The following is an 81,989-nucleotide window of genomic DNA, read 5'->3' as shown; positions in this document are numbered from 1 at the left end:
TCCCCGCAACCAAATGGTCCCGTGGTGTAGCGGTTAACATGCCTGCCTGTCACGCAGGAGATCGCCGGTTCGATCCCGGTCGGGACCGCCATTTTATATTTAAGTATTATGGGTCAGTAGCTCAGTTGGTAGAGCATTAGATTGAAGCTCTAAGTGTCGGCGGTTCGATTCCGTCCTGACCCACCATATATGCGGGTGTAGTTTAGTGGTAAAACCTCAGCCTTCCAAGCTGATGATGAGAGTTCGATTCTCTTCACCCGCTCCAATTATTTTAAGGGCCTATAGCTCAGCTGGTTAGAGCGCACGCCTGATAAGCGTGAGGTCGATGGTTCGAGTCCATTTAGGCCCACCATTAAAGTATCATAATTATTCCGAAGTAGCTCAGTGGTAGAGCAATCGGCTGTTAACCGATTGGTCGTAGGTTCGAGTCCTACCTTCGGAGCCATTTTTATTCTGTGGGGAAGTACCCAAGTGGCTCAAGGGGCGCCCCTGCTAAGGGTGTAGATCGCGTAAGCGGTGCGAGGGTTCGAATCCCTCCTTCTCCGCCATAGAATGAAGGCCCGTTGGTCAAGCGGTTAAGACACCGCCCTTTCACGGCGGTAACACGGGTTCGAATCCCGTACGGGTCATCATACATAATAAGAAAAACGCTACATACGTCTAAATCGTATGTGGCGTTTTTTGTGATTTCAAGAATAGTTAAGTTGTTTCTTTTGGAGTAAAATGTCCATTTCTATTTGGTGCAAAAATAAATTTCATCCCCCCTTGACCTTCTCGTTACGTTATCCTTTATAGTACAACATAGAGGTGATGAAAATGCTGATTAATGAATTAGCAAAGCTGTCTGGGCTGAGTAAGCGGGCGCTTCGGTACTATGATGAAATTGGCTTGTTGACCCCGTCTGATACGGGAGACAATGGCTATCGTCAATATAATGTGACCGACATTGACCGACTGCAACAAATATTATTTTATCGAGAGTTGGATTTTAAACTAGAAGAAATTCAGCGAATATTGGATGCACCGGATTTTAATGTGAATGAAGCACTTAGGAAACAACATGAAATGCTAGAGCAAAAACGCAATTATTTAGATGGTTTAATTATAACAATACAAAATACGATTCAAGTAATGGAAGGGGAAAAAGTGATGACGAATGAACAAAAGTTTGAGGCGTTTAAAAATAAGATGATTGAAGATAATGACAAGCAGTACGGGGAAGAAATTCGTGGGAAATATGGGGAAGAGCAAGTTTTAGCAAGCTACGGTAAATTGAAAAATATGACAGAAGAACAATATGAATCGGTTAACCAACTAGAACAAATGCTGTTTGAGCGCTTAAAGGAAGCAATGGTGGGTGGAGATGCAAGCGCTGAAGTTGCAATGGAAGTAGCAGAATTGCATAAACGTTGGCTCAGCTTTTATTGGGCAAAGTATACGCCGCAAGCGCATGCAGGCCTAGCGCAAATGTATTTACACGATGAACGTTTCACTGCATATTATGATGATAGAGTTGGTAAGGGCACAACGCAATTTTTACATGATGCGATTTTAGAATATGTAAAGTAACGCTGTATACAGCATAACCTTCTAATTCCCTAGCTATGTTTAAAATCGAAAATATAGGAAATAAATAGAGGGATTAGGGGGGCTAGAAATGGATGCAAATCAATTAAAACAATTTAAAAAACAGTTAACGGATGAATTAGCAAATTTACAAGCGCATATTCACGAGGTGCCAACTGCGGAAAACTCGGAGCTATCATCGGTAGAAACACACCCGGCGGATGCTGCTACGGACTTAACAATCGTAACGACAGAAATTACGATGGATGATTTTAAAGAAGAAGAAATTGAAAAAATACAACTCGCTTTAAAGGCAATGGAAGAAGGAACCTATGGCCGTTGTATCGTATGCAATGAGGAAATCTCATTTGGGCGGTTAGAAGTGATTCCGACAGCACTTACATGTGTAGATCATTCCGATGAAGTATGAAAATTAGTACTATATAAAAATCCAGCTACTCGTGCGAAATTTGCACAAGTGGCTGGATTTTTTAGTGAATAACAGGAAAGGGTATCAATTTTCCCTTGTTCTTAATCTATTATGGGAAGTAAGTAAAAATGATGCCAATAGAATTGTCGTTATCAAGCCTTAGTTTAAAACGTGTATTCACTCCAATGATTTTTGACATAAAGTATTCAGCTTCATACTCTAATCAATATCCCCACTTTTCTAATTGAACGTAAACAAAATGAAAAGGGCAATAGCTTATCCATACAACCTTTGTTTGAAAAATGGTATGATAGGAAAGACATTATTTACAGGGCGAACGTAAATAAGTGAATAATTGATTAAAATAATGAACGAACAAACTTAGTGAATATGCAACGTGACGGAGGGAATTTTCATGCAACACAAGTGGTACAATGCCACTGAGATAGAAGTAGGCTTAAATTCGAAGCGAAGTTTTTATATGGAAACAATAGAGGTAAGCCATTTATCAGCGTTGACTTTTTTTGCGGCGGGTGAATCGCTTTACGGGAAACGTCGATTTTATTGGCAAAATCGTGAAAAAACGTTTACATTAGTTGGCTTAGGACATGCCTATGTAATCGAAAATAACGATGGTGAAAATCGTTTCGATCATGTAGAGCATGAATGGAAAAAATTGACGAACCAAATTGTTCAAGAAGAACAGGAATTACAGCCGATTTTATTTGGTGGCTTTACGTTTGATCCAAAAAACGAAGTATCCGGGGAATGGTCAAATTTCCCTCAAAGTTATTTTACAGTGGCCACGCATCAATTAGTCATTCGTAATGACAAAGTGTATGTAACGATTCATTTAATGACAGAAGATGAAAATAGTGAATCGCTTTTTGACAATTTACGAAAAGAGCGTGATGCATTCATTCAGGTAGCACATCTGAATGAAGTAAAAACGTATGCAAAGCCGTCGATGATTAGCTACGGGGAACCACATAAAGAGGCTTATTTACAATCCATTGATCAAGTAACGGATTTAATTAAAGCAAATGAGGCGCAAAAGGTGGTCATTGCACGTTCATTAGCGTTGCAATTTGAGCAAGCCATTTCATCACATCAAATTTTATCGCATGTTGAAAATGAACAGCCAAATAGCTATTTATTTGGGTTAGAGCATCAGGACATGCTGTTTTACGGGGCATCTCCTGAACGATTAGTGAAAGTCGAGAATGGTCTAGCTTATTCTTCGTGTGTCGCAGGTTCGATTAAGCGCGGCAAAACAGCAGAAGATGATGAGGCGCTTGGTCAAAGCTTATTAAATGATACAAAAAATCGCGGTGAGCATCATTATGTAGTGGAAATGATTACAGAAACATTCGAAAAAAATTGCTCAGATGTTAAAGTGCCAAACGATCCAAAATTGCTGAAAATAAGAGATATCCAGCATTTATATACACCGGTAGAAGGGAAGTTACAAGATGATGCGACGATTTTACAATTCGTAAAGCATTTGCACCCTACTCCAGCTCTCGGTGGTGTTCCAAGAATGCAGGCACTCGAAATGATTCGAAAATATGAGCCGATGAATCGCGGACTTTATGCGGCACCAATTGGTTGGTTGGACGCAGATGGTAACGGAGAGTTTGCCGTTGCAATTCGTTCGGCTGCTTTAGTGAAGGATAAGGCTTATTTATATGCGGGAGGCGGCATTGTAGCGGATTCTGACGCAGCTTCAGAGTATGACGAAACGCTGGTGAAGTTCCGTCCAATGTTACGCGCTTTAGGGGGACAATTACATGAATGAACGTGAAGTTTTAACGAATTATGTATATAAAATTGTCGCAACGCTTGTACAAGCAGGTGTTAAAAATGTTGTCATTAGTCCAGGGTCACGCTCGACACCACTTGCCTATGCGTTTGCATCAACAGAAGCGTTTCAAATGCACCGACAAGTAGATGAACGTGCGGCAGCTTTTTATGCACTAGGTTTAGCGAAATCTACAGCAAAACCAGTCGTGCTTTTGTGTACGTCTGGCACAGCAGCAGCAAATTACTACCCAGCGATTATCGAGGCAAAATATGCGCGTGTGCCACTCATTGTTTTAACGGCGGATCGTCCACATGAATTACGTGAAGTGGGTGCACCACAGACGATTAATCAAGTACGCATATACGGTGAAAATGTAAAATGGTCGGCGGAATTCCCAATTCCAGATGATGCACCACAAACATTGCCATTTATTGAACGACATACCGTGCGCGCGGTCAATATTGCGATGACTGCCCCGTATGGACCGGTTCATCTCAATATCCCATTCCGTGAACCATTATTAATCGATTTTAAAGAAACTTTACCGAAACCAACTTTTGCTAGCAGCTATATAAGTGAGTTAGCACCTTCAAAAACTGCGATTTCAGAATTAGCGCAGATGATTAACCAAACGCGTACAGGGTTAATTATTGTAGGGGAATTACCACTTGGTACGGACACGTCGTATTTATGGGATTTCATTCGTAAAGTACAATGGCCTGTCATGATTGAGAGTCTATCGAATTTGCGTACTGAAGTACCGGAAGACTGCCAGCTTTATGCGATTTCTACATATGATGCATTAATGAAAAATGAACGATTTAAACGTAATGTAGCTCCACAAACGGTCATTCGCTTTGGCGCACAGCCTGTATCGAAGTTTTTAATGAAATTTATTGAGCATGCCCAGCCACAAAGCTATGTCATTATAGATGAAGATCCAATGTACCGTGATTCAACACATGTTTCTACCCATTTCATTCAAGCGCTTGTTGGACAATGGTTAGCTGACATGCCAATTGATAATCGATTAACAGAGGCTCCGTTTGCGCAATTTTGGAAAATGGCTGATTTGCTTGCATTAGATGTTATCGAAAAATATGCAGCTGATGCGACAGATGAAGGAGCTATGGTGCAAGCAATGCTCGAAAACTTATCGAATGAAGCAGATTTATTCGTGAGCAGTAGCATGCCAATTCGTGATTTGGATACGTTTTTGACTACTTCTAAAAAAGATTTACAAGTGTTTGCGAACCGAGGTACGAATGGCATTGATGGTGTGATGTCAACGGCGCTTGGATTTAGCAAAGGGCGACCTCAGCGTCAAACGTATATCTTAATCGGGGATTTAGCATTTTTACATGATGTGAATGCCTTTATTGCAACGCGCTATCAACCGTGTGATTTAACGGTTATTGTGATGAATAATGACGGTGGGGGGATCTTCTCCTATTTACCGCAAGCATCGGTGGAAGCACATTATGAGGATTTATTCGGTACGCCAACAGCACTTACATTCGAGCAAGTAGCGGCTATGTATAACTTTGACTATCAAAAGGCTTCGAATGTCGATGAACTTGTCACAGCATTACAGCAACCAAAACAGAGCGCTGTGAAAATTATTGAAGGCTTTACGAATCGCGCGGATAATGTGACGGAACATCGTGCATTGTGGAACCGCATTCAAGAGGTGCTAAACGAATGGCTCGATTCATTGTAAATGAGCAAGCGGTGCATGTAGAAGTTTTTAATGACGGGGCCAAAAATACGCTCGTGCTGTTACATGGCTTTACAGGCAGTACAAAAACGTGGCAACATGTCGTAAAGGAACTACCGACTTCTGTTAAAATCATTACGATAGATTTGGTCGGGCATGGGCAAAGTGCAGCGCCACAAACGGTAGATGCTTATTCAATGGAAGCGCAAATTCAATTGCTAGAAGATCTGTTTGAGCAGCTAGTAGTTCGGACGTTTACACTTGTCGGTTATTCGATGGGGGGACGTGTTGCATTAAGTTATACAGCGCGTTACCCGAAGCGTGTCGCACAGCTTATTTTAGAAAGTGCATCACCTGGGCTTGAAGAACAAGCTGAACGACTCGCTCGAAAAAATGCAGATGATACGTTAGCCGATAAAATTGTTCACTACGGTTTGCAATCGTTTATTGACAAGTGGGAGAACATTCCTCTTTTCGCTTCACAAAAAAATTTGCCACAAGCCGTTCAAGCTGAAATACGAAATGAACGAATGATGCAAAGAGAAATTGGTTTGGCCAATAGTTTGCGCGGGATGGGTACAGGTGTCATGCCGGCACTTTTGAACGAACTGAAAAAAATTGCGGTTCCTGTTACATTAATTACAGGTGAATTGGATCAGAAATTTATCACGTTGAATGAACAAATGCAACAGCGACTGCCAAATGCAAAACATATGATAGTTCCAGCTGTTGGACATGCAATTCATGTGGAAAATCCGATAAAGTTTGCTACAATAGTAAAGGAAACGATTTCATAAATTTAAATGACTAAGGGGAAATGACGATGACTAAGCAACGTTTATGGACTTCATTACATACGTATGAAGATATTAAGTATGAGTTTTATAACGGGATCGCAAAAATTACGATTAACCGTCCAGAAGTACGCAACGCATTCCGCCCAAAAACAACAGCGGAAATGATCGACGCATTTACACGTGCACGTGATGATGAGCGTGTAGGTACAATTATTTTAACTGGTGAAGGTGAACATGCATTCTGTTCAGGCGGCGACCAAAAAGTTCGTGGTAACGGCGGTTATGTAGGCGAAGATAATATTCCACGTTTAAATGTTTTAGATTTACAAACATTAATCCGTAAAATTCCAAAGCCAGTAGTGGCAATGGTTGCAGGTTATGCAATCGGCGGTGGTCACGTATTACATGTTGTATGTGACTTAACGATTGCTGCTGAAAATGCTCGTTTCGGACAAACAGGTCCAAAAGTAGGTTCATTTGACGCTGGTTACGGTTCAGGCTATTTAGCACGTATCGTTGGCCATAAAAAAGCACGTGAAATTTGGTACTTATGTCGTCAATATGATGCACAAGAAGCACTTGATATGGGCTTAGTTAATACGGTGGTACCATACGAGCAATTAGAAGACGAAACAGTAAAATGGTGTGAAGAAATGCTTGAAATGTCACCAACTGCATTACGTTTCTTAAAAGCTGCAATGAACGCAGATACAGATGGTTTAGCAGGTATCCAGCAATTAGCTGGTGACGCGACACTTTTATACTATACAACGGAAGAAGCAAAAGAAGGTCGTGACGCATTCAAAGAAAAGCGTAAACCTGATTTCGGTCAATTCCCACGTTTCCCTTGATGGGTTAGCATACATCACGAAAAGAGCATACACTTTGTGTGCTCTTTTCTTTTGGAATAGAATGTAAAAAATAAACGTATGAATGAGCAACGACGCAGATGAATATAAATAAGGGATAAGAAAGTTGAGGAAAACAATGCAACCAAACTGGATTAAACAACGCGCTTATTTAACGCCGAACCGAATTGCTTTAAGTTTTCATGGGCAACAATGGACATTCCAAGAGCTGTATGAGCAATCAGTAAAAATGGCGTATCAATTAAATGCTTTTGGATTAACAAATGGGAAGCGGGTCGCGATTTTAGCACCATCTACCCCACAGCTTATACAAGTCATTTATAGTTGCATGCAAGCACAATGTGAAATGGTTATGTTAAATAGTCGCCTTTCTAAGCAAGAATTAGCGTATCAAATAGAAGATGCTGAAGTAGATGCGATTATAGTGCATGATGACGAAATCGTAAAACTTCAAACAGATGCGCGGATTATTCGATTTTCAGAGCTTGTGCAAAAACAACAGCAACCCTTTGACATCGCGCAGGAATGGTACGAGCAATTTGCGATGACCATTATGTATACGTCTGGAACGACAGGCTTTCCAAAGGGCGTTTGCCAAACGGTTGGCAATCATAGCGCGAGTGCCCTTAGTTCCGCATTAAATTTAGGCATAAAAGAGCAAGATACATGGCTTTGTACGGTACCGATTTTTCATATAAGTGGTTTTTCAATTGTTGTGAGGTCGTTATTATACGGCATGAAAATACGTTTATATGAAAAATTTGATGGCAAACAATGTGCAGAGGAAATTATCGAAGGCACGGTTACGAAAATGTCGGTTGTCGCTGTGACGTTAGAAACGATATTAACGGAGATGGAGCTGCAAGGTAAAAAGGCGAGTCACGAGTTTACGACGATGCTTGCAGGTGGTGGACCCGTGCCGGTGGATTATTTAAAACGTGCCAGCAAATTAGAAATTCCTGTTGCGCAAACGTATGGGATGACAGAAACGGCCTCTCAAACAGCTACTTTGGCAAATGAGGATGCAATGAATCACCTTGGTTCAGCAGGGAAGCCATTATTTTTTAATCAAATTCAAATTGCCAAGCAGCAAGGCGAAGAAATTGGTGAAATATTAATTCGTGGTCCCCATGTTACTCCGCGTTATATCGGAAAATATAAAGACACGCCGACAACGGTAGACGGCTGGCTGCATACGGGGGATTTAGGTTATTTAGATGAGGACGGTTATTTATATGTTGTGGATCGACGCGCGGATTTAATTATTTCAGGTGGTGAAAATATTTATCCGGCTGAAATCGAGAATTGTCTTTTAGCGCACCCTTCGATAAAAGAAGCTGGGGTTTGTGGGATTGCGCATGAAAAATGGGGACAAATTCCGATTGCTTTTGTTGTGAAGAGAAATGACGTGACAGAGCAGGAAATCATCGACTTTTGTAAACGAAGCCTTGCGAATTATAAAATACCGAAATCGATCTATTTTGTAAATGAATTACCGCGTAATGGTTCGAATAAATTAGTAAGAAGAAATTTATTGCAGCTACTTGATGGGGAAAATGATTGCAAAGCTGACTGATATACCATTTGGAGGTTCCACTTTATGAAAATGCTAATACGTTTATTGTTAGTAACATTATTATTCATGAGTACTTTACCGACTGTATGGAGTGTTTTTGAGACAAATATAGTGTATGCTGATCAAATTTCTACTGAGAAAACTCTAAAAGATGACATTTTAAAACAGATGGGAAATTATAATAAAAATTTTACTTTTTCTTATGAAGGGGATTTTGCAAAATTAAAAACAGTACTTAAAAAGACGATGGATGAGATTCGGAAAGAACATCAATATATTTATGAAAACACTTCAAAATGGGAAATGAAGATGAAGTATACGGGGAATAAGGGAACGATTACTTTTAATATGACCTATTTGACCGATCAAAAAAAGGAATTGTACGTCAATGCGGAAGTAGATAAAATTTTGCCGGAAATTATTAAAAAAGGCGCGACAGAATTTGAAAAAGTGAAAGCCGTGCATGATTATATTGTATTAAATGGAAGTTACTCAAGCAATACAAAAAATAGTCAGTATACAACTTATACATTTTTAACGGAGCAAAAAGGTGTTTGTCAGGCATATGCTTTACTTATGTATAAAATGCTAGAAGAATTAAATGTAGAGGCTAAATACGTCAAAGGCTACTCTAATAATGAGCGCCATGCATGGATTTTAGCTAAAGTAAGTGGTGAATGGTATCATGTGGATCCGACATGGGACGACCCGATTGGCAACAAAAATGATGAGGTTCGCTATAAATACTTCATGTTAACAGATAAGCAAATGGCTAAAACGCATTTTTGGGAGCAAGATGAATATCCAGCGGCAAAAAGTGAGAAATACAAAGGTTTTCAAGTAGCGAATCAGGCGTTCACGATTAAAAACCAATTTTACTTTATTAGCGAAAAAGATAAAAAAATGTATCAAATGGATTTAGCCACATTGAAAGTGATAGCTATCGCTAAAATTCAGTTTCAACAACATAAAGAACGATTTTTAATGATGATTTAACTAACGATTTATCTACTAATAAATGAAAAAGACATTTTGATTCTCACCAAAATGTCTTTTTTAAATGGAAAATTAGTGCGCTAGTGCTTTTGTTAACGCGCTCATATTTTTTCGCATAAGCGTAAAGTAATCTTCATTATTGGCGACATCCTCTTTTGTCAGGACGCTTAAATTATGCAAGATTAACGTTTCGGCACCTAATTCTTTTTGAATAATTTTCGTTAAATTAGATGAAACATTTTGCTCGAAGAAAATATAGTGAATGTTTTCCTTTTTTGCTAAATCTACAATTGCTGTTAATTCTTTTTGAGAAGGCTCACTTTGAGAGTTTAATCCCGCTATCGAAACTTGCGTTAAGCCATATTGACCCGCTAAATAACCAAATGCTGCATGCGATACGAAAAATGTTTTTTTGGCAGTTGTGGCGGCCATGGATTCTAGCTCGCCATTCAGTTCGTTTAGCTCGCCTACTAACTGTTCATAGTTCTTGTTGAATAGCGCTTCCTGCTCTGGTAAAGCTGCTACTAACTCATCTTTAATAGAACGGGCTAATTCCTGAGAAATGATAGGAGATAGCCAAACATGTGCATCATGTTCTTGATGTCCATGTCCCGCTTCGTTAGTCTCTTCTTCATGCGAGTGACCCGTTGAAATATCAAGTTGCTCTTCCGTTACACTTGCAGCAGTGGCAACGAATTTCACGTCTTCTTTTGCTAATGTTTTTTCTGCGTTTTCAACAAAACCTTCGAGGCCTAATCCAATATAGTAAAATAAATCGGCATCTGCTAAATCCATCATATTCTTTTGTGTCGGTTCAAATGTATGTTCGTTTGCGCCAACAGGGTATATAGAAGAAACTTGAACAAACTCCCCACCAATGCGTTCTGTGAAGTATTGCAGTGGGTAAACCGTTGTGTAAACGGATAATTGATTGTCCGCGGGTTGATTATTTGAAGTAGCCGAATCATCTGCACTACAAGCTGCTAATAAGACAGCGAACATCGAAAGTAAAACGAATAATTTTTTCATAAAAAAACTCCCTAAATAGTAATTGTTACGATTTATATTTTTGACATTTTCAATCATACAATATGGTTGCCCAAAACACAATAAAAAAAACAGTAGCCCTTACAAATAAATCATGTGGGTTGCTGTTTTTTGTGTAACCGTTAGTATTTATGGCTAATACGGATAGAAATGTAAAAGTGGTGGATAGAAAGCCAAAACTGATGGATAGAACGAGCTATCTTACATTTCCCCGCATAGTTTGTACGGGGAAATGCTCGTATAACGTTACTTACTTTTTTTTGAAGGCCATTTATCTGGGACTGGATCAAAACCACCTGGGTGAAGCGGCTGGCATTTTAATATGCGGATAACCGTCATAATGAAGCCTTTGATTGCACCATGCTTTTCAATTGCCTCAACCCCATAGTGGGAACAAGTAGGGTGAAAGCGGCAAGAGGGGGGCTTCATTGGTGATAAATACTTTTGATAAATGCGAATGAGCCCAATAAATAGCTTTTTCAATTCTTTTCCTGCTCTCCATTTTTGTAGGCACGTACAGGACTTGCATCGACAGTTTGCTTCATAGAGACATTGTTTTTCTTAGCGAGGAAGAAAATCGCGAATGCAAAAATCCCCATAATTGTAACTATAATAATAAGTACGATTGGTAAACTCATCATTTCACCTCATTTTATTATAATAGACGAAATCCATTAATTTTGGTCTTTTTTACTCTCGGTAATAATAGGATCATGCGAAATTTCATCAATGGTATGCTTTACGCGGTATCCTGTATTGACTGCGAAGAGAAAAAGCCCAGTTATTAGGATGATAACTAAAAAGGAAAAAATAATAATTAATGACATCGGCAAAATCCTCACTCCTTATATGGAAGAACTTACTCCATTTTACAATAAAAATTTGCTGGAAATTTGACTAAACGTTGAATTTTGAATGTTTGAATTTTATTAGAAGGGAAATAATGAATAGGACAGGATAATGTCGACAAATTGTCACAACAGGATATATGTGGGAGAGGTATTATATGGGTAGATGATGTGATTTAGTGAAACCACTAAAGACCGGAATGGTGCGTGTGGTGTACCTTTCCAATCATTTTGTATGAAGAAAAAAAGATGGAGTGATTAACATGACGAAAACAGCATTAAATTCCGAATTAAATGAATTAGTAGCAACTTGGTCTGTCCTTTACACAAAATTACATAACTATCATTGGTATGTAACTGGGCCGTCATTTTTTACATTACATGAAAAATTTGAAGAACTGTACAATGAGGTTACATTAAACTTAGATGAAATGGCAGAACGTATTTTATCTAAAGGTGGCAAACCAGTAGCAACATTAAAAGAGCATCTCAACTTATCGCTTATACAGGAAGCAACGGGAAATGAAGCAACAGAAGAAATGGTGAAAACGACAATTGCCGATTTCCAAATCATTATGAAAGCATTGAAAAAAGCGATGGAAACAGCGGCTGAAGAAGGCGATGATCGTACAGAAGATTTATTAAATGCTAATTATCAAAGCCTAGAAAAGCACGCATGGATGTTGAATGCGTTTTTAGGGAAATAAATAAAACTAAACGAAAAAATGGCATTTGACTTCGCGTCCAAATGCCATTTTTTATTCGTTAGAAAAGTAAAATTATGCATATTAAATACTGAAATAGCACAGTTTATGTGTGGAGGTGTTATTTATGCAAAAACAAAAAATCTATGTATCGGTTGCTCATTTAACTTGTAATTTCCATCCAGGCTCTGCGTATGAATTTATATTACAAATGGAGCCTTTAAAAGCACGTGTATTTGCAAAACTCTTTAATCAAATCCAACATTTAGAAGCTTCCAATGCGTTCCGAGCACATTTACCTTGCATACCGTATCATATGGACAAAGCCAATCATGATATCGATCGCCGACTTCAAAAAATCTACGCACTTATTCATGAATTTGGGGATGACAAGGCGAAAAAATTCGTTGAACAGCTGCCATTTTTTCAACGCGCAGCCACTCTCTAAGTTGAATGTATGCCAATCGTTCGCTACACTACTAATGAATAGGAGATGAGTGCAACGATGTTTACATTTACAGATGAAAATGGATTTCAAGTGGATTTACGATTTGATGAAGGACCGTTTGAGGTGGAACCAAAACATGTATTAGTACTTGTGCAGTATGAAGGGAAATGGCTGTGCACGATTCATCACCGTCGTGGCGTTGAATTCCCTGGTGGCAAGCAAGAAGTGGATGAAACATTAGAAGAGGCCGCTGTTCGAGAAGTGTATGAAGAAGCAACTGTGCGTATTGAAGATGTGAAATGGTTTGCCTATTATATTGTGCATGATGAAATTCCGTTTTGTAAGGCGGTATTTACAGCAAAAGTAAAAACAATCGAACCTTTTGTTGGCGATTATGAAACGGAAGGCATGTTATGGCTTACGGAAGATGAACTTTGGCAACAACCGAATTTGAGCTTTTACATGCGAGATGCGGGGATGAAGAAGATGTTACAGGAAGTGAAAAATCATGAAAGACAATGGTGAAATCTTTTCCATGCGAAACTATCCTTCTCCAAACCCAGCGATTCGGTTAGATGAAATTACATATTGGTCACAAGGGCTACGGGTAAAAGGCTTGCTTGCACGTCCAAAACAGCAAGGGGACTATGAAGGCTTACTGTATTTACGTGGGGGCTTACAATCGATTGGCATGGTTCGTCCGGCGCGCATTGCTCAATTTGCGGCACAAGGCTTTGTCGTGTTTGCTCCGTATTACCGGGGGAATCGCGGGGGAGAAGGAAAAGATGAGTTTGCTGGGGAAGATCGTTTTGATGCAGTGTACGGTGTGGATGTACTAAAGCAATTTATAAAGAAAGATAACGTTCACTTATACGGTTTTTCACGCGGTGGTTTGATGGTATTGTGGACAGCGATTATCCGAAATGATATCCAGTCCGTTGTCACATGGGCGGGTGTGTCTGATGCGGGGGCTACTTACTGGGAACGAGTGGACATGCGCAGAGGCTTAAAACGCATTATCGGTGGGACGCCAAATAAAGTACCCGAACTGTATGAGAGTAGGACTCCCCTCTATGCAATTGAGCAAGTTCAAGCACCTGTTTTAATCATTCATGGTACGGAAGATGCGCATGTAGACATTGAGCATGCGTACCAATTAGAGCGGTATTTAAAGGCGGAGGAAAAGCCGGTAGAAACGTGGTATACAACTGGCTACAAGCATTATTATCCACCAAAGTACAATAGAGAAACCGTTCAAAAACTATGTGAGTGGATGAAGTCGCATCATTGAATGTAGCAGCAAAAAAGAAGGCTAACTTGCAAGTGAAATACTTACGAGTTAGCCTTTTTTTTCTATGATATAAAATATATAGTGAAGTTAAAATTTTAACGTTATGTCGTTTAGGAATGGTTTAGCAATTAAGCTAATGGGCCACCTTTTGTAGAGATTGATTCATCTACATTGGCAAATTTTTTGAAATTGTTTTTGAATAAATCAGCAAGTTCAGCTGCTTTTTTATCGTAAGCTGCTTTATCTGCCCATGCATCACGAGGGTTTAATACTTCAGATGGAACGCCTTCAACAGCTGTTGGGATGTTTAATCCGAATACAGCGTCTTGAATTGTTTCAACGTCGTTTAATTTGCCTTCGATTGCTGCACGTACCATTGCACGTGTATAAGAAAGTTTCATACGGCTACCTACACCGTATTCGCCACCAGTCCAACCTGTGTTCACTAAAAATACTTGTGAACCGTGCTCGTCAATTTTCTTACCTAATTGATCTGCATAAACTGTTGCAGGTAGTGGTAAGAATGGAGAACCGAAGCATGTTGAGAATACTGGTTCTGGCTCAGTAACGCCGCGCTCTGTACCAGCTAATTTTGATGTGAAACCACTTAAGAAGTGATACATCGCTTGCTCTTTTGTTAATTTAGAAACTGGAGGTAATACACCGAAAGCATCCGCAGTTAAAAATACGATTGTTTTTGGGTGACCTGCAACAGATGGTAATACGATATTGTCAATATAATCAATCGGGTATGCTACACGTGTGTTTTCAGTTAATGAACCATCATCGTAATCGCAAATGCGTGTTTCTGGATCTACTGCTACGTTTTCTAAAACCGAACCGAATTTGATTGCATTGTAAATTTCAGGCTCTTTTTCAGCTGAAAGGTTGATTGTTTTTGCATAACATCCACCTTCAATATTGAACACACCATTATCTGACCAGCCATGCTCATCATCACCGATTAATTTACGATCAGCATCTGCAGATAAAGTTGTTTTACCAGTACCTGATAAACCGAAGAATAAAGCAACATCGCCTTCTTCACCAACGTTTGCCGAGCAGTGCATTGGGAAAATCCCTTGCTCAGGTAGTAAGTAGTTCATAATACCAAAGATTGATTTTTTCATTTCGCCAGCGTATTCTGTACCACCGATTAAAATAATTTTCTTCTCAAGAGAAGTGATAATAAATGTTTCTGAATCTGTCCCATCAACTGCAGGATCTGCTTTGAAGTTTGGTGCAGATACGATTGTAAATTCAGCCATGTGAGAAGCAAGTTCTTCTTCTGTTGGACGGATGAATAATTGATGACAGAAAAGATTATGCCAAGCATATTCGTTAATTACTTTAATTGATAATTGTGATGCTTTATCGGCACCTGCAAAACCGTTGAATACGAATAATTCATCGCGTTCTTTCAAGTAGTTAACAACTTTAACATAAAGATTGTCAAACACTTCAGGTGAGATTGGGCGATTGACTTTACCCCAGTCAATTTTATCTTTAGAGTCGTCTTCTTCTACTGTATATTTATCTTTAGGAGAGCGGCCTGTATATTTGCCTGTTTCAGCGCGTAATGCACCATCAACAGTTAATGTTGCTTCTCCACGTGATGTTGCTTTTTCAACTAATTGTGGTACTGATAATTGGTTATTAATGTTTTCCCCGTTTAAAAGTTCTTTCAGCTCGTTAGCAATTTCTACCGAATTCATCGATTAAATACCATCCTTTTTTCATAGTATTCCCTTGTGGAGGGGAGTGGTTAGTTAATTCAAAAATAGTATAACACATTGCCTTCATTTATCTATACTAATTAGATAAAAATTTTTTCTTATTTAGGCAAGTTGTGAAAAGAAGACAAAATTAGTTGACGGTCAATTTTTTTTAACGTAAGATGTTTAATTGAACGGATACTCTTATCCCGAGCTGGTGGAGGGTCAGGCCCTATGAAACCCGGCAACCTGCAATACGTGTCATAACGTAACGTGTTGGTGCCAACCTGATGCAAGGGGAATTACCCTTGAACGATAAGAGTGAAAGGTAACGAAACATATTCCCCCTTTCCTCACGCGTGATAAGCGCACCATGTGAGTAGAGGGGTTTTTTTTATTTGGGTGATAGTTACTGTTTCTAAAGGAATGTAATACTTCTTATGAATCGTAAAGTAGCCAAAATATTAATTTCAAATAAAACGCGTTTTTACTATAAATAAACAACCTTTCAAAACCCTCGTGTTAAAGCAGAAAAGCTTGGCGTTTATAATTAACTTGTTTCAGCGGAAGTCTCCTATTCTTTATAAGTGGGGATGAATGTCAAATAGGCAAGTTGAATTATAAACGGACATGGGTAACGAGTACCGTATCAAATTTGCAAAGTGACCTAGGAGGAAATGAAATGAAAAATCGTCGACTGTTTACATCAGAAAGTGTAACAGAAGGGCATCCAGATAAAATTTGTGATCAAATTTCAGATGCCATTTTAGATGCTATTTTAGCAGAAGATCCGAATGCACGTGTAGCTTGTGAAACTACGGTAACAACAGGCTTAGTATTAGTTGCGGGTGAAATTACAACGTCTACATATGTAGATATGAAGGGTATTATCCGTGATACAGTAGCAGGTATCGGCTATACGCGCGGTAAATACGGCTTTGATGCAGAAAACTTGGCGGTTCTTGTAGCTGTAGGTGAGCAATCTCCTGACATCGCACAAGGTGTTGACCAAGCATTAGAAGCACGCGAAGGCTCGATGACAGATGAAGAATTAGAAGCGATTGGTGCTGGTGATCAAGGCTTAATGTTTGGTTATGCATGTAACGAAACACCAGAGCTTATGCCATTACCAATCTCATTAGCACATAAATTAGCGCGTCGTTTAGCGGAAGTTCGTAAATCTGGCGAGCTTGATTACTTACGTCCAGATGGTAAAACACAAGTAACAATCGAGTATGATGAAAATAACGTACCAGTGCGTGTCGATACGATTGTTATTTCAACACAGCATGATGAAGAAGCGACATTAGAGCAAATTCAAGCAGATATGAAGGCACATGTTATTCAACCAATCGTACCTGCTGAATTATTAGATGAAGCAACGAAATACTTTATTAACCCAACAGGCCGCTTCGTTATTGGTGGACCTAAAGGCGATGCAGGTTTAACAGGTCGTAAAATCATCGTTGATACATACGGTGGTTATGCGCGTCACGGTGGTGGAGCATTCTCTGGTAAGGACGCGACAAAAGTTGACCGTTCTGCAGCATATGCAGCACGTTATGTTGCCAAAAACATTGTTGCTGCGGGACTTGCTGATCGTGCAGAAGTACAGCTTGCATATGCAATTGGTGTTGCACAACCAGTTTCGATTGCTGTTGATACATTCGGCACAGGGAAAGTGGAAGAAAGCCAAATGGTGGAGTGGGTACGTGAATTATTCGACCTACGTCCAGCAGGCATTATTAAAATGCTTGATTTACGCCGTCCAATTTACAAGCAAACAGCGGCATACGGTCACTTCGGTCGTACAGATATAGATGTTTCTTGGGAAAAGACAGATAAAGCAGCGGAATTACGAGCAAGAGCTGGTTTATAATAAGGTAGAATTAGGAAAAGTCGAAACGTTGGTTTAATCAACGTTTCGGCTTTTTTGTGTTTTTTTTCATGAAAATGAAATTGCAGCATTTAATATAGAAATAACTTACATATATTAAGGGGAAACTTATTGGTTCAATGGGGACATCATAAATATATAGATTTATTTGAATTTTTTAACTATAATGTAGAGTTAATAGAATGGAGGGTTTTGTGATGCCGACAGAGTTAGTTCATGTTTGTAGAGGGAATATCATTGAGTCAAAGCATTATGGAACAATTATAGTAGTTGATGATGCAGGAAATATTATTAGCCAATTAGGTGATAGTCAGAGGGAAATCTTTGCCCGTTCGTCTATGAAACTATTTCAAGTAATCCCGGCAATTGAAGCGGGGATTATCGAAAAGTACGATCTTGCATCTAAAGATATATCGTTATTTTGTGCTTCTCATAGCGGGGAGGATTTCCACACCGAAACGGTCATGGGCAATTTGGATAAAGCAGATTTACAAATCAGCGCGTTAAAATGTGGTACACATCCACCACGCCATACAAAAACATATGAAAAAATGCTGACTGAGCAAAAGGAATTTAGTGCAATTCATAATAATTGTTCGGGGAAGCATACAGGCATGTTATTAACAGCGAAAGCTTTAAATGAAGAAGTTGCAAATTACTATGAATTGAATCACCCAGTCCAACAGCGGATTTTACACACAATTAGTGACATCTGTGAGTACCCAATCGATAAGATTCAAATGGGGGTTGATGGATGTGGCGTCCCTGTACATTGCCTGCCGATGTATAATATTGCACTTGGTTATGCGAATTTAGCGGCAAATTCAAAGTACAATCCACAGCGAACTAATGCGATTCAAAAGATGGTGCAATCTATTATTGATGAACCGGAAATGATTGGAGGAACGGATCGTTTTTGTTCGGATTTAATAAAAGTATGTAAGGGCAAGCTCATTGCGAAAGCTGGTGCAGAAGGTGTTTATTGTATCGGTCATATTGAAAAGAAATTAGGGGTTGCAATAAAAATAGATGATGGGAATTCTCGTGCAAGTTATCCTGTGGCAATGGAATTGTTGAAACAATTAGATTTGATTACAACTGACGAGTATAACGAACTAATCGAATACGCCCTTCCGAGAGTATTAAATGCCCGAAATGAAGTTGTTGGTAAGTTACAAGTAAACTTTAAGCTTTCAAAAACTATGAAGGAAGAAGTGTGATGTGATTTGAACTACCCAATTATTGATTTGCATTGTGATGTATTGTTAAGATTTGAAAATAATAAACTGAATTTTCTAGACTCGAAACATTTAGATGCAAATTTAGAAAATTTACGCGCGGGTCATGTGAAAGTCCAAGCGTTTGCTATTTTCATTTCTCCAGACATACCAAAACAAGACAAGATTAAAAGCGCACTTCGTCAAATTTATTATTTTAATAATTATGTCATTTCTCCTGGAAATCATGTGGTACATATAAAAGAATGGTCTCAAATCGGACAGCTAAAAGAAAATGAAATCGGGGCATTTTTAACGATAGAGGGCGTGGATTTCTTTGAAGGCGATATAAAAATGTGGCATATATTTAAAGATTTCGGTGTGCTCAATATAGGATTAACTTGGAATTTTTCAAACGAAGCGGCAGATGGTGTTGGAGAAGATTTGGCACGAGGTGTGACAAGTTTTGGACGAGAAATTATTCAGTTAAATAATGAACATAAAATTTTTACGGATGTTTCTCATTTAAGTGAAAAAAGCTTTTGGGATGTAATGGAACATGCAAACTATGCGATAGCAACGCATTCCAATGCAAAAGCATTATGTGATCACCCACGCAATTTAACAGATGCACAAATTCAAGCAATGATTCAAAAAAAGGCACCTATTCATATTGTATATAGTCCCCAGTTTATTAAACAAAGCGGTGGGGTGACGATAAAAGATTTACTACATCATGTAGATCATATTTGCTCATTAGGTGGTAAAGAGCTGATTGGGCTAGGTTCAGATTTTGATGGCATTAGTGAAAAAGTACATGGACTTGAAACAGCAGCGCAGCATCAAAATTTAATTAATGAAATGTTAAAGCTGTATCCAGAAGAAGTTGTAAAAGGCTTTGCATACCAAAACTTTTTAAATCATTGTCCGAAGTAGTTTTTTACATATCGAGGAGAATGAGAAATAAAGAGCATAACTATTTAAATTAATCCTAAGTGTTGTTCATTGAAGTAAATGAACAACACTTAGGATTTTATCTTATTACACTTTATTACTTCTGCAGTGATTTATAATACTGTCCTTTTTCCACATATTCGCGAATGATGCGGTCCATATCTTCACGGTCCTCGGCAGTTACTTCTCGCACGACTTTAGCAGGACGTCCCATTGCGAGCGTGTTCGGTGGAATGACCTTACCTGGTGGCACGAGACTACCAGCACCGATAAATGCCCCTTCACCAATTTCAGCCCCATCTAAAATAATGGAACCCATGCCGATTAACGCACGTTTACGAATGGTGCAACTATGTAATGTTACTTGATGTCCAACTGTCACCTCATCCTCTATAATTAATGGGCAGGCTGGACTTTGATGTAAGCACGATAAATCTTGAATACTCACGCGCTCACCTATGATTGTTTTGTTGACATCTCCACGGATGACCGTATTAAACCAAATAGAAGTTTGTGCACCGATTTTGACATCACCGGTAATCGTTGCGTAATCTGCAATGAAAGCAGAAGGATCAATAACAGGGTGTTTATCTTTATAAGGGTAAATCATTTCGAAACGCCTCTTTTCTTTTTTCATTCTATGGCTATCGTAACAAATGATTAGGAATATTTAAATATCATTTCATTTTTTAAAAGATACCTTATAATAAGATAAGTTCAGTATTAAGGGGGTTAGACCATGTGGAAATGGGAAGCTGAAGGGCAACCAAAAGCTGTAGTAGTAATACTGCATAGTGCATACGAGCATCATCACTGGTACGCATGGTTAATCGAAAGATTTCGAAGCGCCGGTTTTCATGTCGTTATGGGCGATTTGCCTGGGCATGGTAAACAGGATCAATATTTAAGGTATCATGATGAAGGTTTTAAAGGCTATTTAACCTATACAAAATTATTATTAAATGTAGCACTTGAATATAATTTACCTCTATTTGTAATTGGAAATGGTCTAGGTGGCGCAATTGCTTTAAAAGCGTTGCAACAAAATAAAATTGAATGTGCGGGTTTAGTCATCACATCCCCGTGGATTAATTTAAAGTTAACGCCAGGGAAGATGCCGAATGCCTTAGCAAGCTTAAGTGCCATTACATCAAATGTAAAATTAGCACATGAATTGACATTGCATCATTTTTCTAGAAATACAGATGTTTTACTTGAGTTAAAAGAACATTTACCTTTAAAAAATATCGTTACGGTAAAGTGGTATCGCGATTGGAAAAACTTAACGAGGGACTTGCGTGATCCGGAATTTAAACTCCCAAATATCCCGCTTCTACTCATGAATGGTGAAAAAGATAGAGTTGCAGATAGTTCGGCATCTAAAAGATGGTTAGCAAATCAAAGTTTATCCGAATATCATTATAAAGAATGGAATGATTGTCTCCATAGTTTATATTTTGAAGTAGAACGTGAAGAAGTATTCCAATTTACAGTAGATTTTATAAATAATGTACTGCGAGATTTAGGATATATAATAGAATAATAGAAAGCCTAACAAAAATTTTTGTTAGGTTTTTTTTATAAGCAAAAAATTTATATCGAATATTTTGAAAACTTGTAATATACTAAATATAGAAATAATACAATGTTTACCAAAGGGGTGACTTAATGGGATTTGTTAATGATTTTGTAGGCTGGGCTAATAATATACTTTGGGGTCCAGTAATGATTTACGGTATTTTAATTGTAGGTTTACTTTTCTCTGTTTTGACAAAGTTTGCCCAAATTCGATTAATTAAGGACATGTTTGTATTAATGTTCACAGGCGAAAAGTCGGATGCTGGTGTATCTTCCTTCCAAGCAATGTCGATTGCATTGTCGGGTCGTGTAGGTACGGGGAATATTATTGGTACGGCATCGGCTATTGCTTTTGGTGGTCCAGGTGCAATCTTTTGGATGTGGGTTACGGCATTCATTGGCGCGTCAACAGCGTATATGGAATCCACGTTAGCTCAAATTTATAAAGAAAAGAAAAATGGACAGTATCGCGGTGGTCCGGCTTTCTACATTGAAAAAGCGACAGGTATTCGTATTTTAGGTGTAATTTTCGCAATTTCTGCTATTCTTTCTGTAGCGGTGCTAATGCCAGGTGTGCAAGCGAATGCGATTGCAGGAGCGGTAGATAATGCATTTGGAATTGAGCCGTGGGTTACTGGACTTGTAACGATTATTTTATTAGGAATTATTATTTTTGGTGGAGTTAAACGTATTGCGAATGTAGCTCAAATTTTAGTACCAGTTATGGCTTTAGGCTATTTAATTGTAGCTGGAATTGTCATTATCATGAATATTTCTGAAGTACCTGCCATCTTCTCGTTAATCTTCCGCAGTGCATTTAGTACGGATGCGGTATTTGGAGGAATGATTGGTAGTGCAATTTTCTGGGGTGTAAAGCGTGCGATCTATTCAAACGAAGCAGGTCAAGGTACAGGGGCTCACCCGGCTGCAGCTGCTGAAGTTTCACATCCAGCAAAACAAGGTTTAGTGCAAGCGGCATCTGTGTATATTGATACACTTTTAGTATGTTCAGCAACAGCCTTTATGATTTTATTTATGGGCACTTATAACGTCCATGATGGCAGCCAGGATGGAGCTTTAATTGAGGCGAAAATGGATGCTTCCATTACGTATACAGGATTTACACAAGCTGCAGCGAATGAAGCATTCCCAACATTAAATAATTTTGGTTCAAGCTTTGTTGCAGTAGCGCTATTCTTATTTGCTTTTACAACATTAATGGCTTACTACTATGTAGCAGAAACAAACGTCTCCTATTTAGTATCTGGAACAGCAGAAAAAGTGGGCGTATTCCTTATGAAGTTAATTCTTCTAGCATCGGCATTCTATGGAACGGTGAAAACATCCGATTTAGCCTGGGCATTCGGTGACGTTGGGTTAGGTTTGACGGTATGGATAAATGTCATTATGATGCTATTTATTATGAAACCAGCACTTCTTGCTTTAAGAGATTATGAGCAACAGAAAAAAGAAGGAAAAGATCCAGTCTTCGATCCTATTAAACTAGGTATTAAAAATGCGAAGTTCTGGGAAACGTATAAAAAAGAATAATCATGAAAAATCGTCGTTTGGGGAGTATTCCAGATGACGATTTTTTTTTGAGTAGACAACAGATGTTTTGTAAATTCATATATTCAATAATCTATAGAATTCGCTATTTGAACTAGTATTTCAGGTGTTACTTCATCAGCAACTTTTTTATTAATACTGAACACATATTGCCAACCATCTTTTTCGAAAATTAACAAATTAAAACCACGAACTAATTTATCTTCATACAGAGCGATAGTACCACTATTTAACTTAAAAGTTTTTGGAATGAGCTTGTCACTAAAGTCTATTTTATGCTTAAGTGGCCGAACATCAATTTTGAAATGATTCCCAGGAAATTGGTCACTTATGAAATTCATTTCAAACGTATCATTGATCTCGCCGTCTAAATTGTTGAATCGACCAAATTGATGAGTAAAGCTTATCGGTGGTACTCTAAATGGCAATTTTAGTTGTTGATTGAAATGTTGTTCGAAATCGTCTAAAGCAGCATTTACTGTTTTGTATCCTTCTTCAGTGAATATTTCCTCAAAGGATGGAGGCTCTTCGGTGGTATTTCTAGAACTCTGTGCATAATTTGCTCCCAAAACAAGAATGCTTAACAAACTTACGAGGAATGGAATATTTTTAAACAATTTCATCATCCTAAATTATTTTTAAATTTAGTTTGCCCTGTGTAGTTACAATAATACGTCAACGAAAAAAGCTGAACTAATCCAAAAATTAGTTCAGCTTAAAATTAATTCATTTTAATGGTGCTCTGTTTTTTACTTAATAAAAATCAGTTTTCCTCAGGAAGTTCTTTCACCTTCTCCAAAGCGATAACAAACGGAGGATCATTTTTTTGATTTAAAAATTCATATTTTAAAACATGTACCGATTTTTGTGGTAATTCGCTTACAAAACGAATGACTTCATCTCGTTCCTCTTTACCACCTTCATGCCCATGATAGACAACTAATACAATAACCCCACCAATTTTTAATAAAGGCAATAAACTTTCAAGTGCTTGTATTGTCGTATTTGGTTTCGTAATAATAGAATGATCACTACCTGGCAAATAACCAAGATTGAAAATGGCACCTGCAACGGGCTTTGTTACGTATTTTCCTATGTTCTCATGCCCATCACGCAAAACGAGTGCGCGGTGTTCAAGTGAGCTGTCAAGCAACCTATGAAGTGTCGCGTTTACGGCATCTTTTTGTACATCAAAGGCGTAAACATAGCCATCATCGCCAACTAAGTTTGCTAAAAATAATGTGTCATGTCCATTACCAGCCGTTGCATCAACCGCAATATCACCTTCTCCAATCGACATTTGAAGTAAATTTTGAGCATATTGAATTACGCGTTGTAGCTTCATTATTTCTTCACATCCGCTTGATAAAATTTCCCTTGCCAACTGCCTCGGCGTTCTAACTCGGCATCAATACCATTTAATACTTCCCACTTATTCACAGACCACATCGGACCAATCATTAAATCAATCGGACCGTCGCCTGTAATGCGGTGAACAATCATTTCCGGTGGAAGTATTTCAAGTTGGTCGGCAACAAGTTGAATGTAGGCATCCTTGTCCATAAATTCAAGCATTCCTTTTTCGTATTGCTTTACAAGTGGTGTGCCTTTTAAAAGATGCAGTAAATGGATTTTAATTCCTTGTACATCCAGTTTTGCCACTTCACGAGTCGTTTCCATCATCATGTCGTAATCTTCTAGCGGTAAGCCGTTAATAATATGTGTGACAACACGGATACCATGTTTGCGCAGCTTATTAACCCCTTCAACATACATTTCATAATCATGCGCGCGGTTAATTAAATTCGCAGTTTTTTCGTGCACTGTTTGCAAGCCTAACTCAACCCAAAGATATGTGCGTTCATTTAATTCTGCTAAATATTCAACAACATCATCTGGTAAGCAGTCTGGGCGTGTTGCGATACTCAGTCCCATGACACCTTCACAAGCAAGTGCTGCCTCGAACTTTTCCTTTAAAACAGGTAGCGGTGCGTGGGTATTCGTATAAGCTTGGAAATAGGCCATCGTTAAACCATCTTTCCATTTGCTCTCCATTTTTGTTTTGATTTTTTCAAATTGTACAGAAATTGGATCTACCTTATCGCCAGCAAAATCCCCTGAACCAGCAGCCGAACAAAAAGTACAACCCCCAAAAGCGACCGTACCATCTCGGTTTGGACAATCAAAGCCAGCATCCAAGGCCACTTTATAAACTTTCTTACCAAATTCATTTCGTAAATAACGGTTCCATGTATAATAGCGCTTTCCATCTGATGGGAAAGGGAAATTTATTTCAGTCATTAGTTTATTCACTCCTCTAACGTTTTATTTTAACATGTACATATAGGCGGTACTAATAGAAAATCTTATTTATCTTCATTTTTTATGAAGATAAATGCCTTGGACACAATTACACCAATGCGAAATTGATTGAAATTTTCCGTTTAAAGGAATAAACTAATCCAATGCAAATTGTCATTTTAGGAGGAAATTACATGCCAAAACAAGTTTGGCTTTTAATAATGGGGACATTTGTAAATACAGTGGGGAATTCATTTCTATGGCCGTTAAATAGTATTTACATACATGATTATTTAGGAAAGACGCTAACGATGGCGGGCTTTGTATTGATGCTCAATTCGTTAGCGGGTGTGTTTGGCAATATATTGGGAGGAATATTGTTTGATAAGCTTGGTGGTTATAAAACAATATTAATAGGCGTCATATTAAATTTAATATCCATTTCATTACTTACGATGTGGCATGAATGGCCGCAGTACATTATTTTCTTAACGATGCTTGGCTTTAGTGGAGGGATTGTATTTCCTGCGCTTTATGCCATTGCGGGAAGTGCTTGGCCAGAAGGGGGCAGGAAATCTTTCAATGCCATCTTCTTAGCAAATAATGTAGGGGTAGCGATTGGTCCAGCACTTGCAGGAGTCATCGCAGACATTCAATTTGAATGGGTCTTTATGTCGAATTTAATTGCTTATATTGTGTTCTTCTTTATTGTTATCTTTACATTTAAGCGCTTTGATTCAGGTAAAGTAACACGGAAAAAAGTAATGTCCGAAACGAATGATAAAAAAGCGAAAGCGCCTCTTATTGCGCTGAGTATTTTAAGTATTTCATTAGTATTATGCTGGCTGTCCTATTCGCAATGGAGTGCAACAATCTCCTCTTACACGCAGTCACTAGGCATGAGTTTGTCGCAATATAGTTTACTGTGGACATTGAACGGCTTTATGATTGTGGCGGTTCAGCCAATTATTAAACCACTTGTGACGCGTTGGGAAAAGAAAATCAAACATCAGCTTGTACTTGGTTTAGCATTAATGTCCGTGTCCTTTTTCGTCGTATACTTTGCAGGTGATTTTAAAATGTTTGCCGCAGCGATGGTTATTTTAACTTTAGGGGAAGTATTTTTCTCACCCGTTATCCCAATGCTAGCAAATAAAATGGCGCCATCTGGACAGGAAGGGTTTTATCAAGGATTAGTAAACAGTGCTACAACGGTAGGAAGAATGATTGGTCCATTATTTGGTGGATTAATGGTAGATTTATATGGAATGCAAGTATTAATGCTCATCTTAACGGTTATATTGATTGTAGCGATTATACCGTGTTTGTTATATGATCGAGGATTAAAAAACGAGGAGATCTGACAAGTGGATTGAGGAAAGGGCAGTTAACATATTGAAAATGCCAGTAAATGATAATCAACTACTTGTGCTTTTGTCGCCAATCCGCTAAAATGAATGAAATATTAAAAAATGACTGTGATAAGGAATAGTAGACGGTTCTTCCTTTTAGAGAGCTAGCGGTTGGTGAAAGCTAGTAGGTCGTAAGTCGAACTCGCCTTTGAGTTAGCTTTGGTGAACGAATAGTAACTAAAGCCGTGTATTCGCGTTAAGAAATCAAGCTGAGTGCAGTGTCACTAATGTGGGTGGTACCGCGGGAGTATTAAATATCTCTCGTCCCTTCTTATTATAAGAATGGGACGGGATTTTTTTGTTTTTCAAATATTCCGTCAATTCGATGCGCACAATACATTTTCAAAGGCATCCACATAAGAAAGAAGAACACCTTGCGCGACCTTCGTACAAGAAATATCTTTCTAATCACAGCAATCGTAAATTAGAGGAGGAATTATTGTGAGCTTTAATCATCAACAAGTCGAAAAGAAATGGCAGAAATATTGGGCCGACAATAAAACGTTTAAAACGGAAAATGAAGTGGATAAACCAAAGTTTTATGCACTTGATATGTTCCCTTATCCATCGGGTGCAGGTCTACATGTAGGGCATCCAGAAGGGTACACAGCAACAGATATTCTTTCACGTTTTAAACGTATGCAAGGCTATAATGTGCTACATCCAATTGGCTGGGATGCATTTGGTTTACCAGCAGAGCAATATGCACTTGATACAGGAAATGACCCTGCTGAATTTACAGCGAAAAACATCGCAACATTCAAGCGTCAAATTCAAGAGCTTGGCTTCTCATATGACTGGGATCGTGAAATTAATACGACAGATCCGTCTTATTACAAATGGACACAATGGATTTTCACAAAATTAGTGGAAATGGATTTAGCTTATGTGGATGAAGTAGCAGTTAACTGGTGTGAAGCACTAGGAACAGTACTTGCCAATGAGGAAGTAATTGATGGGCTTTCTGAGCGCGGTAGCCACCCAGTAGTGCGTCGTCCAATGCGTCAATGGGTTTTACGTATTACAAAATACGCTGACCGTTTAATTGATGACCTTGTAGATGTGGATTGGCCAGAATCAATTAAAGATATGCAACGTAACTGGATTGGGCGTTCTGAAGGCGCACAAGTGAAATTCACGATTGCAGATACTGACAAAGACTTTGAAGTATTTACAACGCGTCCAGATACATTATTCGGAGCAACATACTGTGTACTTGCACCAGAGCATAAATTAGTAGCAGAAATTACTTCAGCTGACCAAAAAGCAGCGGTAGAAGCTTATTTAGAAAAAGTAGCATTAAAATCTGATCTTGAGCGTACAGATTTAGCGAAAGAAAAAACAGGTGTATTCACGGGTGCATATGCGGTGAATCCAATTAATGGCAAGCAAGTCCCAATCTGGATTGCTGACTATGTATTAGCTACTTACGGTACAGGTGCGATTATGGCGGTTCCAGGACATGACGAGCGTGACTATGAATTCGCAAAAGAATTTGGCTTAGACATTGTTGCTGTTTTAGAAGGTGGCAATATTGAAACAGAAGCGTTCACTGGTGACGGTGTTCACATCAATTCTGATTTCCTAGACGGTTTAAATAAAGAAGACGGCATTGCAAAAGCGATTGCTTGGTTAGTAGAAAACGGTGTCGGTGAAAAGAAAATAACGTATCGTTTACGTGACTGGTTATTCTCTCGTCAACGTTATTGGGGTGAGCCAATTCCAATAATTCACTGGGAAGATGGCACAATGACAACGATTCCAGTGGATCAGTTGCCATTAGAGTTACCAAAAACAGAAAATATTCGTCCATCAGGTACAGGTGAATCTCCACTTGCCAATATCGATGAGTGGGTAAATGTTGTACACCCTGAAACAGGTTTAAAAGGTCGTCGTGAAACGAACACAATGCCGCAGTGGGCAGGTTCTTCATGGTACTTCTTACGCTATATTGATCCAACAAATGATGAAGCATTAGCAGATCCAGAATTACTAAAACGTTGGTTACCAGTTGATATTTACATTGGTGGCGCGGAGCATGCGGTACTTCACTTACTGTACGCACGCTTCTGGCATAAAGTGCTGTACGATTTAGGCATTGTACACACAAAAGAGCCATTCCAAAAGTTATTTAACCAAGGAATGATCTTAGGTGAAGGTAATGTGAAAATGTCTAAGTCATTAGGAAATGTTGTCAATCCAGATGATATTATTGAATCACATGGTGCTGATACATTACGTCTATACGAAATGTTCATGGGTCCATTAGAAGCATCGATTGCATGGAGCACAAATGGTTTAGATGGGGCGCGTCGTTTCTTAGATCGTATTTGGCGCTTATTCATAACAGAAGAAGGTCAATTAGCGGCAAAAGTTCAAGTTTCGGATGATAAAACGTTAGAAAAAGTGTATCACCAAACAGTGAAAAAAGTGACGGAAAATTATGAAGGAATCCGTTTCAATACAGCGATTTCACAAATGATGGTATTCATTAACGATGGCTATAAAGCGGATGTGATTCCAGTTGAATATGTAGAAGGCTTTGTGAAATTATTAGCACCAATCGCACCACACGTAGCAGAAGAAATTTGGGCGATTTTAGGCCATGAAGGTACAATTACCTATACAGAGTGGCCAACAGCGGACGACTCGAAGCTTGTAGATGATGAAGTAGAAATCGTTGTGCAAGTATTAGGTAAAGTCCGTGCGAAAGTACAAGTAGCGAAAGATATTTCTAAAGAAGATTTAGAAAAAGTAGCACTTGAGGATAGCAGAGTTCAAGAGTTTATCGACGGGAAAACGGTTGTAAAAGTCGTTGTTATTCCAGGGAAATTAGTAAACATTGTTGTTAAATAATTTGATGTAAATTAAATTTTTAAAATGACATTTCGGCTTTTGGTCGAAATGTCATTTTTTGTGTTAAAAGGAAATGGCGTATGGTATTATTTTAGGATAGGTACTGTGCGATTAGAACTATATAGAATGTTTTAAAAAAGGAAGTGAACACTTGTGGAAGAATCAACAATATTAATTATTGAAGATGATGCTGATATTTTAGAAGTGCTTTCATTGTATGTTCAAAATGCAGGATATCACACGTTAAAAGCGACAACTATAGAAGAAGGCTGGAAGTTAATTACGACGGAGGCAATTGATTTAATGTTAGTCGATATCAATTTACCAGATGGAAATGGCGTTGATTTAGTAAAGCGAATACGTGAACAGTCCGAAGCAATCATTTTTTTTGTCACCGCGAACGATACGATAGAAGACAAGTTACAGGGGTTTGATGTAGGTGCAGCCGATTATATTACAAAACCTTTTATTCCCAAAGAAGTAATCGCTAGAATAAAGGCACATTTAAATCGCAAAAATGGCCAACGGAAAAACCAATATACTTTGAATGATATAGTTATTGATTTTGAAGAAAAGTCCGTCCATAAAGCGGGGGAGAAATTACATCTCTATACAAAAGAAAGGCAAATATTATTTTATTTGGTTGAACACCGGAATCAAGTATTAAGTGTAGATCAAATTATTAATAATGTATGGGGTTTTGAAGAAATAGTAGACTTGAAAGCGGTCGCAGTACATATAAGCATGCTTAGAAAAAAGATTGAAAAAAACTCTGCGAAGCCTAAAATTATACAAACCGTAAGAGGGTTTGGGTATACATTTAATACGAACTTAGAAGAGTAGAAAGATAACAATTAATCCATAGTGAATCAATGAAAAAAGAGATGGGCTCATATGCACGAGCCCACCTCTTTTTTCATGATATTTAAGTGCGTATGCAATCACTTGTTACTTGGAAGCAAATTTGTCTAAAAGATTATGGAACTGAAGAGCATCTTTACTTTCCACTGTTAAATTCACCATATATTGTTCTAATTGGTTTGTAGATATTTTGAATGTATTTGGTGAATAATTGAGCAGCGTATTAGGATGTTCTGAATCATAAATAACATATGTTTTTGTACAGTTATTATTATTTGATATCCATAAAATTTCTTCTAGTATCGCATCAGTTGGAAGTACATGAGGGAAAATCCGCTCAGTATGCATTAAACCAATAAGTGCCGTAAATAAAAATTGCTTTTGAAAAGCTGCATCCACTAAAATCAGTACATGTTCGTCATAGTCATTATGATCGATCAATTCTTCTATTTTTTTCTTCATTAACTCATCTATATAAGACATAACCTGCTGATAGCGACTTTCTGGAATCGCTTTTTGCATTTGTAAAAGATTTAAAATGCGATACACCGGTATAAATATTTTAATATAAAACTCATAGCCTTTAAAATTATCAACAAGTTTTAAATAGGTCTTTTTCGCATTTTCAACATTTGCGCTAACAAGTTCATTGTAAAAATTATTGAGCATTTGTGTAAGGTTTTCTGGCTGATAGGAAATTAATTTTTTGATCTTAATATGATTATTAATGGATACGTGAAATGCCTTTCTAGTGTCAATATATTTTACTCTAGGTGATGTTGGAAATTGCGGATTATTTTTTTCAACAATTGCAAGTTTGCCATCTGAAAGGAGCACTATTGAATTTTCAGGATAGATTCTAATAAAATCTACAAATTCCGTTAATAATTCACTATTTAATATATGAGCATCTCGATATAAAAGGCTAAATGCGTCAGCAGCGCGCAATGCATCCCGATAAACACGTTTCATCGTAATTGCTGAATAGACATCTATAATTTGTAAAATTTCTAATTCCATTGCAAAATCATGAGCATTTTGATACTGCGGATAACCTCCCCCATCTTTCCGTTCATGATGAGATTTTGCTAAATAGGCAATATCAGATAAACCCAGCTTCTTGAAAATAGCTTCCCCTTCAACTGTATGCGTTTTCATAATTTCGAATTCTTGCCTAGTTAGTTTACTCGGTTTTTGCAAAATAACTAGAGGAATTTTCAGCTTGCCAATATCATGTAATAAGTAGCCAATTGCGAGCCTTTCTAAATTTTTTAAACGCATTTTTCTAGCAAATAGAGTACCAAGAATAAATGCATCAATACAATGCAAATAAGAATAATAATCCCAATTTTTGAGCTGAGTTAAATAATCCTTATAAGGCGCATTGCTTAAAATTTGGTCATATAGATCGGCTAAGTATAATATATCTGCTTCGTTTTTTAAAATCTGTCCGTAGCGAATTTCGGTATCTAATTCGGCTAAAAGGGAATAAAATTCAACAGTTGAGTTGGCTAGGGGAATAGGCACTGAGTTTGAAATGTCTGTAACGCTTAAAAGCAGTTCATCCCAATCCAACGTATGTTTATCAGAGGAGGGTTGCCCAGCTGTTTGATTGACATGTTTTGCATGATGTGGACTGCGATAAATAGTGACGAAATAAATATGGTTCTTTTTTAACAAATCAATTGCTTTTGAAGTGAGTGAATTGTCTTTCTTCATAAAAAGTTTGCGGTCAACAAATAAATCACTCGATAAAATATCACCGATTGCAACATCATTAATTGAAATTTGTACTGTGTTTGACAAAGGGGGAACACTCCTTTTAATTATTGTAATAATTATGGTATTACGAAGGCGTTAGGGACATAATCTAGTGAAAATATATCTTAATAATGGTTTACTGACTATTCAGTCGATTTTTTTATTTTATAATAAGTAAATGGTTGTGTCTGTGAAATAAGTCACAATAATAGATGGATATATCATAGGTAAACATTACATAATTATCTGTTGGAATAGGATTTCGTGAGGCAAAATAACTATTCAGTACATAGTTATTTTATGTAATACTATATAAGTAAATGATTTATAACATTTAACGATTTAATAGAAGAAAGTAGTGTATAAAGATGGCACAAGCATCACATTCAGTTCAAATTCCAGTAAGTCAAGACAAGGTATGGAGCTTTGTAAGCAAAATTGAAAAGTGGGCAACTTTAGTTCCTGCGTATAAAGAGCACACAGAAATCGATGAACAAACGTCGAAGTGGACTTTTGAAGGGAATTTTAAAGGTCTAAAGAAAAAAGTAGAACTTGAAATTAAAATTGTCGAGTTCAATGAACCAACAAATATTAAATTTGAAATTAAAGGTTTATCCGATAACTTCACAGGTGGCGGCGAATTCAAAGCCGAAGTAAGTGGGAGCGGCACGATGATGACAGGCACTGTAGAAATCAACGCGGGTGGCTTATCTGGCGCTGTTTTAACTCCAGCGATTAAAGTACTGTTACCAAAAGTAACATCACGTTTAACAGAAAAAATAGCACGTAATATTCAAGCGTAATTTTATAGCCCATTAGAAAAGTTATAAATTTTCTAATGGGTCTTTTTAGTTCATTATACAAAATAATGGTAGAATAAGAAATGGTTCTAAATAACTTGTAATATTTGCCGATAATTAGTGCAGAGGTATAGGGATTTTCATATTCAAGTTAGTATACATATTGAATTTAATGATAATAGGAGGAAATATTATGAAGAAAAGTAGTTCGAATTTCAATAAATTATTTGCAACGACAGCGATAGCTACAGCAGCACTTGTTGTGCCGATGGATGCATTTGCTGCAGAGGCGAGCTCGGTAAAGATTCTTGGTAATAATATTGTAGGTGATGTATTAACAGCTGATATTTCAGCATTGCCGACAAATGTAAATTTGGAATATCAGTGGTTTTATGATGAGGGATTAGATGCAAATCCTACACCAATCACTGATGCAGAGGCAAAAACCTATACTATCCGTTCAGGAGATATTGGCAAAGCGCTTATTGTAAAAGTGACGATGGATGATGGCACTGTGCATACAAGTGAAAAAATAGTAGTGGATAAGACGATTAAGATAATAAATAAGAAAACGAAAAATGAACCAGCAAAGGACCCAGCGCAGAAAGATACATTTGTCAACGATATTATATATGCTGAAATTAAGAGTTTAGGAGAAACTTTCAAATCATATCAATGGTATTACTTTGAAAATGGCAAAAAAACACCTATTGCTGGTGCAACGAAATATGAATTAATCATACCAGTTGAAGCAGCGGGGAAAGATCTAATCGTTGAAGCGAAATCGGAGTCTGGGCAAACATATACAAGTGCACCAGCAAAAATTAAAGAATTAGATTTAATAGTAGGTGTGCCGACTGTGACAGGATTTTCACCAGATAAGTTCGCCCTACCAGGTGATAAATTAACTGTTGCGAATCCAGTTGTGAAAGATGATGTTAGAGAGTTAAAGGCAAACCAAATTGCATATTCGTATCAATGGATGTATGAAGTGAATGGTTCTTATTCTTATATAGAGGGAGCAACTGCTGCAACGTATACAATTCCAAAAGACGCACTAGATAAAGAAATGAAGAATATTGTTGTGCGCGTAACAGCCAAAGTTGGTACAGCGGAACCGAAATCAAACAACTCACCAATTATAACGGTGGCTAATACCCCCGCGGAGGCTCTTATCCTGGAAATTAAAAGTTTATTGGGGACAGATGATACGAATAAATCAAAAGTTTATAATCCAGATAAAATAAAATCATTCGGTGATGAAATAAATGACCTTAATAGTAAGTATGCAGCACTAACAGCAGCAGCTAAAGCGAATATTACAAACTATGATATTTTAAAACGTGCCACAGAAGATCACGCATTAATGACGGCATTAAAAGAGAAAGTCGACAAAGCAAAAGGAATAACGGATGCTACAGATAAGTTACAAGAATTTAAATCACTTTGGGCAGAATATGAACAATTGGATTTATTGCAACGTAGCCTAGATACTGGAAGTTTGATGTTCGCTGATATTAAATTGGGTATAGTCGATGAGCTTAGTACATTTGAAATTACTGAAGTAATCGCCATTAATAAAGATATTTTAGGTCTCTTAGAGGACTTAACAACAGGTGGAACAGGTCAGTCGTATGAATTAGTGCAATATAAAGAAAAGGAAATTGCTAAATTACAAGAAGCTATTACAAAAATCGAAAATCGCATTGCTGAATTATCAAATGACTATCAAATGACGATACAAAATCAAGATATTTTAACAACAGCGAAATCAGATATTAAAAAAGTACAAGCATTCCTCACAAAGGTAGAAAAAATTGATCTTACTGCAACAGTGAAAAAGCAGAAAACAGCTGCAAAATCTGTTCGCAAGGATTTTGAAAAATTAAATGTGAAGCAACAAAGTTTAGTTCCTTCTTATATTTATGATGAGGATCATCCCGAAAGTTCGAAGAGTAAGCTGATATTAGCTGAAAAGGCAGCAGAAGCGGATGTTAAACTCGTTCAAGAAGGGATTAATAAATTCATTACACTGGGCGATACCAACTCGTATAAAGCGATTCCGACTACTGAAGAAATCAATAAAGTTATCACTGACTACAAAGCACTATCAAAAGAATCCTCAATAAAAATAACTGGCTATACACAATTTTTACAGCTACAGAAGGATATAAAAATTGCTGAAAAAGTGCGCAAACAGCTCGATAATTATGGAGTGTTATTTGAATCAGGTGGTGGAAAATATTCATCAAAATTAAAATCGGCATATAACAGTACAACAAAAGCGTTTAATAAATTGACGTCTCTGCAAAAATCTTTAATAGCGGCAGCTGATCTAGATAAACTGAAAGCACCAGGAGAGCCAGAGCAAAATCCAGACGACAAGCCACTAACAGAAGAGGAAAAAACGGCTAAAGACCAAGGGACGGCATTTATAGGTGAAATTGATACGGCACTTGCATTAGTTACAGGGGATTTTAATACTTATTCACAAGCGATTGAAGCAGTCGTACTGAAATATAAAAATGGCTTGCCTTCGAAAGCGCGCAAATATGTAACAAATTACGCGGCACTACAAGCAGCAGAAAAAGATATTAAAGCTGTAAAGTCATTTTTGAAAAAGGTTGATCAAGCTGCTATGGAGGCAGATGCAGGAAAGCGTTATTCAAAAATTGAAGGTGTTCAAAAGGCATTTTTAAAATTACCTGCCACTCAGCAAAAGTTTGCAGCCCAGAATGCAACATATACGACGTTAATCGCTTCTATGGGAGGCACGAATGGTCTGTTAGGGGCTTTTGATGAAAAAATAGTCGAGCTTAATACTGGCGGTGCTACTGTTGAGGGAATAAAAAAATTAGAAGCTGAATACAAAACGTTTTCTTCAGCTGAGAAAAAGAAAGTTCAAAATTACCATATTTTAAAACAAGCTCTAGCGGATGTAAAAAAAGTTGAAGCATTTAATGCGAAATATGCGAAAATGCAAGAAAATATGCCTACTTCTGTTACTTCTACAATACAAGCTTTCAATGCATTGACAGACCAGCAAGCTAGACTTGTGCACGTTGACATTCAAAATAATATGATTAAGCTAGAAATCGAACAGCGTGATAAGAATACGAAAGCGTTAGATTTAATCAATATGATCAATGGTTTAGTGGGTATCGATGGGGACTATGTTACCGATTTACAGGCTGCTGTTACCGCTAGTAGAAATGCATACGACTTGTTATTACCAGAAGAACATAGCCTTGTGAAAAACTATTCGAAGCTGACTAGAGCAGAAAGTGATTTACTTAAAGTGAAAGAAGTGCGCCTTATAGAGGATATTATTGGGACTATTGGAGATGAAGATGAAAATAAAGTCGAAAAAGAAGCAGCCCGCAAAGATTGGCAAAAAGCGTTTAATCGATTATCGAGGCAACAAGAAAAATTATATTTAACGATGTATCCAGGTCGAAAGTAGTGGCAATAAAGAATGTTATTTAGTCGGTTCGAAAGATAAAAAAATGCGCATCTTTTCAGTGATTAATACCAACCATAGTGGAAGGTAAAACGAGTGGAATGTCGCATGTAAAATAAAGCATAAGTAATGCCCATCTAATAAATAGGTGGGCATTATTTTGCGTTTACCTAATATTGTATATTTAATTAGAGATACCCCCAATAATGCAGCCTTTATTATTTGCAAAAAAGGAAGGTCCTATTTTAATTTATGTAAACAATCTCCCCATCCATGATAAACATCACATCAACTACATGACACTTTTCTCTACTACTTATTCGACACTTCCATTATACTTATCGTAAGAAAGAGGTGCATCGGCGTGACACAAATAATGACGAATCAAAGTAGCTATAGTGCAAAAGAGGAATTTTGGAATGGTTTGACGCATGGAGTTGCAGCGTTATTGACGATTCCTGCGACACTTTTATTAATAGAAAAGGCTCAAATGAATGGGTCACAAACGGAAATGATTAGCTATATCATTTTCGGCATCTCGATGTTTTGCTTATATTTTGCTTCTACGATGTATCATATTTGGCCAACACATAAAGTATTTTTGAAAAAACTTGATCATAGCTCTATTTTCTTGTTAATTGCTGGAACGTATACACCGGTTGTATTAGTTGCTATTGGTGGGGAGCTCGGTTGGACGATCTTTATTATTCAATGGGTGCTTGCGGCAATTGGTATTATATTAAAACAATTTTTTGTTTACCGCTTTAAAGTCGTTTCATTGCTTGTTTATATTGCAATGGGTTGGATTATTATTTTTGTTGCAAAGCCGCTGTTAGTCCATATTTCATGGGAAGGTTTTTTCGTACTTCTTATCGGAGGGCTTTGTTACACAGCAGGCACATACTTTTATAAAAATAAGCGCATTCCATACAATCACGCAATCTGGCATGTATTTGTTGTTGCTGGGAGTGCCGCAATGTTTGCCGCAATCTATTTCTATGTATAAGAGAAATTTGAATAGAAAAGGACATCCACTCAAAGAAAAAGAATGGATGTCCTTTTCATATTATGTGCAAGTTAATTAGATACTCGCAGTAAATTTTTCGATGAGATCTTGCAAATACTCATCATATTGTTCATTGTTGCATTTTTTCATTTGAAGTAAAATGCGGTTGAGGAAATCTTCATTTTCCATAAACATTTCGGGTATCGTGTTATAAAGTTGTTCATGATGAAAATCATCCTGGTCTAAATAAAGCTCAAAATAATAGCCGAGCGAGTCTTCCTCATTAAACAAATGCATCATGCATTCTACTTCATAACATTGCATCATAAATTCATGGCTAAAGCCGGCTTTAACGGTAAAGGCAATATGGCCGCCCGCCTCATCAATCGTAAAAGGGCTAATATTTGAAATGAGCTTATCCCCGCTATAGAGCCAAAAAAGTGCCTTTGTTTGACGGTTTGTAGAAAATGCTGTAATGCCCTGAGGTGCTTGACTTAAAAAGAATTGCTTTGCCTGCGCAGCCTGAATCGTTGTTGCTGGGTCCCTAGCCGTGATTAAAGCATTTAAATTGCTTGAAATCGATTGTAAAAATGCAGGACTTTTTTGTATATGTTCCACAATCTTCTTCGTTTGGGTTGGAAATGTATGGGGCATATTATTTAAATCAATTGCTAAAGACATGCCTAAACCATTTTTACTTAATCCAACTATCAATTGAAGCGGTACATATTTAGCATAGTTTTCTTTTATTTCATAATAGCAATTCGCACGAACGAGAAATCCAAATTCCTCCTCTTTAAAATCCTGCATTCGATAGGAAGTTAAGTGGAGCTGCATCTGCTCATCCGTGGCCAAGTAAAGCGTTGTTAGTGAATCTTGATTATTTTGCATGTTTTGGATCCCCCCTCGTAGTGCTGCTTAAAATCAATAATCTTTTTAGTTAGCCGACTATAATTGACCTGCACTCATACCTGCAATTCGGCCTGTTACAAGTGCTGACGTAATATTGTATCCACCTGTATAGCCATGGATATCCAATATTTCACCACAGAAATAAAGTCCTTGTTTTTTCTTAGAAGCCATCGTTTTCGGTTCGATTTCTTTTACGGAAACACCGCCACCCGTAACAAACGCTTTTTCAATCGGCTGTGTACCGTGAGCCTCCATTGTAAAGCTGACCAATTCACGCGCAAGGTTTCGAATTTTTTCCTGTGATAATTCAATACCTGTCAGGCTTGGGTCAATCGTTGAGCGTTCCATTAAGAACAGTAGCCAGCGCTCAGGAACGAGTGATTTCCATAAATTTTTCACTGCTTTTTTCGGATCTTCTTTAATCGTTTTATTTAACATTTGGAAACATGTTTCTTCATTATATGCTGTTAATGACTGAATTCGAACTTGAACAGGTGCACTCCCTGTCTTTAATTGTTCTTTTACGATAAATTGGCTACATCGTAAAATAGCTGGTCCACTTAAGCCAAAATGGGTAAAGAGCATGTCCATTTGATGGGTAACGAGTACTTTGCCCTTTTTATTCAGCACAGAAACCGCTACATCACGTAATGCCAAGCCTTGTAGTTCGCGTGATTGGATAAATGGTTCTTTTGATGTAACAGGCACTTCTGTTGGGAATAAAGTCGTCACCGTATGACCAGCGCGCTCTGCCCAAGGATATCCGTCACCAGTAGAGCCTGTTTGTGGAACGGCTTTACCACCGACAGCTACAACGACAGCTTTTGCACGGATTTCTTCGCCACTTGCTAAACGAACACCGTATATTTGCTCGTCATCCATTAATAATTTATTGACAGCTGTATGGAAACGAACATCTACTTGAAGTCGTTTTAATTCTTTTTCTAATGCGCCGACAACATCGTGGGCGTTATTGGAAACGGGGAACATGCGACCATGATCCTCTTCCTTCAATGGAACACCGAGCCCTTCGAAAAATTCGATAATATTTTCGTTATTATACACGGTAAAGGGACTATATAAAAAACGGCCATTGCCAGGAATATGTTTGACGATTTCATCCGCCGATAAACGGTTTGTAACATTGCATCGACCTCCACCAGAAATCGCTAATTTTTTTCCAAGCTTAGAACCCTTTTCAATTAGCATTACTTTTTTGTGCTGCTCAGCTGCAGCGATTGCGGCCATCAATCCAGATGGACCTCCACCAATTACTATTACATCGATCATAGGATATTTCTCGCTTTCTCTATAAGAAAATTTGTGTTTCAAGTACCATCTATAAGACTTATTATACATTAAACAAAGAAACTATTTGAGTAAATGGACTTTCACATGTAAACTTGTTAAAGGAATGGAACGGGAACTTCGAAAATGTATTTCCGTCGATAGGAAGAGCGATCGAAAAAAGTGAAAACATGTAATTGATTTTCGTAGTATAATTTTGTAGGCAACTAGTAATACAATGTAGTGAATTTTACATAGAACGGAAGGTTTTTCATGTCTTCATTAATGAAGGGAACGGCAATTTTAACGATTGGATTGTTTTTATCCAAGCTTTTAGGACTAGTTTATATTTTTCCATTTTACGCGATTGTTGGGGAAGAAAATATTGGTTTATATAATTATGCGTATATTCCATATAATATTATGCTGTCGATTGCGATATCGGGCTTACCGATTGCGGTGTCGAAGTTTGTATCGAAATATAATGCTTTAGGGGATTATGATGCAGGACGCCGTTTAGTCAAGACGGGTGCATTACTCATGATTATTACTGGGATAATTGCCTTTATTATTATGAACTTGCTCGCAACTCCGATTGCCAATATTGTTATTGATAGTAAGGAGCAAATGTTTACTGTTGAGCAAGTCGCAGATGTGATTCAATGGGTAAGCTATGCATTAATATTAGTACCGTTTATGAGCTTAATGCGCGGTTATTTACAAGGCTACGGTCATTTTTTACCGACTTCGGTTTCACAATTAATTGAACAAATTGCTCGTATCGTCTTTTTATTAGGTGGGGTATTCATCGTCATGAACGTACTTGGCGGAGATCCTGTTACAGCGGTTAATGTTTCGGTATTTGCAGCGTTTATCGGTTCGGTCGGAGGGCTTGCTACATTATTTTATTTTTGGAAAAAGCTACGTCCTGAAATAAAGGCGGTTCAAGTTGTTGCACCGAAAGAACATCAATTGCCATATTCGACGATGTATAAAGAAGTTTTTAAGTATGCGATTCCAATCGTATTCGTTGGTCTTGGAAGCTCATTATTCCAACTAGTGGATTTGTTAACATTTAACCGTGCGATGATTGCTGGTGGTGTATCTGCTAAGCTGACGGATACGTATTTTACGATGTTAAACTTATTAACGCAAAAAATTGTCATGATTCCAGTTGTGTTAGCGACTGGATTTTCGATGGCGCTTATCCCGACGATTGCGAAGTTTTATGCGCAAAAGGATCTCATTCAAGTGCGCGCGGCAATGGATAAAACGTACCAAGTATTATTATTCATCACTGTACCAGCTGCTTTAGGTATTTCAGCTTTAGCAGAGGATTTATATCATTTCTTCTATGAACAAAGTGAAATGGGTACACAAGTATTAAGTCATTATGCACCACTTGCGATATTGTTCGCGTTATTTACCGTGACCGCAGCTATTTTACAAGGTGTAGAATATCAAAAATGGGTTGTGTTTAGCTTATTATTCGGGGTATTTACAAAAACGATATTAAATACATCTTTCATTAAAATGTGGTCGGTTGATGGCGCCATCATAGCTACGGCAATTGGTTATGGTGTGACAATCGCGATTAATATTGCGGTCATTAGTAAAGTAACGGAATATAAGGCGAAAATTATTATCCGAAGAATTTTATTAATCTTTATTTTAACAGGTGTGATGATACTTGCTGTGTTAATTACCGACTTTGTATTAACATGGATTTCACCAGCAGACTCGAAAGTGTTAGCCTTTATGTATGCAGTTATTTGTGCTGGAGTTGGGGGCACGATTTACGGTGTGATTTCTTACAAGCTCGGTTTAGCACAAGCATTGCTCGGTGATAAAATAACAAAAATTGCACGTAAATTAAGATTAGTTAAATAAACAGATGAACGAACACATTCCATTCGTTGTGATGGAGTGTGTTTTCTAAAATTAAGGAGGCAATTAAGTATGCGATTAGATAAATTATTGGCCAATATGGGCTATGGTTCGCGCAAAGAAGTAAAAGTTTTATTAAAACAAATGGCGGTTACAGTTGATGGGGACGTTGTGAAGGATTCAGCGATGCATGTAGATCCTGTTAAGCAAAATGTCTCTGTTTTGGGGGAACGTGTAAAATATGTAGAGTTTATTTACATTATGATGCATAAACCACCAGGCGTTATTTCTGCAACAGAGGATCGCCAGGATCAAACGGTTATTGATTTATTAGATCCGTATGCACAAAATTTCCAGCCGTTTCCAGTAGGGCGATTGGATAAGGATACAGAAGGGTTATTATTAATTACGAATGATGGCAATCTCGCACATAATTTACTATCACCGAAAAAGCATGTACCGAAATGGTATTATGCAAAAATTGATGGCGTTGTGACAGAGGCAGATATTGAAGCATTTGCAAATGGTGTGACGCTGAATGATGGCTATGAAACAAAACCAGGAGAACTGGTAATTTTATCATCTGGCATGGAGTCAGAAATAGAATTGATGATTCAAGAAGGAAAGTTCCATCAGGTGAAACGCATGTTTGAAGCGGTAGGGAAAAAGGTGACGTATTTAAAACGTATATCTATGGGGCCGCTGCAATTAGACGCAGAGCTTGAATTAGGGGATTACCGAGAATTAACGGAAGAGGAATTATCAACATTAATACAGCATAACGCCTAAAAATTTTAGAGGCGCGATAAAAGAGAATGCCCCGACGAAAAGGCATTCTCTTTTAGTTTCCCAAAAATTTGAGGAACATAGGATATAGTTCGTACTATATCAAATTTATTGCATTGTGAAGCTGATCGACACCTTATCATATTATGTGAGGCAAATTCATGCCTTTTCACATCAATTACGCCTCGGCGAAATTGCGTCCAGATTTTTTTTCGAGTTCACTCGAAAAACTTCCCTTAAAAAATCTGTGACATCCGCCGGGGTTTAACTTGATTCAGCGGGGTTTGCCCCCAACTGAATAGAATTGTCTATTAAACATTCATTCCCCACTTATAGGAGTAGGGTAATTCAGCTGAATCAAGTTAATAAGAATCAGCCGCTATTACTATTCTAAGATGTCATTTTCACTTTTTTCTTCGTCGTTGTCCATTTACCCCGACTTGGGCTTACAACCAAGTCATTGAAGGCTAACACATTCAAATCCCTTTGAATGGTGCGAGGAGTGATGTTGAACTCTTCGACCAAATCCTGTGTAGTCACTTCACCTTTATTTAAGATAAACATATACACGTCTTTAATACGATTAAGCATTCTGTCAGTAGTTGGTTTCAAAAAAACCACTCCCTCGATCTTAATTCTCATGGCATAAGACTAGCGGACGACAAATTTTTGTGCGGAGTGCACTGAGGACTTAATTGATTGCCTTAGACAGCCCCTTTTCTAAAAGTTTGGTCAGAGTAATTGTTCCGACACAAACATTATAGCGAAAAATTAAGTATATTTCCATAATTGAAACCGAATTGTTAATATTTTTACCGAAAATTCATATACTTTAATTTTATTCAACAATTAGAAATTCATGCCTGCCATTTTAAATTTAATATTCAGAAGATATAAAAAACATTTTAAATTTAAACAATTATCGTGTATAATTGGTCTAGACAACTATACCGAATTTTGACAAACGAAATGTGTTGTAGTAATAAACGAAGGTGGTGGACCATTGATGGACACGTTACTCATTACGAATAGTACAATTATTAATTGCGATGAAAGACAAGAACGATGCGACATCTTTATTGAAAATGGCAAGATTATCGAAATAGGTCAATCTTTAAAAAAAGAAGCGACACGTACAATTGATTGTCAACAGCAGTCATTATTTTTACTGCCAGGTTTTATTGATAGTCATATTCATGGAGCAAATGGTTTTGATGTGATGGATAGTACGCAACAAGCATTGGAAGGAATAGCGAATCACTTAGTAAAAGAAGGCGTAACAAGTTTTTTGGCTACGACGATGACCCAATCAAACGAAAATATTGAGGCTACTTTAGTCAATGTGAAAAATTATGTCGATCATTTTGAAGGTGCTGAGCTTTTAGGTGTTCATGTTGAAGGGCCCTTTTTATCAGTGAAGCGCGCAGGAGCTCAACCGGTTGAGTTTATGCAACCGCCGTCTATTTCACTTCTTGAGCGCTGGCATGAGTTAAGTGGTGGCTTCATAAAAATTATGACGATCGCACCAGAATTAGAAGATGGATTAGCGTTTGTAAAGCAGCTGCGTAATCTAAATATTATTGCCTCTATGGGACATACAGATGCCACAATGGATGAAGTACAAACAGCTGTTGAAGCAGGTGTCACACAAGCAACCCATTTGTTTAATCAAATGCGCCCATTCCATCATCGTGAACCAGGTGTAGTTGGTGCAGCATTGCAGGAGGATGATGTGTTCGTTGAATTGATTGTCGATTTTATTCATAGTCATCCAAAAGCGGTGAACTTAGTTTATAAAGTAAAAGGGGCTAAGCAAATCATTTTAATAACAGATGCTATGAGAGCGAAGGGATTGCCTTATGGTGAATATGATTTAGGCGGGCAAACGGTGCACGTTGAAGAAGGTGGTGCGCGGTTAGAAGATGGCGCACTCGCTGGCAGTGTACTCACGATGGAGCAAGCTGTGAAAAATATGAAAGCGGTTACGAATTGTAGTTTAGAAGAGATTGTTGCTATGACCTCGACAAATGTCGCTAGGCAATTACAAGCTACCACAAAAGGACGCATTGCTGTTGGCTATGACGCTGATTTTGTCCTAATAGATAGTAATTTAACCGTGCACAAAACAATTCGTCATGCTCAGGTTGTTTATGAAAAATCCTGAATTTGAGAGGTATTAAAGATGCATACAAAAATTGATAAAAATTCACGAATCCCGATTTATAGTCAAATAGAAGAACATTTAAAGCGAAGCATTTATGCAAAGGTTTATAAAATTGGAGAAAGCATTCCTTCTGAACGAGAGCTTTCGATTCAATTTGATGTCAGCCGAATGACAGTTAGGCAAGCTATTACGAATCTAGTGAATAGCGGTCAATTATATCGTGAAAAAGGGCGAGGAACGTATGTAGCTAACCCTAAATTAGAGCAACCAATGACAGGACTTCGTAGCTTTTCGGAAGATATGATAGCACGAGGTATGAAACCGAGCAGTAAAGTATTACGATTTGAAAAAATAATCCCTACTCTGGATATAGCCAATGATTTATTTTTAGAGCCTGGCGTAGAGGTATTTTACATTGTCCGTATTCGAAATGCTGATAATAAGCCAATGGGCATCGAGCACACGTATATACCTGTCAGACTTATGCCCGATTTGGATGAACAAAAAATATTGGGTTCTTTATATGCGCTGATTGAAGGGAAGTTCCAACAAAAAATTGGAAATGCCGTACAGCAAATAGAAGCTTCCCTTGTGACAAAAGATGAAAGTAAACATTTAAAACTAAGTCCAACTTCTGCTGTTCTAAATATTAAGCGGATTAGTTATTTAAGTGACGGCTTTCCATTTGAAGTAGTAGAAAGTACGTATCGTGCAGATAGCTATAAATTTATAAGTGAGATTAAAAGATGAATCGATGAAAAATTTGCGTATCAAATTCAATAAATGGGGGAATGAAAAATGGAAAAAAAGTTTAAAATTACTGCGCCTGAAGGACTACATGCACGACCAGCTGCACTACTTGTAACAGCAGCTACACCATTTTTAGCTGATATTACATTGGATTTTAAAGAGAAGAAAGCAAACTTAAAATCAATAATGGGTGTGATGGCACAAGGGGTTTCTCCAGGAAGTACGATCGTTATTTCAGCGCAGGGGAGCGATGAAGCGGAGGCATTGCAAGTGATTGGTGATGTCATTGTGTCGAAAGGAATTGGAGAAGAATGCTAGCATTGAAAGGAATTCCTGTTTCTGACGGAGCTGCTATTGCCAAAGCCTACTGTTTAGTTGAGCCTGACTTATCCTATTCTAAAATCATGATTCAAAATGATGATGCAGAAATTTTGCGGTTAAATGCAGCGATTGAGCATACACAAAATGAAATTGAACACATTCAAGCGGCGGCAACGAAAAAATATGGGGAAGATAAAGGGGCTATTTTTGGCGCGCATTTGCTCGTTTTACAAGATCCAGAACTATTTGTTGGGGTAGCGCAAAAAATTCAAAGTGGCATGAATGCTGAGCATGCTTTGGATGAAACAGCGCAATTTTTCATTCAAATGTTTGAAGGTATGGATAATGATTATATGAAGGAACGTGCTGAGGATATTCGAGATGTGTCCAAGCGAGTTATGGCCCATCTTTTAGGTGTGGAGTTGCCTGATTATAGTCGTATTAAGGAAGCGGTTATTATTGTAGCAAAGGATTTAACGCCGTCGATGACAACGCAATTGGATCCGACTTTTGTAAAAGGGTTTATCACGGACATCGGTGGGAAAACTTCGCACACAGCTATTTTAGCAAGAACGATGGGCATTCCGGCAATCGTTGGTGCGAAAAGTGCGACAATGGATATTAAACATGGAGAAGATTTAATTATGGATGGTGCAACTGGAGAAATTTTTATTCAACCGAACCATGAGCAAATTGTCCAATACAAAAAGGTTGAAGAAGAAAACAAGCAATTCCAGCAACAGTTGGCGAAATATAGTGAATTACAAAGTGTATCAAAGGATGGCTATTTTGTGGAGCTTGCAGGGAATATTGGTAAGCCGGAAGATGTTGCGTCTGTCTTAGCTGTTGGTGGCGAGGGGGTAGGTCTTTTTAGAACGGAATTTCTCTATATGGACCGACTCGATTTGCCGAGTGAAGAAGAGCAATTTACAGCATATAAAGAAGTGCTTCAAGCATTAAATGGCAAGCCTGTCGTCGTTCGTACACTAGATATTGGCGGGGATAAAAACTTACCTTATTTAAATTTACCACAGGAGATGAATCCCTTTTTAGGCTACCGTGCTATTCGTCTTTGCTTGGATCGCCAAGAACTATTTCGTGTTCAATTACGAGCTTTGCTGCGTGCGAGTGTTTACGGCAATTTAAAAATTATGTTTCCAATGATCGCGACATTGGAAGAGTTTCGTATAGCTAAGGAAATATTATTTGAAGAAAAAGAAAAGCTGCTAGTAGAGGGGATTTCAGTTTCAGAAGAAATCGAAATCGGTCTGATGATAGAAATTCCATCAGCTGCGATGATTGCGGATTTATTTGCGAAAGAAGCGGATTTTTTGTCGATTGGCACAAATGATTTAATTCAATATACGCTTGCTGTGGACCGCATGAATGAAAATGTATCGTACTTATACCAACCTTATCACCCAGCCATTTTGCGTTTAATAAAAATGATTATTGATGCTGGGCATGCACAAGGAAAATGGGTAGGGATGTGCGGTGAAATGGCAGGGGATTCTATTGCAGTACCAATATTACTCGCACTTGGGTTAGACGAATTTTCAATGAGCGCTTCATCGATTTTAAATGTTCGTAGCCAGCTTGCAACTTTAAGTAAAGAGCAGCTCGTTCCACATATCCAAAATTTACTACAACTATCCACTGCACAGCAAGTAGAACTGGCAGTGAAAGATATATTAAAATAATTTTAGTTATGAATGAAAGGAGATGAATCATGTTAGAAATCAAAAAAGTACCACCTTCTGATTATGATCAAATTTATCGTTTACGTGATTATAGCTTCCCGAGTATTTATGAAGGCGACAAAAAAGAGGATTTTCAATATTGGGTGGCCAACAGTACAACACTTGGCGCATACGAACAGAATGAAATTATCGGGCAATTATTAGTATTGCCGTTAAATATGACTGTCCATGGCGTGAATATGCCAATGGGGGGCGTTGGTTTTGTTGCAACGTATCCAGAGCATCGAAATAAGGGTGTAATGAAACAATTAATGCAAAAAGCATTAGAAAGTATGCGCGAGCAAGGGCAGCTCATATCCGTGTTGGCACCATTTTCTGTCTCATTTTATCGCTATTTTGGCTGGGAACTTTTTGTTGATAAAGTTCACTACACAGTACCTCTTCCCGCATTTCCTGACTTTGGTAAGCAACGAGATGACGTCAAACGTTTTAGCTTTTCAGTAATCGACACACAGCTTTTTAACGATGTACAACAGTTTCATAATGCAATGTGCGCGAAGAAAAATGGAGCGATGTTACGTGATATAGCTTGGTGGAAGCGAATCGAACGACGTCAACCAACGAGCCATTTTGCTGTTTTTTACGAACAGCATGAAGTGGTCGGTTATATTCGCTATACGATTCATCAATTAACTTTCGAAGTACAAGATTTTATTGTGAAAAACTATTCTGCACATAAAGCTTTATGGCGTTTTATGACCGCACATGCAGCAAGTGTAGAAAAAATATGTGGGGTTACCTCACTTGAGGAGCAGATGGGTTTTCTATTCCAAGAACCACAGTATAAGCGTGAACTCACGCGTGATGTAATGATTCGAATTGTAGATGTGGAAAAGTTTTTGCAGCAATACAATTGGCGAGCGCTTGAAGCAAATTTATATGTGCAAATTACCGATCCATTTTGTGAGTGGAATGAGGCACTTTATGAAATAAATAAAAGTGGGAAAATTTCAAAAGTGAATGAAGAAAATGTGCATAAGGCGCATATATTGAAGCTATCAATTAATCACTTGTCTGCATTGTTAGTTGGGTATATTACGATGGAACGTTTAGTATATTTAACAAATGATTCGTGTACAGATGAAATTATTAGTCAGTGGGAAAAGGCAATTCCATCTCAAACACCTACATTTTACGAATATTTCTGAAAACTCAAATTTTTTTGAAGTTTTTTCTGGACTATACCAGTTTTTCGTGAAGGTTATTGCCATTGGATTAGCGCTATATACCGCATATTTGAGTGAGTGGTAATTGATAGAAGTTATGTAAAAATTATGTTGTGGTCTAGACCGACAGATGCTATTCTCTTTTTAAGAAAGCGATTTCAATTTCTGAAATCAGAAGGAAATAATTAGAACAGGGGTGTGTTAAATGAAAAATATTATGTTAGTTTGTGTAGCGGGAATGAGTACTAGTTTACTTGTTTCAAAAATGCAAAAAGTAGCACAAGAGACCAATGTGGAAGCGCATATTTTTGCCGTAGCTGAAAATGAAGTAGATAAAGTTTTAGCAAGTGAGAATGTGCATGTTTTATTGCTAGGTCCACAAGTTCGTTATTTAAAATCTACGTTTGAAGCGAAATACAAGGATTACAATATTCCGATTGATACAATTGCGATGGTCGATTACGGCATGATGAACGGTGATAAAGTATTAAATCACGCATTACAGCTAATTGGATAAGGGGTTTTGACGGTGGAGCAAAATGAAATGTTACATGCAGTGATGGGGTTAATCATTCATAGTGGAAATACGAAAAGTGAATGTATGGAGGCGTTGCAACTTGCAAAAGCAGGGAAATTAAGCGAGGCAAAGGCAAAAGTTGAATTAGCGAATCAATCATTAATCGAGGCACATCATTCACAAACAGGACTACTGACAAAAGAAGCAAGTGGGGAAAAAGTAGAACTAACGATGCTGCTGATTCATGCACAAGATCATTTGATGAACGCGATTACATTTAGAGATTTGGCAATTGAAATGATTGACCTTTATGAACGTTTTGAAGGAATTACCATCTAAATTTAGATGAATCTTATAAAAACAAAGGGGTAGTTGTTATGTTCAAATTTTTAGAAGAAAAATTTGTACCCGTAGCAGCAAGAATTGGAAATCAGCGTCATTTAATTGCGATTCGTGATGGCTTTATCGCCATTATGCCACTGACGATTGCGGGGTCACTTGCAGTATTAGTTAATAATTTACCAATCAAATTTTATCAAAATACGATGAATGCCATTTTTGGTGAAGGAAATTGGACGCAGTGGGGCGGAAATATATGGAATGCAACCTTCGCGATGCTGTCCATTTTACTCGCATTTACAATCGCCTATAATTTAGCAAAAGGGTATAATAAAGATGGTCTATCTGCAGGGGTGATGGGACTCGCGGCTTATATGACATTTGGTACATTTGGTGATGGTGGTTTAACAGGGTTAACAACTGGTACAGGTGGAATATTTATTGCCATTATTGTTTCATTACTCTCTGCTGAGATATTTTGTCGATTATCTGGAAGTAGTAAACTAATAATTAAAATGCCAGATGGAGTACCACCAGCCGTATCAAAATCATTTGCGGCGTTATTTCCAGTACTTATTACAATCAGTATTTTTGCCCTCGTCCGAACAGTTATTTCAGTAGGATTGGAAATACCTGATATTATTGGTTCGTTTTATTCGGCAGTACAAGAGCCGTTCATGGGCTTAACAAATACTTGGACAGCAGGATTAATCATCGCATTTATTCCAGCATTTTTATGGACATTAGGTGTGCACGGTGCCAATATTATTGAACCGTTCATGCAAACGATTAACGCAGACGCGATTGCTCAGAACGTAGCAGCACTACAAGCGGGAGAAACAGCACCGTATATTATTAACAAACCATTCTTTGATGCTTTTGTTAATATGGGCGGTTCAGGAACAACAATTGCATTAATTATCGCAATATTCATATTTGCTAGAAAGAATAAACAATATAGTACCGTCGGAAAACTTTCAGCAGGGCCGGGTCTCTTTAACATTAATGAACCGCTATTATTCGGTCTTCCGATTGTATTAAATCCAATTTTATTCATTCCGTTTATTTTAACGCCGATGGTCAATGTATCGATCGCTTATTTCGCTACAAAAATGGGGCTTGTACCTGCAGCGATTGCCTCTATTCCTTGGACGATACCACCAGTTTTAAACGGCTTCTTAGTAACACAACATTGGAGTGGCGCAGTATTAAGTCTTGTACTACTAGTTATTTCTGTATTAATTTATTTACCATTTATTGCAATGGCGAATCGTATGGCGAAAAATAATGAGAAAAATATGAACTAGTGTATGGAGGGACTGCAATGAGAAGGCTTGGAATCGCTGTTTATCCACAGCATAGCACAGTAGAAGAGCTGCAAACCTATATACAACTTGCGCATAGTAATGGTTTTGATCGCATGTTTACTTGCTTAATGTCATTAACGAACGAACCAGAACGGAACAAGCTACAAAAAGTCAATGCATTTGCAAAAAGTTTAGGCTTTGATATTTCCGCAGATATTGCGCCATCCGTGTTTCAAGAATTAGGCAAAACGTACCGCGATATTGGCTATTTTAAAGAGCAATTTCATGTATCTGCTTTGCGTCTGGATATGGGGTTTAGTGGGCAGGAAGAGGCGTTTATGTCTCTTGATGCTAGCAATATAAAAGTAGAGTTAAATATGAGCAATGGTACAAAATATGTTGAAACGATTTTGTCTTATGAAGCAAATCGTGATAATGTAATCGGCTGTCATAATTTTTATCCAAGAAAATATACAGCCCTTTCACGACAACATTTTTTGGCAACATCCCAACTATTTAAAGCGCAAAATATTCGTACAGCAGCAATGATTAGTTCACAAAATGGAAAGTTTGGACCTTGGGAAGAAACGCCGCACGGGCTACCGACATTAGAAGAACATCGCAATTTACCGATTACTGTACAGGCAAAGGATTTGTGGAATACTGGTTTAATAGATGATTTAATTATTGGCAATATGTTTGCCTCCGAACAGGAGTTGCAAGCGCTTGGTAAATTAAATCGTCAAAAATTAGAGCTGCAAGTCCAACCTGTAGCAGCTATCACAAATGTCGAGGAAACAATCGTGTTTGATGAATTTCATTTTAATCGTGGGGATGTGTCAGAATATATGATTCGCAGTACACAATCACGCGTGAAATTTAAACAGGAAGACTTTCCGGCACATAATGTTGAACCGTTACGATTCGGTGATGTAACGATTGATAACAATGAAGATATTCGGTATAAAGGGGAACTGCAAATTGTCCTAAAAGAAATGCCGAATGAAGGGTCAACAAACATTGTCGGAACAATTGTAGAGGAAGAGAAATTTTTACTCCAACATATTAAGCCGTGGCAATCGTTTAGTTTCGTCAAATAACAGTATGAAAAAGGGGTGGGGCAATCTATTTTGCTCTATCCTTTTATTTGAATGATGATAAAGGGGGCAAGGGAATGGTGAATCAAATAGAAGTTATAGAGGATCATGGTCAGCTGTATGCACGTGCAGTAGAAATCATTGCCGAACAATTAAAAGATGGTGCTAAAGTATTTGGATTGGCGACGGGTGGCACAATGTTACCTTTATATGAACAAATTCGTGAAAGTGATATTGATTTTACGCAATGTACAAGTTTTAATTTAGATGAATATGTTGGTTTGGCAAAAGAACATCCTGAAAGCTATCATCGCTATATGGATGAGCAATTATTTCATAGTAAACCATTTAAACACTCATTTTTACCAGATGGGCAAACGCAAAATAGCCAAGCAGAGGCACAGCGTTATGAAGCGTTATTAAAGGGGAAAAGACAAGATTTTCAGTTGTTAGGTTTAGGTGAAAATGGACATATTGGCTTTAACGAACCCGGCACTGCATTTACGAGTGAAACCCATATTGTCCAGTTGCAAAAGTCGACACGTGAGGCAAATGCACGCTTTTTTAATTCGATTGATGAAGTGCCGAGCTATGCAATTACGATGGGAATTCACTCGATTTTACGTGCAAAAAAGATTTTAGTTATCGCGCTTGGAGAAAAAAAACGGGCAGCACTCGAAGCTTTAAGTAGTGGGACACAAACAGAACAAATACCTGCAACTAGTTTACAAAACCATCCGAATGTTATTGTTTTAACTGATATTCATATTGGCTAGTTATTCGAGCGAAGCATTCTAAAAATGGGTGCTTCTTTTTTTATGAAGTATTTATCTGAAAAAAATATCGGGGAGAACGGAATTGGCTATTTAATGCGATAATTTGGCTAATTTCCGATATGTTTTGGCTAGTTATGCTTGAAAATGGGCTAGTTTACGGCTAAATTCGGCTAGTTTCATCGAGTTAGATGGAATGGGTCATTTACAACACAGAAATGGACTCATTATAGTTTTAAGTAGTATGATAAGTGAGAAATATGAAATAATTGTTCAATACATAATGAAGTGAAGGAGTGCTTTGATGAACTGGCTAAAAATTGCCGAATCGAGACAGGAAGAACTCGTAAAGGAATTACAACAACTAATTCAAATCGAAAGTATATTAGATGAACAGCATGCATCTAAAGAAATACCATTTGGTCCTGGTCCTCGTGCTGCGCTTGATTTTATGCTTGCTAAAGGGCAGCAGCAAGGCATGAAAACAAAAGATATCGACCATATGTCTGGGCATATCGAAATGGGCGAGGGAGATGAGTTAATCGGTGTCCTTTGTCATGTAGATGTTGTACCAGTAGGAGATTCAGCTACTTGGACATATCCTCCTTTTGCCGGACAAGTTGAGGGTGGAAAGCTTTTTGGTCGTGGTGCAATCGATGATAAAGGGCCAACGATGGCGGCATGGCTTGCGATGAAAATGATTCAAGATGAAGGTATCCAATTAACGAAGCGTGTTCGTATGATTATTGGGACTGATGAAGAAAGCGGCTTCCGTTGTGTAGATCGTTATTTTGAACAAGAAGAGATGCCAACAGTTGGTTTTGCACCGGATGCTGATTTTCCGTTAATTAATGCTGAAAAAGGAATTGCACACCTTATGTTTAGTTTAAAAGCTGGAAAAACGGGACAGGAACAGCTCCTTACATTTGAAGCTGGAAAACGTATAAATATGGTTCCAGAGCAAGCCATTGCAACATTAAAAACGGTACAAAAGGATACAAAAGCGAATTTTGAGTTATTTTTAGCAGATAAACGTTTAGATGGGTCTTTCATTGAGTCGGATGAAGGGGCTATAATAACGATTAAAGGAAAATCTGCACATGCAATGGAGCCAGAAAAAGGACGCAATGCTGCAGTTTATTTAGCAAAATTTTTACAAGCTATTTTAGTCGAAGGACAAGATGCCGAATTTATAAAGTTTATTGTTCAACTTTTTGATGGAGATCATAACGGCTCGATGCTTCAATTAAACTTTGAAGATGCGATGTCGGGTCCTACTACGTTGAATCCAGGCATTGTGAAATACGATGAAAATGGTGGTTTTGTTGAAGTGAGCATGCGTTATTCTGTCTCATATCCTTTTGAACAAAAAATGACATCTGCACAACAAATGATACAAGATCAGGCTTTTACATTAGATGTAGTAGGGAATTCTAAGCCACACTATGTAAGTGAAGAGGATGAGTTCGTTCAAACGCTGCTGGAAGTGTACCAAAAGTATAGTGGGGATTTCTCGAAGCCGCTATCAACTGGTGGTGGAACGTATGCCCGCGTTATGAAAAAAGGTGTTGCTTTTGGCATGCTGTTTCCTGGCGAGCCTGACGTGGCGCATCAAGCCGATGAGTTTGTTGTCATAGAAAACTTAGTAAAAGCGGCTGCTATTTATGCAGAAGCAATCGTGAAATTAGCAAGTAAATAAAGAATAAAGGATGATGAAAATGAGTTACAGCTTATGGAATGATCAAATCGTTAAAGATGAAGAAGTAGTAGTTAATAAGGAAGACCGTGGCTATCAATTTGGCGATGGTGTTTACGAAGTAGTAAAAGTATATAACGGTGAATTATTTACAGCGGAAGAGCATGTCGATCGTTTTTATGTGAGCGCTGAAAAAATTCGCATGACGATTCCTTATACAAAAGATAAGTTACATCAATTATTGCATCAGTTAGTGGAGAAAAATAAAGTTGAAACAGGACATGTTTATTTCCAAATTACACGTGGTGCAGGTGCTCGTAACCATGTTTTCCCTGGTGATGAAGTGAAGCCAGTATTAACAGGTAATACGAAGGAAAATCCACGTCCGGTTGCGAACTTTGAAAACGGTGTGAAGGCAACATTTGTGGAAGATGTTCGTTGGTTACGTTGCGACATTAAATCATTAAACTTACTTGGCGCGGTTCTTGCTAAACAAGAAGCACAAGAAAAAGGTTGCTACGAAGCGATTTTACATCGTGGAGAAACAGTTACAGAGGGTTCTTCTTCTAATATTTACGGAATTAAAGATGGTGTTTTATATACACACCCAGCTGATAATTTCATCTTAAACGGTATTACACGTCAAGTAATCATTAAATGTGCGGCTGAAATTGGTTTACCAGTGAAGGAAGAAGCGATGACAAAAGCTCAGCTTCTTGCAATGGATGAAGTAATAGTTTCATCAACAACTTCAGAAGTAACACCGATTGTCGAAGTTGACGGCACAGTGTTTGGTGGCGGAAAACCAGGTGACTGGACACGCAAACTACAAGTACAATTTGATACAAAAATTCCAAAAGGCATTCGTGCATAAGCATTAAATTCACAAGTAGGGAGTTGCAATTTAGCAATTCCCTATTTTTTTTGGTCAATAACCTGTAAAATATGAAATAATGACAACTAGATTCAAATAGGGAGTAGATCATTATGGCTCAGTTAGTAAAACTTCAAGACTATATTTCACGCTATGAAAAAGACTTGGCTCGTTATCCGACGCAATTTATTCGCTTAAAGCAAAACCAATGGGGACGTGTAAAATACCAGTGGCAATCAGGCGAAACGATTGAGCGCTGGGAGCAAGACTTGGAAACGGAAGTAGAAGAACCGAAAAAATCTTCCATTTTCCAAAAGTTTTTTACATTCAATAAGGTGAAAGAGGACGAAGAAGATACTGAAAATATAGAAGTTTCAAATGAATTATTATTAAATGAAGATGAGATTCCCGAGGAAAGCTCAACATTATTGTTTGAACCAAATATTGTTTATGCACCGAATACAATCGAAGAATTAAAGCGCATGTTTATTGACCAATTTTTCCACTTTCAAATGAAGTGGGCAAGTTCAACATTACGTGAAAAATCGTATGTGGATCCGAAATTTATGCGAGATACTTTGTTGCGCGCGATGCTCCAAACGTTGCCTGACACATATCTGCTGTTTTATTTTCCAATTTTACGTATCAAAAAGGCACCGATTGAATTAGATATTATGATTATGACACCAACCGAATGTATATGTGTGACATTATTAGAGCAAGAAGATCAAGCGGTATATGTAGGAACGAGCGAACGTTTTTGGGTGAAAAAGGTCGGGAAAGTCGATAAAAAAGTATTAAACCCAATCATCCAGTTAAGTCGCATGGAAAAAGTCGTCGAGCAATTATTTATGCAAAATGGGATTGACCTTCCGATTCGAAAAGTATTATTAACGCGAAATGGTTTTATTGATTATCCGGGTAAAATGTATGGTATACAACTTGTTGATAAACGAAATTTCCCTGAATGGATGCAACACCTACAAAAATCAGTGTCCCCAATGAAGCATATGCAAATTCGTGCGGCAGAAACGATTTTAAAAACAGTTCAAACGACATCTTTCAACCGTGATATTTGGAACACGGATAAGGAAGCGGAGTAAATTTGCAACTACACTTTATTGTGAATGCATTTGCAGGCGGGGGAAAGGGAAAAGAAGTTTGGCAACGGTTTGAGAAGCAATTAACAGTACCATATGAACTCCACTTTACAAGCTACTCTGGACATACAAGTGAGATTGCGAGAAAACTTGCACAAGCGACAATGGACCAAGAGAGCGTGTGCTTAATTGCTGTTGGTGGAGATGGAACAATCCATGAATTAGTAAATGGAGCGGGGATGTACGAACAGATTATTATTGGTGTCATTGCAGCCGGTTCGGGAAATGACTTTGCCCGTGGTTATGAAATATTTGAATCGCCTGAGCAAATTGAGCGATTTATTGAAACACGAGATGTGACGGCTCATGATTACGGTGTGGCGCATTTTAACGAGCATACGAAAATTTTTGTCAATAATTTTGGCATTGGTTTTGATGCACTTGTAGGCAAACTAACGAATGAATCCCAACTGAAAAAATGGTTAAATCGGATAAAGCTAGGGAAGATAAGCTACGCATTTTTTGTTATTTATGCGTTATTTACATTTAAACCTTTTCAATTAAGGGTACTGCATAACGGACATGAAAAAAGGTTTAAAGATGTTTGGTTTGTGACCGTAAGCAATCAAAAATTTTTCGGTGGGGGAATGAATTTATCCCCAACATCCGATACGTCTGACGGAATACTTGAGGTGACCGTCGTATCAGAGTTGTCAAAGTGGAAATTATTGTTTGTTTTCATGACAGTTTACTTTGCAAGGCATACGAAATTTAAGGAAGTTCACCAATTTAGTAGCAATGGGGTCACTTTAAAATCCGATGCGGCAATTTTAGGACATGCAGATGGAGAAACTCAAGTTTTACCGCACGGACACAATACAATCGAGTTTGTCGTAAAAGAAAAAGCATGGAAGTTAGCAAAAAAAAGTAAATATTAAAGCGGAATGGTTCAATTTACGCTATAATATGGGCAATGTACAACATAGAAATGAGGATTTATTAGTGAGATTAAGACATAAACCATGGGCAGTAGAATTTATCGATGCACATACAGATGTGGTTATTCCAAACCCAGAAGCACATAAAACAAAGTGGAGTGAAGTATTCGGCAATGACAATCCTGTTCATATTGAAGTAGGAACAGGAAAAGGTCAATTTGTTATAGGAATGGCTTTGCAAAATCCGGATATTAACTATATCGGTATCGAATTATTCGATAGTGTACTAGTGTGCGCATTAGAAAAAACGATTGAGGCCGAAAAGCCAGCCAATTTACGCTTATTAAAAGTAAATGGTGCGAAATTAGAAGAGTTTTTTGCAAAAGGCGATGTAAGTCGTGTTTACTTAAATTTCTCGGATCCTTGGCCAAAAATACGCCATGCAAAGCGTCGTTTAACGCATGAGGGCTTCCTGAAATTATATGAAAATGTTTTGATTGATAATGGTGAAATTCACTTTAAAACGGATAACCGTGGTCTTTTTGAATATTCATTAGTAAGTATGAATGAATATGGCATGGCATTAAAATTTGTGTCATTAGATTTACATGTCAATATGCCTGAAGACAATGTGATGACTGAGTATGAACAGAAATTTTCTGCGCTAGGTCAGCCAATTTATCGATTAGAATGCCAATTTAAATCGAATAAATAATTGTTTTAAGGGGGAGAAATGGATGGATTCTTACGTATTTCACAACATGACATTTACTTGGTTAAACGGTGGTGTTACAGCACTTGATGGCGGGGCGATGTTTGGGGTAGTGCCAAGAGCATTATGGTCTCGCAAATATCCAGTGAATGATTTAAATCAAATTGAATTAGCTTGTGAACCGATTTTAATTCAATACGAAGGCAAAAATTATTTAATTGATACGGGTGTAGGAGCAGGGAAGTTAAATGAAAAGCAATTGCGTAACTTCGGTGTTTCAGAGGAATCAACAATCGAAAAAAGCTTGGCACAACTCGACATAAAGCCAGAGCAAATTGATGTGATTTTAATGACGCACTTACATTTCGATCATGCAGGTGGTTTAACGAAATGGGAAGGCGATACATTAGTTCCTGTGTTTCCGAATGCGGTCATTTACACGACGCAAACGGAATGGGATGAAATGCGCAATCCAAATATCCGTTCAAAAAACACGTATTGGAAAGAAAACTGGGAGCCTGTGCAGCATTTAGTGAAGACATTTGTAGGGGAGCTAGAAGTAGCACCTGGTTTAAAAATGATTCATACAGGTGGACATAGTGATGGACATGCCATTATTCGTATCGAGCAAAATGGTGAAGTGGCATTACATATGGCCGATATTATGCCGACACATGCCCATCAAAATCCTTTATGGGTGCTTGCTTATGATGATTATCCGATGACGAGTGTATATGCAAAGGAAAAATTATTAAAAGAAGCGCTAGAAAATGGCTATCGTTTTATTTTTTACCATGATGCATACTTCCGCATGATTCAGTGGGATGCGAGCGGGAAAAATATTGTGGATAGCTTGAAGCGAACGAACGAGGCAATGATTCAGTTTAAATAATATAAGAAATGTAGAAACGTTTTGTTAGGAAGCGTTTCTACATTTTTTTGTTGTGTATTTAAGTGATTACTTACTACGAATTTTAAATATATAATGTGTATTAATACTGATCAAAATAAGTGAAATGACTAAAATAGAGAATAATTGTGACTCTCCAGTTGCAACTGAATAAAACATAAATAAAACGATGGCAAGTATAAGTAATAGAGAAGTTAAATTATACACAGAATAAAGGCCATTTAGCATAATGTGACGCTCACCTTCATCAGAGGCTTCTAAAAGTTTGGCCATATAATTTTTATCATTTGGATTTGGAAGATTACGGTCTGGATAAACATAGCGCATGTATTTGCTCGGCATAAGAGCAACAATTACACTAAAGATAGTAGATACTAGGGAAAAAATTACAAGTGGAATCGATGCTTCTGTAATGATCCCAATGCAAACTGTCGCAATGCTTAAAACGAGAGCAGTAGTACTTGCTAAAGATACATCGCTATATTTTTTGTAACTCCATTCATCACGTAAATCTTCCTCTTCTCCAGAAAGTGTTTGTGCAGCTTTCTTTTTAATTGCAGTTAAGCCAGATAAACTAAAAATACATAAAAAGAAAGCGATGATTGTGAAAATGCCCATCAATTCTGTTGAAATGTCATAAGTCGGCAGTGTAAAGGAACCACCTACAAGAACGTATCCAAAAAAACCACCGATTAGTGCGCCAATACCTAATTGCTTTAATACTTTCATTACAAATCATCCTCCTCGAAAATAAAAATGTTATCAATTGGTTCATTAAATATTTTGGAAATACGAACTGCAATGATTAACGATGGAACGAGTTCTTCTCGTTCAATTAAGCTAATCGTCTGCCTTGAAACTTTTGCGCGTTTTGCCAATTCAGTTTGGTTTAACTGATCACGTGCACGTAATTCTTTAATTCTTGTTCTCATCGTTTCACCTCCTAAAAACAATGTAAACTAAAACAAACAATTTGACAAATAAATTTGTCAAACTGACTAATATATTTTATTTTGGGCGAAAATAAAAATGCCTACTGATCTAAGTCAGATAGGCATTTTGAATTTCGAGATATATTTTTTGAGTGTTACGTTAAACTTGCTTTAATTCAACCACAGCGCCTGAACGAGCATCGGCTGCGAATTCGAAGTTTTCCATTTCGCCGTCCATCATGCGAGAAATACCGCCGCGATAAACAGGTGTCTCTGTAAAGCCATTGTTAAATTGCTCAGTTTTCATATAAATCCAAGAGCCATCAATTGGTGCTTGTTTTTTAAATTCGTCTTTAATTGTCGTTAAAATGTTATTTGGTGATTGGTAAGGTGAAACGCGTTCACTCATTTCCTTAATGATGATAGCCGCTGCTAAACCGGTAACAACGCCAAGTGCAAAATCTTTCATTTTCATACAAATAACCCCCTCAAATAATGAACTACTATCACTTTAACATACTGTTATTTCGGTGTACAAAAAATATAGAAGGTTCGAATTACGAAATAAACTTTTAATTTATGATATAATGAGAAAAATTCAAATTTTACGAGGTGTTTACAGTGAATCAAGATACACTTACGATGTTTAAAACGTTAACAGAATTACCTGGTGCTCCAGGAAATGAACGAGCAGTTCGTCAGTTTATGCGTGAGCAACTGACGCCATACGCAGATGAGATTATTCAAGATCAATTAGGTGGGATTTTTGGCGTTCGTAAAGCACAAGATGAAAATGCCCCAAAAATTTTAGTTGCAGGTCATATGGATGAAGTCGGATTCATGGTCACTTCTATTACGGATAATGGGATGGTACGTTTTCAAACACTAGGTGGCTGGTGGAACCAAGTAATGCTGGCACAGCGCGTCACTGTTTATACTAAAGACCGTGAAATTCCAGGGGTCATTGCTTCCATTCCTCCGCATTTATTAACAGATGCAGAGCGTGCAAAGCCAATGGAAATTAAAAATATGTTAATTGATATCGGTGCTGATTCGAAAGAGGATGCGCATAATATGGGTGTACGTGCGGGGCAATCCATCATCCCAATTTGTCCATTTACACCAATGGCCAATCCGAAAAAAATTATGGCAAAAGCGTGGGATAACCGTTATGGATGCGGCTTAGCGATAGAATTATTAAAAGAATTACATGGGCAAGAAGTGAAGAGTCATATTTATTCAGGTGCAAACGTAATGGAAGAAGTCGGATTACGTGGCGCGGCAGTATCTGCCAATATGATTCAGCCTGATCTATTTTTTGCGCTTGACGCTTCACCAGCAAATGATATATCTGGTGATAAAAATCAATTTGGTCAATTAGGAAAAGGTCCGTTATTACGTATTTTCGATCGTTCAATGGTCACACATCGTGGCATGCGTGAATTTGTACTAGATACAGCGGAATCGAATAATATTCCGTATCAATATTTCGTTTCTCCAGGTGGAACCGATGCCGGTCGTGTACATACACAAAATGACGGGATTCCATCAGCAGTTATTGGAATTTGTTCACGCTATATTCATACTTCCGCATCTATTATTCATGTGGATGACTACGCCGCGGCAAAAGAATTATTAGTGAAGCTGATCAAGTCTGCAGACCGTTCTACAATCGAGTCAATTAAAGCGAACGTATAAAAAAATTAGCATATGCATTATAATACAAGAATGTGGTGTACTCACATTCTTGTATTTTTTTGGGGTAGATAAATGAAAATATATTGTCAAAATTAACGGAGATGAAATGATGAAAATCGCAATTGGTACAAAAAATCAGGCGAAAGTTGGTGCAGTAGAAGCAATCGTTTCGGAGTATTTTTCGGATGTTCAATTCGAGCATGTAGACGTCGCTTCAGAAGTATCTGTACAACCCTTTTCAAATGAAGAGACGAGACTAGGTGCAATTAATCGTGCGCGCAATGCATTGATTGCAACACAGGCAGACATCGGTTTTGGCTTAGAAGGCGGTGTAGAAGAAATTGATGGCGTAATGTATTGCTGTAATTGGGGAGCGGTCGCGTTAAAAGACGGGACAATCCTTTCAAGCGCAGGGGCACAATTTGCTCTACCTGAAAAAATTGCCATTGAATTACGCAGTGGTAAGGAACTTGGTCCGGTTATGGACGTCTATACTAATGAGAAAGATATACGACAACATGCAGGAGCCATTGGAATTTTCACAAATGGTTTAATTGATCGCAAAGAGATGTTTGAACACATTGTGAAGCTTCTAATTGGACAAATCTTATTTTATGAACGGACTAGAAATATGAAGTGAAATCACAAAATTTGCAATTTGATAAAAAGAAAAATTATGATAGAAAAAAAGTTTGAAGGTGAGGGAATTAAAAATGAATCGCAAATGGGTTCATATTTTTATCTTAAGTATTGTCATGTTACTTGTTTCTGGATGTAATCAGTCAGTTGAAGAGCAAGCGTCAGTGGGCTTAGAAAATGCAAAAACGACCTTTGAAAGTAAACCGAATGAACCGAATAAAATGATTGGCCAAATTGAATTATATATCCCACAAGGCTATGGCATTGAAAAAGGGATTGATGAATTAAACTATACTTTAGTGAATGGTAAAGATTCTTATCTTTTATTTGTAAACCCTCAAGAAGCTGGGAATAGTCAATTACATTATACGATATTAAAAGAGGACCCAAATATAGAAATTGTGGAAGAAGAAATATACAAGTCCGATGAAACGTTTGGCTTTTCATCTGTAATTAAGCGTGGAGAAAAGCAATATGAACTTGTTGTCACGATCGGTGGTGTAAAATTAACAACACTTTCGGAAAATAAAAAAATCGATCAAAAATTACAGGACATGATGGAAATTGTGCAATCGGTTCGTGCGATTGATTAACTCAAGCAAGGAAGGGGCGTAATTGTCACTTTTTTGATACAATAAAATAAATGATAGCAATAACAAGCGGTTCACAATGGTGGGCCGTTTTCTATTGATACATAAGAGTAGAGGAGTGATGAAAATGGAATCTCCACAATTAGTCGCGCAAATAAAAGAGCGATTAGGGGAAGCAACGTATTCGTTTACTTTTGATGAAAAGCACGATAAATTGCGCCTTGATCATAAAGTTATAGGAAAAGGAATGGATATTTCTTTAGCTGGAATTTTAGCAAAATATGAAACGAAAAAAGAGCAAGCAATCGATGAAATTATTTATACGATAAAACAAACCTTTTTGGCGATGGAAAGAGAACAAAAAGAGGGGTTTGAAGGTCTTGCTGCGGTATGTCCAATTATTCGTTCGACGTCATTTCCATTAACATCAAATGAAGGACATGCGTTTATTACGACGGATCATACAGCTGAAACGAGGATTTATTATGCGCTTGATTTAGGTGCGACCTATCGATTAATCGATGAGTCCATGCTACCGAAACTAGCGATAACTGGAGAGCAAATAAGAGAAGCAGCACGTTTTTCTGTAAAAAAATTACCGACTACTTTCAAACGTGATGAAGTTTCGGGCAATGTGTATTACTTTTTAAATCATAATGATGGATACGATGCGAGTCGTATTTTAAATGATAGCTTTTTAAATGAGATGGCACTTCAAATCGAAGGAGAAATGACGGTATCTGTTCCGCATCAAGATGTATTAATTATTGGTGATATTCGCAATGAAGTAGGGTATGATGTATTAGCGCAGATGACGATGCATTTCTTTACAGTCGGAGCGGTTCCTATTACATCGCTTTCATTTGTATATGAAAACGGCCATCTCGAACCAATCTTTATTTTAGCAAAAAACAAAGTGAAAAAGGGGCAAGAAGATTCATGAAAGTAGCTTATAACAAACAACATGTCGGCGATGTTCTATTAGTTCAAATCGCGATGGAAGATATCGTACAAACACAAATGGAACGCATTGGCGATTTAGCCATTTTAAAAGAAGAAGCAACAGGTGAAGTAAAAGCATTTAACTTATTCAATGCAAGTAAATATATCGAGTTAGATGTTGCAGGCAATGTAGAAGTAACGCCTGAGCTAGTAGAAAAATTAGCAGCAGCAATCAAAGCAAACGGTGCAGATCTTCCTTTAAATGTAGACTTCTCACCAAAATTTGTAGTTGGCTATGTACAATCAAAAGAAAAACATCCAAATGCGGATAAATTAAGTGTATGCCAAGTAAACGTAGGCGAAGAAACAGTACAAATCGTATGTGGCGCGCCAAATGTTGAAGCAGGTCAAAAAGTAGTCGTTGCAAAAGTTGGCGCGGTTATGCCATCTGGATTATTAATTAAAGAAGGCAATTTACGAGGAGAAGATTCTTTCGGTATGCTGTGTTCAGCTCGTGAGTTAGCAATTCCTGACGCACCAGAAGCGAAAGGGATTTTAGTTCTAGAGGATTCAGCAGAAGTAGGTAGTCCGTTCGAAGTTTAACACTATAATTTGAATAGAAAGTCAGTATGAGTTATTACAATCGCTCATACTGACTTTTTTATGTTGAAAAACATGTGTACAATGCCCATTTCCCTCGCTAAATATGATATGATTTTGAGGAATACACATTATCATAATACGGAAAAGACCACTACAAAATATAAACGTGTAGGGCGATGTTTTTTGAGAAAGAAGTGATGAACTTGAGTTGGATAAAAAATCAGTTAAATAAATTTCTTTACAAGGATACAGAGGATGAATTTGAAGAGTCTGAATATGAGCGTTTTTCAGAAAATAAAAACGCACAATATGAGAATTCACAAGCTGATCATAATACGCCGCAATCGAGCGGAACAACATTTCGTTTTCCATTAATAAATGATGAGGTAGACGTTGTAGCAACAGAGCAGCCGAAGCAACCTCGATATGAGCAGCCAAAATATGAGCAACAGAATAATCATTACAAAAAGGCAGACACTGAGGAATTTAAATTGCCGAAATATTTGCAAAAGCAAGTGCCCAATACTGTTTACGATGTAGAAGTATCTGGTATTCGTGACTTATTAGAGCGTCGTCGAAAAGGTCGAGGTCATTCCAATGTCATTCGTAGTCAAGATAGCACCGAGCCTAGAGCGCAAGTGACAAAACCAGAACGTGAAATTTTACTGAAAAATCCAAAGCGTGAAGAACAAAAAATTAATAAGGAATTTGTTAATCCTCTTGCCACGCGCAAACGTTTTGTACCGACAGATGTGCCGTCACCAGTTCATGGATTTAAAAAGCCAACACCGATTGAAAAGTTAATGGAGGAACGACATCCATCCATTCCAAGTGAACCGCAACAGAATGAAAGCTATTCAGCAAACATCGAAAAGGTTGAAAATACAGTTGCACCACAAACTGTTAAGGAAGAAGTTTTCGTACATACTGAAAATACAGAAGTACCAAAAATAGTACCGATTCAAGTAGAACAGCCAACGCAATTACAAACGATCGTCGAAGAAATAGCAGCGACAACAGTAGAGCCAGTAATCGAAAAAGAGCCGATTGTAGTAGAAGAGGCAGTAACCGATACACCAAAAGAAATCGTAAGTGAATCAGTTTTAACGGAAAAACAAAGTGCATTGCCGACTCAACAAGCAGTGGATGAAGAATTGTTAAATGAAGTTCAGGTGAAGCATGTCACGATTGAAAATTCAACGATTCATATTGGCCAGTTAAATGTAGAGCAGCTTCCACAAACCGAGGAAGTAAAAGTACCAAATGAAGATCAACAAATTCCGCAAAGATTACGTGAAAATACAGGAAGCCGATTGCCATTTAATGTTGTTATGTTAAAGTCTGACAAGCAAAAACTAATGGCTCGCCAATTGTATGGACAACAAAACCTACAAATGCAGGCGGAAGTAAGCGGGGAAATACTGGAAGTAAGTGACGGAAATTTCAGTGAAGAAGTACAAGTAATGGCAGAAATACCTGTAAATGTAGTACATGAGGAAGTAAGTGAGCCAATCATTGAACAGGTGAGTGAGCCGATTGAAGTGGTTTCTGAACCGCTACAACAACCAATTGAACTCCCCGCTGAAAGTGAACTGCTGCTTGAAAATAGCGAACGATTTGAACAAGATATTGAACAAATTGCACAACTTGATCCCGTAGAAGCGGAGCCAATTGAAGAGGTAAGTGAATTTATACCTGAACAAATAGAGCTAGCTATGCCAGAAGAAATTGTTGAAGAAAAGATAGAGGCAACGATTTTAGAGCCAATTGAGGAACACAGTGAAATAGTGGTTGAAAAAATAGAAGAACAGCTGGTCGAAGTGCTACGTAATGAACCAGTCAGCCTTCCACAACAAGAAGTTGAGGTCGTTCAAGAAATGATTGAACCGATTCAACAAGCAGTAGAAGTGAAGAAAGCTCCTTATGTGAAGCCACCGCTAGATTTTTTAGTCCCACCAGAGGAAATGATCGAAGACCGAGAGTGGATGGATGAACAAGGAGATCGATTAGTAGAGGCTTTATCTTATTTCCAAATTCAAGCACATATTGAATCGATTGTACAAGGACCAGCTGTTACGCAATTTGAAATTACCGTTGGGCAAGGGACAAAAGTGAGTAAAGTGCGTAACTTGGCTGATGATATTAAGCTTGCTTTAGCGGCAAAAGATATTCGAATTGACGCGCCAATTCCAGGGAAACGCTCGATTGGTATCGAAATTCCTAATCGTATTTCTCGTGCCGTGCGTTTGTCTGAGGTAACGGATTCGGATTCATTCCGCAATTCAGATTCACCTCTTGAAGCAGCACTTGGCTTAGATTTAACAGGAAGGCCTGTAACGATTGATTTACGCAAAATGCCACATGGATTAATCGCAGGTGCAACTGGTTCAGGGAAATCGGTATGCATTAACTCTATTTTAGTAAGCTTATTGTATAAATCGAATCCGAATGATTTAAAATTAATGTTAATCGATCCGAAAATGGTGGAATTAGCACCGTTTAATCATATTCCACATTTAGTAAGCCCAGTCATCACTGATGTTAAAGCTGCTACGGCCGCATTGAAATGGGCAGTGGAAGAAATGGAAAGACGTTATCAGCTATTTATGCATAGCGGTGCACGAAAAATCGAAGCATATAATAAAATGTGTGAAGAGAACCGAATGTATGCACAAAAGTTACCGTACTTATTAATTGTGATTGATGAGTTGGCTGATTTAATGATGATGTCGCCGCAAGATGTAGAGGATAGTATTTGTCGTATAACACAAAAGGCTCGTGCTGCAGGTATTCATTTGATTGTTGCTACTCAGCGTCCTTCTGTTGATGTTATTACGGGTTTAATCAAGGCTAATATCCCGACGCGTATCGCTTTCTCTGTGTCATCACAAATCGATTCTCGAACGATTTTAGATGCGCAAGGCGCGGAACGGTTACTTGGACGTGGAGATATGTTATATTTAGGAAATGGAATGTCTGCGCCAACGCGTATTCAAGGTACGTTTGTAACAGATGATGAAATAGAAGAAATTATTGAATATGTTCGTGATCAAGGTGAGCCAGAATATATCTTTAAACAAGAAGAGCTATTAAAACGTTCAGAAGCTGTAGAAGAGCAAGATGAGCTGTTTGAAGAAATTTGCCGATTTGTATTTGAACAAGGTTCTGTATCTACATCTTTATTACAACGTCGCTATAAAATCGGTTACAATCGAGCGGCTAGATTGATTGACATGTTAGAAGGTCAAGGATTTGTGTCAGAGCCAAAAGGTAGTAAGCCGAGGGATGTATTTATTACTGAAGAGGATTTAGCTGTCCAATTTGGAGACTAAAGGGCTAGTAAATGGGCGGAATTAATTTTTAGAATTGTCGTTCATTTATAGTTTTGAGCAAATAGTGCTATAATAAACTAAACTTGTTTCAGCAGAAATCTCCCTATCTTTTCTAAAGTGGAATGTTCTGAAACAATAATAAATAAAATATGAATGATTCAATGGGATCTTGGTATCCTAGGAGGTTTTTATAAAATGACACGATATCATTTTACAGGTATTAAAGGTTCGGGTATGAGCTCACTTGCGCAAATTTTATTTGATTCTGGTGAAGAAGTGCAAGGTTCTGATGTAGAAACGTATTATTTTACAGAACAACCTTTACGTGACCGTGGTATTAAAATTATAACTTTTGATGAAAATAATATAGAACCAGGTTTAACAATCATTGCAGGTAACGCTTTTCCTGATGACCATCCAGAGCTCGTTCGCGCACGTGAATTAGGTTTGGAAGTCATTCGCTACCATAAGTTTTTAGGGGAATATAGTAACCGTTGTACATCGATTGCGATTACAGGTGCACATGGGAAAACATCAACAACCGGCTTAATGAGTCACGTAATTGACGGCTATATGCCAACATCTTTTTTAATTGGTGATGGTACAGGAGCAGGTAAAGAGGATGCGTCTTATTTTGTCATGGAGGCATGTGAATACCGCCGACATTTCTTAGCGTATCATCCAGATTATGCGGTCATGACGAATATTGACTTTGACCATCCAGATTATTTTAAAAATATTGATGACGTTTACGACGCATTCCAATCATTAGCTTTACAAGTAAATAAAGCGATTATTGCATGTGGTGATGACGAACAATTACAAAAAATCCAAGCAAATGTCCCTGTTGTTTATTATGGCTTCGGACAAGAAAATGATTTTGCAGCGCGCAATATTGTCAAAACAACAGAAGGTACAGAATTCGAAGTATATGTTCGCAATGAATTATATAGTAAATTCTTCATTCCATTATTCGGTGACCATACGATTTTAAATTCGTTAGCCGTTATTTCTCTGTGCCATTATGAAGGCGTACCTGCGAATTTAATTCAAGAGCGCTTAAACACGTATGGCGGTGTAAAACGACGATTTACGGAAACGACGATTGGCGACAATGTGTTAGTGGATGATTACGCACATCACCCAACAGAAATTGCAGCGACACTTCAATCGGCTCGTCAAAAATATCCGGATCGTGAAGTTGTGGCGATTTTCCAACCGCATACATTTACACGAACACAAGCATTCCTGCAAAACTTTGCGGATAGCTTAAGTGGAGCAGATGCGACTTATTTATGTGATATTTTTAGTTCAGCTCGTGAAAAACAAGGTGAATTAACAATTACAGATTTAAGTGAGTTAATCGAACGCAGTCAAGTGCTGCAGTTAGAAACGATTACGCAGCTGCACAAGCATAAACATGCCGTATTCCTATTCATGGGTGCTGGCGACGTACACAAATATCAAGATGCTTTTGAAGCACTTTTGAAAGAGGAAACAGCTTAATCCATTACGGATAGGCTGTTTTTCTTTAATTAAAGTAGTTAAGTTCCTTTACATAATAGCAATTTAGCTCTAAAATGAATGGGAATTATGGAAATAGTAGATAATAGGTAATGGCAACCTGAAAGAAGGATTGTCACTATTTTTGTCGAATAATTATAGTGGGACAAGATGGAGGAGGTCATCAGATGGAGTTAGTACTTTATATTGCTGCTTTAATTGCAGCTATCGGATTTTTAGTATTATGTATAAGTATTGGTATGACATTGTTCTCATTAAAGAACACGTTAAATTCAATCGCTGGGACAGTAGCTGGGATTGAAGGCCAAATGGAAGGTATCACACGTGAAACGACGTCATTATTGACGAAAACAAATAATTTGGCAGATGATATTTCAGATAAGTCTGAGAAGTTAAATTCAGTTATCCATGCTGTACAAGGTGTTGGTGAGTCCGTAAATGGCTTAAATACATCGGTCCAACGCATTACAAATTCAATTTCAACAGAAGTTCAAAAGAATGAAGAAAAAATCGCACAAGTTGTTCAGTGGAGTAATGTCGCAATGGGTATTGCAGAACAGTGGCGTCAACGTAAACCGATTGATCAAGATGAAGTGATTTTTACGAGTACAAAAACAAATGAAACACCAGCAGGAATGGAAACAAAATCAAAGTTTGGCTTCTTAAAACGCAAGTAAGCACAATTTTTCTGTCAAAAAAGGGGAGAGCTGATTATGTCTGAAAAGCAAGTGGCTGTAAATGCACCTCAAGATTATACGCATGTTAACGAATCGATTTATGGAGAGGAGACAATACAGTTGAAAGATTTCATTCTCGGTGCTTTTGTAGGCGGAATTGTAGGCGCAGCTGCGGCATTACTTCTAGCACCAAAAGCAGGTAGTGAATTAAGAAATGATGTTGCAATCCAAGCGGTTACGTTGAAAGAAAAAAGTGTTGAATTTTCAGGATCAGCAAAAGAAAAAACATCTCAAATTTCAAACCAATTAAAAGAGCAATCAACAAACTTAGTAGAAAAAGTAAAAGCGAAAACGGCTAAACAGCCACCTGCACTTGATGATGGGACGGTTTCATTTGAAGGTGAAGAGCCATTAGAATCGATTAAAGATGCAGTTGATCAGGTTGTAACAGAAGTGACAGAAGGTATTTCTGAAGTAGCGAATTCAACGCGCCATACTTCTATCGAGTAGTTCAATTTAAAAACGCACCATTTCACAAAAGTTGAAATGGTGCGTTTTTGTTTTTACTAAAGTGTTTTGCTCTCCGTTTTCATGGCGTGCTCGATTAACTGAATTTCTAATTGATCTCCACCAAAAATTTCCGCATCAAATGAAGACGGCTGACCATTGCGTAAAATGGTAAATGACCCTTTAAAGGCAGTCGGTAATTGCCAAGATGAAAAACGGAACACATCTTGATAAATCCACTTGCTTGTATCTTTTTCTAAAATTTTTATTGTGGCTCCATTAGGCACGGGCGCTTGTCTTTGTACGACTTTACCATTAACAAAAAACTCTCGTGCCGTTTTGATAAGCTCAACTTGTTCCTTTTGGAATGTCACAACTGCTTTTTCCTCAAGTAGTAAATTGAGCTCGTTTGCGATCATGTCCGCAGTAGGTAATTGAAGCTGTTCAAATGTTATGACATCCCCATTGTAAATCGGATAGTTCAGTTTACCCGACTTGCCATTAGCAAATAATTGCGATGAAAATTCAGGTAGATGCACGGGCTTACCGTCAATATGAATTAAGTAGGAAGCGAACTGATTTAATTGCAGCAGGTTATCTGTATGTTTCAAGGCTGCTTCAATCGTTTCAACAGTTTCGACTACGATTACATCACGGTCCTCTAATAGCGCATCTAAGTTCACTACCTCACCATTTACATAGACTTTCGGTTCAATCATAAACAATGTATTTTGAATCGTTACAGATTTAACAGAGGCGTTATCAATCATATCCCGTACATTGACCGTTGCATCTTTACCGTCCATTCCAGCAATCAGTTCGATTTGATCTCCATTTTTAACGAGTGATTTCGTCGAGGCAGGTTGTCCATTTAATAAGATTTGTGCGGGCTGCCCATGCTCGCCTGGAACGAAGATACTTTGCCCATTCACTGTGATAGACAAACCGTGACCAGGTTTTCCGTAAAGCTGTTTCGCTCGAATATTTGCGGCTAAAAAGGCATCCCCGACAGTCATTTCCTTTAACTCAAATAATCGAATAACTTGTTCGTTTACAGAAAGCGACATGTAGTGAATGGGCGATTTCTGCGCAGCAATCGCTATACCAATCGGCGTTACAAGCTCTGGTGTTACCGCAATATTCTCATTGCGTGTTAAATTTTGTATGGCATCAATACCTCGCACGGCTACACGATTTGCAGGCAATCCTAAAATATTCCCGAGCTCCTCAGGTATATTCGGCGTTAAGCTTCCTCCACCGACTAGCATCACCGCTTTTGGGGCAATATTATTATTAAGGCGTAAAATTTCTTTACCAATCGATTCGGCTAAATTTTGAATCGCAGGGTAAATGGCTTTTAAAACGTCCTCACGAGGAAAATATTGATCGAAGCCTAGAATATCTTGAATTGAAATTTCCTGTGCTGTATGCATTTGTCGCTTGGCCATTTCCGCAACAGGGAAGTCCAGTAAGTAATGGTCACTCAGTGCTTCTGTAATCTCATCACCAGCAGTCGGTACCATTCCGTAGGCAACAACCGTACTATTATCGGTAATGGCGATGTCGGATGTGCCAGCGCCAATATCGACAAGTGCAACATTTAATCGACGCATAGTAGGAGGGATGAGTACATTGATAGCTGCAATCGGCTCTAGTGTTAGTGCATCCATTTCTAAATCCGCTCGTTTTAGTGCTGCGAGTAAAGATTCTATTACGACGCGCGGTAAAAAAGTAGCAATCACTTCAATCGTTGCCTCGTCTCCTTGTTGGTCTAATAAACTACCGATTTCTTCCCCATCTAAACGGTAGTACAACACGGAATACCCAACGCAGTAATAGTGATTGGATTTGGCATCCTCTTTTTGTTGAAGAAGTTGCTGCTGTGCTTGCTGTACGGCTTGTAATTCGAGACGGTTAATGTCTTCTTCAGTGAAAATAGGGCGGTTTTTAATCGGAATTGTGACGCTTGCGTGTTCGGTTTTTAAAGCACGGCCAGCTGCTGCAACGCTCACTTTTGTTAATGGACCATGCGTAGCTTCTAATTCTAATTTTATGGTTTTTATAAGTTCGGCTACATAAAGAACATTATGTATTTGACCATCGACCATTGCGCGTTCTTTATGTTCCTTTACTAAAATATCTGAAACATGGTAATGGTCGGCATGTTGTTCTAAAATAATACCGACTACGGAGCGAGTACCAATGTCCAAAGCAAATAATTTATTTGTCATATGAAAACGCTTCCTTCCGTGTAATTCCTACGTTTAACTTTAGCGAGTTGAAGCGCTAAATTAAAAATGCGTGACATTCTATCAATAGTTGATTATAATAAGATTATTATTTTAAAATGTATCATACTTTTATAGTAACTGAAAGTGCCGGATACGAGGAAGAGGGGAACAAGAAGATGGGTCAACAAGATTTAGAAAGCTTACGTAGTCAGATCGACGGTTTAAACTTAGAAATTTTACGTTTAATTAATGAACGTGCCACAGTAGTTGAAGAAATCGGTAAAATTAAAGAAAAGCAAGGCGTTAATCGATATGATCCGCTACGTGAACGTCACATGCTGGACTTAATTAAAAAGAATAATAACGGTCCTTTAAATCAAATGACGGTTGATTATATTTTCAAGCAAATCTTCAAGACTGCGTTAAAACAACTTGAAGCAGAAAAGAAAAAAGAGCTCCTTGTTTCACGTAAAGAAAAGTCAGAAGATACTGTCATTAATGTTAATGGCGATTTAATTGGTTCTGGGGCACCTTCCTTTGTATTTGGTCCATGTGCAGTTGAGTCATACGAGCAAGTGGCAGCAGTTGCCGCAACAATTAAAGAAAAAGGCTTAAAATTAATTCGTGGTGGTGCATATAAGCCGCGTACGTCACCATATGATTTCCAAGGTTTAGGTTTAGATGGTTTGAAAATTTTAAAACAAGTTTCTGATGAATTCGGTTTAGGTGTGATTACAGAAATCGTAACGCCATCTGATTTAGATCATGCGTTAGATTACATTGATGTGATTCAAATCGGTGCGCGTAATATGCAAAACTTTGAGCTATTAAAAGCAGCAGGTGCAACGAATAAACCGGTATTATTAAAACGTGGTTTAGCAGCGACAATTGATGAGTTCATCCATGCGGCAGAATACATTATGTCAAAAGGTAATGAAAACATTATCCTTTGTGAGCGCGGAATTCGTACGTACGAAAGAGCGACACGTAATACATTAGATATTTCTGCTGTGCCTATTTTAAAGCAAGAAACGCATTTACCAGTAATGGTAGACGTAACCCATTCAACAGGTCGTCGTGATTTATTATTACCATGTGCTAAAGCAGCGATTGCCATTGGTGCAGACGGAGTGATGGCAGAAGTACATCCAGATCCATCAATCGCTTTATCTGACCAACAACAACAAATGGATATCCCAACGTTCAATGCTTTTTATGAAGAAATTCAAAAATTCATGAAGCAATATGAAGTATCGAAATAAGTGAATGTGAAATCTCTAAGTCTAATATGGCTTAGAGGTTTTTTATACTAAATTAAGGGTCTATGCCGAAATTCGTACTGGATGAATTAAAGTAAAATTGGGCTCCTATTAAAAAAAAAAAAGAGTAGTGTGTGGAAAAAAATACTGTATCGATTCCGATATGCGTGTGATTTAACAAAAAAAGGTAAAATCGACATTTTACCTTTAAACTATTTAATGTTAAACTAGTTAGAAATAACGGATTGTAAGCAGCGCACAATTAATTATGTTAAGATAATGATTAAAAAGGTTAGGTTTTCAAATGGAAAAAAAGAGTATTTTTCAATTAATTCATACGATTGAGCAAATGAATAATCAAACTATCCTTCATTTCACAGCAAGGTTTCCTTATCCAATCGGCGTGTCACCTGTCCTAGTATTAGCTGAGCTAAGAGTAAAGGGACCAAGGAAGCAAGTGGAACTAGCAGAAGTTCTTGGCTACACAAAAGGTGCGATGACTAGCATTGCCAATAAATTAGTTGCACTCGGTTTGGCACAACGGATGTATGATGAGTCGGATCGCCGTATCATTCAACTTTGTATAACAGACAAAGGGAACGAAGCTTTTTCTGTGGCACAAAAAATTGGTGAAGGGATGTATTTGGAGTTATTTAAAACATTTACCCCAGATGAAATCGCAACGTATTTGTCATTGCAACAAAAGCTATTGAACAGTGCGAAAGATAAAAATCGAGATTAACGGCGAGGAGTGCTATCTTATGGTAGTGCTTTTTTTAATTTCATACGTTTTGCATCGTTTTTAGTAAACGCGTATATGTTCATTTCTTGCTAAATGATTATTTTAGTGAAGATACTAGGTTTAATAATTGAAAATGGAAATGAAAGTATTATATGATGAATGTATCTATCATATAGTGGTATTGTGAAATAGCGCTATAAATAAAAAAAGGGGGAGATTTCTTTGACTGTCACAATTTATGATGTAGCACGTGAAGCAAATGTGTCAATGGCAACGGTTTCTCGAGTAGTAAATGGTAACCAAAATGTAAAGCCAGCAACAAGAAAGAAAGTATTAGATGTTATAGAACGACTAGAGTATCGACCAAATGCTGTGGCGCGCGGTTTGGCAAGTAAAAAAACAACGTCAGTAGGAGTCATCATCCCTGATATTTCGAATAATTTAAATGCGGAGTTAGCGAGAGGGATTGAAGATATCGCAACAATGTACCGCTACAATATTATTTTGGCCAATTCTGATCAAAACGAAGAAAAAGAATTAACACTTTTAGATACAATGCTTGGCAAACAAGTAGATGGTATTGTCATGATGAGTGATGAAGTAACAGCAAATATTCAACGAGCAGTAGATGCATGCTCTGTACCAATCGTTTTAGCGGGCTCCATTAGCTTAACGGAAAAAGTGGCATCGGTTAATATTGATTATTACACGGCAACGTATGAAGCGATTCAATTATTTATCGAGCATGGCCATAAACGAATTGCATTTGTTTCAGGTCCACTAAAACATACGGTCAATGGTCAGCAAAAATTGCAAGCTTATTTAGATGTGTTACAAAAGGCTGGAATTGAGCGGGATGATTCGTTAATCGTTGCAGGGAGAGACGCCTATGATGATGGTTTAGAAGGCTGGGAAACGTTAAGCAAGCTAGAAAACCCACCAACTGCGATATTTGTAGGAAATGATGAGTTAGCAATGGGACTTGTTCACGGCATGCAAGATAGCGGAAAACAAGTTCCTGAAGATATAGAAGTAATTAGCTTTGGCAACTCGAAGCTTGCGCGCATGGTTCGACCACAGCTAACGAGCGTTGTTTTACCGCTTTACGATATCGGAGCAGTCGCGATGCGTTTGTTAACGAAGTATATGAATAAAGAAGATGTAGAAGAGCAAAAGGTCATTCTGCCACATCGAATCGAAATGCGAGACTCTACTCGAAAATAATGAAACTGCCTATCCACCAAAATTTAATGTGGGTAGGTTTTTTTATATATCCGTGTTGGTAGCAAACTAGAAAGTCGATGATTGGACTTATATGATTCGTTTTCAATATTGAAGAGAAATTTTTTGATGCCTATAATTGAATTGACTGATAAAACACGCGATTGGGAGTGGGAATATGCAGAAAATACACATTGAAAATCAATTAACAGAACATGCAAAAAAGGTTAGTCGTATTGGTACTCATGACAAAATGGATGTTTTAAATATTCAACTGCGCGCTGGAGAACAAATCCCTGAACATAATGCGAAAGATATTGTTGTCATAAATGTGCAAAAAGGCGAGCTAAAACTTAATGTAGAAGGCGAGGATCATCTTTTAACGAATGATGATTTTTTGATGATGGAACCTTTAGAAATGCATAGTCTTGAAGCGGTTACAGATGTTAGTGTTATCGTCATGAAAGTACATGTTTGATTGTAGTAAATTGCAGGTTCACGCCATTAGGAAGAGCTATAATGGCGTGAATTAATTATTTATCCCCTTTTTCATTAATCGCAGCAGTTTTTCCAAAGTAAAATGAAACAATTGAAATGATTACCGTTTGAATAAAATTCGTTTCTAGATTGCCCATCACCGAAAGGACAAAGAATAAAATTATCGAAACTAACGCAATAATCTTTCTTACTTCCACTAATGAAGTTAGCTTATTTTTCATTTGCCAAATCCCTCCTCAGCCTTTTATTCAATTTAACTTGTTTCAGCAATTTTTTTTGTACCGTAAGCAAAGCGACAGGTACAGAAGTCCCCTACTTTTATAAGTGGGGGATGGATGCTAAAAATGAAATTTTATTCTAAAAAAGTTGTAAGTTAAGTAAAATAACCAAATGCGATTACTATCACTATATTGAAAAATGTCGAATTTTATCACTGATGTTGGAATTCAATTGATGTTACTAATTGGCTAGAGAAGCAACCTTAGAATGTTAAGGTTGCTTCTTAAAATGGAATAAAATATTGATAAAATAAAAATGATGTCACAAAACAGCTTTTTGAATTGTTATAAGGGTACAGTCGGCTAATAAATAATAGGAGGTGAGCCTATGGAGGAAATAGACATTGAAATAAGATTTATTAATGGTGGAGAAGATGAATTGGAAGAAATAATCAATCTCTACGGTGAAAAACTGCTTCGCTATGCAACGGCAATACTATGTGACTATCATGAAGCGGAAAATATTGTACAAGAAGTTTTTCTTTCAGCCTATCAAAATCGAGTGACATTTGATGGTGATAACTTATCCGCATGGTTGTATAAAATTACATATAATCGCTGTTTAAATCAACTTAAAAAGCGTAAGTTCCTATTTTTTAATGAAATTCGTAGCGAAATCGTTTTACCTGAGAAAGATAAAGGTTTCAGTGACGAAACGTTTCGTGCGTTACAGAAGCTAAAACCTAAGGAACGTGTTTTAGTATATGGAAGAATTATGGATGGACAAAGTTACGAGAAATTAGCTGAGCTAACAGGAACTTCTACAGCTGCATTACGCAAACAATATCAACGGGCCAAAGATAAATTAGTTAAATATCTAAATGTTGAATATGGTAGAAAGGAGTCTAACTATGGGCAAATTAGATAAGGACGAACAACAAATACATGAAATGTTTTCCGAGATGAAGGTGGATACAAGTAAACTTACAGAACAGGTTAAAAGTAAATTGCATGAGGAAAGTACCGTTGTACCTGTTAAACAGCATAGACGATGGACGAGGCCGACAGTTGCAGTGATTGTGATGTCATTGATGTTCGTCGTTGGTGTAACGGCAGCAGCAGTAGGAAATTTTGATTGGTTTATAGAAAGGTTCAACCCTTCTTTCGGTAAGATAATTGAGCCAGTTGAAGCCCAAATAGATGACCAAGGAATCCGAATGGAAGTGATTGGTGCCCAAAAATATGATAATCAGGCAATTGTTTACCTATCGTTTCAGGATAAAACAGGTCAAAACCGGTTGACGGAACAGTCTGATTTTAGAGATGGCTTCGATGTGAAAATGCATTCACCAATAAAGGAAGGTGGGGGAAGTGATGAGGCGGTTTCCAGCGTGACATGGAGCCAAAAAATGCTTTATTTTAATGAAGATACGAATACGATTTATTATGAGTTTAATATAACAGCTGATCCAAACTCACCATTAACAGATCCACTGGAAATTGGTAGTTTCCTCGTTTACTTTGATGTAAAATCTTATGACGACGCACCGATTTCCGTAGCGCTTGCAGGTATTGACGGAGCGGAAACGAGATCGATTGAACAAGAACAAATTTGGGGAGGAAGGAATTTTCCGGATGATTTAAATCCATCAATAGACATACTCGTGCCAGGAAATTATGCAGACATGCCTCATGGTGAAAAAGATCAATGGGTTTCAGCAATCGGTGTAATGAATGGAAAACTGTATGTGCAAATAGGGAAAGTTTTTGGTAAAGAATTTGGTTCTAGTGATGCCAGTCTTACTCTAAAAGGTCCGGATGGTAATTTAGAAGAACCCGATTATAGTATAGTATTTCTTACGGATGAGGAAGGTATTGTCCTTGATCCTGTAAATTTCGTTTATGATGATAATCAGTATAAATATGAAGAATTTGTATTCACTATAAAAGATGAAGATCTTAGTAAATATGCTCTTTATTATAGAGGTTTCTTTTCTTCAGGGGTTGAAGGTAACTGGAAAGTATCGGCGAATTTAAGCGATACGAATTCTGATTTACGCACTTGGAAAAATGATATTTTAGTTGAAGATTATCTTTTTGAATATTTAACGCTCAGTCCTTTAGGGTTACAAGTAATCGGTACTTATAAAGGAGAGGATTCCATGGTTAGTGAAATGTTACTTGAAGTTGAAACCGTAGATGGTATTATTCCATTGGAAGGTGGTTCAGGCGGCCATAGTTCTGAAAAACGTACGTTCGATGCAAGTTGGAATACGAAAGAGCCGCTAGATGTTACGAAAGCAACAGCGATAATTGTAAATGGTATTCGAATACCGATTAAGTAACAAAGTGATTAGTATTACACATACTAGTATAATAAAAACTCCATTTTGATAACCAAGATACCCTTGATTTTGGATAGATCAATGGTTTTTAATAATGTAAGTTACTTAACGTTGTACATTCATATTTCCCTGTAAAATACTCCCTTATTATGTATAATGGTGAGATGAAAATGAATAAGAGGGGGAATGTCATTGTGTTAAATTCATTAAAATATGGCGATAAAATTGGTGTTTTTTCGCCTTCTTCAGCAGCATCTGTTTCAGCGAAAAAAAGGTATGACAGAGGAAAGGCATTTCTTGAACAAAAAGGTTTTCATATTGTTGAAGGTAATTTAACGGGGAAAAGTGATAATTATCGCTCAGGAAGTCCTAAAGAAAGAGCAGAAGAATTAAATCAATTGCTTAGAGATTCGTCCATTTCAATGATTATTTCGATGATAGGTGGTACAAATTCAAATAGTATATTGCCTTATATTGACTATGATGCATTTAAGCAAACCCCAAAATTAGTTGTTGGTTATTCAGATGCAACCGCTGTTTTACTGGCGCTCTATGCAAAAACAGGAATACCGACATACTATGGACCATCGCTTGTTGCTTCTTTTGGTGAGTTTGAGCCGCTCGTTAATGACACATATTCTTATTTTGAAAAGTATTTTTGTGTTTCTCAAGTAATACCTTATGAACTTGAAATGCCGAAATATTGGTCAGATGAAAAAGTAAACTGGCTAGACTATACCGGAAAAAAGACATTATATGAAAATCAATGGCTCGGTATAAATGAGGGGATAGCAGAAGGTCGATTAATTGGTGGAAATAATAATGCAATGTACGGCTTTATTGGCACACCGTATTTTCCCGAAATAAAACAAGGCGACATTTTATTAATAGAAGATACTACAAAAGATGCTGCAACAGTTGAGAAAAATCTTGCTATGCTAAAACTTCATGGTATTTTTGATAAAGTTTCAGGTATTCTTCTTGGAAAGCATGAACAATATAATGATTTAGGAACTGGACGAAAGCCGCTAGATCTATTATTAGAGCAATTGGACGGAAAACATGTACCAATACTCGCGGAATTTGATAGTTGTCATACGCATCCGATGATTCCATTAGCCATTGGTAAAAAGGTGCGAATCGATACATATCATAATACTGTTCTCTGTATCGAGGAGTGGTTATAATGGCTAGACATTCCTGCTAACTACATACCGAAAGAAAACGCCTTTACCTCATCAATTGTTAATGTGGTAAAAGCGTTTTATTAATATTCATTTTGTAATTATTTCACCAATAAAGTAGAGCAATTAGCATTTTTCGATACATATGTACTCACACTGCCAAATACCATTTCATGCATCGGGTTTAACCCGCGACATCCGATGACAACTAAATCTACTTTATTGTCATTCGCATAGTTTGAAATCATGCGACCTGCATGACCATGGGCAATAATAACTTTATAGTTGGAATGATTATTTTTAATAAATTCTTCCTCACGGGCAAACTTAGTGCGGTATTCTTGCTCTAAATTATCTAAAGTACCCGCGTGTACAGCTTGAGAAGTAATGCCTTCTGTTGAAATAACTGAAATAATTTCAATTAGTGAATCAGCTGCTGCAATATTTACCGCATCCTGTACAGCACGAAATGAATTATCAGACCCATCAACTGCAAGTAAAATATGTTTATACATGAAAAAACCCCCTAATCTATTATGATGTTATTATAGTACAATGTTTAATATTTGGGGGGCATTCTACTTTTTTTAACTAAAAAGCTATACATTCTTTGTCTAAAGAGTGTATAGCCAGTTAATTATTATGGTCGATTTTTTTCAGTACGAATCATATGTAATGCCTTCGCAAGCATTTGTGCATTTTTCTCTTGGATTTCCGCCTTTCGAGGAATCGCTTCATAGAGTGGAAAGGGATCATTCCAAGTTGGAATAAGTGGCACTGGAGATTCAGCTTGCCATTTGTCTAGCCAAGCTTGTGGTAAAGGTCCAACAGGTTCTTGTTGATCCGTCATTTCCGTCCAAATATAAGACCATGCCCGAGGAACAACGCGCCAAATGTCATAACCACCACCACCAACTGCAATCCATCGCCCACCACAATATTCGTGTGCGAGCTTATGCGCGAGTTTTGGAATTTCTTTATAAATATTCATCGTACCGTATAAGTGTGTAAGCGGATCGAAATAATGGGCATCTGCGCCATTTTGAGTGAGTACCACATCCGGTTTGAAAAATTCGAATACTTCACGCATGGATTGTTCGTATATTTCTAGGAAACTTTCATCCTCGGTAAATGCATCTACTGGAAAGTTAAAAGAAGTGCCATAGCCTTCCCCATTGCCACGCTCCGTAATATTTCCTGTCCCTGGAAATAAATAACGACCTGTTTCATGAATGGACAATGTACAAACATTAGGATCATCATAAAATGACCATTGTACCCCGTCCCCATGATGTGCGTCGGTATCCACATATAAAACACGTAAACCGTATTTTTCTTGAATGTATTTTATAGCAACGCTGCTGTCATTATAAATACAAAATCCAGAAGCTCGGCCACGGAAACCATGATGTAAACCTCCGCCAAGATTAAGTGCGTGCTGTGCTTTCCCTTGCAAAACATAATCCACTGCTTGAAGTGTGCCTCCCACAAGCAGTGCGCTTGCCTCATGCATATTCGGAAACATCGGTGTATCCTCCGTCCCAATACCAAAAGGCTCCCCTTGTTTAGCAGTTAACTCTCCGTGACCCGCTTTTTTGACGATTTCAATATATTGGGGATCATGCGCCAGTGCTATTTCTTCATCTGTAGCCATGCGTGCAGGAATAATATCGTCCTCGTTCAATGCATGAATATTTTTTAATAGATCAATTGTTAAGTGTAGTCGTTTATGGTTGAATGGGTGTGTGTCCGAAAATTTGTAATTTAACTGGTCTGGCGAATAAACGAAAACCGCTTTTTTCATAGTGTGACGCCAGGAAGATTTGGCCAGAGTACATTGTAGCCTTGCTGACGTAAATCTTCAATAATGGAAAGTGGGTTAATTACTTGTAATCGGACACTTAAAATACGCGTAGTTGTACTTTCACCATCAGGGTAGACTAAAACACTTAACACATTGGCTTTATGATCATGAAATATTTTCGAGACTTCAAATAACATTCCGGGTTTGTCTGTGACGCGAATATCAATTTTTGAGCCGGGTTTATGGGCGCCAGTTAATTCGATATAC

The 81,989-nt window shown here is 37.7% G+C and carries 78 protein-coding genes, 7 tRNA genes, 1 riboswitch and 1 other annotated feature (1 of these 87 cut by a window edge); of the genes, 64 read left to right on the top strand and 21 right to left on the bottom strand.

The features are described from left to right. Positions 1–15: 15 nt before the first annotated feature. The 15 genes from ACQKIH_RS06735 to ACQKIH_RS06665 all read left to right on the top strand — a co-directional run bounded on the left by ACQKIH_RS06735 (position 16) and on the right by ACQKIH_RS06665 (position 9,755). Positions 16–91, top strand: a tRNA-Asp gene (locus ACQKIH_RS06735). Positions 92–110: 19 nt separating this feature from the next. Further along, positions 111–186, top strand: a tRNA-Phe gene (locus ACQKIH_RS06730). 5 nt (positions 187–191) lie between these two features. After that, positions 192–265, top strand: a tRNA-Gly gene (locus tag ACQKIH_RS06725). 10 nt (positions 266–275) lie between these two features. Then, positions 276–352, top strand: a tRNA-Ile gene (locus ACQKIH_RS06720). Between the two features lie 18 nt (positions 353–370). After that, a tRNA-Asn gene (locus ACQKIH_RS06715) sits at positions 371–445 on the top strand. Positions 446–457: 12 nt separating this feature from the next. Next, positions 458–548 (top strand) — tRNA-Ser (locus ACQKIH_RS06710). Between the two features lie 9 nt (positions 549–557). After that, a tRNA-Glu gene (locus ACQKIH_RS06705) sits at positions 558–629 on the top strand. 181 nt (positions 630–810) lie between these two features. Beyond that, a complete protein-coding gene (locus tag ACQKIH_RS06700; RefSeq protein WP_427764319.1) occupies positions 811–1,569 on the top strand; it encodes a MerR family transcriptional regulator in 759 nt (252 codons plus the stop codon). A gap of 88 nt (positions 1,570–1,657) precedes the next feature. Then, on the top strand, positions 1,658–1,996 hold the full coding sequence (locus ACQKIH_RS06695; protein ID WP_057988975.1) for a TraR/DksA family transcriptional regulator: 339 nt from the start codon (positions 1,658–1,660) through the stop codon (positions 1,994–1,996). A 415-nt stretch (positions 1,997–2,411) separates the two neighbouring features. Further along, complete coding sequence (locus ACQKIH_RS06690) at positions 2,412–3,794, top strand: isochorismate synthase (RefSeq protein ID WP_427764314.1); 1,383 nt, start codon at positions 2,412–2,414, stop codon at positions 3,792–3,794. Then, a complete protein-coding gene (menD, locus tag ACQKIH_RS06685; RefSeq protein ID WP_427764311.1) occupies positions 3,787–5,520 on the top strand; it encodes a 2-succinyl-5-enolpyruvyl-6-hydroxy-3-cyclohexene-1-carboxylic-acid synthase in 1,734 nt (577 codons plus the stop codon). Before ACQKIH_RS06690 ends, menD begins: the two co-directional genes overlap by 8 nt. Next, positions 5,502–6,314: a 2-succinyl-6-hydroxy-2,4-cyclohexadiene-1-carboxylate synthase gene (gene menH / locus ACQKIH_RS06680; protein ID WP_427764308.1), complete on the top strand. Its 813-nt coding sequence runs from the start codon at positions 5,502–5,504 to the stop codon at positions 6,312–6,314. The genes menD and menH overlap by 19 nt, the downstream gene beginning before the upstream one ends. Before the next feature lie 26 nt (positions 6,315–6,340). Then, positions 6,341–7,165 carry a 1,4-dihydroxy-2-naphthoyl-CoA synthase gene (menB, locus tag ACQKIH_RS06675; RefSeq protein WP_057988983.1) on the top strand — a complete coding sequence of 275 codons (825 nt, stop codon included), beginning with the start codon at positions 6,341–6,343 and terminating at the stop codon, positions 7,163–7,165. 136 nt (positions 7,166–7,301) lie between these two features. Then, the gene (locus ACQKIH_RS06670; RefSeq protein WP_427764305.1) at positions 7,302–8,759 is read left to right on the top strand and encodes an o-succinylbenzoate--CoA ligase; all 1,458 of its coding nucleotides are present in this window, start codon (positions 7,302–7,304) and stop codon (positions 8,757–8,759) included. Positions 8,760–8,783: 24 nt separating this feature from the next. Then, positions 8,784–9,755, top strand: a complete 972-nt coding sequence (locus tag ACQKIH_RS06665; protein ID WP_427764302.1) for a transglutaminase domain-containing protein — start codon at positions 8,784–8,786, stop codon at positions 9,753–9,755. A gap of 72 nt (positions 9,756–9,827) precedes the next feature. On the opposite strand, the gene ACQKIH_RS06660 is transcribed toward ACQKIH_RS06665, so the two are convergent. The 4 genes from ACQKIH_RS06660 to ytzI form a co-directional block, all read right to left on the bottom strand. Next, the gene (locus ACQKIH_RS06660) at positions 9,828–10,784 is read right to left on the bottom strand and encodes a metal ABC transporter solute-binding protein, Zn/Mn family (protein WP_427764299.1); all 957 of its coding nucleotides are present in this window, start codon (positions 10,782–10,784) and stop codon (positions 9,828–9,830) included. A gap of 264 nt (positions 10,785–11,048) precedes the next feature. Continuing rightward, on the bottom strand, positions 11,049–11,285 hold the full coding sequence (gene yidD, locus ACQKIH_RS06655; protein WP_057988990.1) for a membrane protein insertion efficiency factor YidD: 237 nt from the start codon (positions 11,283–11,285) through the stop codon (positions 11,049–11,051). Continuing rightward, positions 11,282–11,440 carry a hypothetical protein gene (locus ACQKIH_RS06650; protein ID WP_169793454.1) on the bottom strand — a complete coding sequence of 53 codons (159 nt, stop codon included), beginning with the start codon at positions 11,438–11,440 and terminating at the stop codon, positions 11,282–11,284. Before ACQKIH_RS06650 ends, yidD begins: the two co-directional genes overlap by 4 nt. A gap of 36 nt (positions 11,441–11,476) precedes the next feature. After that, a complete protein-coding gene (ytzI, locus tag ACQKIH_RS06645) occupies positions 11,477–11,629 on the bottom strand; it encodes a YtzI protein (protein WP_427764333.1) in 153 nt (50 codons plus the stop codon). A gap of 284 nt (positions 11,630–11,913) precedes the next feature. Between ytzI and ACQKIH_RS06640 the strand changes: the two genes are divergently transcribed. The 4 genes from ACQKIH_RS06640 (at position 11,914) to ACQKIH_RS06625 (ending at position 14,093) form a co-directional block, all read left to right on the top strand. After that, a complete protein-coding gene (locus ACQKIH_RS06640; RefSeq protein ID WP_057988992.1) occupies positions 11,914–12,357 on the top strand; it encodes a Dps family protein in 444 nt (147 codons plus the stop codon). Between the two features lie 124 nt (positions 12,358–12,481). Continuing rightward, a complete protein-coding gene (locus tag ACQKIH_RS06635; protein WP_427764295.1) occupies positions 12,482–12,802 on the top strand; it encodes a transposase in 321 nt (106 codons plus the stop codon). Positions 12,803–12,859: 57 nt separating this feature from the next. Next, on the top strand, positions 12,860–13,327 hold the full coding sequence (locus tag ACQKIH_RS06630) for an NUDIX hydrolase (protein WP_427764292.1): 468 nt from the start codon (positions 12,860–12,862) through the stop codon (positions 13,325–13,327). After that, a complete protein-coding gene (locus tag ACQKIH_RS06625; RefSeq protein ID WP_427764289.1) occupies positions 13,311–14,093 on the top strand; it encodes an alpha/beta hydrolase family protein in 783 nt (260 codons plus the stop codon). Before ACQKIH_RS06630 ends, ACQKIH_RS06625 begins: the two co-directional genes overlap by 17 nt. A gap of 128 nt (positions 14,094–14,221) precedes the next feature. Here ACQKIH_RS06625 and pckA read toward each other — a convergent pair whose 3' ends face one another. Continuing rightward, complete coding sequence (pckA, locus tag ACQKIH_RS06620) at positions 14,222–15,808, bottom strand: phosphoenolpyruvate carboxykinase (ATP) (RefSeq protein ID WP_427764286.1); 1,587 nt, start codon at positions 15,806–15,808, stop codon at positions 14,222–14,224. 201 nt (positions 15,809–16,009) lie between these two features. Then, a riboswitch (SAM riboswitch) is annotated at positions 16,010–16,130 on the top strand. A gap of 360 nt (positions 16,131–16,490) precedes the next feature. Between pckA and metK the strand changes: the two genes are divergently transcribed. The 3 genes from metK (at position 16,491) to ACQKIH_RS06605 (ending at position 19,858) form a co-directional block, all read left to right on the top strand. After that, positions 16,491–17,687, top strand: a complete 1,197-nt coding sequence (gene metK / locus ACQKIH_RS06615; protein ID WP_057989001.1) for a methionine adenosyltransferase — start codon at positions 16,491–16,493, stop codon at positions 17,685–17,687. A 215-nt stretch (positions 17,688–17,902) separates the two neighbouring features. Continuing rightward, the gene (locus ACQKIH_RS06610; protein WP_427764283.1) at positions 17,903–18,925 is read left to right on the top strand and encodes an asparaginase; all 1,023 of its coding nucleotides are present in this window, start codon (positions 17,903–17,905) and stop codon (positions 18,923–18,925) included. A gap of 6 nt (positions 18,926–18,931) precedes the next feature. Beyond that, positions 18,932–19,858, top strand: coding sequence for a dipeptidase (locus tag ACQKIH_RS06605; RefSeq protein ID WP_427764280.1), 927 nt, complete (start codon positions 18,932–18,934; stop codon positions 19,856–19,858). Positions 19,859–19,973: 115 nt separating this feature from the next. Here the strand turns inward: ACQKIH_RS06605 and ACQKIH_RS06600 are convergent, their stop codons facing one another. After that, positions 19,974–20,486, bottom strand: coding sequence for a gamma carbonic anhydrase (locus tag ACQKIH_RS06600; protein ID WP_427764277.1), 513 nt, complete (start codon positions 20,484–20,486; stop codon positions 19,974–19,976). Between the two features lie 129 nt (positions 20,487–20,615). Here ACQKIH_RS06600 and ACQKIH_RS06595 point away from each other — a divergent pair, with 129 nt between their 5' ends. After that, positions 20,616–21,419 carry an alpha/beta hydrolase gene (locus ACQKIH_RS06595; protein ID WP_057989009.1) on the top strand — a complete coding sequence of 268 codons (804 nt, stop codon included), beginning with the start codon at positions 20,616–20,618 and terminating at the stop codon, positions 21,417–21,419. Between the two features lie 125 nt (positions 21,420–21,544). Beyond that, a complete protein-coding gene (locus ACQKIH_RS06590; protein WP_427764273.1) occupies positions 21,545–23,005 on the top strand; it encodes an alanine/glycine:cation symporter family protein in 1,461 nt (486 codons plus the stop codon). A gap of 83 nt (positions 23,006–23,088) precedes the next feature. On the opposite strand, the gene ACQKIH_RS06585 is transcribed toward ACQKIH_RS06590, so the two are convergent. The 3 genes from ACQKIH_RS06585 to mnmL all read right to left on the bottom strand — a co-directional run bounded on the left by ACQKIH_RS06585 (position 23,089) and on the right by mnmL (position 25,324). After that, a complete protein-coding gene (locus ACQKIH_RS06585) occupies positions 23,089–23,646 on the bottom strand; it encodes a hypothetical protein (protein ID WP_427764270.1) in 558 nt (185 codons plus the stop codon). 140 nt (positions 23,647–23,786) lie between these two features. Next, positions 23,787–24,368 (bottom strand): tRNA 5-(aminomethyl)-2-thiouridylate-methyltransferase MnmM, encoded by a 582-nt coding sequence (mnmM, locus tag ACQKIH_RS06580; RefSeq protein WP_427764267.1) that lies wholly within the window; start codon positions 24,366–24,368, stop codon positions 23,787–23,789. Further along, entirely contained in the window at positions 24,368–25,324 is a 957-nt protein-coding gene (gene mnmL, locus ACQKIH_RS06575; RefSeq protein WP_427764264.1) for a tRNA modification radical SAM protein MnmL/YtqA, read from the bottom strand. The genes mnmM and mnmL overlap by 1 nt, the downstream gene beginning before the upstream one ends. Positions 25,325–25,518: 194 nt before the next feature. On the opposite strand from mnmL, the gene ACQKIH_RS06570 reads away from it, so the two are divergent. The 3 genes from ACQKIH_RS06570 (at position 25,519) to ACQKIH_RS06560 (ending at position 30,435) form a co-directional block, all read left to right on the top strand. After that, positions 25,519–26,688 (top strand): MDR family MFS transporter, encoded by a 1,170-nt coding sequence (locus ACQKIH_RS06570; protein ID WP_057989017.1) that lies wholly within the window; start codon positions 25,519–25,521, stop codon positions 26,686–26,688. Between the two features lie 105 nt (positions 26,689–26,793). Further along, positions 26,794–27,008: a binding site (T-box leader), on the top strand. 169 nt (positions 27,009–27,177) lie between these two features. Then, positions 27,178–29,592, top strand: a complete 2,415-nt coding sequence (gene leuS, locus ACQKIH_RS06565; RefSeq protein ID WP_057989019.1) for a leucine--tRNA ligase — start codon at positions 27,178–27,180, stop codon at positions 29,590–29,592. A gap of 153 nt (positions 29,593–29,745) precedes the next feature. After that, positions 29,746–30,435 carry a response regulator transcription factor gene (locus ACQKIH_RS06560; RefSeq protein ID WP_057989020.1) on the top strand — a complete coding sequence of 230 codons (690 nt, stop codon included), beginning with the start codon at positions 29,746–29,748 and terminating at the stop codon, positions 30,433–30,435. A 105-nt stretch (positions 30,436–30,540) separates the two neighbouring features. On the opposite strand, the gene ACQKIH_RS06555 is transcribed toward ACQKIH_RS06560, so the two are convergent. Then, on the bottom strand, positions 30,541–32,259 hold the full coding sequence (locus tag ACQKIH_RS06555) for an HD-GYP domain-containing protein (protein WP_427764259.1): 1,719 nt from the start codon (positions 32,257–32,259) through the stop codon (positions 30,541–30,543). 323 nt (positions 32,260–32,582) lie between these two features. On the opposite strand from ACQKIH_RS06555, the gene ACQKIH_RS06550 reads away from it, so the two are divergent. From ACQKIH_RS06550 to trhA, 3 genes are all read left to right on the top strand, one after another. Next, the gene (locus ACQKIH_RS06550) at positions 32,583–33,017 is read left to right on the top strand and encodes an SRPBCC family protein (protein WP_427764256.1); all 435 of its coding nucleotides are present in this window, start codon (positions 32,583–32,585) and stop codon (positions 33,015–33,017) included. A gap of 190 nt (positions 33,018–33,207) precedes the next feature. Then, positions 33,208–36,477 (top strand): hypothetical protein, encoded by a 3,270-nt coding sequence (locus ACQKIH_RS06545; protein WP_427764254.1) that lies wholly within the window; start codon positions 33,208–33,210, stop codon positions 36,475–36,477. A gap of 361 nt (positions 36,478–36,838) precedes the next feature. Next, positions 36,839–37,480 carry a PAQR family membrane homeostasis protein TrhA gene (trhA, locus tag ACQKIH_RS06540; RefSeq protein WP_057989028.1) on the top strand — a complete coding sequence of 214 codons (642 nt, stop codon included), beginning with the start codon at positions 36,839–36,841 and terminating at the stop codon, positions 37,478–37,480. 75 nt (positions 37,481–37,555) lie between these two features. On the opposite strand, the gene ACQKIH_RS06535 is transcribed toward trhA, so the two are convergent. Continuing rightward, positions 37,556–38,371 carry a hypothetical protein gene (locus tag ACQKIH_RS06535; RefSeq protein WP_057989031.1) on the bottom strand — a complete coding sequence of 272 codons (816 nt, stop codon included), beginning with the start codon at positions 38,369–38,371 and terminating at the stop codon, positions 37,556–37,558. A 57-nt stretch (positions 38,372–38,428) separates the two neighbouring features. Then, positions 38,429–39,682, bottom strand: coding sequence for a BaiN/RdsA family NAD(P)/FAD-dependent oxidoreductase (locus ACQKIH_RS06530; RefSeq protein ID WP_427764249.1), 1,254 nt, complete (start codon positions 39,680–39,682; stop codon positions 38,429–38,431). A 270-nt stretch (positions 39,683–39,952) separates the two neighbouring features. On the opposite strand from ACQKIH_RS06530, the gene ACQKIH_RS06525 reads away from it, so the two are divergent. Together ACQKIH_RS06525 and ACQKIH_RS06520 are read left to right on the top strand one after the other, a co-directional pair. After that, positions 39,953–41,569, top strand: coding sequence for a putative polysaccharide biosynthesis protein (locus ACQKIH_RS06525; RefSeq protein WP_057989035.1), 1,617 nt, complete (start codon positions 39,953–39,955; stop codon positions 41,567–41,569). A gap of 69 nt (positions 41,570–41,638) precedes the next feature. Then, positions 41,639–42,355, top strand: coding sequence for a pseudouridine synthase (locus tag ACQKIH_RS06520; protein WP_427764247.1), 717 nt, complete (start codon positions 41,639–41,641; stop codon positions 42,353–42,355). A gap of 387 nt (positions 42,356–42,742) precedes the next feature. Here the strand turns inward: ACQKIH_RS06520 and ACQKIH_RS06515 are convergent, their stop codons facing one another. Continuing rightward, positions 42,743–42,964 carry a DeoR family transcriptional regulator gene (locus tag ACQKIH_RS06515; protein ID WP_057989039.1) on the bottom strand — a complete coding sequence of 74 codons (222 nt, stop codon included), beginning with the start codon at positions 42,962–42,964 and terminating at the stop codon, positions 42,743–42,745. 394 nt (positions 42,965–43,358) lie between these two features. Here ACQKIH_RS06515 and nagA point away from each other — a divergent pair, with 394 nt between their 5' ends. The 16 genes from nagA (at position 43,359) to ACQKIH_RS06435 (ending at position 58,758) form a co-directional block, all read left to right on the top strand. After that, positions 43,359–44,516: an N-acetylglucosamine-6-phosphate deacetylase gene (gene nagA / locus ACQKIH_RS06510; RefSeq protein ID WP_427764243.1), complete on the top strand. Its 1,158-nt coding sequence runs from the start codon at positions 43,359–43,361 to the stop codon at positions 44,514–44,516. A gap of 18 nt (positions 44,517–44,534) precedes the next feature. Continuing rightward, positions 44,535–45,266 (top strand): GntR family transcriptional regulator, encoded by a 732-nt coding sequence (locus ACQKIH_RS06505; RefSeq protein ID WP_427764240.1) that lies wholly within the window; start codon positions 44,535–44,537, stop codon positions 45,264–45,266. A gap of 48 nt (positions 45,267–45,314) precedes the next feature. Then, complete coding sequence (locus ACQKIH_RS06500) at positions 45,315–45,584, top strand: HPr family phosphocarrier protein (RefSeq protein WP_057989044.1); 270 nt, start codon at positions 45,315–45,317, stop codon at positions 45,582–45,584. After that, positions 45,578–47,287, top strand: a complete 1,710-nt coding sequence (gene ptsP, locus ACQKIH_RS06495; protein WP_057989046.1) for a phosphoenolpyruvate--protein phosphotransferase — start codon at positions 45,578–45,580, stop codon at positions 47,285–47,287. The genes ACQKIH_RS06500 and ptsP overlap by 7 nt, the downstream gene beginning before the upstream one ends. Positions 47,288–47,316: 29 nt before the next feature. Next, positions 47,317–48,495, top strand: coding sequence for a GNAT family N-acetyltransferase (locus ACQKIH_RS06490; RefSeq protein ID WP_057989048.1), 1,179 nt, complete (start codon positions 47,317–47,319; stop codon positions 48,493–48,495). 223 nt (positions 48,496–48,718) lie between these two features. Next, positions 48,719–49,030, top strand: a complete 312-nt coding sequence (locus ACQKIH_RS06485) for a PTS sugar transporter subunit IIB (RefSeq protein ID WP_057989050.1) — start codon at positions 48,719–48,721, stop codon at positions 49,028–49,030. A 27-nt stretch (positions 49,031–49,057) separates the two neighbouring features. Next, the gene (locus ACQKIH_RS06480; RefSeq protein WP_057989096.1) at positions 49,058–49,369 is read left to right on the top strand and encodes a PTS sugar transporter subunit IIA; all 312 of its coding nucleotides are present in this window, start codon (positions 49,058–49,060) and stop codon (positions 49,367–49,369) included. 38 nt (positions 49,370–49,407) lie between these two features. Further along, a complete protein-coding gene (locus ACQKIH_RS06475) occupies positions 49,408–50,676 on the top strand; it encodes a PTS sugar transporter subunit IIC (protein ID WP_057989052.1) in 1,269 nt (422 codons plus the stop codon). A gap of 17 nt (positions 50,677–50,693) precedes the next feature. Then, positions 50,694–51,776, top strand: coding sequence for a DUF871 domain-containing protein (locus tag ACQKIH_RS06470; protein WP_427764235.1), 1,083 nt, complete (start codon positions 50,694–50,696; stop codon positions 51,774–51,776). Between the two features lie 74 nt (positions 51,777–51,850). Further along, the gene (locus ACQKIH_RS06465) at positions 51,851–52,549 is read left to right on the top strand and encodes a glucosamine-6-phosphate deaminase (RefSeq protein ID WP_427764233.1); all 699 of its coding nucleotides are present in this window, start codon (positions 51,851–51,853) and stop codon (positions 52,547–52,549) included. A gap of 301 nt (positions 52,550–52,850) precedes the next feature. Then, a complete protein-coding gene (pepV, locus tag ACQKIH_RS06460; protein ID WP_427764231.1) occupies positions 52,851–54,245 on the top strand; it encodes a dipeptidase PepV in 1,395 nt (464 codons plus the stop codon). Between the two features lie 19 nt (positions 54,246–54,264). Beyond that, entirely contained in the window at positions 54,265–55,116 is an 852-nt protein-coding gene (gene dat, locus ACQKIH_RS06455; RefSeq protein WP_057989057.1) for a D-amino-acid transaminase, read from the top strand. A 113-nt stretch (positions 55,117–55,229) separates the two neighbouring features. Further along, complete coding sequence (locus tag ACQKIH_RS06450; RefSeq protein WP_057989059.1) at positions 55,230–56,219, top strand: NERD domain-containing protein; 990 nt, start codon at positions 55,230–55,232, stop codon at positions 56,217–56,219. 2 nt (positions 56,220–56,221) lie between these two features. Beyond that, positions 56,222–57,154, top strand: a complete 933-nt coding sequence (locus ACQKIH_RS06445; protein WP_427764227.1) for a diacylglycerol/lipid kinase family protein — start codon at positions 56,222–56,224, stop codon at positions 57,152–57,154. A gap of 64 nt (positions 57,155–57,218) precedes the next feature. Next, a complete protein-coding gene (gene trmB / locus ACQKIH_RS06440; RefSeq protein WP_057989063.1) occupies positions 57,219–57,869 on the top strand; it encodes a tRNA (guanosine(46)-N7)-methyltransferase TrmB in 651 nt (216 codons plus the stop codon). A 22-nt stretch (positions 57,870–57,891) separates the two neighbouring features. Continuing rightward, positions 57,892–58,758, top strand: coding sequence for a YtnP family quorum-quenching lactonase (locus ACQKIH_RS06435; protein WP_427764225.1), 867 nt, complete (start codon positions 57,892–57,894; stop codon positions 58,756–58,758). A 66-nt stretch (positions 58,759–58,824) separates the two neighbouring features. On the opposite strand, the gene ACQKIH_RS06430 is transcribed toward ACQKIH_RS06435, so the two are convergent. From ACQKIH_RS06430 to ACQKIH_RS06420, 3 genes are all read right to left on the bottom strand, one after another. Continuing rightward, positions 58,825–59,505: a DUF3169 family protein gene (locus ACQKIH_RS06430; RefSeq protein WP_427764222.1), complete on the bottom strand. Its 681-nt coding sequence runs from the start codon at positions 59,503–59,505 to the stop codon at positions 58,825–58,827. Beyond that, entirely contained in the window at positions 59,505–59,708 is a 204-nt protein-coding gene (locus ACQKIH_RS06425) for a helix-turn-helix transcriptional regulator (RefSeq protein ID WP_057989067.1), read from the bottom strand. The genes ACQKIH_RS06430 and ACQKIH_RS06425 overlap by 1 nt, the downstream gene beginning before the upstream one ends. Before the next feature lie 160 nt (positions 59,709–59,868). Next, a complete protein-coding gene (locus tag ACQKIH_RS06420; protein ID WP_057989069.1) occupies positions 59,869–60,183 on the bottom strand; it encodes a hypothetical protein in 315 nt (104 codons plus the stop codon). 146 nt (positions 60,184–60,329) lie between these two features. On the opposite strand from ACQKIH_RS06420, the gene ACQKIH_RS06415 reads away from it, so the two are divergent. From ACQKIH_RS06415 to ACQKIH_RS06375, 9 genes are all read left to right on the top strand, one after another. Then, positions 60,330–61,406 carry a M42 family metallopeptidase gene (locus ACQKIH_RS06415; protein WP_427764219.1) on the top strand — a complete coding sequence of 359 codons (1,077 nt, stop codon included), beginning with the start codon at positions 60,330–60,332 and terminating at the stop codon, positions 61,404–61,406. A 109-nt stretch (positions 61,407–61,515) separates the two neighbouring features. Then, positions 61,516–62,046, top strand: coding sequence for a DUF84 family protein (locus ACQKIH_RS06410; protein WP_427764217.1), 531 nt, complete (start codon positions 61,516–61,518; stop codon positions 62,044–62,046). 73 nt (positions 62,047–62,119) lie between these two features. Then, positions 62,120–62,638, top strand: a complete 519-nt coding sequence (locus ACQKIH_RS06405; protein ID WP_057989075.1) for a hypothetical protein — start codon at positions 62,120–62,122, stop codon at positions 62,636–62,638. Between the two features lie 124 nt (positions 62,639–62,762). Continuing rightward, positions 62,763–63,578, top strand: a complete 816-nt coding sequence (locus tag ACQKIH_RS06400) for a DUF1444 domain-containing protein (RefSeq protein ID WP_427764215.1) — start codon at positions 62,763–62,765, stop codon at positions 63,576–63,578. Beyond that, the gene (ytpR, locus tag ACQKIH_RS06395; protein WP_057989079.1) at positions 63,575–64,180 is read left to right on the top strand and encodes a YtpR family tRNA-binding protein; all 606 of its coding nucleotides are present in this window, start codon (positions 63,575–63,577) and stop codon (positions 64,178–64,180) included. Before ACQKIH_RS06400 ends, ytpR begins: the two co-directional genes overlap by 4 nt. Positions 64,181–64,383: 203 nt before the next feature. Continuing rightward, complete coding sequence (locus tag ACQKIH_RS06390; protein ID WP_427764212.1) at positions 64,384–67,512, top strand: DNA translocase FtsK; 3,129 nt, start codon at positions 64,384–64,386, stop codon at positions 67,510–67,512. A 195-nt stretch (positions 67,513–67,707) separates the two neighbouring features. Next, a complete protein-coding gene (gene murC / locus ACQKIH_RS06385; protein WP_057989081.1) occupies positions 67,708–69,018 on the top strand; it encodes a UDP-N-acetylmuramate--L-alanine ligase in 1,311 nt (436 codons plus the stop codon). Positions 69,019–69,203: 185 nt separating this feature from the next. Further along, positions 69,204–69,713, top strand: a complete 510-nt coding sequence (locus ACQKIH_RS06380) for a DUF948 domain-containing protein (protein ID WP_057989083.1) — start codon at positions 69,204–69,206, stop codon at positions 69,711–69,713. A 36-nt stretch (positions 69,714–69,749) separates the two neighbouring features. After that, entirely contained in the window at positions 69,750–70,223 is a 474-nt protein-coding gene (locus tag ACQKIH_RS06375) for a YtxH domain-containing protein (RefSeq protein ID WP_057989086.1), read from the top strand. A gap of 56 nt (positions 70,224–70,279) precedes the next feature. On the opposite strand, the gene ACQKIH_RS06370 is transcribed toward ACQKIH_RS06375, so the two are convergent. Then, entirely contained in the window at positions 70,280–72,451 is a 2,172-nt protein-coding gene (locus ACQKIH_RS06370) for a cell division protein FtsA (protein ID WP_427764209.1), read from the bottom strand. Positions 72,452–72,627: 176 nt separating this feature from the next. On the opposite strand from ACQKIH_RS06370, the gene ACQKIH_RS06365 reads away from it, so the two are divergent. The 4 genes from ACQKIH_RS06365 (at position 72,628) to ACQKIH_RS06350 (ending at position 76,151) form a co-directional block, all read left to right on the top strand. After that, the gene (locus ACQKIH_RS06365; RefSeq protein ID WP_057989090.1) at positions 72,628–73,713 is read left to right on the top strand and encodes a bifunctional 3-deoxy-7-phosphoheptulonate synthase/chorismate mutase; all 1,086 of its coding nucleotides are present in this window, start codon (positions 72,628–72,630) and stop codon (positions 73,711–73,713) included. Positions 73,714–74,014: 301 nt separating this feature from the next. Continuing rightward, positions 74,015–74,452, top strand: coding sequence for a MarR family winged helix-turn-helix transcriptional regulator (locus ACQKIH_RS06360; RefSeq protein WP_057989092.1), 438 nt, complete (start codon positions 74,015–74,017; stop codon positions 74,450–74,452). A 222-nt stretch (positions 74,453–74,674) separates the two neighbouring features. Next, positions 74,675–75,676 (top strand): catabolite control protein A, encoded by a 1,002-nt coding sequence (gene ccpA / locus ACQKIH_RS06355; RefSeq protein ID WP_057989224.1) that lies wholly within the window; start codon positions 74,675–74,677, stop codon positions 75,674–75,676. Positions 75,677–75,851: 175 nt separating this feature from the next. Then, on the top strand, positions 75,852–76,151 hold the full coding sequence (locus tag ACQKIH_RS06350; RefSeq protein ID WP_057989226.1) for an AraC family ligand binding domain-containing protein: 300 nt from the start codon (positions 75,852–75,854) through the stop codon (positions 76,149–76,151). Positions 76,152–76,206: 55 nt separating this feature from the next. Here the strand turns inward: ACQKIH_RS06350 and ACQKIH_RS06345 are convergent, their stop codons facing one another. Further along, on the bottom strand, positions 76,207–76,392 hold the full coding sequence (locus ACQKIH_RS06345) for a hypothetical protein (RefSeq protein WP_057989229.1): 186 nt from the start codon (positions 76,390–76,392) through the stop codon (positions 76,207–76,209). A gap of 385 nt (positions 76,393–76,777) precedes the next feature. On the opposite strand from ACQKIH_RS06345, the gene ACQKIH_RS06340 reads away from it, so the two are divergent. From ACQKIH_RS06340 to ACQKIH_RS06330, 3 genes are all read left to right on the top strand, one after another. Next, entirely contained in the window at positions 76,778–77,317 is a 540-nt protein-coding gene (locus ACQKIH_RS06340; protein ID WP_057989230.1) for an RNA polymerase sigma factor, read from the top strand. Further along, positions 77,301–78,734 carry a hypothetical protein gene (locus tag ACQKIH_RS06335; protein ID WP_427764205.1) on the top strand — a complete coding sequence of 478 codons (1,434 nt, stop codon included), beginning with the start codon at positions 77,301–77,303 and terminating at the stop codon, positions 78,732–78,734. The genes ACQKIH_RS06340 and ACQKIH_RS06335 overlap by 17 nt, the downstream gene beginning before the upstream one ends. A gap of 170 nt (positions 78,735–78,904) precedes the next feature. After that, positions 78,905–79,921 carry a S66 family peptidase gene (locus ACQKIH_RS06330; protein ID WP_057989235.1) on the top strand — a complete coding sequence of 339 codons (1,017 nt, stop codon included), beginning with the start codon at positions 78,905–78,907 and terminating at the stop codon, positions 79,919–79,921. A 98-nt stretch (positions 79,922–80,019) separates the two neighbouring features. Here the strand turns inward: ACQKIH_RS06330 and ACQKIH_RS06325 are convergent, their stop codons facing one another. From ACQKIH_RS06325 to ACQKIH_RS06315, 3 genes are all read right to left on the bottom strand, one after another. Beyond that, positions 80,020–80,433 (bottom strand): universal stress protein, encoded by a 414-nt coding sequence (locus ACQKIH_RS06325; RefSeq protein ID WP_057989237.1) that lies wholly within the window; start codon positions 80,431–80,433, stop codon positions 80,020–80,022. Between the two features lie 125 nt (positions 80,434–80,558). Then, positions 80,559–81,722 carry an acetoin utilization protein AcuC gene (locus ACQKIH_RS06320; protein ID WP_057989239.1) on the bottom strand — a complete coding sequence of 388 codons (1,164 nt, stop codon included), beginning with the start codon at positions 81,720–81,722 and terminating at the stop codon, positions 80,559–80,561. Then, a protein-coding gene (locus ACQKIH_RS06315; RefSeq protein WP_057989242.1) for an acetoin utilization AcuB family protein crosses the window boundary here: on the bottom strand, positions 81,719–81,989 show its 3' end. The gene runs 371 nt beyond the window's last position; the window shows 271 of its 642 coding nt (coding positions 372–642); its start codon lies off the right edge, out of view — the gene reads right to left on this strand; it ends in the stop codon at positions 81,719–81,721. The genes ACQKIH_RS06320 and ACQKIH_RS06315 overlap by 4 nt, the downstream gene beginning before the upstream one ends.

The sequence above is a fragment of the Solibacillus cecembensis genome (assembly GCF_050272495.1).
Classification (GTDB): Bacteria; Bacillota; Bacilli; order Bacillales_A; family Planococcaceae; genus Solibacillus; species Solibacillus cecembensis.
Note: the sequence above shows the minus strand (reverse complement) of the source record. Positions and strands in the feature narration are given on the sequence as shown.

Bases quoted from the DNA above. Each gene is read 5' to 3' on its own strand.
- ACQKIH_RS06700 (WP_427764319.1), top strand. From the start codon at position 811: ATGAAAATGCTGATTAATGAATTAGCAAAGCTGTCTGGGCTGAGTAAG.
- ACQKIH_RS06695 (WP_057988975.1), top strand. From the start codon at position 1,658: ATGGATGCAAATCAATTAAAACAATTTAAAAAACAGTTAACGGATGAA.
- ACQKIH_RS06690 (WP_427764314.1), top strand. From the start codon at position 2,412: ATGCAACACAAGTGGTACAATGCCACTGAGATAGAAGTAGGCTTAAAT.
- menD (WP_427764311.1), top strand. From the start codon at position 3,787: ATGAATGAACGTGAAGTTTTAACGAATTATGTATATAAAATTGTCGCA.
- menH (WP_427764308.1), top strand. From the start codon at position 5,502: ATGGCTCGATTCATTGTAAATGAGCAAGCGGTGCATGTAGAAGTTTTT.
- menB (WP_057988983.1), top strand. From the start codon at position 6,341: ATGACTAAGCAACGTTTATGGACTTCATTACATACGTATGAAGATATT.
- ACQKIH_RS06670 (WP_427764305.1), top strand. From the start codon at position 7,302: ATGCAACCAAACTGGATTAAACAACGCGCTTATTTAACGCCGAACCGA.
- ACQKIH_RS06665 (WP_427764302.1), top strand. From the start codon at position 8,784: ATGAAAATGCTAATACGTTTATTGTTAGTAACATTATTATTCATGAGT.
- ACQKIH_RS06660 (WP_427764299.1), bottom strand. From the start codon at position 10,784: ATGAAAAAATTATTCGTTTTACTTTCGATGTTCGCTGTCTTATTAGCA.
- ACQKIH_RS06650 (WP_169793454.1), bottom strand. From the start codon at position 11,440: ATGAGTTTACCAATCGTACTTATTATTATAGTTACAATTATGGGGATT.
- ytzI (WP_427764333.1), bottom strand. From the start codon at position 11,629: ATGTCATTAATTATTATTTTTTCCTTTTTAGTTATCATCCTAATAACT.
- ACQKIH_RS06640 (WP_057988992.1), top strand. From the start codon at position 11,914: ATGACGAAAACAGCATTAAATTCCGAATTAAATGAATTAGTAGCAACT.
- ACQKIH_RS06635 (WP_427764295.1), top strand. From the start codon at position 12,482: ATGCAAAAACAAAAAATCTATGTATCGGTTGCTCATTTAACTTGTAAT.
- ACQKIH_RS06630 (WP_427764292.1), top strand. From the start codon at position 12,860: ATGTTTACATTTACAGATGAAAATGGATTTCAAGTGGATTTACGATTT.
- ACQKIH_RS06625 (WP_427764289.1), top strand. From the start codon at position 13,311: ATGAAAGACAATGGTGAAATCTTTTCCATGCGAAACTATCCTTCTCCA.
- pckA (WP_427764286.1), bottom strand. From the start codon at position 15,808: ATGAATTCGGTAGAAATTGCTAACGAGCTGAAAGAACTTTTAAACGGG.
- metK (WP_057989001.1), top strand. From the start codon at position 16,491: ATGAAAAATCGTCGACTGTTTACATCAGAAAGTGTAACAGAAGGGCAT.
- ACQKIH_RS06610 (WP_427764283.1), top strand. From the start codon at position 17,903: ATGCCGACAGAGTTAGTTCATGTTTGTAGAGGGAATATCATTGAGTCA.
- ACQKIH_RS06600 (WP_427764277.1), bottom strand. From the start codon at position 20,486: ATGATTTACCCTTATAAAGATAAACACCCTGTTATTGATCCTTCTGCT.
- ACQKIH_RS06595 (WP_057989009.1), top strand. From the start codon at position 20,616: ATGTGGAAATGGGAAGCTGAAGGGCAACCAAAAGCTGTAGTAGTAATA.
- ACQKIH_RS06590 (WP_427764273.1), top strand. From the start codon at position 21,545: ATGGGATTTGTTAATGATTTTGTAGGCTGGGCTAATAATATACTTTGG.
- ACQKIH_RS06585 (WP_427764270.1), bottom strand. From the start codon at position 23,646: ATGAAATTGTTTAAAAATATTCCATTCCTCGTAAGTTTGTTAAGCATT.
- mnmM (WP_427764267.1), bottom strand. From the start codon at position 24,368: ATGAAGCTACAACGCGTAATTCAATATGCTCAAAATTTACTTCAAATG.
- mnmL (WP_427764264.1), bottom strand. From the start codon at position 25,324: ATGACTGAAATAAATTTCCCTTTCCCATCAGATGGAAAGCGCTATTAT.
- ACQKIH_RS06570 (WP_057989017.1), top strand. From the start codon at position 25,519: ATGCCAAAACAAGTTTGGCTTTTAATAATGGGGACATTTGTAAATACA.
- ACQKIH_RS06550 (WP_427764256.1), top strand. From the start codon at position 32,583: ATGGCACAAGCATCACATTCAGTTCAAATTCCAGTAAGTCAAGACAAG.
- ACQKIH_RS06545 (WP_427764254.1), top strand. From the start codon at position 33,208: ATGAAGAAAAGTAGTTCGAATTTCAATAAATTATTTGCAACGACAGCG.
- ACQKIH_RS06535 (WP_057989031.1), bottom strand. From the start codon at position 38,371: ATGCAAAATAATCAAGATTCACTAACAACGCTTTACTTGGCCACGGAT.
- ACQKIH_RS06530 (WP_427764249.1), bottom strand. From the start codon at position 39,682: ATGATCGATGTAATAGTAATTGGTGGAGGTCCATCTGGATTGATGGCC.
- ACQKIH_RS06525 (WP_057989035.1), top strand. From the start codon at position 39,953: ATGTCTTCATTAATGAAGGGAACGGCAATTTTAACGATTGGATTGTTT.
- ACQKIH_RS06520 (WP_427764247.1), top strand. From the start codon at position 41,639: ATGCGATTAGATAAATTATTGGCCAATATGGGCTATGGTTCGCGCAAA.
- nagA (WP_427764243.1), top strand. From the start codon at position 43,359: ATGGACACGTTACTCATTACGAATAGTACAATTATTAATTGCGATGAA.
- ACQKIH_RS06505 (WP_427764240.1), top strand. From the start codon at position 44,535: ATGCATACAAAAATTGATAAAAATTCACGAATCCCGATTTATAGTCAA.
- ACQKIH_RS06500 (WP_057989044.1), top strand. From the start codon at position 45,315: ATGGAAAAAAAGTTTAAAATTACTGCGCCTGAAGGACTACATGCACGA.
- ptsP (WP_057989046.1), top strand. From the start codon at position 45,578: ATGCTAGCATTGAAAGGAATTCCTGTTTCTGACGGAGCTGCTATTGCC.
- ACQKIH_RS06490 (WP_057989048.1), top strand. From the start codon at position 47,317: ATGTTAGAAATCAAAAAAGTACCACCTTCTGATTATGATCAAATTTAT.
- ACQKIH_RS06485 (WP_057989050.1), top strand. From the start codon at position 48,719: ATGAAAAATATTATGTTAGTTTGTGTAGCGGGAATGAGTACTAGTTTA.
- ACQKIH_RS06480 (WP_057989096.1), top strand. From the start codon at position 49,058: ATGTTACATGCAGTGATGGGGTTAATCATTCATAGTGGAAATACGAAA.
- ACQKIH_RS06475 (WP_057989052.1), top strand. From the start codon at position 49,408: ATGTTCAAATTTTTAGAAGAAAAATTTGTACCCGTAGCAGCAAGAATT.
- ACQKIH_RS06470 (WP_427764235.1), top strand. From the start codon at position 50,694: ATGAGAAGGCTTGGAATCGCTGTTTATCCACAGCATAGCACAGTAGAA.
- ACQKIH_RS06465 (WP_427764233.1), top strand. From the start codon at position 51,851: ATGGTGAATCAAATAGAAGTTATAGAGGATCATGGTCAGCTGTATGCA.
- pepV (WP_427764231.1), top strand. From the start codon at position 52,851: ATGAACTGGCTAAAAATTGCCGAATCGAGACAGGAAGAACTCGTAAAG.
- dat (WP_057989057.1), top strand. From the start codon at position 54,265: ATGAGTTACAGCTTATGGAATGATCAAATCGTTAAAGATGAAGAAGTA.
- ACQKIH_RS06450 (WP_057989059.1), top strand. From the start codon at position 55,230: ATGGCTCAGTTAGTAAAACTTCAAGACTATATTTCACGCTATGAAAAA.
- ACQKIH_RS06435 (WP_427764225.1), top strand. From the start codon at position 57,892: ATGGATTCTTACGTATTTCACAACATGACATTTACTTGGTTAAACGGT.
- ACQKIH_RS06430 (WP_427764222.1), bottom strand. From the start codon at position 59,505: ATGAAAGTATTAAAGCAATTAGGTATTGGCGCACTAATCGGTGGTTTT.
- ACQKIH_RS06425 (WP_057989067.1), bottom strand. From the start codon at position 59,708: ATGAGAACAAGAATTAAAGAATTACGTGCACGTGATCAGTTAAACCAA.
- ACQKIH_RS06420 (WP_057989069.1), bottom strand. From the start codon at position 60,183: ATGAAAATGAAAGATTTTGCACTTGGCGTTGTTACCGGTTTAGCAGCG.
- ACQKIH_RS06410 (WP_427764217.1), top strand. From the start codon at position 61,516: ATGAAAATCGCAATTGGTACAAAAAATCAGGCGAAAGTTGGTGCAGTA.
- ACQKIH_RS06405 (WP_057989075.1), top strand. From the start codon at position 62,120: ATGAATCGCAAATGGGTTCATATTTTTATCTTAAGTATTGTCATGTTA.
- ACQKIH_RS06400 (WP_427764215.1), top strand. From the start codon at position 62,763: ATGGAATCTCCACAATTAGTCGCGCAAATAAAAGAGCGATTAGGGGAA.
- ytpR (WP_057989079.1), top strand. From the start codon at position 63,575: ATGAAAGTAGCTTATAACAAACAACATGTCGGCGATGTTCTATTAGTT.
- murC (WP_057989081.1), top strand. From the start codon at position 67,708: ATGACACGATATCATTTTACAGGTATTAAAGGTTCGGGTATGAGCTCA.
- ACQKIH_RS06380 (WP_057989083.1), top strand. From the start codon at position 69,204: ATGGAGTTAGTACTTTATATTGCTGCTTTAATTGCAGCTATCGGATTT.
- ACQKIH_RS06375 (WP_057989086.1), top strand. From the start codon at position 69,750: ATGTCTGAAAAGCAAGTGGCTGTAAATGCACCTCAAGATTATACGCAT.
- ACQKIH_RS06370 (WP_427764209.1), bottom strand. From the start codon at position 72,451: ATGACAAATAAATTATTTGCTTTGGACATTGGTACTCGCTCCGTAGTC.
- ACQKIH_RS06365 (WP_057989090.1), top strand. From the start codon at position 72,628: ATGGGTCAACAAGATTTAGAAAGCTTACGTAGTCAGATCGACGGTTTA.
- ACQKIH_RS06360 (WP_057989092.1), top strand. From the start codon at position 74,015: ATGGAAAAAAAGAGTATTTTTCAATTAATTCATACGATTGAGCAAATG.
- ACQKIH_RS06350 (WP_057989226.1), top strand. From the start codon at position 75,852: ATGCAGAAAATACACATTGAAAATCAATTAACAGAACATGCAAAAAAG.
- ACQKIH_RS06345 (WP_057989229.1), bottom strand. From the start codon at position 76,392: ATGAAAAATAAGCTAACTTCATTAGTGGAAGTAAGAAAGATTATTGCG.
- ACQKIH_RS06340 (WP_057989230.1), top strand. From the start codon at position 76,778: ATGGAGGAAATAGACATTGAAATAAGATTTATTAATGGTGGAGAAGAT.
- ACQKIH_RS06335 (WP_427764205.1), top strand. From the start codon at position 77,301: ATGGGCAAATTAGATAAGGACGAACAACAAATACATGAAATGTTTTCC.
- ACQKIH_RS06330 (WP_057989235.1), top strand. From the start codon at position 78,905: ATGAATAAGAGGGGGAATGTCATTGTGTTAAATTCATTAAAATATGGC.
- ACQKIH_RS06325 (WP_057989237.1), bottom strand. From the start codon at position 80,433: ATGTATAAACATATTTTACTTGCAGTTGATGGGTCTGATAATTCATTT.
- ACQKIH_RS06320 (WP_057989239.1), bottom strand. From the start codon at position 81,722: ATGAAAAAAGCGGTTTTCGTTTATTCGCCAGACCAGTTAAATTACAAA.